This is a genomic window from Paenibacillus doosanensis, from assembly GCF_025060755.1.
GTDB classification, from domain to species: Bacteria; Bacillota; Bacilli; order Paenibacillales; family NBRC-103111; genus Paenibacillus_S; species Paenibacillus_S doosanensis.
Genome location: NZ_JANYUY010000011.1, coordinates 57672 through 138923, shown reverse-complemented (window position 1 = coordinate 138923; position 81252 = coordinate 57672). Strand labels below are relative to the sequence as shown.

Below are 81252 nucleotides of genomic sequence, written 5' to 3'. Positions count from 1 at the left end.
CGGTGTGGTAGACTTCACCTAAAAGGTGCTCCTCTCTTTGGGTGATGTTGTCCTGGACAAACACCATTCTACCAAAGATTTGGAGCCCTTTTTATGTTTTTAATGCGCAGTACTTTCGAAATTCAGGATAAAATATATGAGGAATCGCATAAGGCTGCGCGGCGTTTCGCGCGGTCTTTTTCTTGATAAGCGGCAGTTTTCTGAGGAGACTTGTGTTAAAATATGGTAGATGGAAAGATAGGCTGGGATGATGACGACGATGCTTCGCTTGAAATTACAGCCGAGCAAGTCGATTATGAAGTTCATTGCGCGATGAAGGAGACTGGATATGAGCTATGATCTCTCGGTACATCTTAAAGGGCTTGATGACAGCATCATCCCTGAATGGTTGTCTGAAATAAGAAAGTTTCATATAGACGCGGAAATCGCTCCGGGCTTTTCGTTCCGTAATCATACCGGATTTCTTCCGTTCAAGGTTGTCGTCTATGATTGTCCCAACCGAGATCTGAATCAGACCGAATGGTTAACGGGATTTGAATTGTCCGTTAGCCGCATGGAGGGGAAGAAAGGGACATTTTTCTCCAAAATTTTCGGTAAAAAAAAGGCGCCAAATTGTATTGAAGACAAGCTGAGCGAGGCGGATACGGAAGTTCGTTTTCGCATAAGCAGCCAAGACAGCTTTGAATTCCGGATAGGGTGGTATGCAGCTGCTGCGCTCGCTTTCGTGAGTGACGGCGTACTGACGGACCTGCATGAAGGCATGCAAATGGACGGAACGGAGATGATTCGGCATGCGCATACCGTTGTATTGAACGACGAGAAGCTGCTCGGCGAACAAGACTGGAGAGTGCATCCGTTTAAAGATCATTTCCGGATATGATGTCTGAACTCGCGCGGGGACATTCCGTATTTGGCGTGGAACACGCGGTTAAAGGTACGCTGGCTTTCGAACCCGGCGCGGCTGCCGATCTCCGATAACGAGTCATCGGTCGTGCGGATCAGTTGGGCGGCGAATTCGGCGCGGAGCATGCCGAGGCAGTTGCGAAGGTTCATTTTGATTCTATTGGAAAATATGTGGGAAATGTAATGTTTGCTGACGCAAAATTCGGCGGCGAGAGAATCGAGCGTTACCGGTTCCTTGAAATTTGCCGATAAATATTCGATGATTTTTTGGGACATATCCCGGACAGGGACGCGCGGCCGCTGCGCGAATTCAAGACGGCGAAGCAGATGGGACATGATGACGTAAGTCCAGCCAAGCTTTAAGGCAAATTCCTCCTTCTTCTTGATATGCCTTAGCGCATAGGCAGCCTCTTCATGAATGCTATCTTTGGCTACGAAGGGATTGACCGGCTGGACATTTTCCAAATCGGGAAACATGCCTCCCAATAACCGCGGGTTGCATAAGAGCAGAACAGCTTCGGCGGGCTCGTCGCCCTTTTTCAAATAGCTGTGAACGATATCAGAGAAAATGACAACCGCCTCGCCTTCATGGACGGCATACTCCGTTTCATCGATCCGCACATATTGAACGCCGGAGAGCACATAGAGCAGCTCGATGTTTCTGTGCATGTGGGCCGGAAACGTCAACGGCTTGGTTAAGCGGAATAATCTCAAATCTTTCGTTTGGATTTCGTAGAACGGCAGCATGTTCATCCACCTAGTGCAATTTTTGTCTAACTTTCAATACTTTATGTCTAAATTCATACCATGCGCTATGGTATAATTCAAGTAAATATTTGCCATTTTATGAAAACGCTTTAAATTAGAAGGGGGTGATAAGCGCAAGGCGGGATGAATAAGCTCATTTTACATTTAAAGGAGGAATTGAAGCGTGATTAGAAAAGTTTTTAGCTCGGTACTTATAGGCGGTCTGCTGATTACTTCTCCTCTTGCGGGTGCGGGCGCAGCGGAGGCGGCCGTCATTAACGCGATCCCTAACGCGACGAAGGTGGAGACGAGTTACGACAGCAGCTTTTTATCGGTTCCCGGTTACGCCTCTTTAGGAGTGAAGGATCGGAGCAGTTATGTCGGCACCTCTTATTATCGGACGGTCAGCAGCGGCAAACAGTTTTTGCAGGCGATTCAGGACGCCGGCAGCGGCGCGGTCAAAGTGATTGAGGTGACGGCCGATATTAACTTGGGATGGACGGAATTAGCTCTCACTTCCGCTGAAATCGCACAATACAGCTTCATCAGCAAATATCCCGATCCGTCGAACGGGTTTACGAATCCGCTGTTAATCGCCTCCGGCTTATCCAAGCTGAATATCGCCAATATTGACGGGCTGACGATTTTCTCGGCTACGGGTAAGACGATCAGGCACGCCGAGCTGAAATTGCAGGCTACGTCCAACGATATCGTGATTCGGAATCTGAATTTTGACGAAATGTGGCAGTGGGACGACTCCGGCGATCATAAAGAGGTGGGTTGGACGTTTATTAAGGTGAATGGCGCCAACAACGTTTGGATTGATCATTGCAAATTTTCTATCGCGGCCGACGGCATGATCGATTTGGAAAACGGCGCGTCCAATGTAACATTCTCCTGGAATGAATTCGGACTGGCGGCGAACCCGAATCCGGCTTCGAGCAGCTCCATTTATAAGTCTATCGACTATATGGAGCAAAAATATGCGGCAGGCACTCTGGACCCGTCTGCGAGCCTGTATTATAAAATGCGCAATGGAGGCGCTGCCAAAAATCAGATTATGGCTTATGCGGCCTACCACTCCAAAGTACATTTGTCGGGCTCCGGCGATAAGGATTATACGAACTATGTCGGCTCCAACGGAGTCGAAATTAAAGACGGCAATCAGAGAATCCGGCTCACGATGGCGTATAACCGCTACACGAATGTCGGGCAGCGCCTGCCGATGATTCGTCAAGGCACCGGGCACTTGTTCAATAATTATTTTGACGATTCGACGCATCAAAATATTTTGGATACCGTCGCAGCGATTTCAACTTACGGAAAGGACAAATTATCGCGCGGAGTTAACGCCAGAAACGGCGCTTCCATCGCCGGAGATACGAACGTGTATAACGGATTTAACGAACCGCTGGTCGGCGCGGAACGCCAGGGAGACGATACGGCCAATATGAATCCGCCGTTTGACGCATTGTTCCAAAATGCGATGAACCATAGCTTAATCGTCAATTCGACTGTGACCAACAGCAGCGGAACGTATACCGGCAGCAGCTGGGACAATAACGGCGTTAATGCGTTCACGAACGGGATGACCTGGTACGACAAGTCGACGATCGGGAATTGGGCGTGGTCATCGCATATTGTCGGGGTCGAGAACATGAGTAAATCGAACCCGCCGTCGACGCCGTTTACTTTCACTTACGGGTATACCGAGCAACTGCCTTACGCTTACAAAACATTCCCGCTCTCCAGCGTAGTGTCCACGGTAACCCAATACGCCGGCGCATCGAAGGTAACGTTGAGTGCGGCGGATTGGTTGAAAACCGCGTATGGAGGAATTGACGCCTATTCGACGATCGAAGCGGAAAACTACACGAGCATGTCGGGCGTCAAAAGCGAAGCAAGCTCCGAAGGCGGCCAAAACGTCGGTTATATTCACAACGGCGATTATATTGCGTTTCAAAATGTCAACTTTGGCGCCGCCGGACCGGCGCAATTCGAGGCAAGAGTAGCGACTACGGCCGGAGGAAGCATCGAGATCAGACTGGATAGCCTGAACGGAACCCTGCTGGGAACTTGTCCGGTCACGAGTACCGGCGGCTGGCAGACTTGGGCGACGCAATCATGCGCCTTAAGCGGCAGCGTTACGGGGACGCACGATGTGTATCTGAAGTTTACGGGAGGAAGCGGGTATTTGTTCAATATCAATTGGTTTAAGTTTAAGCATTAAGCCGAAGACGGGGCCGTGAGGCTCCGTTTTTCGTTTCACCGGAAAAGGATTCGCTCCTACCGGACATCCCCGGGCGGCTCTCGGCCGCTTCACGATAAACCATATTGCCGCGCGCCTTGCCGCTATGATAAAATGTTCGAAACATTAGTCCAAATTTATGCAATGGACTCAAGAGAGGGAGGAAGCTAACGATGGGTTTTGCCAGTTGGGGAAAGCGCTTTCTTTGCCCTTTGCATGGAATTTTGCTCATCCTGACTATTTCCGGGTGCTCAGTTCTCCCTGCGCAGGAGCTTCCGGTTCAGGGAAACGCGGATCGCGGGAAGAACACGGTTACTTTAACCGTGTGGCATGATTGGGCGGGGCAGGATTCCACATCCGAAAGATTCAGAGCTTTGCTGGACAAATTCGCCGAGGATAATCCGGAGATTGAACTTCGTGTCCAAAGCATTATTCGGGATGCTTACCGGTCGAGGCTTAAGACGATGGCGGCGGCCGACGAATTGCCCGACGTGTTTCTGATCTGGCCCGATTCGATGACCCGTGAATTCGCTAATGCCGGGTTTATCCAGCCGATCGATTCGCTGCTTCGGCAAAAGAGCGAGTGGGCGGGCAGCTTCATGGCGCATTCCTTCGATTCCTTCACGGTCGACGGGAAAAAATATTCCGTACCGATGACGATGTCTCCGACGTCCTTCGTCTTTTATAACCAAGAGCTGTTCGATAAATACGAGGTTGGCGTGCCCGCCACATGGGACGAACTGCTCGCCGCCATCAAGGTGTTTAACCGGAACGGGATTACCCCGATCGCTTTGGGCAACAAGTCCTCTTGGGTCGCGCAGTCGACCATTTTCAGTACGCTCGCCGACCGTGTAACCGGGACGGACTGGTTTATGCATGTGCTCTCGCAGAATAACGCCCGGTTTACGGATCAAGAATTTTTGGATGCGCTTACAAAAATGCGGCAGCTCGTTAAAGCAGGGGCTTTCCAGGATAATTTCAACTATATCGATAATATGCAAATGGAGCAAATGTACTACCGGAAACAGGCGGCGATGTTTATCGAAGGGGGATGGGCCGTCGGCAATCTGATCGACAGCGCCCCGAAGGATGTGCTCGAACATACCCATTTGGCGCTGCTGCCGACCATTCCCGGCGGCAAAGGCAAGCCGATGTCCACCTCGGGGGTCGTCGGCAACGGGTTTGCGGTCAACAGCAAGCTGGAGGGCGACAAGCTGGACGCGGCGTTCCGGTTGATTTATGCGATGGCGAGCCCTTCTGCCCAGCGGCAAATTTTGGACAGCAACACCCTGGTCAGTTATCGGATGGAGGTTGACCGCACCATTGCCCATCCCCTATTCGTCGAGCTCCATGAGCTTATGATGGGGGTGACGCTGCTGCCCTCCTATGAGACCCAATTGACGACAGCGGCGGTGGAGACGCTCAGCGACGGTTTGCAGGAGCTGATGAAGGGCGGAAGCCCGGAAATTTTGGCGCAAAAGCTGCAGAACACTCAGGCGAGTGTACTCGGCAAGCTGCGCTGACGACGGAGGACAAGATGAAGCTGACACTGAACAGATCATTGCAGGCCAAGCTGTCCGTCATGATGCTGATTTCTACGGTAATTCCGTTATTTTTTCTCGGGGCCTTCTCGTATGTCACCTCTTCCCGCGTCAACGAGGAGAAAACAAAGCAGATCGGCATCGACGCGCTGGGGCGGATTCAGGCTAACGTTCGGTTTATCGCCCAGGACGTGGAGGATATGTCGATCTTCCTGATCGGGGATAAGGACGTCCAGCAGTACATGAGCGACTTCGATTACGATTCGCCGGAGAGGACGCGCATTCTTACGTTAATAGCCAATTTGGTTCAATCCAAGGATTACATTACGAACATCTCGATTTATTCGAAAAATAAAACCCAGCCGCTGCAAGCGCCGAACCTGTACTCCTCCAACCTGTCCAGCGTCATTGAGGACTGGAATTTGATCGGGAAAAAATGGACGGAGCTGTATTGGACGCAAAGCATTCACGGACCGGAGCTGGTGTTCTCTTTTCTGAGAGCGGTGAAAAGCACCGATAATTTCGACTCGCTCGGCTTCGTCGCGATCAGCATTAACGAGCAGAAGCTGTCGCGCTATCTCGGAACGCCGAATTTCGGCGTCGGGCCGGGTGACGTCATGCTGCTGGACAAGCAGGGCGAGGTCATTTCGGGCAGCCGCAAAGAGTGGCTCTCCAAGCGGTGGGAGGAGATGTTTCCCGAATCGCTGCTGCTGGACTCGACGCTATCGTCCGGGGTTTATACCGAAGGCGAGGGCCATGACAAAAAGACGGTGCTGTATACCAAAATTCCCCAGTTTGGCTGGATGCTCGTCAGCCTCGTCCCTTATGAGCTGTATGCCGAAGAGAACCGGTATATTTGGCTGCTGACGGGATCGGCGGTCACTTTGGCGACGGTGCTGACTGCGGGACTGATTTTATTTCTGGTCCGGCATGTGACCAAGCCGCTGAAAATTTTGCGGAGGCTCTTGGTCCGCCTCGACCCGAACGAGCCGATGCCGCTGTACCAGCTGGAATCTCCGGACGAAATCGGCCAGCTCGTCTCCAGCTACAATCAGCTGGGAGAGCAGATCAAGCGGCTGAAGCAGCAGCTGATCCGATCCGAGACGCGGAAGAAGGAAGCGGACATTCGCGCGCTGCAGTCGCAGATTAACCCGCATTTTCTGTATAACACACTGTCATCGGTCCATTGGATCGCTTTGATGCGCCAGGAACAGCGCATTGCCGATATGGTGGGGGCGCTTAGCGATTTTTTGCGCTTCAGCCTGAACAAGGGGAAAGATTTTTGCTCCGTGGAGCAGGAGATTAACCATGTGCGCAATTATGCGCTGATCCAGTCGATCCGGTTCCCGGGCCGGTTCGACGTTCACTTCGAGGTCAACCCGAGGGCGGGGCGGCTGCCGATGCTGAAGCTGCTGCTGCAGCCGCTCGTGGAGAACGCCATGATTCACGGGGTGCAGAAGGTCAAACGCAAGGGCATGATCTACGTCACGGCCATGCTGGAGGAGCAAGGCATCCGCTTTACGGTGCAGGACGACGGGATCGGGATGTCTCCCGAGATCTTGAACCGGCTTGCCGAGAATATCCTGCAGCCGGCCGAGCAAGCGGAGGATGCGACCGGCGGCTACGGCCTGCGCAACGTCAACGAACGGCTGCTGCTTCACTATGGGGCTTCTTCCCAGCTCGTTCTGGAAAGCGCGCCCGGCTTGGGCACAAGGATTTCCTTTATCATTCCGGCGAAGGAGGACGAACATGAAAATATTGATCGTTGATGACGAAATTATTATCCGGCAAGGCTTGTCCATGGTTATCGATTGGAGGAAGCTCGGCTTCGAGCTTCTGGAGCCGGCGGAGTCGGCCGAGGAGGCGCTGGACCGTCTACAGCAAGAGAAGCCGGACCTGATACTGACCGATATCCGAATGGAAGGCAAGGATGGGCTCGCGCTGGCCAAGGAGGCCAGAGAGCTGCTGCCGGACGTGGAGATCATCATGCTGACCGGCTATGACGACTTCGAATACATGCAGCGTGCGATTCGCGAGAACGTCAGCGATTATCTGCTTAAATCGAGCCGCCCCGGCGATATTATTCAAGCTGTGGTGAGTGCGGCCCAGCGCATCCGCGATAAATGGGGGGCGAGGAGCCAAGTGTTCCGGCAGGAGAAGGAAATGCGCGAGCATTTGCTGGAGAGATGGCTGACCGGCGGAGCTGCGGTGGAGGAAGCCCGGCTCGCGGCGGCATTCCCGCTGCTCTCGATCGGCAAGACGCCGCTGCAAGTGGTGCTGCTGCAGCCGACAGGCTGGGGAGAGCGCGAAAGCGGCGGACAGCTGCTGCGCTTCGCCGCCGAAAATATGCTTCGCGAGATGATTCCGTGCGAAACGCTGATCACGAGCAAGCATGTGACCGCATTAATGCCCGTGGAGGGGCCGGCATGGGAAGAGAAGCTGCGCGCCGTCTTGGGCAGCATCGAGCAGCTGCTGAAATGCTCGATTTACGGGGCCGCCGGCCGACCGGCGGCTTCCCCTAACCAATTGCCGGATTCCTATTCGGACGCCGTGAAGACGTCCAAGTATTGGGGTCTGCTGCCGGACCGAATGCTGCATTACAGGCAGATTGAGCATCGCAAGGGAGCTCGCACGCTATGCTCGCGCGAGGAGGAAGTGGAGCTTGCGGAGCTGCTGTCGGCCGGAGACGCGATTCGGCTGAATCAGTGGCTCAAGGTGCGGTTATGCGATTATTTAAGCCACCCCGATCTGACCTATGAATCCTTCTCGTCCTATATCCAATCGCTGGCTTTGAGCGGAATCCGTTGGTTCGAAAGAATGTCCGCTTCCGAGGCGATGAAGGAGAGCTTAGCCGATTTCTCCGTCGCCAGAGACCGGGATGAACCGGATCTGCAAGAGAAGCTCCAGCAATATTTGCATGAAATGATGAACGCATACCATGCCACGGTGCATCGAGGAGCGGCCGCCTATGTGCGGCGCGTGATCGGCTATATCAAGGACAACTTGGGAAGCCAGAAAATGAATCTCCATCAGGCGGCCAGGCTTGTGCACGTACATCCCGGATATTTAAGCGAGGTGTTTAAGAGGGAGACCGGCAGCACCTTCAACGATTTTCTCGTCCGGGAGAAGCTGGAACGCGCGCGCGAGCTGCTAAGCGACCCGTCCGCGAAAATAAGCGAGATCGCCCGCTCCGTCGGCTATGAAGACGTTAAATATTTCAGCCAGCTATTCAAGCGGCACTACCAGCTGACGCCTTCGGAATATAGGGAGCGGCGGCTCGGCAGCGGGGCTTCGGAGGGGGATGGCGGGTAAACGGAGGAACTTCTGAAGTTTTTCTAACCTATTGTTGAAGATTCTCCCCTTTTGAAATGAGAGGCATAATTTTACAATAAAAGTGTCACAAATTTGAACAGCCAGAGAGGAAACGAACCACCGTACAAACCATTAGGGGAGGCTTCTCATGAAAAAGGCAGTTACATCGTTGACGGTTGTATCTATGGCATTTCTGGCCGCTTGCGGCGGGGCACCGGCCGGCACGGGCAAGACGGATGGCGGGGCGGCGCCCGCGGGAGACAAGAAGCCCGCCGCCGAGGCAGCGAAGACGGGAGACAAGAAGACGCTGGAGTTCTGGTATATCGACCCGGGCGATAAAGAGAAGGTGTATCTGGAGGCGGTCGAGCGCTTCAAGAAAAAGCATCCCGACGTCGAGGTCAAGGCGCTGCAGACGCCGAACGACACCTACAAGCAGAAATTCGCCGTCGCCATGTCGGGCGGCAATCCGCCGGACGTCTTTCATTCCTGGGGCGGCGGCTGGCTGAAGGAATTCGTGAACCAAGGCAATGTGCTCGATCTTACCGGCAAGATCGACGAGAACAATTATGTGAAGACGGTGCTCGACAACGCCAAATTCGGCGGCAAAACGTACGGCGTTCCGCTAGGCTTGTCCATCACGGCGTTTTGGTATAACAAAGATATTTTCAACAAGTACGGCTTGAAGCCGCCGGCTACCTGGGAAGAGCTGCTGAAGGTCGTCGATACGCTGAAGCAGAACAAAGTCATACCCATTGCGCTGGCCAACCAGCCGAAATGGCCGGGAGCCTATTACTTCATGTATTTGGCGGATCGCACCGCCGGCTCGGATTTATTCAAGAACGCCTTGGGCCGCAAAGGTCAGGGCTTTGACGACGAGGGCTACGTACAGGCGGGCAAATATATTCAGGAGCTGGTGAAACGCGACGCCTTCAACAAAGGCTTCAACGGCATTCCGTGGGATGCAGGACAAGGCCGCCAGCTGCTGTACACCGAGCAAGCGGCGATGCTGGTTATGTCCCAATCCATCGTCAACAACGTGCGCCAGGAAGCGCCGGATTATGAGAAAAAGCTGGATTTCTTCCCGTTCCCGACATTGCCGGGCGGCAAGGGCGATCCATCCGACCTGGGCGGAGCGTCGGCGCCGGTATGGTCGGTGTCGGCCAAGTCCAAAAATCCGGATCTGGCCATCGAGCTTATCAAGGAGCTATCGAGCACGGAGACGGCTCAAGCGTATTCCGATCGCACCGGCTCGCTCGTCGGCGTGAAAGGAGTCACCTACAAGGACGAATTCGCCAAGCGGCTGGGCGCGCTGACCGAGAAAGCGAAGGATATTCACTGGCCGTACGACCAAACGCTGCCGCCGGATTTGGCCGAGCTGCACAAGGATACGACACAGGCTCTGTTCGGACTCTCGATGACGCCGGAAGAGGCCGCCAAGAAGATGGAAGAAAAGGCTAAGCAAATTCTGAAATGACAAAACCGGATATCAACAACTTTAGCGGGGAGGTGGACGCTATGAATACCTCGATTGCCGAATGGGAGAAGAGGACGGCGGCAAATGCGGCAACGGCCGCGAAGAAGCAACGATTGCGGGATAAGAGATGGACGATCGTCATGTTTATAGCTCCTGCCTTTCTCGTGTACCTGCTGTATATCATCTACCCGATCTACGGAACGTTGTATTACAGTTTGTTCGATTGGAAGGGCGGTCCTGACAAAACGTTTGTCGGCATCGCCAACTATACCCGGCTCTTTACCGAGCCGGTCTTCTGGAGCTCGCTCGCCAATAATATGAAGGTTGTGCTGTCCTCGGTGTTTTTGCAAATCCCGCTGGGGCTGCTGATGGCGCTGCTATTGTTTTCGGCGATCCGAGGCTTGCGCTTTTTCCAGACGATTTATTTCATGCCCTTTCTGATGTCCACCGTGGCGATCGGGATGCTCTGGGTGTTTATGTTCGATCCGCTCAGCGGAGCCGTCAACAAGCTGATCGGCTTGTTCGGGTTCGAGAATATCGCCTGGCTCAGCGAAAATAAGACGGCGATGGCCGCGATATTGATCGTCATCGTCTGGCAGTACGCTCCGTTCTACATGATCCTGTTCAAAGCCGCCATCGTCGGCATCTCCGAGGATTTGTACGAAGCGGCGGAGATCGACGGGGCGGGCCCGTGGGACCGGTTCTCCCGGATCACCTTCCCGCTGCTCGTGCCGACCATCGTGACCTCCTCGATTCTGGCCATCGTCGGTTCGCTGAAGGCGTTCGACATCTTCTTCATCATGACCGGCGGCGGACCGGGCAACGCTACGGAGCTGCTGGGGATCTACATGTATAAGCAGGCGTTCATTCATTTTAATATGGGCTTTGCGAGCGCTGTAGCTTTCACCATGTTTGTGCTGGCGTTCCTGGCCGCCGGGATTATTCAATACATGGAGTACGCCCGCAAGAAAAAGGAGGCGTTGTAATGGCTCTCAAAACGATCCGTTCCGCTCCCTTGTACGTTGCCGCCATCGTGCTGCTGGTGTTCACCGGGTATCCGTTCCTGTATATGGTGATGACGTCGTTTAAGACGCAGCAGGAATTTTTCAAAAGCCCGTTTACGCTGGTGACGTCGATTCAATTCGGCAATTATGTATTGGCTTTTCAAAAAGGGCTGTCCAGCTACTTCCTCAACAGTGTTTTTATTTCGGTGCTGTCGGTATTTCTGATCGTCATCTTCTCCGCGCTTGCGAGCTATCCGCTGAGCCGGATGCGCTTTGCGCTGAATAAGCCGCTGTTTATGCTGTTTGTCTCGGGGATGATGCTGCCGATTCACTCGACCTTGATTCCGATCTTCAAGCTGACGAAGGATTTGGGCATCTACGATTCGTGGATGGCGCTCATCGGACCGTACGTCGCCTTCGGGCTGCCGATCTCGATCTTTATCCTCACGCAGTTCATGACCGAGCTGCCTCGGGAGGTGGAGGAAGCGGCGGAGATCGACGGATGCTCGCATCGGCGCATATTCTGGAGCGTCATTCTGCCGATGGTGACCCCGGCGCTCGCTACCATCGTCATCTACAACTTTATTCACGTATGGACGGAATTTATTTTTGCGCTTGTCTTGATTACAAGCCCGGAGAATATGACGCTCCCGCTCGGGATGCAGAAGTTTTACGGGGAGCTCACGGTGAACGTTCCGGCGCTGATGGCGGCGCTCACGGCCGCCAGTCTGCCGATCCTGCTGGTCTATTTCCTGGCTCAGGAGAAAATCGTCAAAGGCTTAACCGGAGGAGCCGTCAAGTAGCTTCATAGGCAGGCAGGCTTCATAGGTTTCGTTTAACGGAGGGCTCTGCCCGCCTTACGGCGGCAGGGCCGATTTGTTTTTAGGCTCGTTTACGAATATGGGGAGCTTCGGCCTTATTTGGTTTCGCGTTTATCGGGCCGGAGAGTCTCCCCTATATTGGGTTGCCGTAAGAACCGGCCGCAAGCGCTCAGTTCCGATGAAGTTTAACGCTGAGCACCAGGCCGATGGCCAGCATATTCGTCAGCAGCGAGCTGCCGCCGTAACTGACGAACGGAAGGGCTATTCCCGTCAAGGGCATCAGTCCCGTATGCATGGCCACGTTCTCGAATATTTGCAGCGTAAACATGGAGATGATGCCGACGATCATGTATCTGCCCTCCAAATCCGCCGTGCGGTTGGACAAATAAATCATGCGGTAAATGAGCACGAAGTAGAGGAGCAGCAGCACCGAGGCGCCGATAAACCCGAATTCTTCCCCTATCACGACAAAAATAGAGTCCGCATAATCGTAAGGGATGAATCCTCCTTGGACCATCGCTCCCTGCAGGAAGCCTTCTCCCTTCAGCTGTCCAACGGCAATCGCATGGATCGAGTTCGTCACATGCCAGCTGTTGTTCGCATCGGCCGTTGGATCGAGAAACGTTTGAATCCGGTCTAGCTGATGGGGCTTCACTATTTTGGAAAACCATTCCATGTTATAAAAGTAGAGAGCGGTGATGCCTGCGCCGATCGCGATCATGAGAAGGATTCCCATGCAAATATGCTTCATGCGGATATTCCCGATCCACAGCATTCCGATGAGTATGCTTATAAATACGACGGAAGTTCCAAGATCGGGCTGCTTCAGCACGATGAGGAACGGAACGCCTACGAGGGCGCACAAAGGCAGCAAATCGCGGAAGAAACGGAGCGGGTGTCCGTCGCGGGCTTTCAGCCAATTGGCCAATGCCAGAATAACGAACAGCTTCATGATCTCGGAAGGCTGGAAAGCCATTGCGCCGAGGTCGAGCCAACGCTGAGAGCCGTTAATATCCATCCCTTTAAACATCACTATCAGCAGCAGCAAAATGCCAATGCCGTATAATATATAGGATAGATGCCGGATGATGACGCGGTAATCCAATAAGCTGAGGCCGAGCATCGGCACGAATAATACCAAATAAGTGATCAGATTGTTCTTGTGCAGCCCTTGATAGTTTGTATCGAAAGTAGCGCTATAAATGACGAGCGTACTCAATACCATAAAAAGGAATATGATCAATAGAATAGGCAGATCCCATTGTTTTGCTTTGCGTAACATGATTTCCACTCCGAATGACAAGATAGGAACCGAAGCCGCCCGAAAGCTCTGTCGGTTAGGTAATACTATTACTATAAAGCATAGCAAGCGGGAATGCGAACAATGCCCTGCGCATTCTATACATCGCATATTCATATTTTGCCTAGCTCCGGGCCGTTTCCTATGGTATGGTATACATGTTTGTTTATTTTCGCGATGCGATGATCAAATACGATACCAAGGAGCGGCTCATGAGTAAACAATGGATTGCGCAATGGATTCAAGATCCGATTTTCTCGGGCGTTAAGCCTTTGCCGATGCTGCATAAAGAATTGGACACGGTAGAACACCGGCATCCCGATGCATTGAAAAACCGGCATACGCTGTTTCGGAAAACGTTTACATTAACGGATGCGCCTAAGCAAGCCGAGTTGAATATATCGGCGGACGATTATTACAAGCTGTACGTAAACGGGGTGTTCGTCGCTCAAGGCCCGGCCCAGAGCTATCCGACCCATTACTTCTATAACCGGTTGGATATCGCCGCCTATTTGCGGACGGGGACCAATGTCATAGCGGTTCACGTATATTACCAGGGCTTGGTAAACCGGTCGATGAACAGCGGCGATTTGCGCCAAGGCTTAATTGCCGAGCTGTATACGGACCGCAGGCTGTGCCTGATAACAGACGACAGCTGGACATGCACCGCTGCTAAGGAGTATATCGGGGAAGAAACGGTCGGTTATGATACCCAATATTTAGAAAATATCGATAGTCGTCTGGAGCATAAAGGGTGGACGGCGGCGGAGTATGACGACGCAGATTGGGAACGCCCGGCGCTCGCCGCCGCTGCGGATCATCAGTTGGAGCTGCAGCCGACTCCGGCGCTCAGTGTGTATGAGAGACGGCCTCAATCCGTACAGCGGCTGTCTGCGGGCCGTTTTGTCATTGACTTCGGCACGGAGCTGACGGGGCAATTTACGATGCGTGCCTGCGGCGGGAGCGGGGAGAGGATCGTGATCCGCTGCGGGGAGGAGCTGAATCCGGACGGGGACGGCGTTCGCTATGAGCTGCGCTGCAACTGCAAGTATGAGGAAGTATGGACCTTATCCGGCGGCGAGGACGTGCTGTCCTTTTACGAATATAAAGCATTCCGGTACGTCGAAGTGCTCGGCTCCGAAGAAGCGATCGACGAGGACAGCTTCGCGGCCGTCGTCCGTCATTATCCGCTCGACGAAAGCAGCTGCCGGTTCTCCAGCTCCGATCCGGTGCTCGACCAAATCTGGTCGATTTGCGCGAACGGTGTCAAATACGGCGCGCAGGAAAACTTCGTCGATTGCCCGAGTCGGGAGAAGGGCCAATATCTCGGAGACAACACGGTCATCGGGCACACGCATATGTATCTCAGCGGAGATGCGCGGCTCGTTAAGAAAGCGCTCGAAGACTTTGCGAGAAGCACGGCCGTTTGTTCGGGGATGATGGCGGTCGCGCCGGGCAATTTTATGCAGGAAATCGCCGATTTCTCGCTCCAGTGGCCGATGCAGCTGTGGCAGTATTATCGGCATACCGGGGATTTGGCATTCCTGATGGAAATGGCCCCGGTCGGCGAGAAGCTTGTCGCCTATTTCGACAAATACAAGGATCATACCGGACTATTGTACCATGTTGCGGAAAAATGGAATTTGGTCGACTGGCCGGACAATCTTCGGGACGGTTACGATTTTCCTCTGACCCGGCCTGTGACGGAAGGCTGCCATAATGTCGTCAACGCTTATTACTACGGCTGCAAAAAAACGATGAACGAGATTCGAAAAGAGCTCGGGCTTCCGGAGGAAGATCTCGCTCCGTTGAAGGATGCGTTCTTAGCGGCATTTTACGATGCTGAAGCCGGTCTGTTTGTCGATGCGGTCGGCAGCAGGCATTCTTCGCTGCACGCCAACGTGCTGCCGCTGCTGTTCGGTCTGGCTGAGCGGGAGAGCGTGCCGAATATCGTTCGGCTGATCCGTGACAAAAGGTTTAGCTGCGGCGTCTATTTCTCGTATTTTGTCTTGAAGGCATTGGCCGAGGCGGGGGAATATGCCCTGATGTACGATTTGATTCGCGGCGAGGATGAGCATTCGTGGGTCAATATGCTTCGGGAGGGTGCCACGACCTGCTTCGAAGCATGGGGCAAAGACCAGAAGTGGAACACGAGCCTGTGCCATCCTTGGGCCAGCTCGCCGATTCCGCTGCTGATCGAGGAGATTATCGGGCTGAAGCCGCACAAGCCGGGCTGGGAGGAAATCCGCTTCAACCCGCAGATTCCGCCGCAATTAACGGAGCTTCAGCTTAGCCTGACGCTGCCGTCGGGAACCGTTCGCATCTTTGTGGTCAAAGGTCAGGCCGACATTGAGACAAGCCCCGGCATCCGGATTATAACTTAAACAACGAGGGCCATACCCCCGTCCGTACAGATTCGTCTGTCGGGCGGGGGGTTTTTGTTGTGCGGATTTTAGACATAGGTTCTGACGGCAAAACCAAACGTATTCAATATCCCGATTTTACGCCCGATAATCCGGGCAAAGCATTCAACAAATAACCGAATCGCCCGCGCGGCAGCAGTGAGCAAGCGTCTTGTTTCCTCGAGAAACAGGCGCTTGTTTGCGTTTTCGCCGGGATTATACAAAATGTATCAAAATCGGCCCTGGAAATGGAAAATGGCCGAATAAAGCAAAAATTTTCTTATTAATCTAAATACAACGCAGAGGAAGTTACTTATATTTAACGTAGGTCGAAATCAACGCATAGGGGGGACAAAGCCGCAGTATAACCGGGTTTTTCACTGTTTCGCATCGTTTCTTGTTCAGCAGTCTCTTGCAATCGGTTACATCGGCATCATGGACCATACAGCCAAAGCCCGGCTTCGTCGTGATACAATACGTGTCATTGAGCAAGGGCTCCGACAGAAGCAAGCACGATAACATTCATGGCAATACGCGGAAAGGAGCTGTCCTTTATGAGATTTCCCCGAATCATTACATGCGGTCTTGTCGTCGCGCTGCTCGTCATTGCGGCCGCACCTGCCATGCCGGCGGCGGCAGCGGACGAACCTTCCCCTTCGTTTACCCTTACGCTTTCTACGGATAAGCCGTCCAAGGGAGAAAATGTGGAAGTGATTGTTAAAGGCCATGAGCTAAAAGATGTCTACGCCTATGAAGTGAATTTAAACTTTGACCCGACCGCGCTGAGGTTGAAGGGAGCGACGACCGAGCTTCCCGGCTTCTCTGTCTCCCCCATTGTCACAGACAACCATATTCAGCTTGCGCATACGCGGATCGGCCGAGTGATGGGGGACGACGGAGATCAGGTCTTGTATACGTTAACCTTTGAAGCGCTGCAGGGAGGAACGACGGAGCTGGCGATCGATCATGTCAAGCTGCTGGATTCGATTCTGACAAGCACCGACCATGCGTCGGAATCCAAGGTGGCGCTGGCGATCGACAGCCTGTTTCCGTTCGACGATCTCGGCGATTACGGCTGGGCCAAGGAAGCGATCGCCTATTTGTTCGACAAGGGCATCGTAAACGGAACGTCGGAGCATACGTTCAGTCCCGGGCAGCCGGTAACCCGCGCCGATTATTTGGTGCTGCTGATGAGGCTGCTCAAGGTTCGGGAGAATGCGGGCGAGCGCTTTGACGACGTGCCGCAGGGCGTGTATTATGAGGGACTTTTGGGCGCGGCCAGAAGCTTGGGCATCGCCGAAGGCGACGAATACAATAACTTCCATCCCGGCGCTCCGGTGACCAGGGAAGATATGATCGTCCTGACCGACCGCGCGCTGCGCGCGGCCAACAAGCTATCCGTCAGCTTGGATGCGTCGGTTTTGCAAGGCTATGCCGACGTGAGCGACATCTCCGATTACGCGGTCGGCAGCGTTTCGACTTTGGTCGGCTCCGGTGTCGTAGAGGGCTACAACCAAGGCATTTATCCGAAAGAAACGACGAACCGGGCGCAAGCGGCAATGCTGATCTACAAGCTGCTGATCTCCAAGAACATTCGGATTGAGGAATAAATCAAAGGAAGTGAAATAATGAGAATCAGGGGACTCCTATCCGTTCTCATGGTGACGGCGATGTGTTTAGCGATGCTTCCGCTTCCGGCCGCCGCCGTTACAGCCGATGAGGTCGAAGTGGACTATGCGGTAGATAACGGGGCATCCCGGCAAATAGCAAGCGGTTTTTTGCACGGGATATCAGGGGAAAAGCCGTCGCAATATTTAATAGACGGAATTAAGGTCAATGCGATACGAGGTGCCGATCATCACCCGAATTTGCCGAGTCTGTTCGATGAGAAGACGTATAACCGGGTGAAAGCGACTGATGCGAAGCTTATGGTGGGACTTTATTATTACACCAGCCGAGCGGGCAATACCTATTGGCCCGGAGACAATGGGGATTGGAAAACTTGGGAAAGCGTAGTAGAAAGCGTTTATAAAGAATCGGTGACGAAGGGGTATGATGTGTATTCCTGGATTCCATGGAACGAGCCCCGGCTGCAGTGGTCAGGTCCGGACAGAAACATAAACAGGTATTTGGAAGCGCATAACGTTGCCTCTCATAAAATGAAGGCGTTGAATCCTTCGGCGAAAATTCAGGCTCCGGAAGACGATTCGTATAACTTTGATTTCTTGAAAAAGTTTCTTACCTACTGCAAAGAGCAAGGCTGCTTGCCCGACATATTAAGCTGGCATGAGCTATCGGGCGGGGCGTTGGACATTGAAGCGCATACGGCGGAGATCAAGAACTGGATGCTCGCGAGCGGCATTACCCCGATGCCCATCGCCATTACGGAATACCAGGGCTGCTGTACGTACAATAACATTAACGGATGGGAAAGCGGCATGGCGGTCTCCTATATAGCCAGGCTGGAAAGATCCGCGAAAAATGGCCTCCTGTACGGCCTGAAATCGGCTTGGGATTACGTCGGAGACGACCCTAAATTTATGGCAAGCCTGGGAGATCTTGCGGATCGAAACAGCAGCACTTTACCCAAAGGCATCTGGTGGGTGTATAACGCCTATAAAGATATGACCGGACGTTTAGTGAAAGCGGAATCCTCTAATAAAAACAATATAGAAGTTTTGGCCAGTCACGACCCTGCCATGAATCGTTCCGTTGTGTTAATCGGCAGTGAAAATTGGAGAGAGCCTGCGGAAATAACCTTGCATTTGAATCACCTGAGCAATGCTTCTTATTTAATCCGAAACGGGAAGCTGCACCTTAAGGCAGAGATGATTCCTACCGCAGAGGTACTCATGTCGCCTTACACGATGCTGGAGGGCGATTATACCGTTGCTAACGGATCGTTGACTGTGAAGCTTCCGCCTCTGCTTCCCAAGGCAGCCTACAGAATTTATATTACGTCCGATACCTCAGAGGCGCCTTCCTTGCATGAAGAAGCTGAATCGCTGAAGGCTCAGGGCACCCCAGGTCGCGTTTACCGGACATACAATGAATCTGCAGCGAGCGGAGGGGCTGCCGCCATTCTCGAATCAACCTCTATTGGGGATTCGGTTACTTACACTATCCCTGTACCGTCGGCAGGAATATATCATATGAAGGCTAGAGTCAAGTCGGAAGCAACTCGCGGTATTTTTCAGTTGTATGTAGACGGAAAGGCGTATGGAGGTCCTAAGGATACATACGGGCCCTTCGACTACTACGACGTCGATTTCGGGAATGTTCCCATTCAAGGAAACAGCGCCAAACTGGATTTCAAAGTCGTTGGCAAAAACAGCTATTCCTCGAACTATTTTATGGCTTTTGATTCGTTTGAGTTAGCTAGGCTCGGAGAGTTGGGGCTGCAGCCGCCTGAAGGACTAACCGCTTCTTCCGGCGATGCTCAAACCCGGTTGACATGGAATCCATTAAACGGTGCGGATAGTTACAACCTATACCGGGGATCATCGGCAGAAGGGCCTTTCACAAGGATAGCTGAACAAGTGAAGCAGACCGAGTTTACGGATGTCGGATTGACCAACGGCACTGCGTATTACTACGTGGCGACAGCAGTTAATTCCAGCGGGGAGAGCGATTATTCCGCCCCAGTCAAGTCCGTGCCGCAAGGTGCACCATTACTCTCCATTCAATTGGCGAATATTCCTGCACAGCTGCGGGTTGGCGACACGGTGTCTTCTGTCGTATACGCCACCTACAGTGAGACGGATATGAGGCCGGTAACGGACGGAGTTATCTTCAGCAGCAGCGATAAGAATATAGCTGACATTGATGGAAAAGGTACGATCCGTGCCATCAGCCCGGGCGAAGCGATCATTACGGCAGCATTTGGCGGTATGCAGGCGACTTCCGCTTTGACGGTAATGCCGGTTGAGTCTTCTTCGCCGCAAGCGGTATTAAACGGGACGGACGCGATAACCGCAGGAACCGAATTTACGACCGGCTATCAATTGAAACACGGTCAAAATATATACGCACAGGATCTTACCTTTACTTATGATCCGAATCAATTGGAGTTTATTTCGGCGGAGTCGGTCAGGAAAGGAACGGTTATTGTAGACCAAGCGGAGAAATCCGGGCAAGTCCGCATGCTGGTGGCCAGTCCAGGCGATCCAGCCTCAGAGGCAGACGGCGATCAATTGATTCTGCATTGGAAGGCTCGAGCAGTCTCCGCATCGCAGATCGCGATGATCACACTGTCGAAGGCTATCGTGGCTGATAAAACCGGACATGAAATACAAGTAGCCGCTGTTTCTCACAGTGTACAAATAGGGGTTGTAGACAAGGAGACGCTTCTGGCTTTAATCACCGATGCGCAAAATAAGCTGAATGCAGCTTCAGAAGGTACGCAGCCGGGCCAGTATCCCGCAGGCTCCAAGGCAGCTCTGCAATCTGCAATCGACAAAGCAAGAGCGGTTGCCGAACGTCCACAAGCAACGCCGACCGAAGTTCAGCAAGCGGTGAATGACTTGACTGCCGCAGTACAAACGTTTATGAATTCGGTTATTGTGCTTCAGGGCGATCTGAACGGAGATGGAAAATACACCATTGGAGATTTGGCAATAGCCGCTGCCTTTTATGGCAAAACGTCTGCAGACGCGAACTGGGATTTATACAAAAAGGCGGACATCAACCATGATAACAAAATTGATATTGCCGATTTAGCAGTTATTGCCGCCAGCATGACACTGGATCATTGAGAGTGGCGAACGGTGTGAAGCGCCATTGGGAATCCCATGTTAAAGCACGGGAGAGGCCGCCGGCCGGTCTCCCCCTGCCTATATTATTTTAAAGCTCAAGGAGGATGCAGAAAGATGAAGCTAAAGCGAAAGATAAGCAAGCTGCTTGTTGTGGCGACTACCGTCGCTGCGTTATCGACAGGCGGTATGCTATCCCCGTCGGCGCAAGCTGCGGAGGGGCTTCCCGATTCCGCCGTTCACGGGTTAAAAGGGGAGTATTATACGAATTCGGGCTCACCGCTGTTTAACTTCGGCACACTGAAGTCGACGGTGCTGGACCCGAATTTGGACTTCGGCAGCCTGGAGACCGCATTCGGTATTCTTACCGGACAGCAGGATAAAGTCAATGTGCGCTGGACCGGGTTTATCGAGCCCGAATACTCGGAAGACTACACCTTCTACATTACCGGAGACAACGGTTTCCGGCTCTGGGTCGACGACAAGCTGATTATCGATCATTGGGTTAACGATTGGGATAAGGAGCAGGTCGGCAAGCCGATCCATTTGAATGCAGGACAGAAGTATACAATCAAAGTCGAATATTTCGAAGATACCGGAGGCTCGAATATTCACCTGCGCTGGTCCAGCCCGTCTGTGTCCAAATCCGCCGTTCCGACGGAAGCATTAACTCCGCCTAGCGGGTTCTCCTACGGGGGTAAAATTTCCGTGGACGGCGCCACGGCTGAAGTGAAGCTCGACCAGGCGGTTCAAGCGCTTCCGGGCGGATTGGTCGATCATCTGAAGATAAAAGTGATGGGCACGAACTGGCCGATCGCTTCGGCGTCGCTGAAGCCGGGCGACGACAGCACGCTAATTCTGACCTTCGAAAATCCCGTTTATTCGAAGGATGTATGGCTCGTCAGCGCAAGCTATGACGGGCAGGGCGGTCTGAAAGCCCTGGACGGAACGGTCGTTCCGGCTTTTGACAAGTCGCTTCAGAACGAATCCAAGTATCAAATTATGACGCCATGGGCGAGTCAGGTGACGAAGGAAAATGTGCTGCCGGAATATCCGAGACCGCAGCTGGTGCGGAATCAATGGCAAAATTTGAACGGCGAATGGGAGTTTCAATCGGCCAAAGCGGGAGAGGCCGTTCCTGCGGGGCAAACCTTGAAGGAAAAAATTCTCGTTCCGTTCGCTGCGGAATCCGTGCTCTCCGGCATTCATCGCGTTGAAAACCTGATGTGGTATAAACGCAGCTTCACGGTTCCGAGCGATTGGAGCGGTCAAAGGGTGAAGCTGAATTTCGGCGCTGTCGACTATTTGGCGACGGTGTACGTTAACGGACAGCAGGTCGGCACGCATAAGGGCGGTTATACTTCGTTCAGCTTCGACATTACCGATCAGCTGAAGCCCGGCGATAACGAGCTGATCGTTCAAGTACTGGATAATACGGACACGGGCGAAGATCAGGCCGTCGGCAAGCAAACGGTGAAAAAGCTGGGCGGCATCTGGTATACGTCCGTATCCGGCATTTGGCAAACCGTATGGCTGGAGCCTGTGGCGGCAGCTCATATCGAAAAGCTGGATATGACGCCCGACATTGAGGATCAGGTATTGAAATTAACCGTCCCTGCCGAGCCGGCCCAAGGTCTTACGGTCGAAGCGGTGGCCATCAAGGACGGCCAGGAAGCGGGAAGAATCAGCGGCCCTGCGGGAGAAGAGCTCAAGCTGCCGGTTCCTAATCCGCGACTTTGGTCTCCGGACGATCCGTTCCTGTACGATTTGCAGGTTCAATTGAAAAACGGCGATCAAGTGGTCGATCAAGTCAGCAGCTATTTCGGCATGAGGGAAATTAAGCTCGGCAAGGTCGACGGAATTACAAGACCGCTGCTCAACGGCAAATTCGTCTTCCAAATGGGGCCGTTGGATCAAGGCTTTTATCCGGACGGCATTTATACGGCTCCGACCGACGACGCGTTGAAATTCGATATTCAAACTGTGAAGCGCATCGGCATGAACACGATCCGCAAGCATATTAAAGTAGAGCCTGCCCGCTGGTATTACTGGGCGGATAAGCTCGGCGTGCTCGTCTGGCAGGATATGCCGAGTCTGGAGGACCGTCAGGGCAACCACGGATCGGATATTACGCAAGCCGCCAAAACGCAATGGCTCAAGGAATATAAAGAGATGGTCGATCAGCTGCGCAGCGCGCCGTCGATCATCGAATGGACCGTATTTAACGAAGGCTGGGGAGAGTTCGACTGGGGCGGCCAGCAGACGAAGGACGCGGTCAATTATGTGAAGAGCCTCGATTCCACACGCCTGATCAATAACGCAAGCGGCTGGCAGGATTCCGGAACGGGCGATCTCGTCGACATGCACTCGTACCCTGCTCCGAATGCTCCTACGCCTACGGATACCCGTGCGGCCGTCTTGGGCGAATACGGCGGTCTCGGTCTGCATACGCCGGGACATGAGTGGAGCCCGCTCGTATTCTCGTATCAGGAAATGAAAGACAAGAAGGAAATTACGGATAAATACATCGATTTCATCAATCAATTGAAAAATCTGAAAGCGAGTCCCGGCTTGAGCGCAGCAATCTATACGCAAATTTCCGACGTGGAATATGAAATTAACGGTTTGTTGTCGTACGACCGCAAAGTGGAGAAGCTGGACTTCGATCGTATTGCCAAAGCGCACCGCGAATTGATCGGTACGACTAACAACGAAGATTTGTCGAACGGCATTCAATCCGCCGAACAATTTTACAGCAAGCTCCAGGCGGGAGATAAGCCGGGTCAATATCCTCAAGACGCGCTGGACCGTTTCCATAGCGTTATAGAGTCGGCCAAACAAGTGCTTGCGGCGAGCGGCTCGACTTCAAGCGATTATCAGCAAGCGCTGAATCAATTGTCTTCGGAGCAGGAGCTCATGTTCACGCTAGTTCACGATCCGGTTTCGAAGGGCGCTGCCGTCGACAACTTCGACAGCACGACGCTGAACGACGCTTGGAGCATTTACCGCCCGAACAACGACTATTGGAGCTTAAACTCCAATCCGGGCAATCTGACGATCCAGACGCAAAACGGCGACAGCTACGAGAGCTCGAATGCGATTAAAAACGTCTTTTTGCAAAATGCGCCTGACGGCGACTTCATCATCACGACGAAAGTAACCGCCCCGGTAAGGAGAAACTTCCAGCAGGCCGGTCTGATCGTTTGGCAGAACGAGGATAATTACGTCAGGTTCGGCCATGTATGGGATACGCAGGGAGCGACGGGCAAATCGCTGGAGTCGGCTTACGAGAAAAACGCGAAATATAGCAAAGCGACGAATATGGCTCTTCATCCGGGATACGACACGTCCTATTTGCAGATCCGCAAGGTGGGCAACGTCTATACCACGTATTACTGGGACGGCTCCGCCTGGAAGCCGGCAGCCGATCCGATGACCGTGCAGTTGTCCAATCTGAAAGTAGGCTTCTACGCATTTTCTACGGACGCTACCTCGATTCAAGCGAAGTTCGATTACTTCGCCACCGCTCCCGTAACGAACGATCCTGCGGCTTCGCTGACAGGACCGGCATCCGTAGTGAGCGGCCAGCCGTTCGAGACGGCGGTCAGTCTGGACAATGTTACGCAAACCGTCTATGCGCAAGATTTGAACTTCACCTATGACGCGGACCGGTTGGACTTCGTATCGGCGAGCAGCGCAAAGGACGGATGGATCATCGTCGACAAGAAAGCCGAGCCCGGACATGTCCGGCTGATCACGGCGAATGTAAGCGGAGCGGACGCTTCCGGCGAGCTGTTCAAGCTTCAATGGAAAGCGAAAGACTCGGGAGCGGAGACAAGCGGCACGATTGCGCTATCCAAGCTTATCGTCGCCGACGGGCAGGGGAATGAAACGGAGCTGGAGCCGGCATCGCTGAGCGTTCGCATTACAGCGGGCGTAGACAAGAGCGCGCTGGGCTCGCTGATCGCTACGGCTCAAAGCAAGCACGACGCAGCAACGGAAGGCAATGCCGTCGGTCAATACAAGCCGGGCTCCAAAGCGGCGCTGCAAGCAGCGATCGATCAGGCGCTCGCCGTCTATAACGACGCGCAAGCGACGAAGGAACAAGTGGAGCAAGCAATCGTCGCGCTGAATGCGGCTCTGCAAACGTTCATCCACTCGGTCAACACGGCTCACTCCGGCGACGTTAACGGCGACGGCAAGTTCTCCGTAGGCGACCTTGCTATCGTAGCCGCCGCTTACGGCAAAAAATCGACCGATCCCGATTGGGAGCAGTATCAAGAGGCGGATATTAACAATGACGGCATCGTCGATCTTGTAGACTTGGCGACGCTCGCTCAGAAGATTTTGGAATAAAACGAATTGCGCAGATAAGGTATCTTTTCGCAAGATACCTTATCTGTTTCCTTATGGATGACCTGCGGGGAGCCGTTTTTCGTCCATCGCATCGAATCGGCAGCTCCGACAAAAGCTTCAAGGGAGAGGTTGCATTGAAACAGATGATCGGGTTGTTCATCGGCTTGGCCATACTCAGCTTTTTTCCATTTTATTTCAGCATGTCCAGCGGAAGCGCCGAGCCTGTTTCCGGCGACGGACAGCGTCTGGACTTTCATAAGCTGGAGAACATTATTCGGCTCGCCGAATCCAAGGGAAAGCCGGGGCCGGACGATGTGAAGGCGCCCGCCTTTACTTTGAAAGCGACGAACGGAGCCTATTATTCGATCGGGGGCAAAAGGGAGAAGCCGCTTGTCATTCATTTTTGGGCCAGCTGGTGCGAGGCCTGCTCCGTTGAAGTACCCATGATTAGAAAGCTGTATGAGCAATACAAGAATCAGGTCGATTTTTTCGGCATTAATGTGTTCACCGAGGAAAAGCCGGAAAATATGGAGAAGTTCATACAGGATAACCGGCTTTCGTATCCGATATTGCTGGATGAGCATAAGCATGCCGCGGATCTGTATCAGCTCCATGCGCTGCCCACGGTGTTTCTGATCGATAAGAACGGCTTCGTGCTGGATACCTTCCATATGATAGATCCGCTCGAGCTGCAGGAGAAGGTTGGGCGTTTGGCCGGACAATGAGGATTATGACGGCAACGCCGGGTTACATTCTGAATTCAATAGAGGTGCCATGTATGAGAAAAGCGAAAATAGCGCTCGTTCAGCTGCTCGTTCTCGCGATTTATATGACGCTGCTTGCTCCCTGCCAGGCGCAGGCGGAAGAGATCGGGCCGGTTCCCGAGTATTTTGCCGATCATTTTGACAAAGTATCGATCAACGACAATTGGGAGGCAATCGAAGGGCCGTGGTCCATCGATGCGGGAAAGCTTACCGTTCCGAAAGGACTCGGATATAAAGCGATTGCGAAGGACCGGAAATTCAAGGATTTTACGCTGGAAGCCGACATTGCGCTGGCCGACCGCACCGGCGATGCCGGATTGCTGTTCCGAACGGAAAGCGCGACGCCGGGAGCCGATAACGTGCGGGGATACTACGCCGGCATTACCGCTTCCGGATCGGGCTCCGTCATGCTGGGCCGGATGAATAACAGCTGGACCGAGCTGAAGCGCGCCTCCGTTACAATCAATCCGAATATGAGCTACAGGTTGAAAATTTCCGCCGTCGGCAGTCAAATCAGCGTATATCTTGACGATGTTTTAGTATTGGAGCAGACGGATACGGCGTACGCCGAGGGGAGCGTCGGAGTGCGAATGTATAATTCCGTGCCCTCCTATGATAATGTGACGGTCAAGTCGACGGGGGGAGATACGTTGTTCGCCGATGATTTCAATGCCGCTCAGAATCAGGTCATAACCCGTTGGAACATCATTGACGGAAATTGGAAGCTGCAGTCCGGAGCGATCACCGTTAACAAGGGCGACGGGTATAAAATTTTGGCTCAGGACGTTCAATTCGCCGATATGACGCTGGAGGCCGATCTTAAGCTGTCGAGCGATACGGGCACGGGGGATGCCGGCCTGCTGTTCAAGGTGCAGAGCGCCAAGCCGGGCACCGACAACGTGCAGGGCTATTATGCGGGTTTAAGCGGCGACGGGAAAATAACCCTCGGCCGCATGAACAATAACTGGCAGCCGCTGAAGTCGGTCAAAGCGTTCGACAGCATCGATTTTAATCGTTATTACCATATGAAGGTCGTTACGTTCGGAGACGAGATCAAGGTGTATGTGAACGACTCGCAGAAGCCTCTCCTTATTTATACCGACGATAGTGCCGGGAAGTATGCCAAAGGCGGCGTCGGCCTCAGAAGCTACCGCTCGCAGCCGATGTTCGATCATTTTATCGCGAGCGAATATGCGGTGCCGGAGCCGAAGTTCGCCGAGCCGGTGGGAAACAAGGAGCCGCTCGTGCAAACGCCGTTTATTCCGCTTCCGCTGGGCAGCGTAGAAGCGAAAGGATGGCTGCTCAAGCAGCTTGAGCTGCAGCGGGACGGCGCGACAGGCTATGCCGAGGATTTGTACGGCGAGCTGGGAACGAATGCGGCCTGGCTTGGTGGCACGGCCCCGGATTCCGACTGGGAGCGGCCGGTTTACTATTTGAAGGGGCTTGTGCCTCTGGCTTACACGCTGAAGGACAAAGACTTAATTGCCAAGTCGCAGAAATGGATCGAGGCGATCTTGGCGAGCCAAAACGCCGACGGCTCCTTCGGGCCTGCCGGCAATGACGATTGGTGGCCGCGCATGGTAGCGCTTTACGTGATGAAGGACTACTACGAAGCGTCGCATGACGCCCGCGTGCTTCCGTTCATGACCCGTTATTTCCACTATCAAGCCGCATCGCTGCCGGACAGACCGCTTCGGGACTGGGGGAAAATGCGCGTCGGCGACAACATCGACACCGTGCTCTGGCTGTATAACCGTACGGAGGACGCTTTCCTGCTGCAGCTGGCCGATCTGCTTGCCGAGCAGGGGTATCCGCACACCGATACGTTTACGAACGACGGATTCCAAAATTTCGGCAACGATTTCCAGCCGGTTCATGCCGTCAACGTGAACGAAGCGATCAAAATGCCGACCATTTATTATCAAAGATCGCATAGTACCGTTGACCGCGATGCCTTCCAAGCGGGCGTCGCCAACTTGTCCGATCATGATCAGATTACGGGCATGCCTTCGGGCACCGAGATGCTGGCAGGCATCGCCTCCACGCAAGGCGTCGAGCTGTGCGCCATTACCGAGCGGATGCAGAGCAACGAGGAAGCGGCCATGATTATCGGCGATCCGCGCATCGGCGACGCGCTGGAGAAGATCAGCTTCAACTCGCTGCCGGGTGCGATGGATAAAGATCTGAAGCTGCATCAATATTATTCTTTGCCCAATCAGGTAGAGAGCAATTTGGCGGATCACGGCTACAAGCAAAATTATAATAACGGCACGATGCCTTCGCCGGTTTCCGGTTATCCATGCTGCCGGTTTAATATGCATATGGGCTGGCCGTATTTTGTGAAAAATATGTGGGCCGCCACGACGGACGGAGGCCTCGGCATTATCGCCTACGGACCAAGCCGCGTATCGACACGGATCAAACAGGCGGATGTCACTGTCGAAGAACAGACGAATTATCCGTTTGAGGATCAAATCGGTTTTGAGGTGAATACATCGGCTCCCGTCCAATTCCCGCTTAAGCTTCGGATTCCGGCTTGGGCGGACGCGCCGAGCGTCACCGTCAACGGCCAAGCGCAGCCGGCGGTTAAAGCCGGGGAATATATGACGATCGACAGAACCTGGAGCACGGGAGACAAGGTCGTGCTGACGGTGCCGATGAAGCTGAAGACGTCCGCATGGGTGAACAATTCCGTCGGCATCGAACGCGGCCCGCTCGTGTTCTCGCTGCAAATGGAAGAAGATTGGCAAGTGGAATCGAGCCCGATCTCCGCTGAGCCCGGATTTAATGCGGCCGATCTCGGATTCAATCAATATCGCGTGCTGTCGAAGACGCCTTGGAATTACGGGCTGCTCATCGACCGTGAGCATCCGGAAGCTTCGATTCAGGTCGTTCAGGGACCGATGCCGGATAATCCGTTTATTCAAGCGACAAGTCCGGTCAAGCTGATTGCGAAGGCGAAGAAAATCCCGTCATGGGGCAAGTCGGCCAACCGCGTCGAAGCGGCGGAGCCACCGGTCGGACCGCTGCTCTCGACGGAGCCGACCGAGGACATCACCTTGGTGCCGTACGGGGCGGAGAATCTGAGGGTCACTTACTTCCCGGAAGTGACGGAGAAGCCGGAGCAGGCCGCCCATGCTCAGTACGAGGCGGAGCAGGCCGAGATTTATAAGGCGAAGGTGAATACCAACAACGAATATGCCTCCGGCAAAAGCTATGTCGGCAGCATCGACTACGAGGACAGTTATGTGAAGTTTAGCGACATTGCCGTTCCCGCAGCCGGCACGTACGATATGGACGTCTGGTTTGCCAACGGCAGCGACTACCAGGCGGCTACAGGCCGAATTATCGTCAACGGCAAGGAGCAGACGTATAAATTCCAAGGAACCCGCGGATGGGGACGGTTTATGGCCGCTCCGATCCAAGTAGCGCTGAACGAAGGCAGCAACACGATTACGTTCATGAAAGGCACCGGATACTACGAGCTCGACGCCATCGTTATCCGGCAGAAGGCCGAAGCGCCGGAGCCGGGAAATACGCCGGCGGTAACGTTGACCGGGCCGGATTCGGTCCGGGCGGAGGAGCCGTTTGCGCTGGAGCTCGGTTTAACCGGTGTCACCCAATCCGTATACGCGCAGGATTTAACCGTCACGTACGACCCGGATCGGGTGGAATATACGGGTGTGGAAGAGCTGAAGGACGGGCTTAAAGTGGTCGGACAATCGCAGGCTCCGGGTCAGGTCCGCTTGATTACGGCGAATTTGGGAGCGGGCGATCTCAATGCCGGCTTGCTCAAGCTGAACTGGAGAGCGAAATCCGCCGATCAAACGGCAAGCACGGTCATCACGTTATCCAAAGCCATCCTGGCCGACAATCATGGCGTTGAGACGCCGTTCCCGGGCGTCGCTCATAGCCTGCACATTGCCGCCTCCGCGGACAAAGCGGCATTGCGGCAGCTGATTGCCGCAGCGCTGGAGAAGCACGAGAATGCGGTCGAGGGGACGAACGCAGGCCAGTATCCCGCCGGCTCCAAGGCCGTGCTGATGGCGGCGATCCATCGGGCGCAAGCCGTCGCAGATAACCCGGCGGCTGGGCAGCAAGAGGTCGGGCAGGCTATAACCGACCTGCAGCAGGCGCTGGACGCCTTCCTGAACAGCGTCATTACTCGTATGCCGGGAGATACGAACGGGGACGGCAAGTATACGATCGCCGATTTGGCCATCGTCGCCGCCGCTTACGGGAAGACATCCGCAGACGCGGATTGGGAACAGATCAAACACGCCGATTTGAATGGCGACAACAAGATCGGTATCGAAGATTTGGCTATTGTCGCTCAGCGAATATTGCAATAAACTAGCTTCCGGCGTACGCGGCCTGTACCATGAACGGCGTACGCCGGAATAAAGCAAAAAATGACTTTTGCGTGTAAAGACGCTTGCCGTTACCAAATATTACAATCATTATGTAATTACTCATTTGGAGGAGGAAATGCAATGGCACAAAGAAAAAATTTCATGGGGGCACTTGTCACCGCAGCCGTATTAATTTCTCTTGTTACCGGTTGCGGAGCCAAAGCAACGGAAACGACAGCAACGCCGAAAGCGCCGGAAACGTCCAAGTCGACGGAGGCCCCGCCGGCCAAGCCCGCCAGCGATAAGGTTGTCGTAGGCTTCTCGCAGATCGGCGCAGAGAGCGGCTGGCGCGGAGCGGAGACGCAATCGATCCAGGATACGGCCAAGGCGGATTCGACCATCGAGCTGAAGTTTTCCGACGCCCAGCAAAAGCAGGAAAATCAAATTAAAGCCATCCGTTCTTTTATCGCTCAGAAGGTCGATGTAATAGCTATGGCTCCCGTGGTGGAAACGGGCTGGGAAGCCGTGCTGAAGGAAGCCAAGGACGCTAAAATTCCGGTGATCCTGGTCGACCGGGGCATCGACAAGAAGAATGAGGATCTCTACACTTCCTTTATCGGCTCCGATTTTATTCTGGAAGGCCAGAATGCCGCCAAGGCGATGGCGGAGCATCTCGGCGATAAGGGCAATATCATCGAGCTGGAAGGAACGGTCGGCGCGAGCGCGGCGATAGACCGTAAGAAAGGGTTCGACGATGAAATGAAGAATCATCCGAACATCAAAATCGTCAAATCGCAAAGCGGCGACTTCACTCGCGCTACCGGCAAGCAGGTTATGGAGGCGATTCTGAAATCGCCTGAAGGCAAGGATATTCAGGGCGTGTACGCGCATAACGACGACATGGCTTTGGGCGCGATTCAAGCTATTGAAGAAGCGGGCAAAAAGCCGGGGAGCGACATCAAGATCGTTTCCGTCGACGGCATTAAGGAAGCGTTCGAAGCGATCAAAGCCGGTAAGCTGAACACCGTCGTCGAATGCAACCCGCTGCTCGGGCCTCAATTGTTCCAGGCGGCCAAAGATGTGAAAGCGGGCAAACAGCTGCCGAAATGGATCAAGTCCAACGAAGAAGTATTCTCCGGCCAGAAAGCGATCGACGCTTTGCCTAACCGCAAATATTGATTGATTTTCGCGAAAACGAAATCAGGAGCGGAGCCCCGCTCTTGATTTCGTCTTTCGGTTCACAGTTCGAGTAAAGGAGTGGGAGTTCCATGCAGAAGCCGGTGTTAGTTATGAACGGGGTAAGCAAGTATTTCCCGGGTGTCAAAGCTTTAACGAATGTGGATTTTCAACTTAGAACAGGTGAGATCCATGCTTTGATGGGACAGAATGGCGCAGGCAAATCCACCTTGATTAAAGTTTTGACAGGTGTATATGAAATGGACGGCGGAACCGTTGCCCTGAACGGCCGCGAGGTACGCATCCGATCGCCCAAGGACGCGCAAGCCTTCGGGATCAGCACCGTCTATCAGGAAGTCAATCTATGTCCCAATTTATCGGTGGCGGAAAATTTATTCATCGGCCGCCAGCCGAGATCCTTCGGCGGTGCCGTCGACTGGAAGGCATTGAACCGCAAGGCGGCGGATCTGCTGGAGCGGCTGAGCATTCATCTGGATGTAACCAAACCGTTGTCCGAATACTCCGTCGCGATCCAGCAGATGGTCGCGATAGCGCGGGCCGTCGACATTTCATCCGGGGTGCTCATCTTGGATGAGCCTACCTCCAGTCTGGATCAGCAGGAGGTGAAGGAGCTGTTCCGGATTATGAGGCAGCTTAAGGAAGAAGGAATGGCCATCGTATTCGTAACCCATTTCATGGATCAAGTGTACGAGGTGTCCGACCGCATCACCGTGCTTCGCAACGGCGAGCTTGTCGGCGAGTACGAGACGGAGGAGCTGCCGAGAATCCAGCTGATTTCCAAGATGATCGGCCGGGATTGGAATGAGGAGGAGCAGACAAGCAAGGTCTCCCGCCTTAAGAAAGGGGAAGATTGGGTAACGGTGTCCCGGCTAGGCCGCCGGGGATCGATTGAGCCGTTCGACCTTTCCGTCCGCAAAGGGGAAATATTGGGCCTAGCCGGTTTGCTGGGATCGGGACGCACCGAAATGGCCAAGCTCATCTTCGGTATCGATAAGGCCGATCAAGGAGTCATTACTATCGATAACGAGAAGATCCGCGCCATGTTCCCCAAGAAGGCGATTGAACGCGGGTTGGCCTTTTGCCCCGAGGAGCGCAAGGTGGAGGGCATCGTCGGGGAATTGACGGTCCGGGAAAACATAATATTGGCGCTGCAGGCCAAGCGCGGCTTCTTGAATAATCTGTCACTGCGCAAGCAGCAGGAAATAGCCGCTTATTATATGGACCTGCTCCGGATTAAGGCATCCGATATGGAGCAAAGAATCGATCAATTGAGCGGAGGAAACCAGCAGAAGGCGATTTTGGCCCGGTGGCTGGCCACGAATCCTAAGCTGCTCATCTTGGATGAGCCGACGCGCGGCATCGACGTAGGCTCGAAGGCGGAAATTCGCAAGCTGATCTTGTCGCTGGCCGCCGAAGGGATGACGATATTGATGATTACTTCCGAGTGGGAGGAGATCGTAAGCTGCTGCGACCGGATTATCGTATTGCGGGACCGCCATATTATCGGGGAACTGACGGGTCATGAGATCAGCGAGCAAAAAATTATGCAGATGATCGCGGAAGGAGGAATCCAGGATGAATCTATTCAAGAGCATGTATATTAACGCAGCGCGATTGAAGCTGTTATGGCCGTCTATAGGGATTGCTCTGATCCTGTTGTTCAATGCGCTATTCACGCCTGGATTTTTCCATATTCGCCTGCAAGACGGGCATTTATTCGGCAGCCTCATCGACATATTGAATCGCGGCACGCCGATTTTAATTATATCGCTGGGCATGACGCTCGTCATCGCCAAGGAAGGGATCGATATTTCCGTCGGCTCGGTGCTGGCGATTGCCGCTTCCATGGCGGCATTTCTCTTGCAAAAGCAGTTTCCGTTTATCGTCGCTTTGATCGCAGGTCTGGGAATCGGCGTATTGTGCGGCCTGTGGAACGGGCTGCTGGTCGCCAAGCTGAAAATTCAACCGATGATCGCAACGCTGATTTTATTGACCGTTGGTCGGGGGATTGCGCAGCTGATTTCCGGCGGGAAAATCATTACGATCTCTAACCCTGCTTACCGTTTTGTCGGCGGCGGCTATTGGCTGGGCTTGCCCTTCGCAGTCATATTGGCTGCAGCGGTGTTTATCCTATTGTATGCAATCACCCGCAAGACCGCTTTCGGCTTGTTTCTCGAGGCGGTCGGGGCGAATCGCGTTTCCAGCGAGTTCGCTGGCATTCACTCCACGCGCATTATGATTACGGTTTACGTCATTTGCGGTTTTTGCGCGGCCCTCGCAGGCATTATCGTCAGCTCCAACATTACCGGGGCCGATTCCAACAATGCGGGCTTATGGTTCGAGCTCGATGCGATATTGGCCGTCGTCATCGGAGGAACGTCGATGCGCGGAGGACGCTTCTATCTGGGCGGCACCGTGCTGGGAGCGCTATTTATCCAAACGTTGACAACGACGATTTATACGCTAGGGGTCCCTTCCGAATCGGTCATGGTCGTCAAAGCGGTCGTTATCATTTTCATCAGCTTGATTCAATCCGATGTGCTCAGGGATATATTCAGCGGTATGATTCGCAAAAAAACGGGGAAGAAGGTGCTTGTTAATGAAGCTGCCGCTTAAAATTACCTCCTCCAACATCACCATTCTGGCTACAATCGTCCTCTTTTGCTCGTTGTATGCGATCGGCTCCGCGTTATTCGACAGTTTTTTCTCCATGCAAGTCTTTCTTAACTTGTTTGTCGATAACGCGTTTCTTATTATTGTAGCTACGGGCCTGGCTTTCGTCATCATTACAGGCGGGATCGATCTGTCCGTCGCTTCCTTGATCGCTTTGGTCAGCGTGATCTCGGCCATCATGCTGCAAGCGGGCATACATCCGTTTGTCGTCATGCCCGCCGTCTTGATATTGGGCACCGTATTCGGATTGCTGCAGGGCTATCTCATCTGCAAGTTTCATATTCATCCATGGATTGTTACGCTTGGCGGCATGTTTTTGGCGCGCGGCACCTGTTTTTTAATCAGCCCGGAGAGCATCGTTATCGATAACCCCACATATAGCGCCATATCCAATTACAGGATTCCGTTTTTTGGCGAAGGGACGATATCGATCGGCGTCGTCATTGCGCTCATCACCGTCGCCGCCGCCGTCTACGTATCCCGGTATACGGCATTCGGCAGAAACGTCTATGCGATCGGGGGCAACGAGCGTTCCGCCGAATTGATGGGGCTTCCCGTGTACGCGACCAAGCTGGCGGTTTACACGCTGAGCGGGTTTTGCTCGGCGCTGAGCGGCATCGTGTTTACATTCTATATGCTGTCCGGCTACGGGCTTCATTTAATGGGGGGAGAGATGGATGCGATTGCCGCTTGCGTCATCGGCGGGATTTTGCTGACCGGAGGCTTCGGCTTTGTCGTAGGCCCTATGCTGGGGGTACTGAGCACCGGCGTCATCCAGACGATCATTATGTTTCAAGGAACGCTGAGCTCCTGGTGGACCAAAATCGTCATCGGTTTCCTGCTGTTCGCCTTCATCGCGCTTCAACGGGCGATCGTATCGAGAAGGGAAAGAAACCGCAACCCGCAAACGGCAAAAAAATTGAAAAGGATATCGCTAACCTAGGCCACTTATGATATTATGATTTTGCGTTTAGTATTACAGAAACTATATGTAATGGGTAATTCTGTTGGTTCATTAAGGGGAGGATAGCAGTGAAAGCATTTCTTCGCGGCTGGCATGACTCCAGCATTCGTTTTAAGCTGAACTGCATCTTTCTCATCATTATTTTGATTTCGATCTTGTCTTTAAGCTTTTGGGGCAGCCGGACCTACAGCCATTATTCGGAAAATCAGGCCGATCAGAGCACGCTTCAGATGATTCATCAAGTGGAGAGCAACGTCGATTTGTATCTTAAGCATCTGGACGATGTGTTTTATTATTTGGGAGAGGATTCGGCCGTTAAGCAGTTTATGAAGCTGGGAGGCGAAGAGCCCGATGAAGCGGCGGCAGCCCAAATTCAGAAAACGCTGACCATGTATGCGGCCCGCAACAAGGAAATAACGGGCATGATGCTCGTCAACGGGCAGGGCACTTTTCTGTCGCACGGGATGTACCGGATCACCCGGGATTCCTTGACGGAAGAAAGCTGGTACCGGGATGCCGCGGGGAAGCCGGAAGAGACGCTTATTATCAGCAACCCTATCGGACGCAATGTCGCGGCTTATCAGAATTACAGCTCCTACGACGTGCTGTCGCTGGTGCGCGCGGTGCAGGACCCGGAGACGAAGCGGGTGACCGGCGTCATTCTCATGGATTTGAAGATGGACATGCTGAAATCGATTTTTGAAAATATGAAGCTGGGCAAGTCGGGATTCATGTATATCATCGACCGCAAAGGGGATATTGTATACGCTCCCACGAACAATATCGTGTACCGGATTCAAAGCAGCTGGCTGCAGGACGGGACGCAAGGAAGCTTGACGCAAAATATTAAAGGCCATGATTATCGCATTTTGGTTAACGATTCCGAAACGAATAAATGGAAATTCATCGGGGTGATCCCCGACGACGACTACCAAAGGGTGGTCAAAGACATTCAGCTTTACACGTTAATCGTTACCTTTATCACGATCGCATTGGCATCGTTGCTGTCCACTTATTTTACCGGCACGTTGATCCGCCCGATACGCAAGCTGATGAGTTTAATGAGCAAGGTTCGCAACGGGGAGCTGAATCAACGGTTTGTCGCAGAAACCAAAGATGAAATCGGTCAGCTGGGCCACAGCTTTAATCATATGCTCGAGGAAATCAACAATTTGATCAATCTGGTCTATATCGAACAGAGAAAGAAGCGCGAGGCGGAGCTGCAAGTGCTGCAAGCGCAAATTAAACCGCATTTTCTGTACAATACGCTGGACACGATTCAGTGGATGGCTCAGGAATACGAAGCTGACGATATTATCGAAATTATCGGCGCCTTGACGAATTTATTTCGGATTGGGCTGAACCGGGGGAATGAGTGGATTCCGATCAGGGATGAGATTAAGCATGCGGAAAGCTATCGAATTATTCAGATGTCCCGGTATATGGATAAGCTGGATATTCAGTTCGATATTCCGGAAGAATTGCTCAGATACCATGTGCTTAAGCTGATTCTTCAGCCGGTAATTGAAAACGCTATCTATCACGGCATTAAAGCCAGAACCGGCAAGGGGCTAATCACAATCAGCGCCGTGCGGGAGGAAAACGCGGTTTGCTTTCGAATTACGGATGACGGGGCGGGAATTCCGCCGGAGAAATTGCAGGAGCTCAACGATATTTTGCGCGGCGCGAAAAAACGGAAGGAACAGTATGGCATCGGACTGTTCAATGTAAACGAGCGCATCCAGCTCACCTATGGGTCGTCCTATGGAATTTTTATACATAGCGAAGTCGGGAAAGGCACGACGGTCGAGGTCAGGCATCCTATGGTTCATGTTGGGAATAAGACGGGTTGAGGTGACAGTTCATGTGGAAATTGTTGATCGCTGATGATGAGCCGCGCATTCGCAACGGTCTTTGCAAAGCGCTGCCATGGGCGGAGATGGGCATTGAAGTGGCCGCCGAAGCGGAGAACGGCAAGGAAGCGTTGGAGCTGGCCGACGCGGTCGGCGCCGATCTTATGTTCGTCGACATCAATATGCCTTTTATGAACGGGCTCGAGCTGATCGAGCAATTGCAGACTCGGCGTCCCGGTTGTCTGGTCATCATCATATCGGGGCATGACGAGTTTACTTATGCGCAGCAGGCCGTGCGGCTTAACGTGTTCGATTATTTGCTTAAGCCGGTCCAAAAGTCAGAGCTGAAATCCGTCATAGCCAAGGCGCTGGACGTACTGAACAGGGAGCGCGTCGATCAAAAATATACGCAGTGGATGCACCATAAATTAGAGTATAACGCGCTAGCGCTGCGTGAGGAATTTCTGGGCAATTGGATTACCGGGAAGCTCACGAAGGAGCAATTCGAAGAAGAGCGGCTGTTTTACCAGCTCCATTTTCACGGCAATGTCAGCCTGCTGCTGGTGAAGCCTCTGAAAAAAATATCGCTGGACGTGCCGAATAAAACGTGGGACCCGCAGCTCTTGTTGTTCGCAATCAAGAACATTTTATCCGAAGTGCTCCCTCAGCTTCCTGTTTCCGTCGTGTTCAGTATAGGAAAACATCAAGTAGCCGCGCTGACCCAAGTATCCGATCTTTCGGCTATCCGCGCCGTGTATCAAGAGTTCGAACGAACGGTAACGACGTATTTGGGCGTCAATGTATTTCTGTGTCACCGTATTTCCGGCCAGTTGGACGACATCCCGGCCCATTATGAGGCGCTTCGCGAAGAGCTTCTTCGGGAAAGCGCGCTGACCCCGATCATTGCGATGGCCAAGAAATATTTGGAAACCTATTACTACAGGGAAGATCTTTCGCTATCCGAAGTGGCCGAACATATGAATGTGAACGCGACTTATTTGAGCAAGCTGTTAAAAAGAAATCTGGGCAAATCGTTCGTCGATTATCTCACGGATGTCCGCATTAAGAAAGCGATCCAATACCTTGATGATCCTACTTTAAAAATGTACGAAATCGCGAGCAAAGTCGGCTATCAATCTCAGCATTATTTCAGTCATGCTTTTAAGAAGATGACGGGCGTGTCCCCATTGGAGTATAGAAAGCGTGGGGAGTACTAGATGAAGAGTTCATTTAGAAAAAGTTTTCTGTGGATTTTGATAGCATTACTGATTGTGTTTGCAGGTTCCGTGCTCTTCGAAAGCACCTCGCGGATTAAGCAGGCGAAAGCCGAGGCCAATTTTCTGATCGGAATCAGCCAGCCGAACTTGAATGAGCCGCGGCAAATCGTCATGAATAACGAAATCCGCAAAGAAGCGGAGAAGCATAGCAACGTGAAGCTGATTTTCACCGATGCCGCGGAAAATTCCGAGAAGCAAATCCACGATGTGCAAAAGCTGATGGAATACGGCATCGATCTGCTCATCATTTCATTGAACGATTCCGAGAAGCTCACTCCGATCGTGAAAGAGGCGTATAAGACGATTCCGGTTATCGTATTGGGCCGCGGGGTGACCGGCTACGATTATACGATGTTTATCGGATCGGATAATTTGTCGATCGGCAAAATCGCCGGCAAGCTGGCTTCCGATCTGCTGGCGGGCACCGCGGCGGAGATTGTGGAAATTAAAGGAGCGATGAGCTCCACATCGGAGGAGGAGACGAGCCGCGGCTTCCGGGACTATGTGACGCGCAGTCCTTCCATCCAAATCAAGCAAGAGATTGACGGAAGCTGGCAGCGAGATAAGGCGGAGGATGAGCTGAAAAGAATTTTGCCTTTTTACCCGGAAGTCCGGCTCGTGTTCGCCCACAGCGACGCCATGGCTCTGGGAGCCTACCGGGCGATTACTTCATGGGGCTTGTCCAATGTGCAAATTATCGGGATTGACGGCTTGGACACGGTGAACGGCGGGTTCGATCTGGTCAAGCAAAAAATTCTTAGCGGCAGCGTGACGAGTCCGACGGGGGGCCGGGAATCGATTCAGTATGCGATAGATATTTTGAACGGCGAGAAGGTCATCCCCAAAAAAATTATTTTGCGCAGCCATCTGATTGCCAATCAACATGAACCATTAAACGGTCCGGACAGACAGCCGTACATGATGAAGCTCGATACGGCGGGACCCGATAAAGCCGACCCCCGCCGGAAGATCAAGCTGGGCGTCGTTATTGTGGGCTCCGAAAGCAGCTGGAGGGCGGCGAATACGGAATCCATCAAGACGGCGGCCGAGCAGGAGCAGGATATTGAGCTCTTTATGCAATACGCCGAAGGAAGCCAGGATAAAGAAATTGAAATGATTCGCAGTTTGATTCGGCAAAAAGTAGATGTCATCGTATTTACCCCTATCGTAGAGACCGGCTGGGACGAGGTGCTGGAGGAGGCGCGAAAAGCCGGTATTCCGGTTATTTTGACGGACCGCAAGGTGAAGGTGGAGGACGACTCCTTGTGGACCACGTTCATCGGCTCGGATTTTATCGAGGAAGGCAGGAGGGCCGCGCGCTGGCTTCTGGAGCGTTATGCGAACCGCGGCGGAGTTACCGAGATCGTGGAGCTGCAGGGAACGGCGGGTTCGGCGCCTGCGATCGAACGAAGGCAAGGATTCGAGGAGGTGCTCGCGAACAATTCGTCCTTCCATGTGGCGGCTTCGGAAATCGGCGACTTTACTTACGACAGCGGCTTTCAACTGATGAACAAAGTCATTAAGGACGGGGTTATGCCCCAGGTTGTATTTGCCCATAACGACGATATGGCGCTGGGCGCCATCAAGGCGATGGAGCAAGCGGGGATGAAGCCCGGCAAAGACATTGTCGTGATGTCGGTCGATGCGACCAAGCTGGCGTTTCAAGCGATGATTGCAGGCAAGTTGAATTTGTCCGTGGAGTGCAACCCGCTGCTAGGACCGCAAATCGTCAAAGCCGTCAAGGATCTTGCCGCAGCGAAGGAAATTCCCGTCAATATTATTACGTCTGAAGGGATTTTCTCTGCGGAAACGGCTAAGCGGGATATTGCGATGCGGAAATATTGAGAGGAACCGTGGTATAGCTCTTGAAGATGCTGATATGCAGCGCTTTGAGGGCTATTTAGCATGTTATGGAGGTGTGGGTTATTTTTCTAATCAAGGTATATTTTTAGGACGATGGGAAAATAATACCTTCATCACCTCTGCAATAACATGCTTCTTTTATTAAGGGGATAGCTATGGATAATAAATTCCGCAAGATCGGCATCTTCCCTTTCTTTTCCGTCATTATCTTGGCCGTAGGATTAATGAACCACGTGATGGTCATGCCTCCGCTGCTTCAGGATGCCAAGAGAGATGCGTGGATCAGCGTATTGGTAACGATCGTTCCCTATCTGTTATGGGCTGCTATGCTGTATTACATCATAAGAAAAACAAATCAGCAGCCGCTTCTTCCCTGGCTGCAGCTTCATTGCGGGAAGCTTGTCAGCGGATTGCTGCGCCTTATTTTTGTCGTTTACTTTTTTCTGATCAGCCTGCTGACGATGAAGGAAACGGTCATGTGGACGCACTCTTCCTATTTAACCCGGACGCCTATTTTTGCCTTGTCCATTGTGCTTGTTCTGCTATGCGCTCTTGCCGTGCACTTGGGGATTAAAGCGATTGCGATTGCGTCGGGTATTTTGCTTCCGTTCGTCGTCATTTTCGGGGATTTCGTGATGAGTACGAATCTACCGGCCAAAAATTACTCGCTGCTGACGCCTATTATGGAATATGGCCCCCAGCCCGCTCTCAAGGGCGCCATCTATGTCGGCGGAGGCCTGGTCGAATTGATCATGATTCTCTTCGTCCAGCAAGAGATGAAAACGAAGCTGAAGCTGTGGCATTTATGGTCGCTGGCTCTCTTTTTGGTGCTGCTGGTCATGGGACCGGTGACCGGAGCCATTGCGGAATTCGGCCCTCATGAGGCCGCGCTGCTGAGGTTTCCCTCCTTCGAGGAATGGCGGATCGTGCAGATCGGCAAATATATCCGCCATGTCGATTTTTTATCGATCTACCAGTGGATTTCCGGCGCTTTTGCGAGGATTTCCTTTTCGCTGTATTTGCAGGTCGAGCTGCTGAGCATGGATTCGGGCAAACGTATCAGATATATGTGGCTCTTGATCATTAGCCTTATGACCGTGGCTATTATGGAAGTGCCGATCAGCGATATGCAGTACTTGTCTTTCTTGAAAGATATATATTTGCCCTTTGCGCTTTGGACGATGACAGGGCTATTGACGGTCATATTTCTCATCGTACTGTTTGTCAATTTACGTAAAGAGGTGAAATGATGATGAATTTTTTTGCGTTTCGGAAGCTGTTTCGGAAAAACGGCGATCACACGGAACCTACGCAGCGGTCCGATGCCCGGGAACCGGAAGTCAACGATTGGACGCCGGAGAAGATTCATCGTTTATTTCACAAATCGGCGGATATTAAGATGGAAAAATACGAGCTCGCAGAAGACGGAAAAGGAACGGTCTATTTGCTCTACTGCGACGGCTTGGCGGATACGAAACAAATCAATCATTTTATTTTGCCGAGACTTGAATGCTTCGTCCGCGAGGCGAATTCCGTCGAGGAGCTGGAACGGACATGGGAGCTCATGCGGATCAACCGGCAATCGGTTCTTGTGAGCCAGGTTTTTTCCGGACAATTGCTCATCTTCTTCCCCTTCTCCCAAATTGTCTACTCGATGGATATTTCGCGCATCCCTCAGCGGAGCCCGCAAGAGTCGAATACGGAGACGGCCATCAAAGGGCCGAAAGACGCTTTTGTAGAGGAGCTGACGACGAACGTTGCGCTGGTACGCAAGCGGCTGCGCACCAATTCGTTGTGCTACGAGCAGTTTTCCATCGGTGCCAGGAGCCGGAGCAGAGTCGCTTTGCTCTATATCGAGGATATCACCCAGCCGCGCTTTGTGGAAGAAGCGAGAGAGCGGCTTCAGCATATTGAAATCGATATTTTGTTCGGCAGCAGCCAGCTGGAAGAGATGCTGGCCGACCGATCGACGTCGATGTTTCCGCTGCTCCACTATACGACCCGTCCCGACTTTGTCGTCGATTGCCTTGTGCGGGGCCGGTTCGCCATTTTGGTCGAGGGCGCCCCGACGGCGATCATCGGACCTGCGAATTTAACCTTATTGCTAAAAACGCCGGAGGACTCGTATATCCCCTACTATATGGGGACGTTCGGCTTGCTGTTTCGCTTCGTCGGGCTGATCATCGCGCTCTTGCTCCCCGGATTCTGGACGGCGCTGGCCTCGTTCAACATCGAACAGTTGCCGCTGCCGCTGCTGGCGACGATTACGTTATCCCGATTGGGCCTGCCTTTGCCGGCTCCGCTGGAAGCGTTCCTGATGCTGGGCCTGTTCGAGCTGTTTCGCGAGGCCGGAGAACGGCTGCCCAAGGCCGTCGGCCAAACGGTGGCCGTCGTCGGCGGTATTGTCGTAGGGGATGCGGCGATCAAAGCCGGACTCGGGTCCACGACGTTTCTCGTCATTGCGTGCGTGACGGCGGTAGCCAGCTACACGCTGGTGAACCAGTCTCTGGTCGGCACCGTCAGCATCGTCCGATTGTTTGTGCTGCTAATGTCTTCGGTCCTGGGCATGTTCGGATTTATCGCGTCCGTCATTGCCCTTGTCGTTTATTTATCCAGCCTGGAGTCTTTTGGAGTGCCTTATCTTGCGCCGTTATCTCCCTTCCGCTGGAACGATTTCGTCTCGGCCATTACCCGCAAACCGTGGTATAAAAAAGATTACCGTCCGGGGATGCTCGGCACGACGGACCATACCCGTAAAGAGAGGAGAACAGAATGAGCCTGTACATCAAGCTCCCTCTGGTATTCGCCCTGATCGCTTGTTTATTGACCGGCTGCTGGGATATTAAAGGCATCCAGGACCTGAACTATTTGGCTTCCATGGGGTTCGATTATAAGGATAACGAGTATATCGTGTACAGCCAGATGATCGATTTCAGCACTGTGGCCAAGATAGAAACCGGGAAGCCCACGCAGCCTGTGCCCGTATGGGTCGGCATCGCCAAGGGGAAGACCGTCATCAGCGCGATTAATAATTTGTACCAGACGACGCAAATGAGGCTGTTTTTCGGCCAAGTCAACTCGATTGTCGTAGGAGAAAATATTTTGCGCAGAGGGGTAGAAGACGTTCGCGAAGCCATAGGACGGTATTATGAGCTGAGATATACTCCGTGGTTATTCGGAACCAAGGAGCCGATCGATCAACTGTTTGCGGTCACGCCGTTTTTCAATCTGTCTCCCTTAATGTCGCTGCTTCACCAGCCTATTGAGAATTACAAGCAGAGATCGATTATACTGCCGATAACGGTGCGGGACTTTGCCTCCAATTATATGGAGCCCAATAAAGCGATATTGCTGCCCTCTTTGGCTTTGGCGGACGGAGATTGGAAGGAAGGAGAGAAGCCGAAATCCCTGCTGGAACTTGACGGGGTGTTCGTTTATCAGGATCGGGAGTATAAAGGCTGGCTTGAGAAAAACGACGTTCTCGGGCTCCGCTGGATGGAACCGAAGATGAACCGCAGCCCGGCCTTGATCCAATCGGACGGGAAGCCGCTGGCCACGCTATCGCTGGAGCAGCCCAAGGTTGCCATCATTCCGTCGTATGAAGAGGGGAAAATGCTGTACGACGTGAAAGTAAAGCTCAGGGGAAACGTCAGCGAAGTCATCCAGCAGGTTTCCGAGGAGGAGCTGGAGCAGAAGGCCGCTCAGCTGGTCAAGCATCAGATTAAGCGGACGTTCGAGGAAGGGCTGAAGCTGACGGCCGATGTTCTGGGGTTTGAGCATGTGCTGTACCGTAAAAATAACAAGCTGTGGAGCATGCTGCGCGACCAGGATCGGCTGGATTTGCACCCGAGTTCATTGCGTAACATTACAATCACAGTGGATTTGGATCATTCGGGGAAATTGAAGCTGTAAAAGCGAACAAACGGAGCTTCCCGGAAAAATAGTCCGGATTCGCGGATTTTTCCTACCTGAGACTTAGCTGAATCAGACGGGAGTATTAGATAGGCTTGACACCGGGGTATAACGTACCGGTTTTATCAAGGGGATGCGCGGAAAAAAACGGTCGCAGGTCTTCAATTGCTCCGTACGGCTTATAGACAACTGAAAAAATGAAGCGTCGACGCCGGGATAGGCAGCTTATAAGGGCTGTCTATTTTGCTTTGGGGCGGTTATATATGTTCGCCTTTGGGAATAAAAGTAAATTATTGTTACTCGCCGCTAGTTATTTATCCTTGCTCCTCTTAATGTCAGACGCCATCAATCGACAATTTTCGCCTGGATGATGCTGTAAAATAGAACAATGAGCCTTTGTGCTGGACAAAGCAAAAGGAAAGCGAGGTGAACAGCGGGGAGAAATGCGCAATTTGTCGTAAAAGGTCGTACGATCGCAGAGGTAACGCGATCGTAATCAAGCTGCGCCAGACTGCAGCGGACGGGGCTTTGCCAAATTTATATACAAAGAACGGTGATATGAACAGATGAAAAAAGGATTGCTTTTATTGGCTTTAACTTTGGGCTTGCAGCTGCAAACGGCTGCCGCGGCGCCGGAATCCGGGACGGTCTATACGCTTGTTCCCGAGGATTGGGGCATCTATGCGGACGGTACTCATCCGGAGGAAACGACCAAAGGGATGAATGATGCGCTGAAATGGGCGCATGACAACGGCAAAACGACATTCAAAGTGCCTGCGGGAACTTATTTGATTAAGAAGCAGGACCCGAAGCTGGTTAGCGATACGTCGGCGCGCATTAATATGGTTCCGGACATGACCTTCGAGCTCGACGATCAAGCGGTCATTCAGAAAGAATCGAACGGGTTCAGCGGCTACCAGACGATGAATATCGGGTACGGAGCGAACAACGTCACGATCAAGGGCGGCACGTTCCGCGGCGATAAGGATACGCATGATTATTCCAGCGGCGGCACGCACGAAGGCGGGTACGGCATCGTGACGGAAGGGGCCGTCAATGTGAAGATCGACGGGATTAAGGCGGTCAACTTCACGGGAGACGGCTTGGCGATCGGCGGCAAAGGAACGATGATTCAGGATTTGTATGAAAACAGCTTCGTGCCGGGCTCGTTTGACGAGCAGGGGGCGCCTGTCGATGATGCAGCGGCGATTCGTACGAAAAAACCGATTTCTTTAAACAACGACATTTTCAAAACGGAAAGGCAGTTTGAGCTATCCAACAAGCAGAAGCTTCCGAACGCCTTCGATATTTACTTTTACAAGGAAGACGGGACGTTTCTAAAAACTTTGAAAGACCAGACGATGCGGCAGCTTATGGACATTCCCGACGGCTCCGGCTACATCCATCTGGTGTTCCACCAAGCGGACAGCAAGGCGGCCTACGTAGAAATTTGGCAGAGAGCCGTCTCCAAGCAGGTGGTAGTGCAAAACTCGGAATTCGCCTTTAATCGCAGACAGGGTATTACGGTCGGCGGCGGAGATCAGATTACGATCGTCAATAACGAGCTGCACGATATGAAAGGAACGGCTCCGCAATCCGGCATTGACGTGGAAGGCGGGTACGGCGAGAACGGGCATTTGAATACGAATGTTTTTATTAGAAACAACAAGTTTTACAATAACGCCGCTTATGACGTCATTTTGTACGACGGCCACGACGCGACCGTGGAAGGCAATCATATGGCGTCCAAAGGAAAAATCGGCCTGGCCGTTTCGACTCCGTTCAAAAATGCGCTGATCAAGGACAATCATTTTGACGCGACCAGCATTTATGCTTATCATGACGTGCAATTCGAAGGCAACGAGATGAATGATTCCTTTACGCATCTGGAAGGCCCCAATTTGACGATCGACGGGATGAAGTTCACCGATTCCAAATTTGTTATCAGCAGCAGCACGCCGTTCGGAATAACCGCTTCCAACATTACGATGTACAATAACAAAGGCGGAATGGATTTATCGTTATGGGTGAATCCCATTCATCTGCAGGGCGTGACCGTGTACGGAGGCGGCTTCTCCGGAAGCGCCGCGGGCAGCATCGTCGATGATCTGAAGGTCGTCGGAACGAGCGCCCTAAACCTGCCTCCCGGAACTTATAACCGCTGCGATATCGAGTCTTCGACGACCGGCGTGACGCTGGACGATGCCGGCAGCTATGTCTTCGATCAGTGCCGGCTGAAGGTCAAGGAGGGCGTACTTGTAACGAATGCGAACGCCGATTTTACGATGACGAACTCCGCCTTCGAGATGCTGGATAAGCGTTATGCTTTGAAAGTGGCCAAAGCCAGCAAAATCCGCTTTGAGAATAATGCCATTTCGTATGACCAAATGACGGCCGCCACCGATTATGCCGTCATGATCGGCGATTATTGGACGCGCAACGATCCGTTCACCGTGAAAGAAGCGGCGATTAACGGGAACCGGATTGAGGCGAATATGGCGGCGGAAGGCATATCGACCGTCTATGCGGGCGTCGGCGCGCCGAAGTATACGATCGAGGAGAATACGCTCGTCAACGCCAAGCTCAAGCTGCGGGAGAGCGATATGAACGCCAGCAATGTGGAGGAATCGCTGCAGAAGTAAAGGTAAAGAGCCTTCGGCTCCGCTTACGGGCGGAACGAAGGCTCTTGCATTTCTTCTCGGCCCGCTATCGCAGCCGGCGCTTCGGCCGCCGCCGCTAAACGTAGCTGTAGCGGGCTCTAACCTGAGCCGTGATGCTCAGCTGCCCCGGCTGAATCGGGGTCGGTCCGCTTGCGCCTGCCGCATACAAAGACGTATGAAACGGCGCGGGCGGCTGCGGCTGCGACAGCTCTTCAATGCGCAGCGGCGTTCGGTTCAGCGTGGCCTGAATCGCGCGAGCCAAGCTAATAGCCTTGTTCTCCGCCTGCCGGATAGCCAATTGCAGCGCCTGGTTGTAGTACGCCTCCGGATGCGTGTTGACGAAACGGATATTCGTAACGGTATTGGCTCCTTGCCGGACCGCGGTATCTACCACCGTTCCGGTCCGATCGATCTGATCCAGCGTGATTTCGAGAAGATGCGTAACCTGATAGCCTTGAAACAGCTGTTTGCCGTCCTCGAACGAATACTGCATATCGATCCGGTAGTCTGCGGTTCGGATATGCTCCTTCGGAACGCCGAGCTGACCGAGCGCCGCAATGATTCGGGTCACGATCGCGGAATTTTCTTGCTGTGCCGGGAGCAGCTCCTTGTTTTCGGTCACTGCGCCCAAGGTGACGACCGAACGGTTGGGCGCCGCGGCCACGGAAGCTTCTCCGGTCACCTCGATCACATTTTGTTGAGGGTTTTCGCTGTGGCGCTGAAGCAAAACAGGGGGAGAGGAAGAACTTAGGGACTCTATTTCGGACATCGTCAACGCTCCTTCATTACCGTTTTATGTACTGCGCGGATCGTTCGTCATATTACCAATGTATGGCTTTGCGCCGCCTGAGATGACTCGGGCGGAACCGGGCCGCGGTTTGCATAAGGAATGCGTTCCCCGTCTACAATAACGAAGGTAACAAAGCCTAGTATTGGAGGGATTATGCATGGCAGGAGCAGTAGGAACAGGCAGCGATTTCCTGTCCGCGGTTCGGCACAGACGCACCATTTACGGGATTGGTCCGGACGGCGCGATTTCGGATGATCGCATCGTTCAGCTTATCGAGGAAGCGGTGAAGCATACGCCGTCGGCGTTCAATTCGCAAAGCGCGCGAGTCGTCGTCTTGCTCGGACAGCAGCATCATCAGCTGTGGGATCTGACGAAGGAGATTTTGCGGGCGATCGTCAAAGCCGATCGGTTCGCGTCGACCGAGCAAAAGATGAACGGCTTCCGCAGCGGTCACGGCACGGTCCTGTTTTTCGAGGATCAGCAGGTCGTCGAAGGTCTGCAATCCAGCTTCCCCAGCTACAAGGATAACTTCCCCGGCTGGTCATTGCAATCGAGCGGGATGCTCCAGTACGTGATCTGGACCGCTCTGGAGAACGAAGGCTTGGGAGCCAATTTGCAGCACTACAATCCGTTGATCGACGACAAAGTGAGAGAGACGTGGAAGCTTCCGCAGTCGTGGAAGCTGATCGCCCAGATGCCGTTCGGGAAACCGACCGCTCCCGCGGGCGACAAGGAATTCAAGCCTTTGGAAGAGCGAATAAAGGTGTTTAAATAAGCGGCTGAACCCCGGTATCCGTTGCTCTGCCGCACATCGACGAGAACCTGGCCAAAGGCCGGGTTTTCTCGCGATGATAGTCTATGATTCGCTCTTTCGCTAGATTTGAAGATGGCCGCCGATCTTGTTATGATAGAGTCAGGATTCATAATGATAGAGTTCGGTACCTGCATGGGTCCTCATTTTATACATACGGAAGGGATTTTATGAATCGACGCGGATTTTTGAAATGGTTGTTCAGCATGGGCGTAGTCGTTGACGGATCGATCAATATTTTGCTGCAAATGCTATACCAAGTTTACGAGAATGCTTCGAAGACGGGAACAGAGACTCAAGAAGCCGCGCTGGTGGAAAAGGTGGAACCGGCCTTATCCAATGAGCCGCTGCTGTCTTTTTTTGTATTAAGCGATATGCATATTTCGATTTACGACCCTAATACGCCGCGAAAATTCCGGTCGGCGCTGGAGCAGATCGTCCAGTTCGAATCTCCGGTCGACGCGCTGCTGCTCGGCGGAGATTTGACCGACTACGGGACGGAGGCGGAGTACAAATCGCTGGAGAACATTATGAGCGGCTTCAAGCTGCCGCCGTTCTACGCCAATATGGGCAATCATGATTATTATCATGTCTGGATGAACCAGAAGGGCGCCTTCAGTACGGAGACGATGCCGAACGGCTGGACGGATGCGCAGTCCCGCGCACGCTTCATGAAGCTGTTCGGCTATACGAAGCCGTATAACGCCGTGACGATTAACGGATATCATATTATTTTGCTGTCGCAGGAAACGTACCGCCAGGAAATGCCGGAGGTCGGAGAAGGAGCCTGGTATTCCGATGCGCAGCTCGAATGGTTTCAGAAGAAGCTGGCGGAAACGACGGACGGCAAACCGATCTTCGTGCTGATCCATCAGCCGCTTCCGCCCGAAGGGAAAGACGGGGGAACGCATCAGCTGATCCGGGCGGGCAAGTTCCGCGAGCTTTTGGCGCCTTACCCGAATGTGTTCGTGATCTCCGGCCACACGCATCAAGACTTTGACAACGGCTCTTCCCATTACAGCGAGGAGACGTTCCATTGGTTCGTCAACGCTTCAGTCGGGATGACGCGCGACAAGCAGAATCCGGCCTCCAAGTCGCAGGGCATGTACGTGCAGGTGTATGCCGACCGCGTCGTCGTCCGCGGCAGAGAGTTCGCTCAGAAACGGTGGATTCCCGAAGCCGACTGGATGATCCCGCTCAAGCGCGTGTAAGCGGCCGGCAGCCGGCTTGAACGACGATCCGGCAGCATCGGCAGCTTACGGGCATTCGGTCACAGCAGAGGAGACAGCAGCCGGGCGATCGATTCTTTCAGCTGGCTGACATAGGATCGCCGTTTGTACGATTCCAGCGTCAGCTCCCGGGAATGGTGCAGATCGGCCGCGAACAGCTCCTCCAGCTTGCCCGCCGTCTTCGTATCGTAAATGAAGGCGTTAATTTCAAAGTTCAGCTTGAAGCTGCGGATATCGATATTGGCCGTGCCTACCGAGGCGACCTTGCCGTCGATCACGATCGTTTTGGCATGGAGAAAGCCGCCTTCGTACAAATAACAGCGCACCCCGTTGTCGAGCAGCTCTCCAAGATAAGAACGCGATGCCCAGAAGACGAAGAAATGATCCGGGCGGTCCGGAATCATTACCTTGACGTCGATGCCGGATAAAGCGGCCATTTTCAGCGCGGTCAGCAGGCTTTCGTCGGGCACGAAATACGGGGATTGAATGCAGACGCTGCGTTTGGCGGAATGAATCATTTTGATATAGGCGTTCTTAATCTGCTGCCGGTTGGAGTGAGGGCCGCTCGAGACGATCTGCATGCCGACCCCCTGCGGGTACACATCCTCGCAAAAATATTTGGCCTCATAGCCGATCGCCGGCGCCGCGGTCCGGTTCCAGTCCATCATAAAAAAAGCCTGCAGCACCTTGACCGCGCTGCCCTCCAGCTTCAAATGGGTATCTCTCCAATAACCGAGCCGCGGATTTCGTCCCAAATATTCGTCCCCTACGTTGAAGCCTCCGATATAGCCCCATTTGCCGTCGATAACGCCTACTTTGCGATGATTGCGGTAATTCAGCCGCAAATTCAAATAACGGATTCGCGACGGAAAGAAGGCCGCCGCCTCTCCGCCCGCCTCCACCAGCGGCCGCAGAAACCGCTTGGCCAGCCCGTAGCTTCCGACGTCGTCGTACAACAGCCTGACTTCGACGCCTTCCCGCGCCTTTTGCGCCAGCAGACGAATCAGCTCCTGGCCCAGCGTATCGGCCCGCACGATGTAATATTGCAGGTGAATGTATTGCTTCGCCTGGCGGATCGCCTCGAACAGCGAGGCGAACTTGCTCTGGCCGTCGGTGAAAATTTCGACCTGATTGTCCTGGGTCAATACGGAGTAACGGCTGCTCATCAGGTTCATATGCATCATATCGTGGTAGGCTTCCATAGCCGGATCGGCATAGTGCATGACTCCGAGCTCGATTTGCTCCGTCTGCTGCCGCGAAACCGCGTTGAATTCCTCTCTCGTTTCATCCTTCATCGCCCGCATCCGGCGGCTGTTCAGCGTTCTGCCGGCCAGCAGATAAATGATAAAGCCGACCCCGGGGAGGAAGAGGAGAACCATCAGCCAAGCCCATGTAGCGACGACATTGCGGCGCTCGAAAAAAATGATGACTACGGCAAACAAATAATTGAGGAGCGTCAGCAAATTATAAATGTCTTGAAATTGAAACATGGGGTTCACCTCCTGCTTGCATTCCGATCCTGTTCTTTAAGCATAACCCCTTCTGGAATCATTATCCACCCTCGCGTTATCATTTCCTTACCCGGATTCGCATATGCATGCCGGAGAGCGGCCGAATCGGACTAACCATCGGATAAATAAACGGAAAATTATGGTTGACACGGCTGGTGGCAGCGTTTACAATAAGGTCACAAGTTAATACCACGTGTAGGAGATGCGGAGATATACACATAGGTTGCTTCGATAAGAGAAGGCGATTTATGTGTTTTTATTTGCTCAAAATCACTTATATTATGGAATTAATGTATATTTTATCCTTACATCAGTTACTGAAAGCGAATACATCCAAGGAACTTCTGATTATCGTTCACTCCGGCATCCAGAGGGGCTCTTTTCGGCATCTTGAGTTAAGCGCTTTACCTCATGAATCTTACTTTAAGGAAAGGGGAATCTTCATTGTCTGCATCTTCGTCATCTTCTTCTAAAAAATCCCAATGGAAGGAAGAGCTTCTCGGCTTCGCTTTTCTGGCTCCGTCTCTTCTGATCTTCATCTGCTTCTTGTTTTACCCGATGATCCGCTCCGTATATCTCAGTATGACCTTGACGGACCCGAGAGGGCGAGTGGCGGCGTTTGTAGGGCTGGATAATTATATCGATTTGTTTTCATCGGGGCAATTTTATTCCAATCTGAAAGTCACGCTGCTGTTCATCCTATTCACGGTGCCGACGACGATCGTCTGGTCGCTGGTGCTGGCTGCGCTCACCCACAACAAGCTGAAGGGGATGAAGCTGTTTCAGTTCGTCTTTTCGCTGCCGATCGTCATTTCCGTAGGTACCGGGTCGATCATTTGGCTGCTGCTGTTTCACCCGACGGCGGGAATGCTCAATTACTTCATCGGCTTCGTCGGCATCTCGCCGATTTCCTGGCTGGCCGATCCGTCATGGGCGCTCATATCGATTTCCATGATGACGGTATGGATGAATATGGGCTTTGTCTACATCATTTTGCTCAGCGGTCTGCAGGGAGTGCCGGAGGAGCTGTACGAAAGCGCCAAAATCGACGGATCGGGACCGGTTCGGACGTTTATCCAGATCGTGCTTCCGCTGCTTTCTCCCACGATCTTCTTCGTTCTCATCGTATCGGTTATCACCGCCTTCCAAGCCTTCGGCCAAGTGAATATTTTGACCAAAGGCGGCCCGATCAACAGTACGAACGTCGTCGTATATTCGATCTATCAGGATGCGTTCATTAACTTCCGGTTCGGTATCGGCAGCGCGCAGGCTTTAGTCTTGTTCGTCATCATTTTGCTGCTGACCGTCTTTCAGTTTAAAGTTTTGGAAAAGAAGGTGCACTATCAGTGATCATTCGCGGAGTATCCCGTTCCATATTGTATGCGTTTTTGACCGTGCTTGCCTTGGCGGTGCTGTACCCGCTGCTGTTTACCATTTTGTCGTCGTTTATGACGGAAAAGGAAGTAGCGGTGTTTCCTCCGCCGTTATTTCCGCATCAGCTGTACTTGGGCAACTTCATTAAAGCGCTGCAAACCGTGCCGATCCTGCGGTTTATCGTCAACAGCTTCGTCGTGTCGGCCGCCATTACGATCAGCCAGGTCATTACGTCGAGCTTGGCCGCTTATGCCTTCGCTTTCTTGAACTTCCGCTTCAAGGGCCCGCTGTTTCTTTTGTATTTGTCCACGATGATGATTCCGTGGGAAGTGACGGTCATCCCGAATTACTTGACAATCAAATCGCTCGGCTGGATGGACAGCTATCAAGGGCTGATCGTTCCGTTCATGGCAGGGGCTTTCGGGGTATTCCTGCTGAGGCAGTTTTTTCTGCAGCTTCCCCACGAACTGTTCGATGCCGCCAAAATCGACGGCTGCGGCCAATTGCGCACCTTTTTCTCCATCGTGATGCCCTTATCGCGCCCGGCCTTGTCGACGTTGTTCGTCTACGTGTTCTTAAACCATTGGAACTCTTATCTGTGGCCGCTGCTGATTACGAACAAACCGACCATGCGGACGGTGCAGATCGGCGTATCGATGCTGCAGCATGAAGAAGTGATGTCCTGGAATCTGATTCTCGCCGGCGTCTCGCTGGTGCTTCTCCCGTCCTTCGTCATGCTGGCCTTCGGAGTGAAGCAGCTCATTCGCGGCATTACCGCCGGCGCGATCAAAGGCTGAACGATCTCTGCCGTCTTCCGCGCCGAAGACGGATCATCCATTCGGTGAAACGGCGCCGACCGGCGTCCTTTCCATATATTTTCATCAAAATATTAGGGGTGCGTAACGATGAAGCTACTCGGTAAAAAAAGTTTCCTCAGTCTTACGTTGGCAGGAATGATGGCTCTCACCGCTTGCGGTGGCGGCGATCAGGATACGGCGGTCAAGGATAAAGGGGGAGCCGCTTCCGCAGGACCCAAAAAGGTCGTCTTCTGGCACGCGATGGGCGGTTCGAACACGAAGGTCGTCGACCAGATGGTGGCCGACTTCAACGCTTCGCAGGATAAGATTCAAGTGGAGGCCGTATTCCAGGGCACCTACGACGATCTGCTCAGCAAGCTGAAAGCGAGTATGGGGACGAAGGACGGCCCGAGCCTTGTGCAAATGTACGAAATCGGCAGCCGTTTCATGATCGATTCAAAGACGATTACCCCGATGCAAAAATTTATCGATGAAGACAAATTCGATTTGACCCAACTGGAGCCTAACATTACCGGCTATTATTCGCTGAACGGCAAGCTGAACTCGATGCCGTTCAATACGTCGAACCCGATCCTTTATTACAATAAGGATTTGTTCAAGGCAGCGGGTCTCGATCCGGAGAAGCCGCCCCAAACGTATGAAGAGCTGCAAAAAGCGGCTGACGCCATTACCAAAACGGGCAAGGCTACGGGAGCCAACTTTGCGATTTACGGCTGGTTTATGGAGCAGTTTTTTGCCAATCAAGGCGCCGATTACGTCAATAACGGCAACGGCCGCAACGCTTTGGCGACCGAGTCGCTGGTCAACTCGGATGCGGGCGTCAAGACGTTAACTTGGTGGAAAAATCTGGTCGATACGAAAGCGGCCAACAATCTGGGACGCAAGACCGACGATTCGAAGAAAGCCTTCTCCGCCGGTCAAGTGGGGATGATTCTCGAGTCGACGGCATCGCTGAAAGGGCTTGTCGACAATGCGGCGGGCAAATTCGAGGTCGGCACCGGCTTCCTGCCGAAGCCTGCGGATGCCAAGGAAGGCGGAGTCGTCGTAGGCGGGGCCAGCCTCTGGATCATGAACGACCGTCCCGACGACGAGCAGAAGGCGACTTGGGAATTCATCAAGTTCCTGACGTCTCCGAAGGAGCAGGCGTACTGGCATATTAATACCGGTTACTTCCCGATTACGAAAAAAGCGTATGACGAGCAAAGCGTCAAGGACAATTTGAAGAAATTCCCGCAGTTCCAAACGGCGATCGACCAGCTGCATCAGACGAAATTGAATTCGGCGACCCAAGGCGCGGTCATGGGCGTCTTCCCGGAAGCAAGGCAAATTGTCGAAGGGGCGATCGAAGAGGTGCTGAACAACAAGAAATCGCCGAAGGACGCGCTCGATGCGGCGGCCAAAGACATCACGTCGAAAATTCAGCAGTATAATAAAACGGTGAAACAGTAAAAATAGAAGATAAACGCGGCCCCGGAGCTCCTCCGGGGCTTTTGCGCATGAGCGGGCAGGTAATCGGGGAAGAGACGGCGAAATCAATGAGCAGTCTATACAAGTGTCTATAGAGAGCGGGAACAGCGAAAATTTCTATTGAAAGGAAGAATGAGATGAATCAGCCGTCCCTCGATGTGGGGATCGACGGCTGCAGAGCGGGATGGATTGCCGTCGCCCTGCAGCCCGGCGAGCAGTGGGACATCCGGTTATATGAGCATCTTGATTCGGTATGGGAAGCGTACCGGGATGCGCGAACGGTGCTGATCGATATGCCGATCGGCCTCCTCTCGGGCTCTTGCGCGGAGGACGGGCGCAGATGCGACCGGGAAGCGAGGCTGCGGCTTAAGCCTCACCGCGCTTCGAGCGTATTTCCGGCGCCGATCCGCGAAGTGCTGGAGGCGGCCGATTACGAGGAAGCGGCGGCATGGAGCCGGAAGCTCTGCTCCCGTGGATTGTCCAAGCAGTCCTGGAATCTCGTGCCCAAAATCCGCCAGGCGGACGCACTTGTGCGCAGGGATGCGCAGGCGGCTGTCCGGTTGACGGAATCGCATCCCGAGCTGGTCTTCGCCGCCTTGTTCGGAGGGCCGATGGCGCACGGCAAAAAGACGCAGCACGGCTTCGAAGAGCGGCTGCGCCATTTGTCCGGAGTGTATCCTCCTGCCGAGGCTGTCGTAAGCTGCGGGCTGGAGCGGTTTCCCCGCAAGTCCGTCGCCCGGGACGATATAGTCGATGCGCTGGCGCTTGCCGTCGCAGGCCGGGTGGCCCAAGGAAAGCTGCAGACGGTCCCGGAGGAAGCGCAGTTTGATTCGTTAGGCATCCCGATGCGCATCGCCTTTGCCGATCAAGCGAAGCAGGAGGCCCGTCCCCTCGAAGGGGCGAGGCCTTCTTTTGCTTGCGCCGATGGAAATGGCGGCGTCTGGACGCGGATTGCTAAGAGGGAATTTTTTCATCATAACGGTTATAAATGCCGCAACAAAATGGGCAACTTGATGGAGTGGAGAGGCGCTGTGGAAAACATCCATTTTTACAATATTATTGTAAGTTTACCTTTCATTCTATTTCTTTTCAACCGATTTTTCATAAAAAACGGCCATAATCACAAATGATCTGAATATTTACGGATATAATCAAACATTTATGGGATATAGCCTGCCGGACATACCTTCTATAATTAAATGTAAGATTGCTGAACAAACATAACTTTAGAGAAGAGGGTTGAAAATGAAGAACAGAAAGATAAGCAAGAAAGTAACTCTTTTAAGTCTTGTCAGCGTGATGGCCTTATCCTCCGCGGCTTGCGGAAATAAAAGCACGGAGAGTGCAAACAACGGAGCATCCGCGGGAAGCGGCGATAAAGTGACGCTGACCATGATGCACCCGTGGACGACCCCCAATATCGACAATGATGTATACAAGGCGAGAATCGCCGAGTTTGAGAAAAGCCATCCGAACATCGTCATCAAGACGGACGAGGTTCCTTCCGCGCAGTACAAAACCAAAATCCGCACATTGGCTGCGGCAAATAATTTGGCCGACGTCAGCGTAGTTTGGCCGGGAGCGGAAATGGACCCGCTGGTAGAGGGCAATCTGCTTGAGCCGATCAACGGTCTGATGGACAACTGGAAGTCCATTTTGCCGGAAACGGCGCTGGAAGGCTTCAACGTAAAAGGCAATCAATATGCCGTGCCGACCAAGCAAACCTTCGTAGACATCGTTTATTACAACAAAGAGCTGTTGGCCCAAGTCGGATACAATGAGTTTCCTAAAACCTACAGCGACTTTATCGATCTGGTCAAAAAGCTGAAAGACGCAGGCATTACGCCGATCTCGCTGGGCAACAAAGAGAAATGGCCGCTCCAGTCCTCCTATCTGTCGATCATCGGGGACCGCTTTACAGGCAGCGACTTCCTGCAGAAAGTCGTGAACAAGGAAGCCAAGTTTACCGATCCGGAATTCGTGAAAGCGATCAGCGTTATCGACGAACTGACCAAACTTAAAGCGTTTAACGTCGATGCCAATAATATGGACTCCGTACAAGGACAAGATTACCTGATTCAAGGCAAAGCCGCCATTCATATTTCTTCTTCCACCGTGGATGCCCGCATTCGCGTGAACAACCAAGACGGCGGCAAGTTCGGCATTGCCTTGTTCCCTAGCGTGGACGGCGGTAAAGGCGATCCGAAGAAAAGCGCGGGCGTCGTACAGTACGGCATCGCCATCAAGAACGGCTTGGATGAGAAGAAGAAAGCTGCAGCCGAAGAATTCCTTAAATATTTCGTAAGCGAAGATTTGTATAAAGCATTGATCAGCAACGGCGTCGTCGTTCCGGCGAAAGTGGATGTTCCCCAGGATGCGAGCCCTTATTTGAAACAATTGATTGAACTGACCGGCAACGGCACGGCCCCTGTATTCGACAGCGTCATTCCGACCCAAGTGGTGGACGTTATCCAGAACGGCCTGCAGGCGCTGACTGTAGGACGCGGTACTCCTGAACAGGTAGCAGCCGATGCCCAGAAAGCAATGGACAACATTACGAATTAATGCTCAGTTTAACAGGCTTAATCCGATACAAAGAAAACCCGGATACCGGGTTTTCTTTGTTCAAAGCCAAAGCTGACCGAAAGGAGAACTGCTGATGCAAACCTTGAAACGAAGCAGATTCGCTATCTTTATCGGCTTGTTCCCGGCGCTGGTGATTTATCTCGGCATCGCTATCGTTCCGATAGGCATCTCGCTTTACTACTCGCTCATGAACTGGAACGGGATCGGTTCCATGAAATTCGTCGGACTGAACAATTACATCCAAATGCTGGAGGACGATACCTTCTGGCTGTCGGTCAAGAACAACGTCATTATTATGATCACCGGACTGATCGGTCAAATTCCGCTCGGGCTGTTGATGGCGCTGCTGCTGAACCGCGGGATGAAAGGCTCCGGCTTTTTCCGGACCATCGGATTTATGCCGGTCGTCATTTCCTCGGTCATGGTATCCCTCATTTTTGGAATGGTTTATAACACGGAATACGGTCTGCTGAACAGTCTGCTTGCCTTTTTCGGACTGGAAAGCTGGCAGCAGAACTGGCTTGGCGATGCCAAATGGTCGATGCTGTCGATCAGCGTGGCCTATATTTGGCAAAACTGCGGTTTGTACATGGTCATGTTTCTCGCTGCTCTGCAAAATATTCCGGACGAAGTCAACGAAGCCGCCGAGCTGGATGGAGCTACAGGGTTTAAGAAAACCCGGTTTATTACGATTCCGATGCTGCGCAGCACCTTGATGGTCACGATCGTATACAGCATAAGCAACTCGTTCCGCGTATTCGATCTCATACAGGTTCTGACGGGCGGCGGACCGGCTCACCAGACGGAAGTCATGACGATTTATATGTACAACAGCGCCTTCGTGAATATGCGCTACGGATACGGCAGCGCGGCTTCCATTATGATTTTGCTGTTCAGCCTGATCGTCATTTCCATCGTCAACCGGATCACCCGCGAGAAAGATTAAGAGGGAAAGGAGGAGTACATTAATGAAGAAAAAATCTCCGTTATTCCAAATATTCGCATACACATTTTTGATTCTGTTCGCTATCATGAATATAGTGCCTATTTTTTGGATGGTGATCAACTCGTTCAAGTCGGAGCAAGAGTATGCGGCCAACCCGTTCTCGATGCCGACCGGCTTCCAGTTCTCCAATTACGCGGAAGCGTGGAGAATCGCCAACATGAACGTTTATTTCTTTAACAGCTTGCTTATCACCTTCGCTTCGCTGATCGTGACCGTACTGCTCGGATCGATGGCCGCTTACTTCCTGGCCCGCTTTTCCTTTAAGCTGCGCGGACTCACCTACAGCCTGTTTCTGCTTGGCATGCTGGTTCCGATCCATGCCACATTGATTCCGATTTTTCTGATCATGCAAAAGCTGAGCCTGATCGATACGTATCTGTCGCTCATTTTGCCATATACAGCATTTCACTTGTCGCTGACGGTATTTATTCTCGAAGGCTTCATGCGCGGCTTCCCGAAAGACTTGGAGGAGTCGGGCGTTATGGACGGAGCCGGCATCTTCCGGATCTTCTGGTCCATCATTTTGCCGATTACCCGTCCGGCTATGGCGACTGTAATCATTCTGAATTTCATATATAATTGGAACGAATATTTATTTGCGCTCGTTTTGATTACATCCAACGCCTTGAAGACGCTGCCGCTCGGTCTGGCCAATTTCGTCGGTATCGAAACCGCCAGCTACACGCTGCAAATGTCTGCGCTTACCATCGCGTTGATTCCGATTATTATTTTCTATCTGCTTCTGCAAAAGCAGCTGGTAACGGGCATGACGGCCGGAGCGGTAAAAGGCTGATCCGGTTCTGATCGGGCGGAGGCTGACAACAAAGGAGAGATGACATGAAGACAAGCTATATCCGGCGTCTGGGCAGCTTAAGTTTAAAACGCAAGGCGCTCGTCATCTTCCTGCTGTTCGTCATTTTGCCGACGATAGGGGTCGGCGTCGTTGTGCAGCTCAAATACAATCAGGTGCTGCGCGAGCAGTTTATCAGCTCGACCCGCCGCAATCTGGACAATGTGACGAGCCAGCTATCGGAACAGACCAAGATGGTCGAGGATATCGCCGACTACCTGATTCTAAGTCCCGATATGCAGAGCTACCTAAGGACCGGTCCTCCGCTCGATAATGAGCTCAAGGCGGATTTGAAAAACAATATTGAAAATTTTCTGACTTTCCAGCTGATGTCCAAAAGCTATATCCGTTCCATCGAAATTAACGGGTTTAACGGGAACCAGATCAAAATGGGCGAGCCGTTCAACGGCGATGAAAGCCGCTGGAAGGAAGAAGCCGTGAAGCGAAAAGGCGGCATCTTCTGGAGCGAAGGCCATACCCTGGAAAGCTCCTGGAACGGCCAGGCGCGAGTATTATCGATGATCCGCATCTTAAATTCATACATTACGATTACTCAGCCGCTCGGCGAACTGACGATCAGGCTGGATGAAGCCAGCATCGCTTCCCAGCTGGAAAAAGGCGTGCTGGAGGCGGAAGCGGGGGGCGTGTTTATCGTAGGACCGGAAGGCAATCTGATCTTGTCTTCCAAGGCCGCGATGCCGGGCGGTTATGTTCCGGATGAAACGCTGCTGAAGAAGCTGTCGGCCGGCAAAACGGATTTTCTCAGCTATAAGGTCGAGGATAAACGGTATTTGGTCTTGTACAACCGGATGGAAAATACCGACTGGACAATCATCGCGATGATCTCCGAAGCGAATATTTCCGAGCAGCTGCGCGGCGTCCAGGCCATCATGATGATTATACTGGCCGCGATCCTGCTATTGGCTTTAGTCGCTTTATTCGGCTTTAACCTGACGATCATCCGGCCGATTCTGAGGCTGAAGAAAGAGACGGGACGGGTAGCCGGCGGGGATTTCAGCGCCAGGGTTCCTATAGACTCTCAGGATGAAATCGCCGAGCTTAACCGTAAATTTAACGAGATGGTCATGACCATTGAAGAGCTGATCGAACATAAATACAAGCTGGAGCTTAGAGAGAGGGAGTCCGAGCTCAAGCTGATGCAAAACCAGATGGACCCGCATTTTTTGTATAACACCTTAGATATGATCCGGTGGACGGCACGGCTGGAAAAAGCGGACAAATCGAGCCGTCTGATCGAGATGCTGTCCAAGTTTTTCCGTTCCAGCGCAAGCAACCGAAATTATCTGACTACGCTGGCCAAAGAAATCGAGTTTGCGCAAGTCTATTTATATTTGCAGCAGTATCGCTTGGGAGATAAACTAGTGTACAAGCTTTATCTGGAGCCCGGAATTGAAGAGACCCCTGCGCTCAAAGCTTCGATTCAGCCGCTGGTCGAGAACTTCATCAAGCATGGCATCGATAAAAAGAAGCCCGTCGGCATCATTGAAGTGATCGGCTACAGGTCGGAAGACGAAATTTGGATCGATGTAACCGATAACGGCAAAGGCATGCCGCCGGACCGGGCTGCTGAAATCGGCCATGCTTTGGCGAGCAGGCATACGGAGCGTTCAGCGGACCGCATCGGCGCACTTTTGAATATTCATGAGCGGGTCACCATCTTTTTTGGACAACAGTACGGTTTGGAGATCATTCATAACTCGGATGAAGGCACGGGAATCCGTCTGAGACTTCCCGGATCGGAGTCTGAAAGCTAAGGAGGGCATCTCATGGGCAAACAGGAAGCGGCGGAGCGGCGGATCAAAATGCTGATTGTGGACGACGAGCCGATCATTTGTAAGGGCTTGCGCTGCACGATCGATTGGGAGGAGCTCGGCGTCGAGGTCATCGGCGAAGCTTATGACGGCGAAGAGGCGCTCCGTTTGATGGAGCAGGAGCAGGCCGATTTTTTGCTGTCGGACATCCGGATGGACGGTATGGACGGCTTGGAGCTGGCGGCGCAGCTCAGGCAGCGTTATCCGGATACGCAGATGGTCCTTATTAGCGGATACGAGGACTTTGGCTACGCCCGCCAAGCGATGCGGCTCGGGGTCAACGATTATTTGCTGAAACCGGTTGAAGTGGACGAATTGACCAAGGTCGTGCAGAAAGTGGCGGACGGCATCAGAAGCAGCGAGAATGCTAACGGAGAGCATGACGTGAAGCTGTGGCTGGCGAATATGGCCCGAAGCGGCATTGCCTACGGAAAAATGGCGCCTCCGCCTCTGCACGGCGTCCAGTTCCGGATTGTGGCGAGTCAGTTGGCATGCTTCCATGAGCTTTACGAGGATGTGAAGCCCGATCAGTACGAGCGTATCCAGGAGCAGTGGGTTCAAGCGCTTCACCGCCGGCTGGAGTCTCCGGGGCTGCGTCCTTTTTCCATCTTTGACCATGAAAATTTGCTGATCACCTTGGCCGCGTCGGACCGTTTCATGGATGAGAGGGAATGGGACTTGCTGCTGCGGCAGGATACCGAGCCGTCATCGGGGCAACCGCGGTTTTACTGCGGCGTGTCGGAGCCGTACGGACAATTGGATGAAACCGCTCAGCGTTGTTCGGAAGCGGCGTCCAGGCTGAAATACTACGTGCTGGAAGATGAGGCCGTACTGAATGCCGCCTATGAAGCCAAATGGCAGGGGAACCGCCGACAGGAAGTGCTGGATTTATCGGCTCGGGTGCAAAATCTGGTCGCAGCGCTGTTCAAGCAGGGCGAACAGGAATTAAAAGCGGAAGTGGCGGAGCTGTTTCATTTCTTCCAACGTGAAGCTTACCTGCTGCAGGAGGTTGTCGCCGCCTGCGAGGAGCTGTTCGCGCTGCTTCGCCAGCGTCTTCGAAAAAGCGGCATGACCGGACTCGACGGCAGCCGTCCTTCGCCGGATCTGAATCTCTACAATTCGTACCATGCGCTGGAGGAAGCGGCGAATCGGGATATGGCGGAGCTGCTATCATTAATCGAGAAAAACGGTATCGACCGTTCTTATTGGATTATCGAAAAAGCCAAAAGCTATATTAACGACCAGTATCGAAGCGACCTCAAGGCATCGGAGGTGGCGGCATGGCTCAAAATTACGCCGAGCTATTTCAGTTATATTTTTAAACAGAGCACCGGTAAAGGATTCACGGAATATATGAACGAGCTGCGCATCGAGCAGGCGAAAGCGCTGCTGGCGACGACGCACGATAAAGTGTTCGAAATCGCCGATCAGGTCGGCTACAAGGAATACAAATATTTCGTGTCGGTGTTTAAAACGTTTACAGGCTTGACGCCCAAGGAATATAGAGGACTTCGCGCAAGTAAAACCGATAAGAGGTGAAGCGGACGGTGGAGAAATACAAGCAAGCCGGATTGCCGATAAAGGAACGGGTGCAGGATTTATTATCCCGCATGACGCTGAGGGAAAAGGTCGGACAGTTGAATCAGCGCATGTACGGCTGGGACGCTTACAAGATGGAAAACGGGGAATTGCGCATTACGGATGCTTTCAAAGATGAAGTTGAAGCGTACGGCGGAATGGGCGCCTTATACGGCTTGTTTCGCAGCGACCCTTGGTCCGGGGTCGATTATTCGAACGGCATTACCGCGGAGAAGAGCGCAGCCGCAGCCAACCAAATTCAGCGTTATGTGATCGAGCATTCGCGGCTCGGCATTCCCGTGCTGCTGACGGAAGAATGCCCGCACGGGCATCAGGCGCTAGACGGCACGATGCTGCCGGTCAACCTGGGGGCGGGATCGACCTGGAATCCGGAGCTGCTTGAGGAGGCTTACGGCCGCGTGGCGGCCGAAATCCGCAGCCGCGGCGCGCATATCGGACTGGTGTCAGCGCTCGATATTCTTCACGACCCCCGCTGGGGGCGCTCCGAGGAATGCTACAGCGAGGACCCTTATTTGGCCGCCGCGTTCACGACGGCCGCGGTACGAGGGATGCAGGGGACGGATGCCGAGAAGCTGGACGGTCCCGATCGCATCGCCGTGGTGCTGAAGCATCTCTGCGCGCAGGGAGCAGGCCAGGGAGGGAGAAACGCCGGGCCCGCGGAAATCGGCGAACGCGAGCTGCGCGAAATCCATCTTCCGGCGGCGCGAGCGGGCGCCGCGGCGGGCGCGGCCGGCTTTATGGCCGCCTACAACGAAATCGACGGCGTGCCCTGTCATGCCAACGACAAGCTGCTGACCGGCATGCTGCGGGAGGAGTGGGGTTTTGACGGTATCGTCATGGCCGACGGCCAGGCGGTTGACCGTCTGCTGGCTTTGACCGGAAGCCATGAAGGCGCAGGGGCGCTTGCCTTGACCTCCGGAGTGGACTTAAGCCTATGGGACAAAGCTTTTACGACGCTGGAGGAGGCGGCTGCCCGAGGGCTGGTGTCCGAGGCGGACATTGATCGCGCCGTCGTTCGGGTGCTGACGCTCAAGTTCAGGCTCGGCTTGTTCGACCGGCCGTATGCCGATGAGCAGCGGCCGCTGGATATTGTCGGCAGCGACCGTATGAGGCGGCTGAATTTGCAGGTCGCGCGGGAATCGGTCGTTCTGCTGAAGAACGAAGACGAGCTACTGCCGCTGAGGGCGGACAAGCAGCGGCGAATCGCCGTGATTGGCCCTAATGCCGACCGGCTGTACAATCAGCTTGGCGATTACACCAGCGTGCAGCGCAAGGGGCGGGGAACCACCGTTCTGGAAGGCATCCGCCAAGCGGCGCCGTCCGGGGTTCAGGTCGTGTACGCGCTCGGCTGCGGCATCCGCGATACGTCGGACGCCGGCTTCGCCGCGGCCGTCGAGCTCGCCGCCGGAGCGGACGCCGCTGTGCTCGTGCTGGGCGGCAGCAGCGCCCGCCAGTTCGGCGGCGATTTTGACGGCAACGGAGAAGCCGTCATCTCCGAAGGCAGTCCATCCGACATGGACTGCGGCGAAGGCGTGGACCTGGCCGACCTGCGGCCGGGCGGCTTGCAGCTGCGGCTCGCGGAGGCGGTGGCCGCTACCGGTACGCCGGTCGTCGCGGTGATGATACAGGGCCGCCCGCTGGAGCTGACGGAGTTGGAGCCGCTGGCGGACGCGCTGCTGTGCGCCTGGTATCCGGGCATGGAAGGCGGCCTTGCCGTTGGGGAGATTTTGTTCGGCCAGGTGAATCCGAGCGGCCGGCTGCCGGTTTCGCTGCCTCGCTCCGCGGCGCAGCTGCCGGTATATTACAACCAGAAGGCGGCGCATCGTCTCCGCAATTATATCGATATGCCTTCGGCTCCGCTGTATCCGTTCGGTTACGGTTTGAGCTATACCCGTTTTGCGTACAGCGAATTGACGCTTTCGCAAACATCCGTTTCTGCGGCGGAGCTTGCGGCAGGCAGCACGGTCCAGGTCAGCGTCAAGGTGAAAAACACCGGCGCCGTCCGCGGGGCGGAAACCGTGCAGCTGTATATTCGCGCCCTTGAATCGGGAATTACCCGCCGGGTTGCCGAATTAAAAGGCTTCCGCAAAGTCAGCCTGCTTCCAGGCGAAGAACAAATCGTTGTTTTGGAGCTGGGGCATGATGAACTGGCTGTCTGGAACCGGAGCATGGCATTTGCCGCAGAGCCTTGCCGGGTCGAGGTCAAGGTGGGAGGCAGCGTGACCGGCACGCTTTCTGCCGAATTGAGCGTCGTTCGATCATTTACAATTTAACGGATAGAATCGCAATTTCATTGGATATTTTCTCGCACTGTCCTGAATTATTATAGAAGTAAGCAAGAAGAGGCAGGAGGTAAGCCGATGGATCGAAACATATTGCTGCGGCGTGTCCGCCTGGTGGGCGGAGAAGAAGTGGATGTGGCGATTAACGCCGGAATCATTACGGATATTGTTCCCGGAGGGACGGCTCTTTGCCGTGCGGACTCGGGAACGGAAATTTGGGAGCGGCCCGGTACATATGTATCCAGCGGCTGGATTGATCTGCATGTTCACGCCTTTCCGGAGTTTGATCCGTATGGCGACGAAATCGATGAAATCGGGGTCAAGCAGGGAGTCACCACGATTGTCGATGCCGGAAGCTGCGGCGCGGACCGGATCGGCGATCTGGCTGCCGGAGGGCGGAAAGCGGATACCCGGCTGTTGGCCTTTTTGAATATTTCGCGAATCGGATTGAAACGAATCGACGAGTTAAGCCGGCTGGAATGGATCGATCGGGACAAGCTGCTGCAGGCCGTATCGGAGCATCCCGATCTTATCGTCGGCTTGAAGGCGAGAATCAGCCGAAGCGTTGTCGGGGAAAGCGGCATTCAACCGCTGCGGATTGCCCGCGAGCTGTCCGAGCGGACAGGGCTGCCGCTGATGGTTCATATCGGCTCGGCGCCGCCGGATATCCGCGAAGTGATGCCGCTGCTGTGCGGCGGGGATGTGGTGACGCACTACTTGAACGGAAAGAGCAACAATCTGTTTGACGAAGAAGGCAAACCGCTGGATGTGCTTCGGGAAGCCGTGCGCCGCGGCGTTCATCTGGACGTCGGGCACGGGACGGCGAGCTTTTCGTTCCGGGTGGCGGAAGCCGCCAAGCGGCATGGCATAGACCCGAACACGATCAGCACGGACATTTATCGCGGGAACCGGCTGAACGGCCCCGTGTACAGCATGTCCAACCTGCTCAGCAAATTTCTCTGCCTCGGTTATACGCTCGAGCAAACCGTCGATTGGGTGACGGTGCGGGCTGCCGAGTGGCTGAAACGGCCGGAGCTCGGGCGAATCCGGGTCGGCGACCGGGCCAATCTGACCTTGTTCGGGCTGGAGGAACGCTCGCTCGAGCTGATCGATTCGGAAGGCGAAACGAGAACGGCGGCACGGCGAATTGAAGCGAAAGGGGCAATCATAGGTGACAAACTCATTAAGTGCTAAATACGGACTGAAACGGGTTATTAACGCAAGCGGCCGGATGAGCATTCTCGGCGTTTCGGCGCCGACGGATACCGTTATGGAAGCGATGAGACAAGGCGGGCAGAGCTATGTGGAGATTGCCGATCTGGTGGATAAAGCGGGCGATTACGTCGCCCGGCATGTCGGTTCCGAAGCTGCGGTCGTCGTCAATTCCGCTTCCAGCGGCATTGCGCTGTCCGTTGCGGCGATCGTCACGAAGGGCGACCGCCGAAGAAGCGTGCGCCTGCATCAGGAGCCGATTGAACAAAGCGAAATCATCATGCTGAAAGGCCATAACGTGCAATACGGCGCTCCGGTCGAAACGATGGTGTACCTCGGCGGCGGCAAAATTGTCGAAGTCGGATATGCGAATGAAGGGCGGGCCGAGCATATAGCCGATGCCGTTTCGGATAAGACGGCGGCCATCCTCTATGTGAAATCCCATCATGCCGTGCAAAAAAATATGATCTCCGTGGAGGAGGCATGGGAAGTTGCGCAGCGTAAAGGGGTTCCGCTCATCGTCGATGCGGCGGCCGAGGAAGATTTGCAAAAATATGTAAAAGTATCGGATTTGGCGATTTACAGCGGCTCCAAAGCGATCGAAGGTCCGACCTCCGGCATCGTAGCCGGGAAGCGGACCTATATCGAATGGCTGAAAGTGCAGCTGCACGGCATCGGCCGCAGCATGAAGGTCGGCAAAGAAACGACGTTCGGTCTGCTTCAGGCGCTGGATGAATATGCCGTGAAGCAGGATAACAGCGAGCAGGAGAAAGCTTCATTGCAGGCTTTGATGCCGCTCAGCCGGATTCCGGGTCTGGACGTGACCATCGTCCAGGACGAAGCGGGCCGGGCGATCTATAGAGGCCGCGTCAAGGTGGACGAAGCGGTGACGGGGATCAGCGCCAAACGGTTGAACGATGAGCTGCAAAACGGCGATATCGCCGTTTATACGCGGGATTACGGAGTAAGACAAGGATACTTTGACATCGATCCCCGTCCGCTGGCGGGCGACGACATCATGATCATCGAATCCAGAATCCGGGAAATAGTAGGAGGTTCTAACCATGTCTGAGATCGCAAAAAGATTTTACAATCATCGGGTGGCTTTAAACGTTCTGGCCAAAAACATTTCCAACGCCAAGGAGGTGTTTGAGGCTGCGGAAGGACATGTGCTGGTCGGCGTCTTATCCAAAGATTACGCTACGGTGCCGGAAGCTGTAGAAGCGATGAAAGCATACGGCCGGGAAATTGACGATGCGGTTTCCATCGGTCTGGGCGCCGGCGATAACCGGCAAGCCGCTGTCGTTGCGGAAATCGCCAAGCATTATCCGGGCAGCCATATCAATCAGGTATTTCCGGCGGTAGGAGCGACCCGCGCCAACCTCGGCGGGAAAGACAGCTGGATCAACAGCCTTGTCTCGCCGACAGGCCGTCCGGGCTTCGTCAATATTTCTACGGGTCCGGTCAGCGCGGCACAGCAGGAGCTGGCCGTGGTGCCTGTCGAGGCGGCCATCGCATTGGTCAGGGATATGGGCGGCAACGCTCTGAAATATTTCCCGATGCAGGGACTGCAGCGGGAAGACGAGCTGCGTGCCGTTGCAAAAGCTTGCGCAGAGGCCGGTTTCGCGTTGGAACCTACGGGCGGCATCGATTTGGACAACTTTGAAGCGATTTTGCGCATTGCGCTGGAAGCCGGCGTGCCTCAGGTCATTCCGCACGTTTATTCTTCCATCATCGACGCTTCTACCGGTCTGACGATCATCCGCGATGTGCAGAAGCTGCACGGAATGATGACGAAGCTGGCGGATCATTATGCCTAAGCGTATAGCTGCATTTGGAGAGGTCATGATGCGCCTTACGGTGCCGGGGCATGATCTTCTAGCACAGAGCAGTATGCTCAGCTATTCCTTTTCGGGAACCGGCGTCAATGTCGCTTCGGCCTTGTCCCGATACGGCCACGACGGGCGTCTGGTGTCCAGACTGCCGGATAACCCGCTGGGGGATGCGGCCGAAGCTTATTTGCGGAAGCTCGGAGTGAATACGAACCGCGTGCTTAGAGGCGGGGCGTATATCGGCATGTATTTCTTTGAGAACGGCTTTGGACACAGGCCTGGCCGTGTCACTTACTCCAATCGCCAGGAAAGCAGCTTCAATACGGCTCCGGCCGGAACCTACGACTTTGAGGGCATCGCGGGCGAAGTGGACGCCGCTCATTTCTGCGGCATTACGCTGGCGATGAACGATACCGTCAGGGAGGCGATGAAAGCTTTTGCCCGGGCGGTAAAAGAGCGCGGCGGCAAGGTGATATTCGACTGCAACTACCGGCCGGGCTTGTGGGGAGACGAAGGTTACGCCAAAGCCAAGCCGCATTATGAAGACATGCTGCGCCTCGCGGATATCGTCTTCATGAACGAAAAGGATGCGATTCATGTGCTTGGACTGCCTACAAGCCGCACGTCGAGGGAAGAGCAGCTGGAGGAGCTGATTCCGGTCGTCGCCGAACGTTACGGTCTGCAGGCGGCCGCCGGAACGCACCGGTCTATCCAAAGCGATAACCGCCATAGCTTGAAGGGCTATCTTTTTAAAGAAGGGGCTTTCGTCTATTCCGATCTTCTTTCGTTCCCGGTGTATGACCGGATCGGGGCCGGAGACGCTTTTGCAAGCGGGATCATTCACGGAGAGCTGGAAGGACTCGAACCGCAGAGAACCGTCGCTTTTGCGGCGGCTGCCGGGATGCTGGCGCACACCGTAGCCGGCGATACGCCGATGGCTTCCGAACGTGATATTGTTCGCGCTATGGATCAAGCCGTCAGAGACGTGGAGCGTTAATACCGTTAAATTTCAACACGACCAAGATTGCATTGGATCAAGGAGGCACTATCAATGAAAATTACAAGACATCCTGAAAACCCCATCGTAGTACCCGGCGAATATGAATGGAGATTGGCTACCGTATTTAATCCGGCCGTCGTCAAAGACAACGGCAAATATTATATGATCGAGCGGACCGCCGGCTCGCTGACCCCTTGCAAAAACTTCCTGGGCTTGCTGGAAAGCGAAGACGGCGTGCATTTTACGCATGTTACGGACAAGCCGGTCGTAACCCCGGATATGCTGGGATTTCCGTACGGCAGCGTTCAGGACCCGCGGATGGTTAAAATTGACGATACGTTCTACATGACGATTGCGCTGCGGCCTTGTGCGATGAACTATTATCCGACGGGCACCGGGATTCCGGAGCGCTCGATTCCGACCTATCCGGACGGCTGGGGAGAAGAAGAAGGGCATTGGCTGACCCGCTCGGTCCTGCTATCTTCCCGCAACCTGATCGACTGGGAATACGTGACGACGACAACGCCGCTGGAAATCAACGACCGCAACAATATACTTTTCCCTGAGAAAATCAACGGCAAATACGCTCTGCTTCGCAGACCCGAAGAATATATCGGCGAAGCGTTCGGCACCGACCAGGCGGCGATCTGGATCACCTATTCCGACGATTTGAAAAATTGGGAAGAGCCTGTGCTGCTGGCCAAAGCGGAGAACGCTTGGGAAGGCAAAAAAATCGGCAGCTCCACGCCGCCGATCCGCACCGAGCACGGATGGCTGCTGCTGTATCACGGCGTAGACCAGAACACGGTTTACCGCGTAGGCGCGATGCTGCTCGATCTGGACAACCCGAATCAAGTGCTGGCCAGAACGTCCGACTTCATTATGGAGCCGGAAACGTATTACGAGAAGTTCGGCTACCAGATTCCGAATGTCATTTTCCCGACAGGCTGCGTGTTGGATGAAGGGATTTTGCACATTTACTACGGCGTAACGGATACGGCCATCGCTTTGGCTACCGTTCCGCTCGAAGACATGCTGAATCATCTATTGGCTCAAAAAATGTAATAAAACAGGTTAACAGCCGCTTATCGAAATTAAGGATAAGCGGCTTTATTGCGTTTGCAATCTTTACCTTGAGCCGCCGCGGAGCGTGCGCAGCCGTTCAGGGTGATAAAACGGGACAGGTTGGACTATAATGGAAAAATAGCGGTATCGCTTGTATGAACGATAAGAAGAGAGGCGGGGAGAGCCCTATGAGGCGCGGATGGATCTGGATTGCGATTTTGATTATATATTGCGGGGCTATGGCCTACTACTTTCTGCATCAGCCCGCAGGGCAGATTCCTGCCGCGCTGCGCGGCGGACCGGCGGACCCGGCCACATTCATGACGCCGGAGCAAATTGAGAATGCGCATCGGCTGGCGACGATCGGGTATTTGTCTTATTTTATATCGACCCCGGTGGAATGGGGGATTCTGATCGTGTTAATGACGCTTGGCTGCTCCTCCTGGTTCCGCAGTCTGGCGGAGAGGCTGACGGGATGGTCGCTGCTGCGAATGGCGGTTTATTTGCTGCTGCTCCAGCTTGCTCTCTATGTGATCGAGCTGCCGCTGGATTATTATTTGCACGAGCTGAACCGATCGTACGGGCTGACGAATCAGAGCGCCTCCTCATGGCTGCTGGATATCGCCAAAGGCTTCGGGGTCAATATGATCATCTCCATACCGCTTTATTGGCTGCTGTATACGGCGATCAAGCGGAGTCCGCGGCGCTGGTGGCTGTGGGGATGGGCCGTTTCCGTTCCGCTGACGCTGTTTTTCACGTTTATTCAGCCCGTTGTGCTGGCCCCGATTTTTAACGATTTCAAGCCGCTGCAGGATCAGCAGCTGAAGCAGCAAATACTGCAATTAGCCGGGCAGGCCAACATACCGGCGGACCAAGTGTACCAGGTCGACAAATCGAAGCAGACCAACGCTTTGAACGCCTATGTGACCGGGATCGGTTCCACTACGCGGATCGTGCTGTGGGATACGACGCTGAAGAAGCTGAACGCGGACGAAATCTTATTTATTATGGCCCATGAGATGGGGCATTACGTGAAGCATCATGTCTTATGGGGCACGCTATGGGGCATTGTCGAAAGCTTCATCGGCTTCTGGCTCGTGTTCCGCCTGTTTCATTGGATACATCGCCGCTGGGGAAGCGCGATCCGCGCGCGGGGACCGCTGGATTATGCCGGCTTGCCGGTGCTGCTCCTGCTCGTATCCGTGCTCAGCTTTGCCGCTTCACCGCTCGATAACGCCATCTCCAGGATGAACGAGCACAGCGCCGATGCGTATGCGGTCGAGCTGCGCGGCGATCCGGACGCGGGGATCAGAGCGTTCCAGAAGCTCGCTTCCGTCAGTTTATCCGACGTGAATCCTCCGGCGCTGGTACAGTTTTTCCTGGGCACGCATCCGACCTTGATCCAAAGAATCGATTATTTTCAACATAGCAAAGGAGCTTCCAAACCGGCGGGATAAGAAGTGGCCGGGAAAATAAAAATTTCGCCTACACCCGGAAAAAACGAGTTCATTCCGAATATACATGATATGATTATCCCTATTATTTCCTTAGAAAGGAAGCGGATGACAGGGAGAGACTACGGGATGAAACGAGGAGTGTCGGTGATGAGAAAAAAGATGATCGCATGTCTGGCCGCGGCGGCAGTCGCATTGACTGCCCTTCCGGCGGCAGTGACGACGAGCCCCCAGAAGGTTTACGCATGCTCCAAAGGGGAAGCGACTTCCGCCGAGTACGATTACTCGCTGGCAAGCAATGTACTTTACGGGTCGGTGACGAAGGTGGAAGATGTGTTCTACAAGGGGCAGCCGTACCGTCTGGCGACCTTCGTGACGGAATTAAATCTGAAAGGCAGTTATGTCCGCAACGTGCTGACCGCGCCAGACAGCGACCAATGCGGCGTAACGTTCGAGCTCGGCCACAACTACCTGGTCTACGCCAACAATAAGCTGGGCCGTCCTGCGGCCGGAGTATTCGACGTATACGAGGGGCAGGAAGCGACGGATCGTGTAAACGACGTGAAGGATATCGATATGGTGCCGACGCCGCAGCCGGGCGAACAGCAGGTCACGTTATACCCCGGCAGCAACGTAACGGTAACGTATAACGGGGCCAGAGCTCCGGTTACGCCGCAAGCGCTCAATTTCAAAAACGCGCTGTATGTGCCGATGACGTTTTTCCGCGATACGCTCGGCTATGTAACGGTCTGGAATGCGGAGTCCAACCGGTATGAAATACTGCTGCGCTCCGAGTGGGCGGGGATCGCGGCCAAGGGCGATCCTTCGCAATCCGAATTCAAGGATACGGCGGAGGCGATTCCTATCGGAACGGACCCGTTCGAGGCGACGGTGACCTACTCCGACGTGCAGGCGAAGGTCGACGGGAAAATATATGCGCCGGAATATCAGCCGTTTAATTATCATGGCGTCGTCTATGTGCCGCTAAGAGATACGGCGGAGAAGCTCGGGCTGCTGGTGGGCTGGGATGCCGATACGTATACCGTGTCGGTCAAAGACACGCGCCCGTTCGATCCGGTCGAGCATCCGGCGCTGATCATGAAGCTGTCCTCCGTTAACGAAGGGGAGCCGGATATTGTGATCGACCGCATAGCCGACGATCAGGCGACGTATCATGTGGACCGCAGACTTGAGTACGGGGAAACGATGCAGCAGCAGACGGTGCCGTTCATGGATTTGGTTCAAGATGCGGACGGGAAGACGATCCGCAACATTCGTTACTTCCTGAAGAAGGGTGACCGTGAATACGAACTGGTCATGACGAAGGAACTGATGAAAGGCTTGCTGAATGAACCGCTGGTCCGTACATCCGCCAATTTGTCGCTCGGACTGGATTTTTATCATTGGCCTGAATACGGCGTCATCGGATTGTCCAATATTCACTAATAGTTTGCATAAGATAGGGAGCCCCGGCGCGAACATAAGCGCCGGGGCTTTTGTCCGTTGCTGACGGACGCCCGGGCGCCTTTTGTCCTGTAGAAACCCAAAAGACAGCTGCGAGCAAGAAACTTTTTCCGCTTGCGATACGTCTTTACTTCATGAGAGTTAGGCTTAGACGCAAGGAAAGTCATGGGAGGTGCGGGAACATAGTTGCCAAAACAATGATGTTGGCGTCGCTCGGCTTGCTGCTGGCAGGCTCGGCGACGGCCCACGCTTACGAATCCAGATTGATCCCGTTTCGCGATGTGGGGGAACGCGACTGGTCTGCCGAGCCTATTTATCAATTGGCGGCGGTTCAGGCGATTGACGGATATGCGGACGGAGGATTCCGCCCGCTCGCCGCAATGTCCCGGGAAGAGTTCATCAAGATGATGACAGCCGCCTCCGGCGCCGTCCCGGGCGAGCAAGGCGAGACGGTGAAGCTGAAGGATGTGGACCCGGAGCGCTGGTCTTATCCGATGATCGAAGCGGCCTTGCAGCGCCGCTGGGTCGATGCGTTGGTCGACAGCGACGGCAATTTTCAACCGGACGTCCCTATTCGCCGCGAAGAGGTGGCATATGCGCTAGGTGCCATGCTGCTGAGCGAAGCGGCGGACGCCGACCGGAAGCAGTGGCTCGACGGCGGCTGGGAGAAGGAGCGGGACGCCCGGGCGTTCCCGGATGCGGCTCAGGTAGATGCTCCGCTCGCTCCTTATGCGTATTATGCGGTGAAGCAGGGGATGCTCGAGGGCAGCGACAGCGGATTGAATCCGGACGCCTCGCTCAGCCGGCAGGAAGCGGCGGCCGTTATCGACCGGCTGCTTCATCGGACGGCGTCGGCGAAGCCGCTGACCGTCACGGGCTTTTATGCGATTCAGTCGTACAACAGCATAGAACGCATGAGCTTGCTGGATCAGGTCGCGCTGGGCTGGTGGCATTTGGCTTATGAGGGAGCGGGGAAGGCGAAGCTCGATTCGGCTGGCGATCCGTACAAGTTTAATTTGCCGGAAGGCTGGGAGGAAGTAACCGCTGCGGCGGACAAAAGCGGAGCAGCCAAGGATTTGGTCGTTTTTGCCAATAAATCCCACGACGTGGAATCGTTCTTGGGAGATGCGGCGGCGCGCACCCAGTTTGCCGAATCGCTCGCCGCGGTTGTGAACGACCCGCGTTACGGGTTCTCAGGGGTATGCATCGATTTTGAAGATTTGTACGACGAGGCTGCGAAAGACGATTTTACGGCTTTTCTGCACGAAGTGAAGGCGGTGCTGAACGGTAAGAAGCTGACTGTCGCGGTTCCGCCGGTGTATTACTACAAAGGATATGACCTGAAGGCGATCGGCGCGCAGGCGGATGCGGTCATATTGATGGCGTATAATTTCTTAAGCAAAGCCGACCGGCTGCCGTCGGCCCCGCTGCCCCTGGTGGCGGAATCGGTGCGCGACACGCTCGCCGCGGGGGTGCCCAAGGAGAAGCTCATTCTTGGCATCGGCAAGAAGACCGACCAGTTCATTGGAGCCGGAGCGGAGGCGGGTTACGCTTCTCCGGCCAGCAGCGCGGTGGAGGAGAGGTTGAAGAAAGCAGGGGTTGCGCAATCATTATCGATTCCTTATCTTAACCGGCATATTCAGTTTACGGACACTGCAGACAATGAATTGTTCTATGAAGACGCCGACAGCATCGACCGCAAAATATGGGTTGCCCGATATTACGGCTTAAAGGGCGTAGCGTTATGGTATATGGGACAGTTCGTCGACAGCGACTGGCAGCGTATTGCCGCCGTCCGGCAGCGCTGAGCGGGCGAAAGGGCGAGAGGCATGATGGCGCCAGGATTCGAAGGGCAGCCATGACCGATCCCAGCAAGCCTCCCTGCTTATGCCGCTCAGCCGGATAGCAGAGGGGCTGCCGCTTTAACGCGGCTCGTAACGGAAAGAAAAGCTTGCCCTCTTGTATCGGCCCTGCCTTTTACAGTATGCTAATAAAAGGAAATCATGCTGAATGAGGCAGATGTGAGGTAACTTCATGCAAAAAAGAAACAGCCGCAAATATTTTCGCGCACGCTTGGATGAGATGATCGTTACTTTGCGTGAGGATATCATTTCGGGCAAAATCCCCGTCGGCAGCTTTCTGCCGTCGGAGAACGATCTGGAAATACAGTTTCAATTAAGCAATAATTCCGTCCGCAAAGGACTGGAGAAGCTGGTCGAGGAAGGCTTGATCGAGAAGATCGCCCGCGTGGGCAACCGGGTCATCCGCCCGCCGTCGGAGAATCGCACGACGATCCGCTTCGGCTACGTTCGGTCCACAGGCGCGCTGGCCGGCATGGACAAGCTGCTGGATGCGTTCCACCGGCGGTATCCGCATATTCAGGTGCAGCCGGTAGAGCTGCCGTCCAGCAGCTACAGCCGGACGCTCAAGGAATATTTGGAAGCCGAGATGCTGGATGCGGCCATGCTCAACAACAATAACTTTCAAGATTTCATCGAGGGCGGGCGTACGGAGCTGCTTGAGCCGCTTGAACCGGACGAACAGCTGTATCCGTTTGCGGCGGCCCCGTTCCGCAGGGGCGGGGATACGCTGGTGCAGCCGTTTATTTTCTCTCCGGTTGTGCTCTGCTACAACAAGGACCATTTCCGCGAAGCGCAGGTGCCGGAGCCGGACAGCAGCTGGACATGGCAGGATTTGTTCCGGTACGGGCGGCAGCTGGCCGTCAAAGGACAGAGGTTCGGATTCTACTTCTATCTGCCCTCGCGCAACCGTTGGCCGCTGTTTATGCTGCAAAGCGGAGATACGTTCGAGCCTGATAACGCCGGGGAATATCATCTGACGGCGAACAAGGCGATCGGTGGCTTGGAAATTTGCCGGGAGCTGATGGAGATGACGGACGTGTTCCCGGTGTTGTTGTCGGAGAGCGACGCCGATGCGGAGGCGCTCTTCTTGGAAGGGAAGGTATCGGTCATTATGACGACCTACTTTTTCCTCAACCAGCTGAAGGATGCGGGTATTTCGTTCGACGTTTCGCCGCTTCCGGGTTACGCCAATCACCATACGCTGCTGATCGTCAACGGTTTGGCCGTAAGCAGCCGTTCCCGCAATAAGGAAGCGGCCAAGCTGCTCGTCGATTTCATGACTTCCTACGAAACCCAATTGACGATCCGCAGGCAGACGCTGAACATTACGGCTCACCGTCATGCGATGGAGTGGCAGGGGGAAGAAGAGGCGTACAGGCCGTCCCGGTTTTTCATGTACAGGGAGATCATTCCAACCTTCCGGCTAATTACCGAGATGGGTCTCAGCAACAATCAGCTGAAGGAGATGCAGCGGGAAATCATGCTGTTTCTCTCGGGGCTGCTGGATCGGGAGACGCTGTGCCGGCGGCTGGAGCAGCTGCTTCCGGAAGCGGGCCGAGGAAAGCTTGTGGATTCCCTGTAAAAATGCACCGCAACCAGCACTTATTCAACCCGGGGCGAAGCCGGCAGAAGACGGCGTCCCGGGTTTTTGCATGTCATGTATGCTCATCGAAAATATACGCATCCGTATGATGTTCAACGACGCCGAAGGCGTTTTTTTGTTGCTGAAAAAAAGAAATTAACTCATATTTAACCTACAAAATCGGTTTATAACATATTGACCGCGCTTCCAATATCGGTTATATTGATTTTGTGAGTCAGATAAGGGTTAATAAAATTGGAGGGGCAGTATCATAAGAGGAGGGTTACGAATGCGGACCAAACGTAAATGTCTCGCAGTTCTTGCCGCCGGTATGCTGGCAGCGTCGCTCTCGGCCTGTCAGGGGCCGAAAGCTGCGGAGACGGCGAAAGGCGATGCCGATGCCGGGGGCTCCGATCTGGTGAAGCAGGTGAGCGAGACGCCGACGGAGCTTGTATTCTACGTATGCATCAACGGCTGGACGGAGCAGCAGTTCATGGAAACCTATGGCAACGAGATCAAGAAGAAGTTTCCGAGCTATACGCTCAAGTTTATTCCCCAGAAGGATGCGCAGACGCTGCCGGCCGTCATTACTTCGGGTCAGACGATCGATATTTTGATTACTTCCATCGGCTTGACCTCGAATTTCCTGCTTGCCTACGAGATGCAGGACGACATCAGCGGCCTGATCAAGAAGTACAACTACGATTTGTCGCGGCTTGAGCCTTCGACGATCGACATCCAGCGGCAGCTGGCGGACGGCGGCATCTACGGGCTTCCCGTCAGCACGACGTCGGGAGCGCTCTTTTACAACAAAAGCTTGTTCGACAAGTTCGGCGTTCCTTATCCGACCGACGGCATGACATGGGATGAAGCGTACGATTTGGCCAAAACGATGACGCGCAGCGAAAACGGCCAGCAGTACAAAGGCATGACGATGTCGGTGCAGCATTTGATGCAGCTGAATCAGCTGTCGGCTCCCCATATCGATCCGGCGACCTCCAAGGCGGCGTACACGTCCGACGCGTTCAGGCAGGCTTTTGAAAATTTGGCGCGCTTCTACAAAATTCCCGGCAACGGTCTTCTGGATCATAAGTACAATCTGGTCAGCCAGCAGGAGCCCTTCTATAAGGATCAGAACGTCGCCATGTTCGCCGCCCTCAGCACGACCGCAAAAACGTTCAAGGATACGGTCAATTGGGATGTCGTTCAACTCCCTGTATTCAAGGAAAAGCCCGGCGTAGGCCCGCAATCGTACCCTACCTATTTCTACATATCCAAAGAGAGCAAAAACAAGGACGCTGCCTTCCAAGTACTCGATTATGTGACTTCCGATGAATTCCAGCAATATTTTGTGAAGGCGGGCAATTTTTCGATTTTGAAAAATCAGACCGAGCTGATGAAAACCTTCGCCGCCGACGATCCTTACATGAAAGGAAAAAATATCAAGGCGCTGCTGCCCGCCAAATTCGCCGATCCGACGGAGAAAACGGAGTACCAGGCGATCGCCGACAAAGAGATGCTGAACGCGCTTGTCGCCGTAGACGGAGGCAAGGACGAGAATACCGCTTTACGCGAAGCGGAAGAGAGAGCTAATAAAGCGATAGAGGCCGATAAGAAAAAATAACCGGAAGAAGCGAGGGAAACCGGGATGATAGAACAAGGAATCGCTTTTCATAATGTGACGGAGCTGGAACGAAGGGAGCTGCTGCCGGGGCTGCGGCTGCACCGCTTCCCGAAGCGGGTGCGCCACGCGCTGTCGGAAAACGGCCGGACGAAGGCCGTGCAGTCCAACGGCTGCGAGCTGCGCTTCGTAACCGATGCGAAGCATGTGCGGATTACGCTGTCTTCGCTGGAAACGAACGGGCGCGTGCTGGTGTTTCGCGGCGATTTTTTTCATTCGGCCCATACGCTGCAAGCCGGCGTCATCCAAACGATATCGCTCGAAATTCCGGAGCGCTTCGCCGAGGTGGAGCCGGAGAGGCTGAACAATGCGGCCTTCTCCTCGCGCGTCTGGCGGGTGTACTGCGAACGGTTCGGCGCGGTGTTCTACGACATCGATGCGTTCGGACACGAGATTCGGCCGCCGGCCCGGGAAGAGGTGCCGCAGCTGACCTTCGCCGCATACGGCTCGTCGATTACGCAGGGGGCCGGAGCGCTGAGCCACTACAACGGCTATATTCAGCAAGCGGCCCGCAGGCTGCAGATCGATGCGCTGAACCTTGGGCTGAGCGGCTCCTGCCATTGCGAGCCGGAGGTGGCCGATCATCTGGCCGAGCGGAAGGATTGGGATCTGGCTTTTCTGGAGCTCGGCGTCAACATGCGCTCGACGTTTTCGCCGGAGCAGTTCGAGGAGCGGGCCGGCTACTTGCTCGACCGCTTGGCGGAGAAGCATCCGGATAAACCGATCTTTTTGACGACAATGTACCCTAACCGGGCGAGCTATTTCAAGGACAGATCCGCCGTCTTCACCGAGAATGAACGCCAATTTAACGACGTATTGCGCCGTTATGCGGCGTCGAAGGGCGCGGGACAGCTGTATTTACTGGAAGGCTCGGACATTATGACGGACTTTACGTCGCTGACGAGCGATCTCATTCATCCGTCCGATTACGGTCATATCGCGATGGGCGAACGGCTGGCGGAGATGATGCGGCCGGTGGTGGAACAATTGCTTAACAACAAACGACATGAGGAGGCAGCCATATGATTACGACGGATTTAACGGGACAAATCGCATTGGTGACAGGAGGAAACGCGGGCATCGGCTTCGCGATTGCGCGCAAGCTGTCGCAGGCGGGCGCGAAGGTGGCGATCAATTATTTGAGCAAGCGGGAGGCGGCCGAGCAGGCGGTTCGCACGATCCGGGAGGAAGGCGGCACGGCGGAATGCTTCCAGGCGGACGTCACCCGGATCGCCAGCATCGAAGCGCTGATCTCCCAAGTGGAGAGGACGCTCGGGGGGACCGTCGATATTCTTGTGAATAACGCCGGCCATATGATCGAGCGCGTGCCTAACGCGGAGATGACGGAGGAACGGTATAACCAAATTATGGATGTCAATTTAAAAAGCACCGTATTTCTGTGCAAAGCCGTGCTCCCTGGCATGATCGCCAAAGGAAAGGGCAAAATCGTCAATATGGCGTCGCTGGCCGCTCATAACGGAGGCGGCCCGGGAGCTTCCGTCTACGCGGCGAGCAAGGCGGCCGTCCTCGCTTATTCCAAAGGCTTGGCTAAGGAGGCCGCGCCTCACGGGATCGGCGTCAACGTGCTCTCGCCGGGCTTTATCGGCCAGACCGCCTTCCATTCGACCTTCACTTCGGATCAAGCCCGTAAAGCGACCGTAGCCGGAATTCCGCTCGGCCGCGAAGGGAGGCCCGAGGATGTGGCCAACTGCGCCTTGTTCCTCGCTTCTCCGCTGTCGGATTACTTGACGGGAGAGACGATCGAGATCAACGGGGGGATGTTCATGAGATGAGAATCGGGGAGAAATTGCAGCAATACCGCTGGGCGGAAGAGATTGCCGGGCAGCTGGAGCGCGAGCTTGCTCCGCTCCTCGGCGCGGAGCCCGTCATTCCCGCCGAGCCGGGCGGCTGGTGGCATCAATACGTATGTCCCGAGCATCACACGGAGCTTTTATTCGATCCTCTGGAGGAGGATGCGACGGAGTTTCTATGTCCTTACGGCTGTGCGCTCCATGGCGAGCCGTACCGCGGCGCCTGGCTCGTGATGAAGCATCAGTCATGCGCCCGTTTCGCGCTTGAAGCGGCGGCGCTATATGCCGCAGGCCGGGGGCGGCGTTACGCCGACTGGAGCGCTGGCGTGCTGCTGCGCTATGCGGAGCAGTTCCCGAAGTATCCCGTTCATCCGGAGGCGGAAGGGTGGATGCTCAAAGGCAGGGCGTTCCATCAGGCGCTGACCGAAGCGATTTGGGCGACGACGCTGCTGCGCGCCTGCCTGCTGCTGACGGACGAAGGCTACGAGTTCGCCGAAGCGGAGAAGCTGGATTTGTTCTTCGCGATGCTGGAAGAGAGCATGACGCAGGCGCGCAAGCTGCTTGCGGAGGAGCAGGGCAAGCCGGAAAGCAATTATACGGCATGGTTGAATGCGGCGCTCGCTTGCGTCTATGCGCGGAATCGCGATGAGAACAAGATGCGGGAGCTAGTCGACGGCTTTGCGGGCTTGAAGCATCATCTTACGATCGGCGTCAACCCGGATCAGATGGAGTACGAAGGAACGACGTATTACCATGTGTTCGTTCTGCGCGCCTATTTCATCGCCGCCGAGATGGCGGAACGCTTCGGTATCGATCTGTATGCGGCGCGCGGCGAGCAGGGCCAATCGTTCGAAGGCATGCTCGATGTGCTGGCCGATCTGGCGAACGAGCGGGGAGAGCTGCCTGCGCTGCATGACGGACCGTACCGGCGCGTGCCGTACGCCCGGGAAATCGCCGAAACCGTGGAGATAGGTTATGCCCGTTACGGCAAGGCGGGCTGCGTTCCGATACTCCGGGAAGCGTACCGCTATATGTATGGCAGTCCGCAGAGAGCGGGACTGGAGGCGCTGCTGTACGGACAAGGGAGCTGGGAGCCGGATGCGCGGTCCGAAGACGAGGCGCAGGCGAAGCAGAGGGGCTCCCGGCTGCTGGAGACGTCCGGATTCGTTATCGGCCGCCGCCCGGGAGGACGCTTGTCCTTCTATGCCGACTACGGCCCGCACGGCGGCTCGCACGGCCATGACGACAAGCTGCATTTGACCATAGCCGGCCGGGACGGCTGGCTGGCGCCGGAGCTGGGGATGGTGCCGTACGGATCGGGCCTGCGCAAAGATTGGTATGCTTGCGCGCAGAGCCATAATACGGTGACGGTGAACAACCGGTCGCAGGCGGCGCATACCGGCGAGCTCGTCCGGTATGAAGACGGCGAGTCGGGAACGTACGTCTGGCTGCGCTCGACGGAAGCGTATCCGGGCTGCAGACTGGAGCGCCATCTGTGGCTGACCGATCGCTGGCTGCTCGACTGGTTCGTTGCGGAGCTCGATTCGGAAGCGACGATCGACTGGTGGATGCACAGTCCGCGGCTTGAACCCGCGTACCGCCGGGAGCTGTGGCAGCCTCCGGCAAACCGGCTGCTGGACGACGGAGAGGGTCCTTACCGCTTCGTGCGCCCGCTGGCCGAATGGACGGCGGGAAGCGGCGAGAGTGTCTGCTCCGTCGAAATGAGTGCGGCGGCGGGAGGAGAAGGCGCCGCGTTGTCG

At 54.0% G+C, this 81252-nt stretch carries 54 protein-coding genes (1 of these 54 cut by a window edge); 50 read left to right on the top strand and 4 right to left on the bottom strand.

From position 1 onward, the window contains the following. Positions 1-328: 328 nt before the first annotated feature. Positions 329-880: a hypothetical protein gene (locus N0M98_RS11115; RefSeq protein WP_259617911.1), complete on the top strand. Its 552-nt coding sequence runs from the start codon at positions 329-331 to the stop codon at positions 878-880. Here the strand turns inward: N0M98_RS11115 and N0M98_RS11110 are convergent. After that, a complete protein-coding gene (locus N0M98_RS11110; protein WP_259617910.1) occupies positions 865-1650 on the bottom strand; it encodes a helix-turn-helix transcriptional regulator in 786 nt (261 codons plus the stop codon). The two genes, N0M98_RS11115 and N0M98_RS11110, sit on opposite strands and share 16 nt — an antisense overlap. A gap of 184 nt (positions 1651-1834) precedes the next feature. On the opposite strand from N0M98_RS11110, the gene N0M98_RS11105 reads away from it, so the two are divergent. The 7 genes from N0M98_RS11105 to N0M98_RS11075 all read left to right on the top strand — a co-directional run bounded on the left by N0M98_RS11105 (position 1835) and on the right by N0M98_RS11075 (position 12032). Continuing rightward, positions 1835-3880 (top strand): carbohydrate-binding protein, encoded by a 2046-nt coding sequence (locus tag N0M98_RS11105; protein WP_259617909.1) that lies wholly within the window; start codon positions 1835-1837, stop codon positions 3878-3880. A 191-nt stretch (positions 3881-4071) separates the two neighbouring features. Further along, positions 4072-5421 carry an extracellular solute-binding protein gene (locus N0M98_RS11100; RefSeq protein ID WP_249864799.1) on the top strand — a complete coding sequence of 450 codons (1350 nt, stop codon included), beginning with the start codon at positions 4072-4074 and terminating at the stop codon, positions 5419-5421. A gap of 14 nt (positions 5422-5435) precedes the next feature. Next, positions 5436-7208 carry a cache domain-containing sensor histidine kinase gene (locus tag N0M98_RS11095; RefSeq protein ID WP_259617908.1) on the top strand — a complete coding sequence of 591 codons (1773 nt, stop codon included), beginning with the start codon at positions 5436-5438 and terminating at the stop codon, positions 7206-7208. Further along, positions 7189-8751, top strand: a complete 1563-nt coding sequence (locus N0M98_RS11090) for a response regulator transcription factor (protein ID WP_259617907.1) — start codon at positions 7189-7191, stop codon at positions 8749-8751. Before N0M98_RS11095 ends, N0M98_RS11090 begins: the two co-directional genes overlap by 20 nt. A gap of 148 nt (positions 8752-8899) precedes the next feature. After that, the gene (locus N0M98_RS11085; protein WP_259617906.1) at positions 8900-10225 is read left to right on the top strand and encodes an extracellular solute-binding protein; all 1326 of its coding nucleotides are present in this window, start codon (positions 8900-8902) and stop codon (positions 10223-10225) included. 41 nt (positions 10226-10266) lie between these two features. Then, a complete protein-coding gene (locus tag N0M98_RS11080; protein WP_259617905.1) occupies positions 10267-11211 on the top strand; it encodes a carbohydrate ABC transporter permease in 945 nt (314 codons plus the stop codon). Beyond that, positions 11211-12032, top strand: a complete 822-nt coding sequence (locus N0M98_RS11075) for a carbohydrate ABC transporter permease (protein ID WP_259617904.1) — start codon at positions 11211-11213, stop codon at positions 12030-12032. Before N0M98_RS11080 ends, N0M98_RS11075 begins: the two co-directional genes overlap by 1 nt. A 187-nt stretch (positions 12033-12219) precedes the next feature. Here the strand turns inward: N0M98_RS11075 and N0M98_RS11070 are convergent, their stop codons facing one another. Continuing rightward, on the bottom strand, positions 12220-13332 hold the full coding sequence (locus tag N0M98_RS11070; RefSeq protein ID WP_259617903.1) for an FtsW/RodA/SpoVE family cell cycle protein: 1113 nt from the start codon (positions 13330-13332) through the stop codon (positions 12220-12222). A gap of 230 nt (positions 13333-13562) precedes the next feature. Between N0M98_RS11070 and N0M98_RS11065 the strand changes: the two genes are divergently transcribed. The 17 genes from N0M98_RS11065 to N0M98_RS10985 all read left to right on the top strand — a co-directional run bounded on the left by N0M98_RS11065 (position 13563) and on the right by N0M98_RS10985 (position 46356). Beyond that, complete coding sequence (locus tag N0M98_RS11065; protein WP_259617902.1) at positions 13563-15734, top strand: family 78 glycoside hydrolase catalytic domain; 2172 nt, start codon at positions 13563-13565, stop codon at positions 15732-15734. A 572-nt stretch (positions 15735-16306) separates the two neighbouring features. Continuing rightward, positions 16307-17362 (top strand): S-layer homology domain-containing protein, encoded by a 1056-nt coding sequence (locus tag N0M98_RS11060; protein WP_249864791.1) that lies wholly within the window; start codon positions 16307-16309, stop codon positions 17360-17362. Between the two features lie 18 nt (positions 17363-17380). Beyond that, positions 17381-20506: a cohesin domain-containing protein gene (locus tag N0M98_RS11055; protein ID WP_259617901.1), complete on the top strand. Its 3126-nt coding sequence runs from the start codon at positions 17381-17383 to the stop codon at positions 20504-20506. 114 nt (positions 20507-20620) lie between these two features. Further along, entirely contained in the window at positions 20621-24859 is a 4239-nt protein-coding gene (locus N0M98_RS11050) for a PA14 domain-containing protein (RefSeq protein ID WP_259617900.1), read from the top strand. Between the two features lie 143 nt (positions 24860-25002). Continuing rightward, the gene (locus tag N0M98_RS11045) at positions 25003-25584 is read left to right on the top strand and encodes a TlpA family protein disulfide reductase (protein ID WP_259617915.1); all 582 of its coding nucleotides are present in this window, start codon (positions 25003-25005) and stop codon (positions 25582-25584) included. 53 nt (positions 25585-25637) lie between these two features. Next, the gene (locus tag N0M98_RS11040) at positions 25638-29975 is read left to right on the top strand and encodes a 3-keto-alpha-glucoside-1,2-lyase-like domain-containing protein (RefSeq protein WP_259617899.1); all 4338 of its coding nucleotides are present in this window, start codon (positions 25638-25640) and stop codon (positions 29973-29975) included. A gap of 141 nt (positions 29976-30116) precedes the next feature. Further along, a complete protein-coding gene (locus N0M98_RS11035; protein WP_259617898.1) occupies positions 30117-31154 on the top strand; it encodes an ABC transporter substrate-binding protein in 1038 nt (345 codons plus the stop codon). Positions 31155-31243: 89 nt separating this feature from the next. Then, positions 31244-32776 (top strand): sugar ABC transporter ATP-binding protein, encoded by a 1533-nt coding sequence (locus N0M98_RS11030; RefSeq protein ID WP_249864785.1) that lies wholly within the window; start codon positions 31244-31246, stop codon positions 32774-32776. Then, complete coding sequence (locus N0M98_RS11025; protein ID WP_259617897.1) at positions 32748-33788, top strand: ABC transporter permease; 1041 nt, start codon at positions 32748-32750, stop codon at positions 33786-33788. The genes N0M98_RS11030 and N0M98_RS11025 overlap by 29 nt, the downstream gene beginning before the upstream one ends. Next, entirely contained in the window at positions 33772-34788 is a 1017-nt protein-coding gene (gene yjfF, locus N0M98_RS11020; RefSeq protein ID WP_249864783.1) for a galactofuranose ABC transporter, permease protein YjfF, read from the top strand. Before N0M98_RS11025 ends, yjfF begins: the two co-directional genes overlap by 17 nt. 89 nt (positions 34789-34877) lie before the next feature. After that, on the top strand, positions 34878-36662 hold the full coding sequence (locus N0M98_RS11015) for a sensor histidine kinase (protein WP_259617896.1): 1785 nt from the start codon (positions 34878-34880) through the stop codon (positions 36660-36662). Positions 36663-36673: 11 nt separating this feature from the next. Further along, positions 36674-37879 carry a response regulator gene (locus tag N0M98_RS11010; protein WP_259617895.1) on the top strand — a complete coding sequence of 402 codons (1206 nt, stop codon included), beginning with the start codon at positions 36674-36676 and terminating at the stop codon, positions 37877-37879. Continuing rightward, the gene (locus tag N0M98_RS11005; RefSeq protein WP_259617894.1) at positions 37880-39784 is read left to right on the top strand and encodes a substrate-binding domain-containing protein; all 1905 of its coding nucleotides are present in this window, start codon (positions 37880-37882) and stop codon (positions 39782-39784) included. A gap of 173 nt (positions 39785-39957) precedes the next feature. Further along, complete coding sequence (locus tag N0M98_RS11000) at positions 39958-41052, top strand: GerAB/ArcD/ProY family transporter (protein ID WP_249864778.1); 1095 nt, start codon at positions 39958-39960, stop codon at positions 41050-41052. Then, positions 41049-42578 carry a spore germination protein gene (locus N0M98_RS10995; RefSeq protein ID WP_259617893.1) on the top strand — a complete coding sequence of 510 codons (1530 nt, stop codon included), beginning with the start codon at positions 41049-41051 and terminating at the stop codon, positions 42576-42578. Before N0M98_RS11000 ends, N0M98_RS10995 begins: the two co-directional genes overlap by 4 nt. Next, positions 42575-43714: a Ger(x)C family spore germination protein gene (locus tag N0M98_RS10990; RefSeq protein ID WP_259617892.1), complete on the top strand. Its 1140-nt coding sequence runs from the start codon at positions 42575-42577 to the stop codon at positions 43712-43714. The genes N0M98_RS10995 and N0M98_RS10990 overlap by 4 nt, the downstream gene beginning before the upstream one ends. A gap of 587 nt (positions 43715-44301) precedes the next feature. Beyond that, the gene (locus N0M98_RS10985; protein WP_259617891.1) at positions 44302-46356 is read left to right on the top strand and encodes a right-handed parallel beta-helix repeat-containing protein; all 2055 of its coding nucleotides are present in this window, start codon (positions 44302-44304) and stop codon (positions 46354-46356) included. A gap of 94 nt (positions 46357-46450) precedes the next feature. Here the strand turns inward: N0M98_RS10985 and N0M98_RS10980 are convergent, their stop codons facing one another. After that, a complete protein-coding gene (locus N0M98_RS10980) occupies positions 46451-47143 on the bottom strand; it encodes an SIMPL domain-containing protein (protein WP_259617890.1) in 693 nt (230 codons plus the stop codon). Between the two features lie 178 nt (positions 47144-47321). Between N0M98_RS10980 and N0M98_RS10975 the strand changes: the two genes are divergently transcribed. Both N0M98_RS10975 and N0M98_RS10970 read left to right on the top strand, forming a co-directional pair. After that, positions 47322-47939: a nitroreductase family protein gene (locus N0M98_RS10975; protein WP_259617889.1), complete on the top strand. Its 618-nt coding sequence runs from the start codon at positions 47322-47324 to the stop codon at positions 47937-47939. 206 nt (positions 47940-48145) lie between these two features. Continuing rightward, the gene (locus N0M98_RS10970) at positions 48146-49186 is read left to right on the top strand and encodes a metallophosphoesterase family protein (protein ID WP_249864772.1); all 1041 of its coding nucleotides are present in this window, start codon (positions 48146-48148) and stop codon (positions 49184-49186) included. 59 nt (positions 49187-49245) lie between these two features. Here the strand turns inward: N0M98_RS10970 and cls are convergent, their stop codons facing one another. After that, positions 49246-50694 (bottom strand): cardiolipin synthase, encoded by a 1449-nt coding sequence (cls, locus tag N0M98_RS10965; protein ID WP_259617888.1) that lies wholly within the window; start codon positions 50692-50694, stop codon positions 49246-49248. 432 nt (positions 50695-51126) lie between these two features. Between cls and N0M98_RS10960 the strand changes: the two genes are divergently transcribed. The 23 genes from N0M98_RS10960 to N0M98_RS10850 all read left to right on the top strand — a co-directional run. Continuing rightward, entirely contained in the window at positions 51127-52065 is a 939-nt protein-coding gene (locus N0M98_RS10960) for a carbohydrate ABC transporter permease (protein ID WP_259617887.1), read from the top strand. After that, positions 52062-52886: a carbohydrate ABC transporter permease gene (locus N0M98_RS10955; protein ID WP_259617886.1), complete on the top strand. Its 825-nt coding sequence runs from the start codon at positions 52062-52064 to the stop codon at positions 52884-52886. The genes N0M98_RS10960 and N0M98_RS10955 overlap by 4 nt, the downstream gene beginning before the upstream one ends. 108 nt (positions 52887-52994) lie before the next feature. Next, positions 52995-54356, top strand: coding sequence for an ABC transporter substrate-binding protein (locus N0M98_RS10950; RefSeq protein ID WP_249864768.1), 1362 nt, complete (start codon positions 52995-52997; stop codon positions 54354-54356). A gap of 155 nt (positions 54357-54511) precedes the next feature. After that, positions 54512-55504 carry a DUF429 domain-containing protein gene (locus tag N0M98_RS10945; RefSeq protein WP_259617885.1) on the top strand — a complete coding sequence of 331 codons (993 nt, stop codon included), beginning with the start codon at positions 54512-54514 and terminating at the stop codon, positions 55502-55504. A gap of 115 nt (positions 55505-55619) precedes the next feature. Beyond that, complete coding sequence (locus tag N0M98_RS10940) at positions 55620-56939, top strand: extracellular solute-binding protein (RefSeq protein WP_259617884.1); 1320 nt, start codon at positions 55620-55622, stop codon at positions 56937-56939. A 94-nt stretch (positions 56940-57033) separates the two neighbouring features. Then, entirely contained in the window at positions 57034-57906 is an 873-nt protein-coding gene (locus N0M98_RS10935) for a carbohydrate ABC transporter permease (protein ID WP_259617883.1), read from the top strand. Between the two features lie 22 nt (positions 57907-57928). After that, entirely contained in the window at positions 57929-58759 is an 831-nt protein-coding gene (locus tag N0M98_RS10930; protein WP_259617882.1) for a carbohydrate ABC transporter permease, read from the top strand. Positions 58760-58803: 44 nt separating this feature from the next. Further along, positions 58804-60591 carry a cache domain-containing sensor histidine kinase gene (locus N0M98_RS10925; RefSeq protein ID WP_259617881.1) on the top strand — a complete coding sequence of 596 codons (1788 nt, stop codon included), beginning with the start codon at positions 58804-58806 and terminating at the stop codon, positions 60589-60591. 12 nt (positions 60592-60603) lie between these two features. Further along, positions 60604-62187: a response regulator transcription factor gene (locus N0M98_RS10920; RefSeq protein WP_259617880.1), complete on the top strand. Its 1584-nt coding sequence runs from the start codon at positions 60604-60606 to the stop codon at positions 62185-62187. Between the two features lie 8 nt (positions 62188-62195). Then, a complete protein-coding gene (locus N0M98_RS10915; protein WP_259617879.1) occupies positions 62196-64520 on the top strand; it encodes a glycoside hydrolase family 3 N-terminal domain-containing protein in 2325 nt (774 codons plus the stop codon). 87 nt (positions 64521-64607) lie between these two features. Next, positions 64608-65723 (top strand): amidohydrolase/deacetylase family metallohydrolase, encoded by a 1116-nt coding sequence (locus tag N0M98_RS10910; protein ID WP_259617878.1) that lies wholly within the window; start codon positions 64608-64610, stop codon positions 65721-65723. Beyond that, a complete protein-coding gene (locus N0M98_RS10905; protein WP_259617877.1) occupies positions 65701-66813 on the top strand; it encodes a DgaE family pyridoxal phosphate-dependent ammonia lyase in 1113 nt (370 codons plus the stop codon). The genes N0M98_RS10910 and N0M98_RS10905 overlap by 23 nt, the downstream gene beginning before the upstream one ends. Next, on the top strand, positions 66806-67561 hold the full coding sequence (dagF, locus tag N0M98_RS10900; protein ID WP_259617876.1) for a 2-dehydro-3-deoxy-phosphogluconate aldolase: 756 nt from the start codon (positions 66806-66808) through the stop codon (positions 67559-67561). Before N0M98_RS10905 ends, dagF begins: the two co-directional genes overlap by 8 nt. Next, positions 67554-68570, top strand: coding sequence for a sugar kinase (locus tag N0M98_RS10895; RefSeq protein ID WP_259617875.1), 1017 nt, complete (start codon positions 67554-67556; stop codon positions 68568-68570). The genes dagF and N0M98_RS10895 overlap by 8 nt, the downstream gene beginning before the upstream one ends. 54 nt (positions 68571-68624) lie before the next feature. Further along, on the top strand, positions 68625-69638 hold the full coding sequence (locus tag N0M98_RS10890; RefSeq protein WP_259617874.1) for a glycoside hydrolase family 130 protein: 1014 nt from the start codon (positions 68625-68627) through the stop codon (positions 69636-69638). 188 nt (positions 69639-69826) lie between these two features. After that, positions 69827-71095, top strand: a complete 1269-nt coding sequence (locus tag N0M98_RS10885) for a M48 family metallopeptidase (protein WP_259617873.1) — start codon at positions 69827-69829, stop codon at positions 71093-71095. A gap of 147 nt (positions 71096-71242) precedes the next feature. Then, entirely contained in the window at positions 71243-72538 is a 1296-nt protein-coding gene (locus N0M98_RS10880) for a stalk domain-containing protein (protein WP_259617872.1), read from the top strand. Between the two features lie 215 nt (positions 72539-72753). Further along, positions 72754-74364, top strand: coding sequence for a glycosyl hydrolase family 18 protein (locus tag N0M98_RS10875; protein WP_259617871.1), 1611 nt, complete (start codon positions 72754-72756; stop codon positions 74362-74364). 226 nt (positions 74365-74590) lie between these two features. Next, positions 74591-76000 (top strand): extracellular solute-binding protein, encoded by a 1410-nt coding sequence (locus N0M98_RS10870; protein ID WP_259617870.1) that lies wholly within the window; start codon positions 74591-74593, stop codon positions 75998-76000. Between the two features lie 289 nt (positions 76001-76289). Beyond that, positions 76290-77624 (top strand): ABC transporter substrate-binding protein, encoded by a 1335-nt coding sequence (locus N0M98_RS10865; protein ID WP_259617869.1) that lies wholly within the window; start codon positions 76290-76292, stop codon positions 77622-77624. 24 nt (positions 77625-77648) lie between these two features. Next, entirely contained in the window at positions 77649-78707 is a 1059-nt protein-coding gene (locus N0M98_RS10860; RefSeq protein ID WP_249864750.1) for an SGNH/GDSL hydrolase family protein, read from the top strand. After that, positions 78704-79474, top strand: a complete 771-nt coding sequence (locus N0M98_RS10855; RefSeq protein WP_375295472.1) for an SDR family NAD(P)-dependent oxidoreductase — start codon at positions 78704-78706, stop codon at positions 79472-79474. Before N0M98_RS10860 ends, N0M98_RS10855 begins: the two co-directional genes overlap by 4 nt. Beyond that, positions 79471-81252 carry the 5' portion of a heparinase II/III domain-containing protein gene (locus N0M98_RS10850; protein ID WP_259617868.1) on the top strand. The gene runs 270 nt beyond the window's last position, so 1782 of the gene's 2052 nt are visible here — the first part of the coding sequence; the start codon lies at positions 79471-79473; the stop codon falls past the right edge of the window. Before N0M98_RS10855 ends, N0M98_RS10850 begins: the two co-directional genes overlap by 4 nt.

What these genes read in the sequence shown, in the direction of transcription:
- N0M98_RS11115 (WP_259617911.1), top strand. Translation starts at nt 329, where the DNA reads ATGAGCTATGATCTCTCGGTACATCTTAAAGGGCTTGATGACAGCATC.
- N0M98_RS11110 (WP_259617910.1), bottom strand. Translation starts at nt 1,650, where the DNA reads ATGCTGCCGTTCTACGAAATCCAAACGAAAGATTTGAGATTATTCCGC.
- N0M98_RS11100 (WP_249864799.1), top strand. Translation starts at nt 4,072, where the DNA reads ATGGGTTTTGCCAGTTGGGGAAAGCGCTTTCTTTGCCCTTTGCATGGA.
- N0M98_RS11095 (WP_259617908.1), top strand. Translation starts at nt 5,436, where the DNA reads ATGAAGCTGACACTGAACAGATCATTGCAGGCCAAGCTGTCCGTCATG.
- N0M98_RS11090 (WP_259617907.1), top strand. Translation starts at nt 7,189, where the DNA reads ATGAAAATATTGATCGTTGATGACGAAATTATTATCCGGCAAGGCTTG.
- N0M98_RS11085 (WP_259617906.1), top strand. Translation starts at nt 8,900, where the DNA reads ATGAAAAAGGCAGTTACATCGTTGACGGTTGTATCTATGGCATTTCTG.
- N0M98_RS11080 (WP_259617905.1), top strand. Translation starts at nt 10,267, where the DNA reads ATGAATACCTCGATTGCCGAATGGGAGAAGAGGACGGCGGCAAATGCG.
- N0M98_RS11075 (WP_259617904.1), top strand. Translation starts at nt 11,211, where the DNA reads ATGGCTCTCAAAACGATCCGTTCCGCTCCCTTGTACGTTGCCGCCATC.
- N0M98_RS11070 (WP_259617903.1), bottom strand. Translation starts at nt 13,332, where the DNA reads ATGTTACGCAAAGCAAAACAATGGGATCTGCCTATTCTATTGATCATA.
- N0M98_RS11065 (WP_259617902.1), top strand. Translation starts at nt 13,563, where the DNA reads ATGAGTAAACAATGGATTGCGCAATGGATTCAAGATCCGATTTTCTCG.
- N0M98_RS11060 (WP_249864791.1), top strand. Translation starts at nt 16,307, where the DNA reads ATGAGATTTCCCCGAATCATTACATGCGGTCTTGTCGTCGCGCTGCTC.
- N0M98_RS11055 (WP_259617901.1), top strand. Translation starts at nt 17,381, where the DNA reads ATGAGAATCAGGGGACTCCTATCCGTTCTCATGGTGACGGCGATGTGT.
- N0M98_RS11050 (WP_259617900.1), top strand. Translation starts at nt 20,621, where the DNA reads ATGAAGCTAAAGCGAAAGATAAGCAAGCTGCTTGTTGTGGCGACTACC.
- N0M98_RS11045 (WP_259617915.1), top strand. Translation starts at nt 25,003, where the DNA reads ATGATCGGGTTGTTCATCGGCTTGGCCATACTCAGCTTTTTTCCATTT.
- N0M98_RS11040 (WP_259617899.1), top strand. Translation starts at nt 25,638, where the DNA reads ATGAGAAAAGCGAAAATAGCGCTCGTTCAGCTGCTCGTTCTCGCGATT.
- N0M98_RS11035 (WP_259617898.1), top strand. Translation starts at nt 30,117, where the DNA reads ATGGCACAAAGAAAAAATTTCATGGGGGCACTTGTCACCGCAGCCGTA.
- N0M98_RS11030 (WP_249864785.1), top strand. Translation starts at nt 31,244, where the DNA reads ATGCAGAAGCCGGTGTTAGTTATGAACGGGGTAAGCAAGTATTTCCCG.
- N0M98_RS11025 (WP_259617897.1), top strand. Translation starts at nt 32,748, where the DNA reads ATGAATCTATTCAAGAGCATGTATATTAACGCAGCGCGATTGAAGCTG.
- yjfF (WP_249864783.1), top strand. Translation starts at nt 33,772, where the DNA reads ATGAAGCTGCCGCTTAAAATTACCTCCTCCAACATCACCATTCTGGCT.
- N0M98_RS11010 (WP_259617895.1), top strand. Translation starts at nt 36,674, where the DNA reads ATGTGGAAATTGTTGATCGCTGATGATGAGCCGCGCATTCGCAACGGT.
- N0M98_RS11005 (WP_259617894.1), top strand. Translation starts at nt 37,880, where the DNA reads ATGAAGAGTTCATTTAGAAAAAGTTTTCTGTGGATTTTGATAGCATTA.
- N0M98_RS11000 (WP_249864778.1), top strand. Translation starts at nt 39,958, where the DNA reads ATGGATAATAAATTCCGCAAGATCGGCATCTTCCCTTTCTTTTCCGTC.
- N0M98_RS10995 (WP_259617893.1), top strand. Translation starts at nt 41,049, where the DNA reads ATGATGATGAATTTTTTTGCGTTTCGGAAGCTGTTTCGGAAAAACGGC.
- N0M98_RS10990 (WP_259617892.1), top strand. Translation starts at nt 42,575, where the DNA reads ATGAGCCTGTACATCAAGCTCCCTCTGGTATTCGCCCTGATCGCTTGT.
- N0M98_RS10980 (WP_259617890.1), bottom strand. Translation starts at nt 47,143, where the DNA reads ATGTCCGAAATAGAGTCCCTAAGTTCTTCCTCTCCCCCTGTTTTGCTT.
- N0M98_RS10975 (WP_259617889.1), top strand. Translation starts at nt 47,322, where the DNA reads ATGGCAGGAGCAGTAGGAACAGGCAGCGATTTCCTGTCCGCGGTTCGG.
- N0M98_RS10970 (WP_249864772.1), top strand. Translation starts at nt 48,146, where the DNA reads ATGAATCGACGCGGATTTTTGAAATGGTTGTTCAGCATGGGCGTAGTC.
- cls (WP_259617888.1), bottom strand. Translation starts at nt 50,694, where the DNA reads ATGTTTCAATTTCAAGACATTTATAATTTGCTGACGCTCCTCAATTAT.
- N0M98_RS10960 (WP_259617887.1), top strand. Translation starts at nt 51,127, where the DNA reads ATGAATCTTACTTTAAGGAAAGGGGAATCTTCATTGTCTGCATCTTCG.
- N0M98_RS10950 (WP_249864768.1), top strand. Translation starts at nt 52,995, where the DNA reads ATGAAGCTACTCGGTAAAAAAAGTTTCCTCAGTCTTACGTTGGCAGGA.
- N0M98_RS10945 (WP_259617885.1), top strand. Translation starts at nt 54,512, where the DNA reads ATGAATCAGCCGTCCCTCGATGTGGGGATCGACGGCTGCAGAGCGGGA.
- N0M98_RS10940 (WP_259617884.1), top strand. Translation starts at nt 55,620, where the DNA reads ATGAAGAACAGAAAGATAAGCAAGAAAGTAACTCTTTTAAGTCTTGTC.
- N0M98_RS10935 (WP_259617883.1), top strand. Translation starts at nt 57,034, where the DNA reads ATGCAAACCTTGAAACGAAGCAGATTCGCTATCTTTATCGGCTTGTTC.
- N0M98_RS10930 (WP_259617882.1), top strand. Translation starts at nt 57,929, where the DNA reads ATGAAGAAAAAATCTCCGTTATTCCAAATATTCGCATACACATTTTTG.
- N0M98_RS10925 (WP_259617881.1), top strand. Translation starts at nt 58,804, where the DNA reads ATGAAGACAAGCTATATCCGGCGTCTGGGCAGCTTAAGTTTAAAACGC.
- N0M98_RS10920 (WP_259617880.1), top strand. Translation starts at nt 60,604, where the DNA reads ATGGGCAAACAGGAAGCGGCGGAGCGGCGGATCAAAATGCTGATTGTG.
- N0M98_RS10910 (WP_259617878.1), top strand. Translation starts at nt 64,608, where the DNA reads ATGGATCGAAACATATTGCTGCGGCGTGTCCGCCTGGTGGGCGGAGAA.
- dagF (WP_259617876.1), top strand. Translation starts at nt 66,806, where the DNA reads ATGTCTGAGATCGCAAAAAGATTTTACAATCATCGGGTGGCTTTAAAC.
- N0M98_RS10895 (WP_259617875.1), top strand. Translation starts at nt 67,554, where the DNA reads ATGCCTAAGCGTATAGCTGCATTTGGAGAGGTCATGATGCGCCTTACG.
- N0M98_RS10890 (WP_259617874.1), top strand. Translation starts at nt 68,625, where the DNA reads ATGAAAATTACAAGACATCCTGAAAACCCCATCGTAGTACCCGGCGAA.
- N0M98_RS10885 (WP_259617873.1), top strand. Translation starts at nt 69,827, where the DNA reads ATGAGGCGCGGATGGATCTGGATTGCGATTTTGATTATATATTGCGGG.
- N0M98_RS10880 (WP_259617872.1), top strand. Translation starts at nt 71,243, where the DNA reads ATGAGAAAAAAGATGATCGCATGTCTGGCCGCGGCGGCAGTCGCATTG.
- N0M98_RS10875 (WP_259617871.1), top strand. Translation starts at nt 72,754, where the DNA reads ATGATGTTGGCGTCGCTCGGCTTGCTGCTGGCAGGCTCGGCGACGGCC.
- N0M98_RS10870 (WP_259617870.1), top strand. Translation starts at nt 74,591, where the DNA reads ATGCAAAAAAGAAACAGCCGCAAATATTTTCGCGCACGCTTGGATGAG.
- N0M98_RS10865 (WP_259617869.1), top strand. Translation starts at nt 76,290, where the DNA reads ATGCGGACCAAACGTAAATGTCTCGCAGTTCTTGCCGCCGGTATGCTG.
- N0M98_RS10860 (WP_249864750.1), top strand. Translation starts at nt 77,649, where the DNA reads ATGATAGAACAAGGAATCGCTTTTCATAATGTGACGGAGCTGGAACGA.
- N0M98_RS10855 (WP_375295472.1), top strand. Translation starts at nt 78,704, where the DNA reads ATGATTACGACGGATTTAACGGGACAAATCGCATTGGTGACAGGAGGA.